Origin of the sequence: Duffyella sp. Ts4, from assembly GCF_051851875.1 — a bacterium.
Lineage (GTDB): Bacteria > Pseudomonadota > Gammaproteobacteria > Enterobacterales > Enterobacteriaceae > Duffyella > Duffyella gerundensis.
In genome coordinates, this window is the sequence record NZ_JBLYPN010000015.1 from 1 (window position 1) to 91,859 (window position 91,859).

At 56.3% G+C, this 91,859-nt stretch carries 71 protein-coding genes and 1 riboswitch; of the genes, 23 read left to right on the forward strand and 48 right to left on the reverse strand.

Features of this window, described 5'->3' with window-relative positions; translation table 11 throughout:
• Window positions 1–341: 341 nt before the first annotated feature.
• The 4 genes from ACJY2L_RS17030 to gltP all read right to left on the reverse strand — a co-directional run bounded on the left by ACJY2L_RS17030 (window position 342) and on the right by gltP (window position 10,920).
• The gene (locus ACJY2L_RS17030) at window positions 342–1,886 is read right to left on the reverse strand and encodes a methyl-accepting chemotaxis protein (protein ID WP_439214516.1); all 1,545 of its coding nucleotides are present in this window, start codon (window positions 1,884–1,886) and stop codon (window positions 342–344) included.
• A 211-nt stretch (window positions 1,887–2,097) separates the two neighbouring features.
• Entirely contained in the window at window positions 2,098–8,166 is a 6,069-nt protein-coding gene (locus ACJY2L_RS17035) for an autotransporter outer membrane beta-barrel domain-containing protein (RefSeq protein WP_439214515.1), read from the reverse strand.
• 428 nt (window positions 8,167–8,594) lie between these two features.
• Window positions 8,595–9,512, reverse strand: a complete 918-nt coding sequence (gene murQ, locus ACJY2L_RS17040; RefSeq protein WP_439214514.1) for an N-acetylmuramic acid 6-phosphate etherase — start codon at window positions 9,510–9,512, stop codon at window positions 8,595–8,597.
• A 106-nt stretch (window positions 9,513–9,618) separates the two neighbouring features.
• Complete coding sequence (gene gltP, locus ACJY2L_RS17045) at window positions 9,619–10,920, reverse strand: glutamate/aspartate:proton symporter GltP (RefSeq protein ID WP_439214513.1); 1,302 nt, start codon at window positions 10,918–10,920, stop codon at window positions 9,619–9,621.
• A gap of 501 nt (window positions 10,921–11,421) precedes the next feature.
• Here gltP and acs point away from each other — a divergent pair.
• The 3 genes from acs (at window position 11,422) to actP (ending at window position 15,531) form a co-directional block, all read left to right on the forward strand.
• The gene (acs, locus tag ACJY2L_RS17050) at window positions 11,422–13,377 is read left to right on the forward strand and encodes an acetate--CoA ligase (protein WP_439214512.1); all 1,956 of its coding nucleotides are present in this window, start codon (window positions 11,422–11,424) and stop codon (window positions 13,375–13,377) included.
• 187 nt (window positions 13,378–13,564) lie between these two features.
• On the forward strand, window positions 13,565–13,876 hold the full coding sequence (locus ACJY2L_RS17055; RefSeq protein ID WP_067434162.1) for a DUF485 domain-containing protein: 312 nt from the start codon (window positions 13,565–13,567) through the stop codon (window positions 13,874–13,876).
• A 2-nt stretch (window positions 13,877–13,878) separates the two neighbouring features.
• Entirely contained in the window at window positions 13,879–15,531 is a 1,653-nt protein-coding gene (actP, locus tag ACJY2L_RS17060; protein ID WP_439214519.1) for a cation/acetate symporter ActP, read from the forward strand.
• A 44-nt stretch (window positions 15,532–15,575) separates the two neighbouring features.
• Here actP and ACJY2L_RS17065 read toward each other — a convergent pair whose 3' ends face one another.
• The 6 genes from ACJY2L_RS17065 to soxR all read right to left on the reverse strand — a co-directional run bounded on the left by ACJY2L_RS17065 (window position 15,576) and on the right by soxR (window position 21,604).
• Window positions 15,576–16,121 (reverse strand): YfaZ family outer membrane protein, encoded by a 546-nt coding sequence (locus ACJY2L_RS17065; protein ID WP_067434166.1) that lies wholly within the window; start codon window positions 16,119–16,121, stop codon window positions 15,576–15,578.
• A gap of 131 nt (window positions 16,122–16,252) precedes the next feature.
• Entirely contained in the window at window positions 16,253–16,795 is a 543-nt protein-coding gene (locus ACJY2L_RS17070; protein WP_439214511.1) for a YfaZ family outer membrane protein, read from the reverse strand.
• Window positions 16,796–16,926: 131 nt separating this feature from the next.
• Window positions 16,927–18,576, reverse strand: coding sequence for a Na+/H+ antiporter (locus ACJY2L_RS17075; RefSeq protein WP_439214510.1), 1,650 nt, complete (start codon window positions 18,574–18,576; stop codon window positions 16,927–16,929).
• Between the two features lie 177 nt (window positions 18,577–18,753).
• Window positions 18,754–20,103: an NCS2 family permease gene (locus ACJY2L_RS17080; protein ID WP_439214509.1), complete on the reverse strand. Its 1,350-nt coding sequence runs from the start codon at window positions 20,101–20,103 to the stop codon at window positions 18,754–18,756.
• 310 nt (window positions 20,104–20,413) lie between these two features.
• On the reverse strand, window positions 20,414–21,082 hold the full coding sequence (locus tag ACJY2L_RS17085) for a glutathione S-transferase family protein (protein WP_439214508.1): 669 nt from the start codon (window positions 21,080–21,082) through the stop codon (window positions 20,414–20,416).
• Between the two features lie 48 nt (window positions 21,083–21,130).
• A complete protein-coding gene (soxR, locus tag ACJY2L_RS17090; RefSeq protein ID WP_187486462.1) occupies window positions 21,131–21,604 on the reverse strand; it encodes a redox-sensitive transcriptional activator SoxR in 474 nt (157 codons plus the stop codon).
• An 84-nt stretch (window positions 21,605–21,688) separates the two neighbouring features.
• On the opposite strand from soxR, the gene soxS reads away from it, so the two are divergent.
• On the forward strand, window positions 21,689–22,141 hold the full coding sequence (soxS, locus tag ACJY2L_RS17095; RefSeq protein WP_439214507.1) for a superoxide response transcriptional regulator SoxS: 453 nt from the start codon (window positions 21,689–21,691) through the stop codon (window positions 22,139–22,141).
• Here soxS and ACJY2L_RS17100 read toward each other — a convergent pair.
• Window positions 22,129–23,415, reverse strand: coding sequence for a diguanylate cyclase domain-containing protein (locus ACJY2L_RS17100; protein WP_439214506.1), 1,287 nt, complete (start codon window positions 23,413–23,415; stop codon window positions 22,129–22,131). The genes soxS and ACJY2L_RS17100 overlap by 13 nt on opposite strands.
• A gap of 856 nt (window positions 23,416–24,271) precedes the next feature.
• Between ACJY2L_RS17100 and ACJY2L_RS17105 the strand changes: the two genes are divergently transcribed.
• On the forward strand, window positions 24,272–24,553 hold the full coding sequence (locus tag ACJY2L_RS17105) for a YjcB family protein (RefSeq protein ID WP_067434183.1): 282 nt from the start codon (window positions 24,272–24,274) through the stop codon (window positions 24,551–24,553).
• 61 nt (window positions 24,554–24,614) lie between these two features.
• On the opposite strand, the gene ACJY2L_RS17110 is transcribed toward ACJY2L_RS17105, so the two are convergent.
• Together ACJY2L_RS17110 and ACJY2L_RS17115 are read right to left on the reverse strand one after the other, a co-directional pair.
• Window positions 24,615–25,574, reverse strand: a complete 960-nt coding sequence (locus ACJY2L_RS17110) for an ATP-grasp fold amidoligase family protein (protein WP_439214505.1) — start codon at window positions 25,572–25,574, stop codon at window positions 24,615–24,617.
• Window positions 25,571–26,827, reverse strand: coding sequence for a polysaccharide biosynthesis protein (locus tag ACJY2L_RS17115; RefSeq protein ID WP_439214504.1), 1,257 nt, complete (start codon window positions 26,825–26,827; stop codon window positions 25,571–25,573). The genes ACJY2L_RS17110 and ACJY2L_RS17115 overlap by 4 nt, the downstream gene beginning before the upstream one ends.
• A 529-nt stretch (window positions 26,828–27,356) precedes the next feature.
• On the opposite strand from ACJY2L_RS17115, the gene ACJY2L_RS17120 reads away from it, so the two are divergent.
• Window positions 27,357–27,752 carry a transposase gene (locus tag ACJY2L_RS17120; protein ID WP_067434192.1) on the forward strand — a complete coding sequence of 132 codons (396 nt, stop codon included), beginning with the start codon at window positions 27,357–27,359 and terminating at the stop codon, window positions 27,750–27,752.
• A 959-nt stretch (window positions 27,753–28,711) separates the two neighbouring features.
• On the opposite strand, the gene ACJY2L_RS17125 is transcribed toward ACJY2L_RS17120, so the two are convergent.
• A complete protein-coding gene (locus tag ACJY2L_RS17125; protein ID WP_439214503.1) occupies window positions 28,712–29,668 on the reverse strand; it encodes a DMT family transporter in 957 nt (318 codons plus the stop codon).
• Between the two features lie 75 nt (window positions 29,669–29,743).
• Entirely contained in the window at window positions 29,744–30,574 is an 831-nt protein-coding gene (locus ACJY2L_RS17130; RefSeq protein WP_439214502.1) for an AraC family ligand binding domain-containing protein, read from the reverse strand.
• 108 nt (window positions 30,575–30,682) lie between these two features.
• Between ACJY2L_RS17130 and ACJY2L_RS17135 the strand changes: the two genes are divergently transcribed.
• Complete coding sequence (locus ACJY2L_RS17135) at window positions 30,683–31,207, forward strand: isochorismatase family protein (RefSeq protein WP_439214501.1); 525 nt, start codon at window positions 30,683–30,685, stop codon at window positions 31,205–31,207.
• A 74-nt stretch (window positions 31,208–31,281) separates the two neighbouring features.
• Here the strand turns inward: ACJY2L_RS17135 and treS are convergent, their stop codons facing one another.
• Window positions 31,282–33,363, reverse strand: coding sequence for a maltose alpha-D-glucosyltransferase (gene treS / locus ACJY2L_RS17140; protein ID WP_439214500.1), 2,082 nt, complete (start codon window positions 33,361–33,363; stop codon window positions 31,282–31,284).
• Between the two features lie 296 nt (window positions 33,364–33,659).
• Entirely contained in the window at window positions 33,660–34,223 is a 564-nt protein-coding gene (gene ssb1 / locus ACJY2L_RS17145; protein ID WP_067434207.1) for a single-stranded DNA-binding protein SSB1, read from the reverse strand.
• A 228-nt stretch (window positions 34,224–34,451) separates the two neighbouring features.
• On the opposite strand from ssb1, the gene uvrA reads away from it, so the two are divergent.
• Window positions 34,452–37,280, forward strand: a complete 2,829-nt coding sequence (uvrA, locus tag ACJY2L_RS17150; RefSeq protein WP_439214499.1) for an excinuclease ABC subunit UvrA — start codon at window positions 34,452–34,454, stop codon at window positions 37,278–37,280.
• A 227-nt stretch (window positions 37,281–37,507) separates the two neighbouring features.
• The gene (locus ACJY2L_RS17155) at window positions 37,508–38,572 is read left to right on the forward strand and encodes an NAD(P)-dependent alcohol dehydrogenase (protein ID WP_067434211.1); all 1,065 of its coding nucleotides are present in this window, start codon (window positions 37,508–37,510) and stop codon (window positions 38,570–38,572) included.
• Window positions 38,573–38,642: 70 nt separating this feature from the next.
• Here the strand turns inward: ACJY2L_RS17155 and ACJY2L_RS17160 are convergent, their stop codons facing one another.
• The 7 genes from ACJY2L_RS17160 to dnaB form a co-directional block, all read right to left on the reverse strand.
• Complete coding sequence (locus ACJY2L_RS17160; RefSeq protein ID WP_067434212.1) at window positions 38,643–38,972, reverse strand: MmcQ/YjbR family DNA-binding protein; 330 nt, start codon at window positions 38,970–38,972, stop codon at window positions 38,643–38,645.
• Window positions 38,973–38,974: 2 nt separating this feature from the next.
• On the reverse strand, window positions 38,975–39,388 hold the full coding sequence (locus tag ACJY2L_RS17165) for a secondary thiamine-phosphate synthase enzyme YjbQ (RefSeq protein ID WP_067434214.1): 414 nt from the start codon (window positions 39,386–39,388) through the stop codon (window positions 38,975–38,977).
• A gap of 170 nt (window positions 39,389–39,558) precedes the next feature.
• Window positions 39,559–41,109: a catalase gene (locus ACJY2L_RS17170; RefSeq protein ID WP_439214498.1), complete on the reverse strand. Its 1,551-nt coding sequence runs from the start codon at window positions 41,107–41,109 to the stop codon at window positions 39,559–39,561.
• 158 nt (window positions 41,110–41,267) lie between these two features.
• Window positions 41,268–42,461 carry an amino acid aminotransferase gene (locus ACJY2L_RS17175; RefSeq protein ID WP_439214497.1) on the reverse strand — a complete coding sequence of 398 codons (1,194 nt, stop codon included), beginning with the start codon at window positions 42,459–42,461 and terminating at the stop codon, window positions 41,268–41,270.
• 39 nt (window positions 42,462–42,500) lie between these two features.
• Complete coding sequence (locus ACJY2L_RS17180; protein ID WP_439214496.1) at window positions 42,501–43,115, reverse strand: YitT family protein; 615 nt, start codon at window positions 43,113–43,115, stop codon at window positions 42,501–42,503.
• 227 nt (window positions 43,116–43,342) lie between these two features.
• Complete coding sequence (locus ACJY2L_RS17185) at window positions 43,343–43,825, reverse strand: Lrp/AsnC family transcriptional regulator (protein ID WP_067434225.1); 483 nt, start codon at window positions 43,823–43,825, stop codon at window positions 43,343–43,345.
• 105 nt (window positions 43,826–43,930) lie between these two features.
• Window positions 43,931–45,337 (reverse strand): replicative DNA helicase, encoded by a 1,407-nt coding sequence (dnaB, locus tag ACJY2L_RS17190; protein ID WP_439214495.1) that lies wholly within the window; start codon window positions 45,335–45,337, stop codon window positions 43,931–43,933.
• A 98-nt stretch (window positions 45,338–45,435) separates the two neighbouring features.
• On the opposite strand from dnaB, the gene ACJY2L_RS17195 reads away from it, so the two are divergent.
• A complete protein-coding gene (locus tag ACJY2L_RS17195) occupies window positions 45,436–46,419 on the forward strand; it encodes a quinone oxidoreductase (protein WP_439214494.1) in 984 nt (327 codons plus the stop codon).
• Between the two features lie 194 nt (window positions 46,420–46,613).
• On the opposite strand, the gene pspG is transcribed toward ACJY2L_RS17195, so the two are convergent.
• The 3 genes from pspG to ACJY2L_RS17210 all read right to left on the reverse strand — a co-directional run bounded on the left by pspG (window position 46,614) and on the right by ACJY2L_RS17210 (window position 49,426).
• Complete coding sequence (pspG, locus tag ACJY2L_RS17200; RefSeq protein WP_439214493.1) at window positions 46,614–46,847, reverse strand: envelope stress response protein PspG; 234 nt, start codon at window positions 46,845–46,847, stop codon at window positions 46,614–46,616.
• 179 nt (window positions 46,848–47,026) lie between these two features.
• The gene (dusA, locus tag ACJY2L_RS17205; protein ID WP_439214492.1) at window positions 47,027–48,022 is read right to left on the reverse strand and encodes a tRNA dihydrouridine(20/20a) synthase DusA; all 996 of its coding nucleotides are present in this window, start codon (window positions 48,020–48,022) and stop codon (window positions 47,027–47,029) included.
• 114 nt (window positions 48,023–48,136) lie between these two features.
• Window positions 48,137–49,426, reverse strand: a complete 1,290-nt coding sequence (locus ACJY2L_RS17210) for a conjugal transfer protein TraF (RefSeq protein ID WP_439214491.1) — start codon at window positions 49,424–49,426, stop codon at window positions 48,137–48,139.
• Window positions 49,427–49,875: 449 nt separating this feature from the next.
• Here ACJY2L_RS17210 and zur point away from each other — a divergent pair, with 449 nt between their 5' ends.
• Window positions 49,876–50,391, forward strand: coding sequence for a zinc uptake transcriptional repressor Zur (gene zur / locus ACJY2L_RS17215; RefSeq protein WP_439214490.1), 516 nt, complete (start codon window positions 49,876–49,878; stop codon window positions 50,389–50,391).
• A gap of 67 nt (window positions 50,392–50,458) precedes the next feature.
• On the opposite strand, the gene ACJY2L_RS17220 is transcribed toward zur, so the two are convergent.
• The 4 genes from ACJY2L_RS17220 to ACJY2L_RS17235 all read right to left on the reverse strand — a co-directional run bounded on the left by ACJY2L_RS17220 (window position 50,459) and on the right by ACJY2L_RS17235 (window position 53,456).
• The gene (locus ACJY2L_RS17220; protein ID WP_067434248.1) at window positions 50,459–50,671 is read right to left on the reverse strand and encodes a CsbD family protein; all 213 of its coding nucleotides are present in this window, start codon (window positions 50,669–50,671) and stop codon (window positions 50,459–50,461) included.
• Between the two features lie 241 nt (window positions 50,672–50,912).
• Window positions 50,913–52,235 carry an MATE family efflux transporter DinF gene (gene dinF, locus ACJY2L_RS17225; protein ID WP_439214489.1) on the reverse strand — a complete coding sequence of 441 codons (1,323 nt, stop codon included), beginning with the start codon at window positions 52,233–52,235 and terminating at the stop codon, window positions 50,913–50,915.
• Window positions 52,236–52,366: 131 nt separating this feature from the next.
• Complete coding sequence (gene lexA / locus ACJY2L_RS17230; RefSeq protein WP_067434255.1) at window positions 52,367–52,981, reverse strand: transcriptional repressor LexA; 615 nt, start codon at window positions 52,979–52,981, stop codon at window positions 52,367–52,369.
• A gap of 91 nt (window positions 52,982–53,072) precedes the next feature.
• Window positions 53,073–53,456: a diacylglycerol kinase gene (locus ACJY2L_RS17235; RefSeq protein ID WP_439214488.1), complete on the reverse strand. Its 384-nt coding sequence runs from the start codon at window positions 53,454–53,456 to the stop codon at window positions 53,073–53,075.
• Window positions 53,457–53,584: 128 nt separating this feature from the next.
• Between ACJY2L_RS17235 and plsB the strand changes: the two genes are divergently transcribed.
• Window positions 53,585–56,008 (forward strand): glycerol-3-phosphate 1-O-acyltransferase PlsB, encoded by a 2,424-nt coding sequence (plsB, locus tag ACJY2L_RS17240; RefSeq protein ID WP_439214517.1) that lies wholly within the window; start codon window positions 53,585–53,587, stop codon window positions 56,006–56,008.
• 136 nt (window positions 56,009–56,144) lie between these two features.
• On the opposite strand, the gene ubiA is transcribed toward plsB, so the two are convergent.
• From ubiA to malK, 5 genes are all read right to left on the reverse strand, one after another.
• Window positions 56,145–57,011 carry a 4-hydroxybenzoate octaprenyltransferase gene (gene ubiA / locus ACJY2L_RS17245; RefSeq protein ID WP_264273261.1) on the reverse strand — a complete coding sequence of 289 codons (867 nt, stop codon included), beginning with the start codon at window positions 57,009–57,011 and terminating at the stop codon, window positions 56,145–56,147.
• Between the two features lie 22 nt (window positions 57,012–57,033).
• A complete protein-coding gene (gene ubiC, locus ACJY2L_RS17250; RefSeq protein ID WP_439214487.1) occupies window positions 57,034–57,558 on the reverse strand; it encodes a chorismate lyase in 525 nt (174 codons plus the stop codon).
• Between the two features lie 144 nt (window positions 57,559–57,702).
• Window positions 57,703–58,620, reverse strand: a complete 918-nt coding sequence (malM, locus tag ACJY2L_RS17255; RefSeq protein WP_439214486.1) for a maltose operon protein MalM — start codon at window positions 58,618–58,620, stop codon at window positions 57,703–57,705.
• Window positions 58,621–58,707: 87 nt separating this feature from the next.
• The gene (locus ACJY2L_RS17260) at window positions 58,708–60,027 is read right to left on the reverse strand and encodes a maltoporin (RefSeq protein ID WP_439214485.1); all 1,320 of its coding nucleotides are present in this window, start codon (window positions 60,025–60,027) and stop codon (window positions 58,708–58,710) included.
• Window positions 60,024–61,172 carry a maltose/maltodextrin ABC transporter ATP-binding protein MalK gene (malK, locus tag ACJY2L_RS17265; RefSeq protein WP_187486447.1) on the reverse strand — a complete coding sequence of 383 codons (1,149 nt, stop codon included), beginning with the start codon at window positions 61,170–61,172 and terminating at the stop codon, window positions 60,024–60,026. Before malK ends, ACJY2L_RS17260 begins: the two co-directional genes overlap by 4 nt.
• A 337-nt stretch (window positions 61,173–61,509) precedes the next feature.
• Here malK and malE point away from each other — a divergent pair, with 337 nt between their 5' ends.
• The 3 genes from malE (at window position 61,510) to malG (ending at window position 65,223) form a co-directional block, all read left to right on the forward strand.
• Entirely contained in the window at window positions 61,510–62,706 is a 1,197-nt protein-coding gene (gene malE / locus ACJY2L_RS17270) for a maltose/maltodextrin ABC transporter substrate-binding protein MalE (RefSeq protein WP_067434283.1), read from the forward strand.
• 78 nt (window positions 62,707–62,784) lie between these two features.
• On the forward strand, window positions 62,785–64,320 hold the full coding sequence (malF, locus tag ACJY2L_RS17275; RefSeq protein ID WP_439214484.1) for a maltose ABC transporter permease MalF: 1,536 nt from the start codon (window positions 62,785–62,787) through the stop codon (window positions 64,318–64,320).
• Between the two features lie 12 nt (window positions 64,321–64,332).
• Window positions 64,333–65,223: a maltose ABC transporter permease MalG gene (malG, locus tag ACJY2L_RS17280; RefSeq protein ID WP_187486446.1), complete on the forward strand. Its 891-nt coding sequence runs from the start codon at window positions 64,333–64,335 to the stop codon at window positions 65,221–65,223.
• 88 nt (window positions 65,224–65,311) lie between these two features.
• Here the strand turns inward: malG and psiE are convergent, their stop codons facing one another.
• From psiE to yjbE, 5 genes are all read right to left on the reverse strand, one after another.
• Window positions 65,312–65,707 carry a phosphate-starvation-inducible protein PsiE gene (psiE, locus tag ACJY2L_RS17285; protein ID WP_067434291.1) on the reverse strand — a complete coding sequence of 132 codons (396 nt, stop codon included), beginning with the start codon at window positions 65,705–65,707 and terminating at the stop codon, window positions 65,312–65,314.
• 135 nt (window positions 65,708–65,842) lie between these two features.
• Complete coding sequence (locus ACJY2L_RS17290; protein WP_439214483.1) at window positions 65,843–67,933, reverse strand: YjbH domain-containing protein; 2,091 nt, start codon at window positions 67,931–67,933, stop codon at window positions 65,843–65,845.
• A complete protein-coding gene (locus ACJY2L_RS17295; protein ID WP_187488316.1) occupies window positions 67,933–68,676 on the reverse strand; it encodes a capsule biosynthesis GfcC family protein in 744 nt (247 codons plus the stop codon). The genes ACJY2L_RS17290 and ACJY2L_RS17295 overlap by 1 nt, the downstream gene beginning before the upstream one ends.
• Window positions 68,673–69,320, reverse strand: coding sequence for a YjbF family lipoprotein (locus ACJY2L_RS17300; RefSeq protein WP_187486444.1), 648 nt, complete (start codon window positions 69,318–69,320; stop codon window positions 68,673–68,675). The genes ACJY2L_RS17295 and ACJY2L_RS17300 overlap by 4 nt, the downstream gene beginning before the upstream one ends.
• A 75-nt stretch (window positions 69,321–69,395) precedes the next feature.
• A complete protein-coding gene (yjbE, locus tag ACJY2L_RS17305) occupies window positions 69,396–69,644 on the reverse strand; it encodes an exopolysaccharide production protein YjbE (RefSeq protein WP_187486443.1) in 249 nt (82 codons plus the stop codon).
• Window positions 69,645–70,520: 876 nt separating this feature from the next.
• Between yjbE and treZ the strand changes: the two genes are divergently transcribed.
• The 3 genes from treZ to glgX all read left to right on the forward strand — a co-directional run bounded on the left by treZ (window position 70,521) and on the right by glgX (window position 76,982).
• A complete protein-coding gene (treZ, locus tag ACJY2L_RS17310; protein WP_067434310.1) occupies window positions 70,521–72,308 on the forward strand; it encodes a malto-oligosyltrehalose trehalohydrolase in 1,788 nt (595 codons plus the stop codon).
• A complete protein-coding gene (treY, locus tag ACJY2L_RS17315) occupies window positions 72,305–74,836 on the forward strand; it encodes a malto-oligosyltrehalose synthase (RefSeq protein WP_439214482.1) in 2,532 nt (843 codons plus the stop codon). Before treZ ends, treY begins: the two co-directional genes overlap by 4 nt.
• Before the next feature lie 70 nt (window positions 74,837–74,906).
• Window positions 74,907–76,982, forward strand: a complete 2,076-nt coding sequence (gene glgX, locus ACJY2L_RS17320) for a glycogen debranching protein GlgX (protein WP_439214481.1) — start codon at window positions 74,907–74,909, stop codon at window positions 76,980–76,982.
• A gap of 54 nt (window positions 76,983–77,036) precedes the next feature.
• Here the strand turns inward: glgX and pgi are convergent, their stop codons facing one another.
• On the reverse strand, window positions 77,037–78,683 hold the full coding sequence (gene pgi, locus ACJY2L_RS17325; RefSeq protein ID WP_187486441.1) for a glucose-6-phosphate isomerase: 1,647 nt from the start codon (window positions 78,681–78,683) through the stop codon (window positions 77,037–77,039).
• A gap of 218 nt (window positions 78,684–78,901) precedes the next feature.
• Here pgi and ACJY2L_RS17330 point away from each other — a divergent pair, with 218 nt between their 5' ends.
• The 4 genes from ACJY2L_RS17330 to panS all read left to right on the forward strand — a co-directional run bounded on the left by ACJY2L_RS17330 (window position 78,902) and on the right by panS (window position 84,492).
• Window positions 78,902–80,722 carry a cation:proton antiporter gene (locus tag ACJY2L_RS17330; RefSeq protein WP_439214480.1) on the forward strand — a complete coding sequence of 607 codons (1,821 nt, stop codon included), beginning with the start codon at window positions 78,902–78,904 and terminating at the stop codon, window positions 80,720–80,722.
• Window positions 80,723–80,759: 37 nt separating this feature from the next.
• Window positions 80,760–80,955, forward strand: a riboswitch (Lysine riboswitch).
• A 202-nt stretch (window positions 80,956–81,157) separates the two neighbouring features.
• The gene (gene lysC, locus ACJY2L_RS17335; protein ID WP_439214479.1) at window positions 81,158–82,513 is read left to right on the forward strand and encodes a lysine-sensitive aspartokinase 3; all 1,356 of its coding nucleotides are present in this window, start codon (window positions 81,158–81,160) and stop codon (window positions 82,511–82,513) included.
• 197 nt (window positions 82,514–82,710) lie between these two features.
• Entirely contained in the window at window positions 82,711–83,406 is a 696-nt protein-coding gene (gene aqpZ / locus ACJY2L_RS17340; RefSeq protein ID WP_209501137.1) for an aquaporin Z, read from the forward strand.
• Between the two features lie 168 nt (window positions 83,407–83,574).
• On the forward strand, window positions 83,575–84,492 hold the full coding sequence (gene panS / locus ACJY2L_RS17345; protein WP_067434336.1) for a ketopantoate/pantoate/pantothenate transporter PanS: 918 nt from the start codon (window positions 83,575–83,577) through the stop codon (window positions 84,490–84,492).
• 39 nt (window positions 84,493–84,531) lie between these two features.
• On the opposite strand, the gene ACJY2L_RS17350 is transcribed toward panS, so the two are convergent.
• The 6 genes from ACJY2L_RS17350 to ACJY2L_RS17375 form a co-directional block, all read right to left on the reverse strand.
• The gene (locus ACJY2L_RS17350; RefSeq protein ID WP_439214478.1) at window positions 84,532–86,157 is read right to left on the reverse strand and encodes a Na/Pi cotransporter family protein; all 1,626 of its coding nucleotides are present in this window, start codon (window positions 86,155–86,157) and stop codon (window positions 84,532–84,534) included.
• Window positions 86,158–86,267: 110 nt separating this feature from the next.
• Complete coding sequence (locus ACJY2L_RS17355; RefSeq protein WP_439214477.1) at window positions 86,268–87,260, reverse strand: ABC transporter ATP-binding protein; 993 nt, start codon at window positions 87,258–87,260, stop codon at window positions 86,268–86,270.
• A 2-nt stretch (window positions 87,261–87,262) separates the two neighbouring features.
• The gene (locus ACJY2L_RS17360; protein ID WP_439214476.1) at window positions 87,263–88,048 is read right to left on the reverse strand and encodes an ABC transporter permease; all 786 of its coding nucleotides are present in this window, start codon (window positions 88,046–88,048) and stop codon (window positions 87,263–87,265) included.
• A gap of 13 nt (window positions 88,049–88,061) precedes the next feature.
• Complete coding sequence (locus tag ACJY2L_RS17365) at window positions 88,062–88,901, reverse strand: ABC transporter permease subunit (protein ID WP_187488321.1); 840 nt, start codon at window positions 88,899–88,901, stop codon at window positions 88,062–88,064.
• Entirely contained in the window at window positions 88,898–89,710 is an 813-nt protein-coding gene (locus tag ACJY2L_RS17370; protein ID WP_439214475.1) for an alkaline phosphatase family protein, read from the reverse strand. Before ACJY2L_RS17370 ends, ACJY2L_RS17365 begins: the two co-directional genes overlap by 4 nt.
• Window positions 89,711–89,719: 9 nt before the next feature.
• Window positions 89,720–90,775 carry an ABC transporter substrate-binding protein gene (locus ACJY2L_RS17375; RefSeq protein ID WP_439214474.1) on the reverse strand — a complete coding sequence of 352 codons (1,056 nt, stop codon included), beginning with the start codon at window positions 90,773–90,775 and terminating at the stop codon, window positions 89,720–89,722.
• A gap of 179 nt (window positions 90,776–90,954) precedes the next feature.
• Between ACJY2L_RS17375 and ACJY2L_RS17380 the strand changes: the two genes are divergently transcribed.
• Window positions 90,955–91,665: a UTRA domain-containing protein gene (locus tag ACJY2L_RS17380; RefSeq protein WP_439214473.1), complete on the forward strand. Its 711-nt coding sequence runs from the start codon at window positions 90,955–90,957 to the stop codon at window positions 91,663–91,665.
• Window positions 91,666–91,859 lie beyond the last annotated feature (194 nt).

The window sequence follows — 91,859 nt, forward strand, 5'->3', positions numbered from 1 at the left end:
GAGGAGGCATCACAAACGCCGAGGCAAAAGCGTTTTCCAGGGCGAGCCGCAGGGAGGCGGCGAGAGGGCGCGCTGAGCAGGAGCGAATCGCGCCCGGTCCGTCAGGAAAAAGCTTGTGCCGAGGGCACCCGCGCAGCGGGCGGTTGTGTTTGCCGGATAGCGCGGGTGCAGGGCCGGGGCGACTGCCGGCCCTGCTCGGGCAGGCTTTAGCCTGAACGAAATGGCCCTTGACCTGGCCCTTAAAAACGCCGCCTGCAAGGCAGAACGAAATGGCCTTTGACCTGGCCCTTAAAAAGCCGCCCGCTTCCGGGCAGAAACTCCCGCGCTTTCCGGCGCGCCTCCTACCGGAAAACGCTGATCGCCTCTACCAGTCGGTTTGCCTGATGCGCCATGCGGCCTGATGCCTCGGCGCCTTCCTGCACGCGGGCGGCGTTTTGATGGGTAATATCATCCAGATCCTCTACCGCCTTGCTGACCTCACTCAGCGCGGTGGCCTGCTCGGCGGTGGCGCTGCTGATCTGCGCGATCAGCGTGGTCACGTTCTGCACCTGCGACACAATGCTCTGCATGGTGGTGCCCGCTTCATCGACGTGTACGCTGCCCGATTTCACGCGCACCGCGCTGGTCTCTACCAGATGCTTGATCTCGCTAGCCGCTTTGGCGCTGCGCTGTGCCAGGCTGCGTACCTCACCCGCCACGACCGCAAAGCCTTTACCCTGCTCACCTGCCCGCGCCGCTTCTACCGCCGCGTTAAGTGCCAGAATGTTGGTCTGAAAAGCAATGCCGTCGATCACGCTGGTAATATTAGCGATACGCTTTGAACTGTCATTAATTTCGGCCATCATGCCGACCATATCACCCATCACTTTGCCGCCGTTGAGTGCGGCGTCGCTGGTGGCCATCGACAGCGTGTTCACCTGTGCCGCGGTGTCGGTATTGCTCTTCACCGTAGCGGTCATTTCGTTCATGGTGGCCGCGGTTTGCTGCACGTTAGCCGCGGCCTGTTCGGTACGGCGGCTCAGTTCGTTGTTGCTGCTGGCAATCGCGTCACTGGCGCTGAGCACGTTGATCGCCTGGCCGCTGACATCATCCACCAGCCAGCGGAACATCAATCCCAGTTGGCCAATCGCACGCAGCGTCATACCAATTTCATCCACCCGATCCAGTTGATCGACCTTGTGGCTTTCGCCAGTAGCCACGCGCAGCGCCTGCTGGCAAACGCGCTCCAGTGGCCGTGAAATCTGTTGCTCAAGCCAGGCGCTGACCAGCGCCAGCAGCAGCGCCATACCGGCGGCAAACATGCCCAGCGCGCCCGCCTGCAGACCCAGCAGCCAGCCGCCCAGCACGGTGGCAGGCAGCAGCGCGATCAGTGGGCTGCGAATGCGCCAGCGCAGCGGCAATGTTTTCAACAGGGAGAAAATCTGCGCCGGGCCGCGGCGCACAATCAGTCCTTTATGAAAGCGGCGGCCTTTGCTGCGGCCTTCGCGAAAATCACGGTATAACGCTTCGGTCTGTTTCACCTCTGCCGCGTTGGGTTTGGTGCGCACCGACATAAAGCCGTGCACCTTGCCGTCGCGCACCACGGGAATAGCATTGGCGCGCACCCAATAGTGATCGCCGTTCTTACGGCGGTTTTTAACCAGCGCGGTCCACGGCTCGCCCTGTTTCAGAGTCGCCCACATATCCGCAAAAGCTTCCGGTGGCATATCGGGATGACGTACAAGATTATGCGGCTGACCATTGACCTCTTCCGGGGAGAAGCCGCTTGCCTCAATAAAAGCATCGTTGGCGTAGGTAATGTGGCTGTTGAGATCGGTGGTGGACATCAGCGTGGCGTGATCGTCAAACAGATACTCCTGCTGAGTGATCGGCTGGTTATTACGCATGGGATTCCTTGAAACAACTGAGTGGTCAAATGACCAATAATAATTTTTTATGTTTTCGGCGAAGATGGTTGAAAGCTTTAGCGCACGGCTTTAATTTTCAGCGTGAAATAATGGATGCAGCGTGATTTTAAGCGGAAAACGTGATGTAAACACGGAGGGAATAAGTTAACAATGTTAATTAATGGTGAGCGGCCTCCCTGCCGCTCTGTGCTCAGAACTGCCAGCGCACGCCGACGTTGTAACGCCAGCCTTTGGCGCCGTTGCCATCCAGCTCATGGCGATAATCGACTTCAGTATAGAGTGATACCGCATTCTTAAACGTCACCGTGCCACCGGCGCCCACTTCCGCCATCTGACCAAACCCGCCGCTGCCAAAGGTATTGCCGAGCCTGTCGTTATCCGCCGCGCTTATCCGCGTTTTGGCATCTTTACCCCAGCCACGATAGTAGTTGGCGCGCAGATAAGGCGTGTACTGGCGCAGGCTGTCATCGCTCCAGCTGCGATCCAGCCGTGCGCCCAGCCGACCAATGGTTTGGTTATAACGGTCATAGCTGACGTTGGTATTGGTTTTGTCGGTGAAGTTGCTCATATCGAGCTGCATGACCATCAGCTGCGCCTGCGGTTCCAGCCGCACGCCGTTGGCAAACAGCCATGGATAGCCGCCTTCCAGCGAAACATTCCAGCCGTGACCTTTTATGTTGGCGACTTCACGCTGCTGCGCAATGTCAGTTTCACCGCGATGGCGATCGAATGAGAGCACACCATCCAGATAAAAGCCGTTGTTGCGCTGCCAGGTGCCGTAAAACGCCAGGCTGTCGCTGTCGAAGGTGGTGCTGCTGAAGCCATCTGCCGCATCCGGGCGCAAACGCGTGTTGCCGCGCGTAAAGGCCACGCCGCCACGCAGGCTATCCTGCTCACCGTCCAGCCGTATCAGATTGCCGCCAATCTGCACCGCGCTGTAATCGATATCCATGTCATAGCCGAAATCACGGAAGCTGCGATCGGTGTTGTAGGTCAGATTGGCCCCGATATAGCGCACAAACAACTCGCCGCCGTCACCGGCTGGCAGCGTCTGCTGATGGCGCAGTTCGCCCAGACGCTTGTGCAGATCGTCAACGATGGCGGCGCTGTAAAAGGCCAGCCCAACCGGTGCAGAAACATAGGCTGGCACCTGTGGAATCACCGCGATGCGCGCGTTGTCTCCCACGCTGAACGCGCCGTTACGCAGCACCGGTGCGCAGCTTTCCTCGCCCTGACACACATAGCTGTTAGCCAGACGATAATCCCAGAAGTTGCCGTCGGCCGCACCGCTCACCTGTCGCTGTGCGGCGTCGCTGTTGCCCGGCGAGAAGCTGTAGAGTTCATATTTCCACGGCCCGGCGGCGAGATAGCCATTGCGCAGGGCAAAACTGTCGCTGCGTGCGCTGCCCGCCACCTGTGCCAGCGTAATGCCTTCATCAGCATCGATAGCGCTGTTGCGATTGAGATCGGTGAGATTACCGGTGCTCGCCGCATTCAGTCGCACATCAAGCAGCGTGGTGCCCTGGCTGGCATTACCGGCCACCAGCAGCTTATCGCTGAATTGATTAGCAACCGCGCCGCCCGCATTAAGCCGCGTGGCGAGCTTCACCTGGCCGCCCAGCGAATTAAGGTCGCCATTGATAGTCAGCCGGTTGCCGGGCACGCCGCTGCCGTTGGTAAGATCGATGATGCCGGCGTTGTTGACCGCCACGGAACGATCGCTGCCACCCGCAATGGTGGGATTAACGCCGTTGCCTGCATACAGTACCGAGCCACTGCCGATATTGACCACGCTGTGGGCGAGTTGCAGGTTGTCGGTCAGCGTCCAGGCACTGTTGTTGAAGTTGATAGTGCTCCAGCCGCCGCCGAGGTTTACGCCTTTATTGAGATCATCAGTGGCAAAGGAACCGCCGCGCCAGCTCACGTCGCTCAGGGTCAGCGTGTTGCCGGTGGCGCTGCCCGCGGTCAGATGGCGGGTTTTGCTGAGATCGACCCCGCGGATGTCGGCCACGTTGTTCACGTCATTGCCCATGGTCAGGCTGCCGTCAAGCACACCGCCGGTCCACTGAAAACGGTCGCTGCCGCCGCCGGGATTGACATCACCGCGAATCTCACCGCGGGTCAGCAGCACCACATCACTGGCGTTACTGCCCGCCACCGCCACGCTGTCCGGAGTGGCGGTAATAATGGTGCCAACGTTTTCAAACAGCGTCTGTCCGCCGCGCAAATCCACCACCGGCGATGTCAGGCTGGCAGAAGTAAAGGTACCGGAGTGAATGATGGTGCGCGCCGTGCTGGAGACCAGCGCTGAACCGCCGTCGCGGCTGTTGATATTCACCGTGGCAGCGCTGTTGATGGTGCCGGTGGTATTGGCGCGAATGCCGGTGCCGCCCGCGCCATCGACGTTGAACACATAGCCGGAACCCAGCGACAGATCGCCGCCGGTGACGCCGCCATCCGCGTTGGCGATGGTTAATCCGCTCCCGCTGCCGCGGACATTAACGGTAACGGTTGATGCCGGATCAAAGGGCACTGCGGTGCGGATACCGCTGCCGTTTGTGACATCAATGGTGAGATTGTTCAGGCTCACCTGTTGCAGCCCGGCGCGATTCTCAATGCCGTTGCCGCTGCCGGTGACATTTAGCCTGGCGTCGCTGGCGGTAAAACCAGCCGCGCCATTATCCAGCAGCACGCCGTGCGCCGCGCCGCCGCTGGTAATCAGCGTCTCGCTGCCGGTCAGCGCCAGTTGCGCACCGTCGCTGATACGCACCCCGGCAATGCCGCCGCCGACGTTGATGGTGCCGCCTTTAGCCAGCGTGGTGCCGCCGCCGCTGATATCCATGCCGGTGCCACTGGCAACGTTGACCGTGCCGTCGTTAACCAGCGTACTGCCGGATCGCGTGCGGATGCCGATGGTATCGCTGCCGGTTAAATCGACCTGTCCGGTGTTGCGCAGCGTGGCGCCGTTAGCAATGTCAAAAGCGATAACGCCCGTTCCGCCGCCGCCGATCACCGCGTTGTTGATCACGCTGCTGGCCGCCGTGCTGCCATCAAGCGCATTACTCAAATCGGTTCGCAGATTATCGACCAGCACGCCGACGGCGCGATCGCCGTTGAGCATAAGCTGGCTGGCCGCATCCAGCGTGGCGCTGGCACCGCCTTCCACCCGCACGCCGTGACTGTCCGCGCCGTTAACCTGCAATCGGCTGTTGCCGCTGGCTAGCGTGCTGCCGCTGCCAGAGATAATCACGCCGGTGCTGCCGTCGGCGGTCGTCAGCGTATTGGCGCTGCTGAAGCGTAGCGCCGCGCCGTCATCAATACGATAGCCGGTTGAGCCCGCAGTGGTGATGGTCAACGCATTGCTGGCGCTGTCGATCGCCGAACCGCCGCCTGCGGCGCGATAGGCGATCTGATCGCGGTTATTAAACTGCGGCGTTGACGCGGCTGAGACGTTTACGCGCCCACCGTTGATCGCCTCCGCCCCCAGCGCGCCGACGCCGTTAAGATTAAAGCTGCCGCCGTTGAGGTTGGCTACGGCGCGCGCGCCGCTGGCCGTGACGCCGCGGCTGCGCGCCGCGCTACTGCCGCCGTTGACATTGATCACGCCGGTGTTGGTTGCCGTGGTAGTCAGCGCAGAGCCATTACTGTCGACGATGATGCCGCTGCCACCGTCAGCAATCGTAATATTGCCGCTGTTGGTGCCGCTGGCGCCGCTTTCCACGCGCAGACCGGTGGTGCCCGCGCCGGTGAAGGCGATATTGCCGGTGTTGGTCAGGCTGGCGCGGTTGCGGGCGATATATCCCACAATGCCCTCCTGTGCAGAATCCAGCTCCGCCGCCGAATTCAGCGAGGTGGCGGCGGAGGGCGAGCCGCTGTTGCTGCCCGCCAGCGTGTGTTTTTGCCCGTCCGCCAGTGCACCGATGGCGTTGCGGCCACTGAGATCGATGCGGGTCGCCTGATCGATGATGCCGCTGGCTCCGCCTTCGATTATCACGCCGGTCGCGCCGTTGCCGCTGACGTTGATCTCTGCATTTTGCGTATTGATACGCGTGCCGCCCCCGCCGGTGCCGATAACGCCAACCGCGCCCTCGCCGGATACGCCAAGCGTCAGATCGCTGCCGTCAAAATCCGCGCCCTGCTCCAGCCGAAACAGCGTTGAGCCGCGAGTGGTGACGTCGAAAGCGTTGTTATCCGCCACGTTGATGTTTGCATTAGGTCCATAGGCGAAAAAGGCGATCTGATTGCTGCCCTGAGCAAAACGTGGCACCGCGTCGGGCGAAACGGTGACCGTGGCATTGCCGCGCGCGTGAACGCCAATCGCGCCGTCACCGCTCAGGTTGATGGCGCCATCCACCGTCGCCGCCGATTCGCCGCTGCCCTGGCCTTCCACCCAGATGCCAAAATTTCGCGTGCCGCTGCTGGGATCGGCGCCGCCCGCGACGTTGATCACCCCGGTTGAGCTCGCCTGTGAACGGTTGCCCGCGGTGGCGACCACTTTGATGCCGGTACCGTTCACACCGTTGAGATTGATGGTGCCGCTGTTATCAATATTACCGCCGCTGTTCAACACCGACATGCCAATGTTTTCACGCGGGATACGGCTGGCGGCGCCATTGACGTCGATCACGCCCTGATTTTGCAGCGTGGCCGCCGCCGCGCCGCTAACCGACATGCCCGCGCCGTTCTGTACCCGCGAGCCGAGCGTAATAGTGCCCTGATTGATCGCCACGCCGTCAGCCACCAGCGCAATGCCGCTGGTCAGGCCGCTCTGATTGAGCGTCGTGTCGGCCACGCTGTCGCTGAGGGCATTTTGCGGCCCGCGACCCAGATAGATATTGCCGGTGGCGCTATTGGTAAAGACTGAGCTGGCGCGGGTGAGCAGCACGCCTGACGTGGTGCCGCGTGAACTGGTGCTGGCGACGCCGACATTGATGTTACCGCTATTGGTGGCTTGGCTATTGTCGCCAAGGTTGATACCCGCCACGCCATTAAAGGTGTTATTGCCGCTGGTGGCCAGATTAACGATGCCGGTGTTATCAAAACGACTGCCGCTGTTGACCACCACGGCGTCGGTACCAAAACTGGGCGCGCCGTTAACTATCCCCGCCGTACTGTTAAGAAAACCGCCGTTGATCACACCGTTATTGGTGCCACGACTGCTGTTATCCAGCACCAGTGCCGTACCGCTGTTAACAAAGGTGCCGCGGCTGGCCAGCGTGCCGTCAATTACTGCTTCCGCGCCGTCGCTGGCGTGAATGGCACCGCCGGTGGCGCCAGTGACTTCCAGCGTTTTTCCCGCCGCCAGGTTAACGCGCGAATTGGCGCCCGACGCATTCATCACAATCCGCGAACCCAAAGGCTGGGTTACCTCATCGGGCGGCGTGGCGGAGACGTTGTAAACAATCGTGCCGTTACGGGTGGTCAGCGCCTTGTTGAATTCGATGAGATAACTGTTTTTGTCCAGCGCGCCCGCTTTTAGCTGGTCAATCAGCCAGTTGTTGTACTGCTGTAGCTGGCTGGCGTTGCTCACGGTAAACGAGGTGCTGCTGCCATCACGCGTTTGCACGCTGAAGGTGCCGTTATAAGTGGCAAGGCCGATCACATCGTAGGATTGCTGTGCCACGCCGTTGACCAGTGCAGCGGCGCTGCCGGAAAAGCCGATGCGATTATTTGAATTCCAGTTGGCGATGCCGCCATTGGTCACATCAAACAGGGTGGTTTGTTTGGCGGCCATCACCCAGCTGTTACTGGATGCTGACGCGGCAGCGTTGGGCTGGCCGAGATTGATATCCAACACGCCGCCGGTGCCGATATTGGCGACCCGCGCGTCAATATACTGACCATCGTTTACATTCTGGATATCGGGCACCGGCGTCGCGCTGGTAACCGGATCCAGCGCCACCAGCCGTGAGGAGTCATAAACCTGAAAGGTGATCTGCCCGCCGGTCACCGGATCGGGCACCAGCACGGCGGCGTTCTGCGGGCCGGGATTCAAGCGGTCCTGATTGAGGTAGTCACTTCCGGAAGCGATAGTTACCTGGCCCAACGTGGTATTGACGGTGCCGGTTTGACCTGGCGCAAAGCGCGGATTGCCCTCCAGCGTCTCGCTGCGGTTGGTCACGGTGGTCGCGCCAACCTGCGCATCGTTAGCCTCTGGCGTCCAGGCATCAATGGTTGCGGCGTAAGCATAAAAGGTGGAGCAGGCGATGATCGGCGCGGCGAGCAGGGCCAACATCACGGGATTGGGTTTAAAACGCATACTTTCTCCGCTGAAAATCAGACTCGAATCTCTAAAAAAGAGGCGATCGGGTCAGGGCGCTTCACAGCGTGAGAGAAGTCGCTTCCCAATCAGGCGTTACTTAACAACCTACAGATAAGCTCGGATGAATCAGGCAGGCGAAACGCGCTGCTGCCCGGTTGGAGTTAGGCGAGATAACACACATACCCGTTCAGCGTAGGAAGTGAACGAACGTAGCGCAAAGCCGCATGGCGGGCGCTCTGTCATCGCAGGGGGGAGAAAAGGGAAATAAGAGGCCATGCATTAATAAAGAAAAAGATGGGGAGAGTTAACGCAGCGGCCAGCGTCTGTAAAAGCCCAGTTGACGTTGGCCGTAAAAGTTTGACATGGACTAATTGGCTCATATGTGACCACCTTCACAGCCAGCTACACGCTATTCATCAGCGCTGCTAACCGGAAAAGTGCGTTGCGGCCTGCAGCGCCTGACGAATAAAACCCTTGTGTGTCGCCAGCAGCGCCTGCGCCGCGGCGGCATTGAGATCGGCCAGCCGCATCAGAATCGCCGTTTTGCAATGCCCGCCGCAGGCGTCCAGCGCCGCGCGCGCCTCGTCAGCGCTACAGTCGCTGGCCTGCATCACAATATCTATCTGCCGCTGCACCAGCTTCTGATTGGTGGCTTCGACATCTACCATCAGGTTGCCGTAGACCTTGCCGCTGCGAATCATCGCGCCGGTGGTCAGCATATTCAGCACCAGCTTTTGCGCCGTGCCCGCTTTCATGCGTGACGAGCCGGTGATCACCTCCGGGCCGACCACCGGCGTCAGGGCGATCTGCGCCAGCTGCGCCATCGGGCTGTGCGGATTGCAGCTCAGCGCAGCGGTGACCGCCCCAGTGGCGTTGGCATGCTCCAGCGCGCCCAGCACGTACGGCGTCCGGCCGCTGGCCGCGATGCCCACCAGCACGTCATGACGGCTGAAACCGATATCGATCAGATCCTGCGCGCCATGCTGCTGATTATCTTCGGCGTTTTCCACCGCCTGTAAAATGGCCTGATGGCCGCCCGCAATCAACCCCACCACCTGCGAGCGCGGCGTACCAAACGTTGGCGGGCATTCGCTGGCATCCAGAATGCCCAGCCGCCCGGACGTACCGGCGCCGCAATAGATCAGTCGGCCACCCTGCGCAAAGGCGGCAACGATGGCGTCCACCGCGCGGGCGATAGCAGGCAAAATCGCTTCTACCGCCAGCGCGACTTTTTTATCTTCCTGATTAATGACGGTCAGCATCTCCAGCGTGGAGAGGCGATCGATATCGGTGCTGGCGGCGTTGCGCCCTTCGGTGGTTAGAGCAGAAAGGTCGATTTTCATCAGTGAAACTCCGGCATCAAAAGCGTTATATCAGCGTAAAGCTATTTTTATTCAGCGGCATCCGCAGGCATAAAAAAACCCGTCTGGCGACGGGTTTCGGAGAGGCTTACTTCGCGCCCTGCGTGCTGAGCTGCAGCTCGTAGTGCTGCGCCTGTTTCTGGTCGAACTGGTTTTCCCATTTGGCAATCACCAGCACCGCCAGCGCGTTGCCCACCACGTTGAGCGCGGTACGCGCCATATCCATGATACGGTCAACACCGGCAATAAAGGCCAGGCCTTCCAGCGGAATACCCACGCTGCCCAGCGTGGCCAGCAGTACCACAAACGAAACACCCGGTACGCCAGCGATGCCTTTTGAGGTCACCATCAGCGTCAATACCAGCACAATCTCATCGCCTAACGACAGGTCGATGCCGTACAGCTGGGCGATAAAGATGGCGGCGATGCTTTGATACAGCGTTGAGCCATCGAGATTAAACGAGTAGCCGGTCGGCACCACAAAGCTGGTGATCGCTTTTGGCGCGCCGTAGGCTTCCATCTTCTCCATGATGCGCGGCAGCACCGTTTCCGAACTGGAAGTGGAGTAAGAGAGGATCAGCTCATCTTTCAGGATGCGCATCAGCGTGGTAATACGCAGATTACAGATGCGCGCCACCGTACCCAGCACCACAAAGGCGAAGAACAGAATCGCCACGTATACCAGCAACACCAGCTTGGCCAGCGGCACCAGCGAGGCAAAACCGAAGTTGGCCACGGTGACGGAAATCAGTGCAAACACCCCGATCGGCGCATAGCGCATGATCATGTTGGTGACTTTGAACATGGTTTCCGAGGTTGAACGGAACAGCTTCAGCAGCGGATCGCGATGCTCTGCGGGCAGCGATGATAATCCCAGGCCAAACAGCACCGAGAAGAAAATGATCGGCAGCATGTCGCCTTTGGCGATGGCGGCAAAAATGTTAGTTGGGATCAGCGACATGATGGTGATCACCAGGCTGTGCGCACCGCTCTGCACCTGCTCGGTTGTCGCTTCATATTTTGAGATATCCACCTTCGATAACGACGACATATCGATGCCGCTGCCAGGCTGGAACACGTTGGCGGCGGTAATACCGACCACGATCGCCACGGTGGTGATCACTTCAAAATAGAGAATGGTTTTCACGCCAATCCGACCCAGCTTTTTCGCATCACCGACGCCAGCAATGCCGACAATCAGGGTGGAAATCACAATCGGGACCACAATCATCTTGATAAGATGAATAAAGATATCGCCAGCTGGACTCAACACGTTGGTGATTAACCATTCGCGATTGTCCGGCTGATTATGCAGCACTGCACCCACGACAATACCCAGCGCCAGCGCAATCAAGATTTGCCAGGCAAGGCTAAGTTTAAAACCTTTCATAATGCTTCATTTCCTTAACAAAACCCCGGGTAGCTGATTTCAGGCAGTAGCTTGAAGACGCAAGGGAAATGGGCAAAGGCCCGATAAAATCAGGGGTTATTGGTGATGGATGCCTGAACTTCAGGCGCGAGATAATTACCATTTTCGCCGCTAAAAATGCAACCCTTAGTCGAATCGCGATGTTTGTCACGGCGTAAGCAGTGAAATATCGCAATAAGTAATGAAAAGCCTAACTGGCTGTTATAAAAAGTAATAATTTGAGATTAATTAGCATAGATATGCATTTATTTTCGTCATCCTCTGCGAACCGTTTGCTGCTATTTTGCACAAACCTTTCCCGGTTTGCTGCCCGCTCAGGTGCTACCTAACCTGGTCATTATTCGACGTTTTACCCGCTTCGCCATTGACGTGATCTGTCGCGCAAAAAAGAAACAAAGCTGTTTGCCCGGCTTTAATTAACCTTTGATTGACATATCATTAACATCTTCAAGGAGAGCAGCCATGAGCCAACATCATAAATATCCCGTACCCGCGAACATCGCGGAACATGCCCTGATCAATGCCGACCAGTATGCAGCGATGTACCAACACTCGGTGCAGGATCCCGATGCCTTTTGGGGTGAGCAAGGAAAGATTCTCGACTGGATAACGCCCTTTACCCGCGTTAAAAACAGTTCATTTGCGCCGGGCAATATCTCTATTCGCTGGTACGAAGATGGCACGCTGAATCTGGCGGCCAACTGCCTCGATCGTCATCTTGCTCAGCATGGCGATCGCACCGCCATTATCTGGGAAGGCGATGATGCCAGCGAAAGCCGCAGCCTGAGTTATCGCGAGCTGCACGGCGACGTCTGCTGTTTTGCCAACGTGCTGGAAGCAGCGGGCATCCGCAAAGGCGATGTGGTCGCCATTTATATGCCCATGGTGCCGGAAGCCGCGGTGGCTATGCTCGCCTGCGCGCGTATTGGCGCAGTGCATACCGTGATTTTCGGCGGTTTCTCGCCGGAAGCGGTGGCGGGCCGCATTATCGACTGCGGCGCGAAGCTGGTGATCACCGCTGACGAAGGCGTACGCGCCGGTCGTGCCATCCCACTGAAGAAAAACGTCGATGAAGCGCTGAAAAACCCCGGCGTGACCACCATCAGCAACGTGATTGTGCTGCGCCGTACCGGCAATGCGGTGGCGTGGCAGGAGAACCGCGATCTCTGGTGGCATGAGCAGGTTGACGGTGCCAGCGATCAACATCAGCCCGCGGAAGTGGGCGCGGAAGATCCGCTGTTTATCCTTTATACCTCCGGTTCCACCGGCAAGCCGAAAGGCGTACTGCACAGCACCGGCGGCTATCTGGTTTATGCGGCGACCACCTTTAAATACGTTTTCGATCATCAGCCTGACGATATCTACTGGTGTACCGCCGACGTTGGCTGGATCACCGGCCACAGCTATCTGCTTTACGGACCGCTGGCGTGCGGTGCGACCACGCTGATGTTTGAAGGCGTGCCCAACTGGCCGAAACCGAGCCGCATGGCGGAAGTGGTTGATAAACATAAAGTGACGCTGCTTTATACCGCGCCGACCGCGATTCGTGCTTTGATGGCCGAAGGCGACAAGGCGATCGCCGGTACCCAGCGCTCCACGCTGCGTATCATGGGATCGGTAGGCGAACCGATTAACCCGGAAGCCTGGGAATGGTATTACCAGAAGATTGGCGACAGTCGCTGTCCGATCGTCGATACCTGGTGGCAGACCGAAACCGGCGGCTTCATGATCACGCCGCTGCCGGGCGCCACCGAACTGAAGCCTGGCTCCGCCACCCGACCCTTCTTTGGCGTTCAGCCTGCGTTAGTGGATAACGAAGGCGTGCCGCAGGAAGGCGCCTGCGAAGGCAACCTGGTGATTACCGACTCCTGGCCAGGCCAGGCGCGCACGCTGTTTGGCGATCACGATCGCTTTGAACAGACCTACTTCTCTACTTTTAAAAACATGTACTTCAGCGGTGACGGTGCACGCCGTGACGAAGATGGCTATTACTGGATCACCGGCCGCGTGGATGACGTGCTGAACGTTTCCGGCCACCGTCTGGGTACGGCGGAGATCGAGTCGGCACTGGTGTCGCACCCTAAAATTGCTGAAGCCGCAGTGGTCGGCATTCCGCACGGCATCAAAGGCCAGGCGATTTACGCCTACATCACGCTGAACCACGGCGAAGAACCGTCGCCGGAGCTCTACACCGAGGTGCGTAATTGGGTGCGCAAAGAGATTGGCCCAATCGCCACGCCGGATGTGTTGCACTGGACCGATTCGCTGCCAAAAACCCGCTCGGGCAAAATTATGCGCCGCATTCTGCGCAAAATCGCCGCGGGCGATACCAGCAACTTTGGTGATACCTCCACGCTGGCCGATCCGGCCGTGGTTGAAAAACTGCTGGAAGAGAAGCAGTCGATCAAAATGCCGTAACCGCGGCGTCCTGTCTTTTTTCGTCCCACCCTCCTCTCCCGCAAGGGAGAGGAAGCAAAACAGGAGATGTGCTGAGCACGTGTTTTGTTGTCAGGTTACTCACTAAAAAATTTATAAAAAAAGGGCGTCAGGCACTGTTTGTGGTCAGCCTGCGCGCCCGATCCCCCTTACCTCTGGAGAGTGTGTGATGATCAACAACATCTATCAACAGGTAGAAAGCAGCCCCCGCTTTCAGGAGCTGGTGCGCAAGCGGCAGGCCTTCGCGCTGGTGCTGACCGTCATTATGCTGGTGCTGTACGTCGGCTTTATCCTGCTTATCGCCTTTGCCCCCGGCTGGCTCGGCACGCCGCTGCATGCCGGAACCAGCGTGACACGCGGCATTCCGCTGGGCGTCGGCCTGATTGTAATTTCGTTTCTGCTTACCGGCGTCTATGTCTGGCGCGCCAACGGCGAATTCGATCGCCTGACCAAAGAGATCGTGCGCGAGGTGCAGCCATGAAGATGTTTACTCGGGTTCTGGCGACGCTGGGTGCGCTGCCTTTGGGTGCGCAGGCGGCGGATGCCATCAGCGGTGCGGTTGAGCGTCAGCCGACCAACTGGCAGGCGATCATTATGTTTCTGGTGTTCGTCGGTGCGACGCTCGGCATCACCTGGTGGGCTTCGAAACGCACGCGCTCACGCAGCGATTACTACACCGCCGGCGGTAATATCACCGGCTTCCAGAACGGGCTGGCGATCGCTGGCGACTTTATGTCCGCCGCATCATTTCTCGGTATTTCCGCGCTGGTTTATACCTCAGGCTACGATGGCCTGATCTATTCACTGGGCTTTCTGGTGGGCTGGCCGATCATTCTGTTTCTCATCGCAGAGCGTCTGCGTAACCTCGGCCGTTACACCTTTGCCGATGTCGCCTCCTACCGTTTAAAACAGAAACCGATTCGCACCCTGTCCGCCTGCGGCTCGCTGGTGGTGGTGGCGCTCTACCTGATCGCGCAGATGGTTGGTGCCGGTAAGCTGATTCAGCTGCTGTTCGGCCTCAACTACCACGTTGCGGTGGTGCTGGTGGGCATTCTGATGGTGCTCTACGTGCTGTTTGGCGGCATGCTGGCGACTACCTGGGTGCAGATTATCAAAGCGGTACTGCTGCTGTTTGGCGCCTCATTTATGGCCATTATGGTGATGAAAACGGTGGGCTTCAGCTTCAATAACCTGTTCAGCCAGGCGATGGCGGTGCATCCCAAAGGCGCGGCGATCATGAGCCCTGGCGGGCTGGTGAAAGATCCGATCTCGGCGCTGTCGCTGGGCCTTGGCCTGATGTTTGGTACCGCAGGCCTGCCGCATATCCTGATGCGTTTCTTTACCGTCAGCGATGCGCGCGAAGCGCGTAAAAGCGTATTCTGGGCTACCGGCTTTATGGGTTACTTCTACTTCCTCACTTTTATTATCGGCTTCGGCGCCATTCTGTTGGTGGGGGCTAACCCGGCGTTTAAAGATGCCGCTGGCGCGCTGATTGGCGGCAACAATATGGCGGCGGTGCATCTGGCCGATGCCGTTGGCGGCAGTACCTTCCTCGGCTTTATCTCCGCCGTGGCCTTTGCCACCATTCTGGCGGTGGTTGCCGGTCTGACGTTGGCCGGTGCCTCGGCGGTGTCGCATGACCTGTACGCCAGCGTCTATCGCAAAGGGGAAGCGAGTGAGAAGGATGAGTTGCGGGTGTCGAAGATTACCGTACTGATCCTCGGCGTAGTGGCTATCGCGCTGGGCATTTTGTTCGAGAAACAGAACATCGCCTTTATGGTGGGCCTGGCGTTCTCCATTGCCGCCAGCTGTAACTTCCCGATTATCCTGCTGTCGATGTACTGGTCGAAGCTGACCACCCGTGGCGCGATGATTGGCGGCTGGGCTGGTCTGCTGACCGCGGTGATCCTGATGATTCTCGGCCCGACCGTCTGGGTACAGGTTCTCGGCCACAGTGCACCGGTTTTCCCTTACGAATATCCGGCGCTGTTCTCGATGCTGGTGGCGTTTATCGGTATCTGGTTCTTCTCCACCACCGATACGTCCGCGTCTGGTCATCAGGAACGCATGCTGTTCCGCGATCAGTTTGTGCGTTCACAAACCGGTATTGGTATCGATCAGGGCAAATCCCACTAAACAAAAAAGGCGCCCCACAGGGCGCCTTTTTTTTCAGCATGAACTCAAAAACGCAGCGAAGCGCCAACATAAGGACCGTCAGCAATGACGTTGTCTTTGCGGCCATCTTTGTTATTCAGCTCAATATACTGATAACCCACGCGCACGTTCAGCAGCGAGATTGGCGTAAAGCTCAGGCCACCGCTTGCCTGCTGATAGCTGTCGATACGATCGGCAAACGCATCTGGCGCATAATAATATTCGCCATACAGGCCAAACATATCGCTAAAGGTGTAGCTTGCGCCGGCACCAACCGCCACCGCAAAGCCATCTTTGCCATTTTCCGGATGGGTGTACATCGCTTTGGCCGTTGGCGATACACGCAGCGGACCGGCATCAATGTTATAGCCCAGACCGAGGCCCGATAAGCTGCCATCGTGATCGCTACGCAACCAGTTACCGTTCAGGAACAGGCCCGGTGAGTTGGTGCCCAGACCGACGTTCAGGTTAGTGTAATGCTTGCCCACATCAACGCTGCCTTCAATCGCCTGAGCTGAACCCGCCAGCACCATCATCGCCAGACCACTGCTCAAAAGTACTTTCTTATTCATCGCCAGACTCCGTTTTAAGGCTTTTTTTAGAGCGCGCAGAATAGCGGTGAGAAAAGTGAGACACAATGGATAAGTCGTTACTTTACATTAATGATGTCCCGCTATTCTGCCAACACGGAGCGCTTACGACATCAAAAGAGATAGCGGGCGCCGATGAACCAGCCATCAGTAAGGCTGCGATCGCGGTGACCATGTTGCCCATCCAGTGTCAGCGCGCGATAGCCTGCCTGTAGATGCAACGCACGCCCAGGCGCAAGGCCCACGCCCAGCCGCATATCTTCATAGCGGTGCATGCGATAGGTCAGCGTATCTGGCGCGAAATGATAATCCGCAAACAGCCATGCTTTTTCAGCCACCGGCAAGATAATGCCAATGCCGGGACTCAGCACGTAACCTGCGGGTTGATGGGTAAACGAGACATAGCTGGCACGCAGTGAGGGGATAACATGGAAAAAATGGTTGGAGATAAGATAACTCGCCTGCAACGCGCCAGCGTAGCGCACATCGCCTTCATGCGGTAGAAGCCATTCGCCGCCGAGTAGCAGCGGATTGCCCGGTTTAACAGTAGAAGAGCCGTTCAGGCTGGAAAACGATTTTCCGGTGTCAACGCCGATTGAAACGGCCTGCACCTGAAACGCCAATAGCAGCGCGATCAGAGTTAAAAGTGATTTCATGACATCATTCCTGGTTATAGAAGGAATGACGAGGGTAAAAGTCGCGGTGAGGTTGGCTCTATAAGGTTTGGCTCATTCGGCCAGCAAAAAGGTGAAAATAACGCCGGGCGCACTGGCCCGGCGGCAGAACATTACTCTTCTTTATCGAGCAACACGGCTTCCAGCAGGTCGAGATCGCGCAGCAGTTTCTGCATGGTCTCATTAGAAATTTGCTGGGTAGCACGCAGGTGGTAGACTTCCCCGCGCTCGGCGCGCAGCGCGTTAAGCCGGAAACGGCGCTCCAGATTTTCAGCCAGAATCGATTTCTCCAGGTTCTCTTTGCCATCCAGACGACGACGCAGATTTCCCGCCACGCGGGAGCCAACTTCTTTCACCAGCTCTTCATCAAGATTCTCTTCGCTGTCCTTCATCAGCCGCTCTTCCATCTTATGCAGGCTGTCAATCGCCACGCCAGCCATAATGGCGCGGGCATTCTGAATTTCGTGACGATGACCGGCATGATCGACGCCGTCGATACCGCGCAGCAGCATCGGCAGCAGGATCACGCCAATCAGCAGCGAAAACAGAATCACGCCGGTGGCGATGAAGATCAGCTCATAGCGTGCCGGGAAAGGCTCGCCGCTGGAGAGCAACAGCGGAATAGAAAGCACGCCCGCCAGGGTAATCGCACCGCGCACGCCCGCAAAGGTGGCGATCAGCAGTTCGCGCATGGAGTAGTTGCCGAACTCCAGCGGGCGCTTTTTCAGCAGACGGCGGCTGAAGCGCTGCATGATCCACAGCCAGCTAAAACGCACGCCCATCAGCGCCAGATAGACCAGACCAATATCGGCAAACAGCATCCACAGCTCGACGTTGGGATCGGCGTTGGCCTGCTCAACCGAGGTTTGCAGAATATCGGGCAGTTGCAAACCGAGCATCAGGAACACCATGCCGTTAAAGACAAACTCCAGCATCTGCCAGACGCTGTTGGCGCGCAGACGCATCGCCAGCGGTGCCTGGCGAATAATGCCGGAACGGGTAATGGTCATGCCCGCCGCGACCGCCGCGAGGATTCCGGATACGCCCAGATGTTCAGCGATCAGGTAAGAGGCAAACGGCAGCAGCAGCAGCAGCACGGTTTGCGTTGCCGGATCGTCACCGCTCCAGCGGCTCAGCAGGCGCAGTGAACGGCCATAGAGCCAACAGATTGCCACACCGGCCACCAGCCCGCCGATGGCGACCTTCAGAAACTCAATGCTGGCACCTGACCAGGTAAACACCATGGTGCCCATCGCGACTGCCACGGCGAATTTCAGTGATACCAGGCCTGACGCGTCGTTCATCAACGCTTCACCCTGCACAATCGACATGATTTTTTTTGGGATGCGGCCTTCGCCCACAATACCCGAGAGGGCCACGGCATCAGTAGGTGACAACACTGCCGCCAGCGCAAAGGCTGGAATCAGCGGAATGCCCGGCACCATCCAGTAAATCAGGTAGCCAATACCAATCACCGTAATCAGCACCAGCACCAGCGCTAATCCGAGGATCTCGCGGCCATGATGCAGAAACTCGCTGATCGGCGTTTTCCAGCCGTCGGCAAACAGCAGCGGCGGAATAAACAACACCAAAAACAGTTCAGGATCGAAATCGACGTGCAGGCCAAAGGTCGGCCATGCCAGCAGCGCACCGGCGGCAATCTGCACCAGCGGCAGCGGTATCTGAAAAGGGATAATGCGAGCCGCAACGCCGGAAAGCGATACCACCAGCGTCATGATTAAAATAGTAAAAAAGATTTCCATGCTGTCCTTAAAGCCTCTTCTTACGCAGGCGTGGAATAACGTTCGGGGAGTGTGTGCCGGGAAAGTGTAAAACAAAACGGCACGGGAAAAAAAACCTCACGTGCGAAAAGCGGAATTATCGCGGTTGATACAAGAGGATCCCGCCATTTTTAGCAAAATGGCGGGAGAGCAGCGACGTTAAATTGCCCAGCCGCCGGCATAGAACAGCGCCAGTGCGACGGCGATGACCACGGTGCCAACGTTCAGCTTGCGCCATTCACCGGCAAACAAGCGGCCAATCACCAGCGTACCGAAACCGAGCATGATGCCGGTGACGATGTTACAGGTCAGCACAATAAACACCGCGGTAACCAGCCCGGCCATCGCATCGACAAAATCACCAAAGTCGATTTTTGCCACGTTGCTCAGCATCAGCAGGCCGACATACATCAACGCTGGCGCGGTGGCGTAAGCCGGTACCAGATAAGCCAGCGGTGACATAAACAGGATCAGCAGAAACAGCAGCCCAACCACGATGGCGGTTAAGCCAGTTTTACCGCCCGCTGCCGTTCCGGCCGCCGACTCGATATACACCGCCGCCGGCGACGCACCTACCAGGCCAGCAAAAATGCTGCTGAAGGAGTCAGTGGTCAGCGCGCGTCCGCCGTTGAGGATCTGGCCATCTTTATCCAGCAGGTTAGCCTGCCCGGCGACCGCACGGATGGTGCCGGTGGCATCGAATACCGCGGTCATCACCAGCGCCAGCACGCTCGGCAGCACCACCGGCTGCAAGGCACCGAGGATATCCAGGCTCAGCAGCGTGGAGTGGCCGCTGGCATCGGTCAGGCTTGGCATGGCGAACAGGCCCTGATAGCTCACCGCCGGGTCGAAAATCAGACCGGCAACAGAAATGGCGATGATGGTCATCAGGATGCCGCCCGGCACGCGACGTTTCTCCAGGCCAAAAATAGCCGCCAGGCCGAATAGCGTCATGATCACCGGAAACGATGGAAAATGCCCCAGCGCTACCGGCAGGCCTGCACCGCTGTTTTTCACCACCAGCCCGACGCTGTCGGCGGCGATCAGCATCAGGAACAGGCCGATGCCGATGCCAGTACCGTGCGCCACGCCGGTGGGCAGATTACGCAGGATCCAGCCACGAATGCCGGTCACCGAAATCAGCGTAAACAGCACGCCCATCAGGAATACCGCACCCAGCGCCACCGGAATGCTGATCTGCTGCCCCAGCACCAGGCTAAAGGCGGTAAAAGCGGTCAGCGAGATGGCGCAACCAATCGCCAGCGGCAGATTGGCCCACAGGCCCATGACGATCGACCCGACGCTGGCCACCAGGCAGGTGGCAACAAACACCGCCGTTGGCGGAAAGCCCGCTTTGCCCAGCATAACCGGCACCACAATGACGGAATAGACCATGGCCAGAAAGGTGGTCAGCCCGGCAACAATCTCCTGGCGCACGCTCGTTCCACGGGCGGAGAGACAAAACCAGGCATCAAGCTTACCGCGGGCGGGACGCGAGTCGGTCGACATAACGAAAAACCTCTAAAGAGTGATAAAAATGCTGCTGTGATCGGGCGGCGCTGGGGCCATGTTTTGCCCTGTGCATCACAAGGCAAACGTTTACCTGATCGTTAATAAAAACGCCGCATTAGCGCGGCGGTTAAAAATGGCAGGGGATTATCCGGTCTTTGCTGGCGCTTTTTCAACTGCTGATTGCGGCTGAATGGGGATAATTACGGCAAGCATGGCGCAGAATCAAAAAAACGCGGCAGGAGTCAGCGCTGAAGAGAACCTTTGGCGTTGCGTAATTGCCATAGCATGCCATTGCGCAACAGTGGCGTTACCCGCCGCTGAGATTAAGCTCTCCGCCCTGCTGGATCGCCCGCTGCCAGGCCGCACGCTGGGTGATTTTTTCCAGCCAGCTGCGAATAGCGGGCGCGTTATCAAGGCTGCTGCGTGCCGCCAGGCCCTGCAGCGGAAAACTCATCTGCACGTCAGCGATGCTGAAATGCTGGCCAGCAAACCACGGATGGCGCTGCAGATGTTGCTCAATGAAGTCTCGGTGGGTGGCGACCTGCTTATCCAGCCAGGCTTTTTGCACGCCGTTACCAAAAGCGGCGCCAATGGGGCGCATCAGCAGCGGCACCGGCGCTTTACCCATGCGGCCAAAAATCAGCTTCATCACCATCAGCGGCATCAGTGAGCCTTCGGCGTAGTGCAGCCAGTAGCGCGACTGCAGGCGTTCATCACCATCGGTTAGGGTTAGCCGTTGTTCGCTGTCGTATTGCTCGCTGAGATACTCAAGGATGGCGCCCGATTCGGCGATCACCCGGTTGCCGTCGGTAATAATCGGCGCTTTGCCCAGCGGATGGACCTGCTTTAACGCGTCGGGTGCCAGCATGCTCTTTTCACGCTCATAGCGTTTGATTTGATAAGGCACTTCCAGCTCTTCCAGCAGCCACAACACCCGCTGCGAACGCGAGTTATTCAGATGATGTACGGTGATCATTAGCACTTCCTCTCAGGAGACGTGCAACCAGTATAGTTGAGTCGGCGATCAGCCCCGCTCATCCTGATCCGGATCGAGCAGGATAGCGCCGGTGCCCTGCTCGCCCAGCCGATCGCCTGGGTTGCGCAGCGGGCAGTCACGCATCGACAAACAGCCGCAGCCGATGCAACCATCGAGATCGTCGCGCAGGCGGGTCAGCGTGGCAATGCGGTTATCCAGCTCGGCGCGCCACTGCTGTGTCAGCTGCTGCCAGGCGCTGTCCGACATCCGCTTATCGCCCGGCAGGTGCGCCAGGCTTTCGCTAACCGTCGCCAGGGGAATGCCGATGCGCTGGGCGATTTTAATAATGGCGACGCGACGTAATACATCACGGCCATAGCGCCGCTGATTGCCGCCGTTGCGCGTGCTGGCAATCAACCCTTTTGCCTCATAAAAATGCAGTGCAGAGACCGCCACGCCGCTGCGTTTGGCCACTTCTCCTGGCGTCAGCACCGGTTTTGGCGTATTGCGAACTTTTTTCATCTGGCTCTTTACCTCAAGTTAACTTGAGGAATTATACTCCTTTCCCATTGAAACCGTACACCTCTCGCGAGGAAGGATAAGGCTATGATGCATGAAGAGATAATTCACTCTCTGACTGACTGGATTGATCAGAACCTGGACAAGACGCTGTCGATTGATGAGGTGGCGTCGAAGTCGGGCTATTCGAAATGGCATTTACAGCGGATGTTTCGTAGCGTGACCCGTCAGACTCTGGGTGGCTACATTCGCGAGCGGCGCTTGACCATGGCCGCTGAGGCGCTGTGCAACAGCCAGCGCGCGGTTTACGATATTGCTATGCAGTACGGTTTTGATTCGCAGCAGACGTTTTCGCGCGTGTTCCGGCGCCAGTTCTCACAAACGCCGACCGCCTATCGGCACAGCATGCGCCGCCAGAACCTGCAGCGTGCGCAAAAAATTGGTTTTGACTGTACAGAAAGCGGCAGTTTTGCCCAGCGCACCACCGGCGAATGTTGCCCGCTGCGCCCGGCAGGCCAGGAGCGGGCTCAGGCGGTTTGACGCGTGCGTTCCGTTGACAGCCAGCAATCGGGCGAAACATACCAGCCGCCGCCCGTTTCCTTGATGTGGTACATCGCCGCATCAGCCTGCGCCAGTAAGGCGGCAGCGCTGGAGAATTGACAGGCCATCGCGGCGCCAATACTGATTGACTGCACCAGCTGCATACCCTGCGGTAACGTCATCGGCGCCTGCATCACTTCGTTCAGCTGCTGCGCCACTTCGCCTGCATCTTCAATGCAGTGCACATCATGCAAAATCACCGCAAACTCATCGCCACCTAAACGGGCAACGATATCGCCCTGACGCAGCCGCTGGCGCAGTCGGGTGGCCGTGGCCTGCAATACGGCATCGCCTGCCGCATGACCGAAGCGATCGTTAACCTGTTTAAAGCGATCGCTGTCGATATAGAGCACCGCCAGCTTGCGGCGCAGCAGAGGCTGATTAAAACGTTCGTCAAGCTGGCGCAGAAACGCGGCGCGGTTCGGCAAACCGGTCAGCGGATCGTGCGTCGCCTGATGCGTGAGCGAGGCATTCTCCTGATGCATGGTTTTATTCCATCGATCGAGCTCGGCCATCAGGCTGTTCACGTCGTCACTGAGCTTATTCAATTCTGCTATCTCCGAAGCGGGTACACGTTGCGCAAAAGCGCGATGACGGCGGACATATTGCACAACGTCAGTAATGTTTTGCAGGCCGCGCAAAATGCCACGCTGCATGCGATGCGACAGCCAGGCGGCCAGCGCGGCGGTCAGCAGCAGGCTGCCCAACACGCAGTAAAACGCCATACGCAGCCAGCCAAGCACCGGCGTGGCGTCGCCATGAATCCAAACCTGACCAATCTCTTTATCGCGATCGATCACCGATGCCATCAGCGGGCGGGGGAAAAGCCAGCGGGCGATATGCTGGTCAAACGTTCCCAGCGGCGCTGAAGGTGCGCGCTGCCAGTGAGCAAGCGGGTGTCCCTGCACATCCACAATCTCGGCGCTGGCGATCTCGCCACCCAGCGCCACCATGCCCAGCATCTCCTGCGCTTTGCGCGTGTCGTGCTGCGCCAGCGCGCCACGAACCCGTTCACTGACCACCGTGGCGGCGAGTTGCAGATTGTTATCCGCATAGCCGCGTAGCGTGGTCAGCGAGATGGCAGAAATGGAAATGCCACTAATTAATAATGTCGCAATAATAATCAACAGATGAATACGCTGTAGCGCCTGACGCAAACCTGGCAGACGACGCGCAGGCCGTGCGTCCGGCGGGATGATTTTGCTGCTGTTCATAATTCTTCGCCTGGCTTTGGCATGACCGTGGCATGCCAGGTACAAAGGACATGCGGGTCATGCTGAATGACAAATGCGCATGCTATTTTCCGGTGAAATATTTCCCTGAGGGAAAAAGGTGCCGACGCTCTTATTTCAAATAACAGCGACATTTGGCTAAATATTATTTTCTTATTTAACTGCTGTTAAATCCTACAGTCGAACTTTGTTTTATACAATGTGCTGGCCCTTCAGAATGGTCTCAAAGCCGCTTTTTCGGAAAAATTCGGTTTACAGTCTGGTAAAATAATGATGCGAAATGAGCCAAATAATCGCCACTATCCTGTTAATATACAAAGGTTTTAGCACTTTGTGAGCGCGATCACGTCATGGCGGAATCACCGGCCAGCGCAGCGTACCAAACCAGATTAATAAAACGCCTCGCAAACTGCATAATTAAATAAACAACGCAGAAGCGAATAAAGTCAAATTACGCTTTTACGCCTTATTTGTTCAGGTTGTCCTGCGGATAATTCTTATAAAGGGAAACCGCGAGAGGTTATTATATTGGTTACCGCGTGATGACGCGTATTTAAAAATTGATAATACTTCTTAGCTGACGTCTCTTACGTCATTACTTTTTCCAGGGTCTTGCTAAATATGCTTCATTTTCCCTTACGCTTTCGCTGCGGCAGCAGGCACCATTTTTTGCGCGAAAAAGGGTACAAATTTTGTTCAAAATTTAAAATCCGCTGATATAATGTGATCCACATCACATTAAAGCGCCACCGCAGGGGTCCACCCTGACACGCCTTTGCGCCGCGCGTGATACCCGGATCGCTGTTGTCAGGCTTTGTTTTTGCAGGATTTTTCGCACATGGCTACCTTAACCACCAGTTTTCTGATTATGCGTTGGGAACTGTTGAGCGCAGTAATGATGTTTATCGCCAGCACTTTTAAGATTAAATGTCGTCAGACCAGCCATCCGGTGATGGCCTTTCTGTTCAGCGGCATTGGGCTGGGCATGTCTTGTTGGTTCGTAACCGGCCTGCTGGGCATCAGCCTGAGCATGGAGAACCTGCACAGCTTTATGGCGGTAACGCGCGACGTGTTTGTCGAAGTGATCAGCCAGGCACCGCCGGACTGGCCAATGCCGTAACGCTTAAACAGCAGACAAAAAAAATGCGAGCCACAGGCTCGCATTTTTTATGGACAACCACTCAGATCTTCTTGAGCATCGCCGGAATTTTTACTTCGTTGACGGCGTCAATCTTTCCCACCAGTCCTGCCCTGTCCTGAATCCACATGTCGCCCATCATCTGGTTCAGACCGCGATCCAGGCCGGTTACCAGACCTGCGCCAGGGGTAAAGGTCAACTCGCCAAAATAGATGCGGTCTTCCTGTACATACCAGTCCACACGGACATAGTCGAATTCTGTCGCCAGTTTCTTACTCAGATCCAGCGCGTGATTAAGAGAGTTCAGCTGTGGGGTGATATCCAAACCGGTATCACGAATCTTATGGTATGCATCTTTTAAGTTATTGACGTAAAAGTTCATCGACATCGCTGGATTAGAACGGTTGTAGATTACCTGCAGCACATACTCAAAGCTGCCGTCACGCTTATTAAACATATGGAACTTGTAATCGATCGGGGCCGATTTACCGTCGCCAATATATTGCTCAACCAGAATGCGTGGTTTGATATAGCGGTAATGGATTTCGCGCGCTTCGCCCGAGAAGTCCGTTTTTAGCCACTCATGGCAGCTCTGGATAATCTGCTGTTTCTTCAGGCTGTCTGGCTCCTGCAGCAGGATTTCCACCATGTTAGAGCCATGGTTTGGCTTGATCACCGTTTTGTCCCATGACGCGAGCGTCAGCAGCGTCGTAGGATCGCTGGTTTCATGCAGCAGCGGAATCAGGTACTCATCGCCAATCGCTTCTGCGATGTACTCACGCACCAGATATTTATCTGACAGCCTGCTGTAGCACTGATGGTCGCCGTGGACGAATTTACGGTACAGCACTTTTTCATTGAAAACCTTTGGCTGACGGATGTTCGGCAGCTTGCGGAATTTATGAAAATAGTAAAGACGGTCCTGGTATGACCAAGGCATTTTCTTAATGAAATACAGAACGCTTCTTCTGAGTTCATCTTTAAAGCTCATAACTGACCTCATTTGTAGGTTTTGTAGTTAAGTGAGGAAACCTGAATTTTTTGAATGACGCCGTTTTTAAAGAAGTAATTCATTACGGTTAGCGACAAAAATTCTGAGATTAATACGCTCCACGCTGCGCCCATAATGCCGTGCTGTTGAATCAACCAGTACGACAGCGGCACGCTGAAGATCATCAAGCAGACGACTTTTCTCAGGAGATAATTGAACCCGCCTTCCTTGACCATATATCGGTAAGCGACTGTTCCCAATGCTGAAAAACAGGTGGCTATCGATAACACCGTAACAAGGCTTCCTGACTGTGTGTATTCATGACCATATAAAGCAATGATGATCTTTTCGCCGAACAGCCCAATGGCGAGAAGCATCAAAAGTGACACACCCATAACATAACCATTCAGCCGCGCCGTCAGCTTTATGGCCACTTCAGCACGCTCCCTGAAAATTTCAGTGAAGCATGAAGTGATGATGGCCGCCGGGATAAAAATCCACGACGCCGAAATGGTATTGGCCGCGGCGAACAGGCCGAGGTCACGCGCTGAACCGACGCCCACCAAAAACATCTGCGCCATTTTCACCTGAATCGAGATGAACACGCTGGAGATAGCCAGCGGCAGTCCGGCATACATCAGGTAACGCAAATAGGTGCCGCTGCGTTTTTTCGGCGGCGCCACATCCTGAAACTGGCGATAAAACGCAAATCGCTTAATCAGGTAAGGCACCAGCGTCACTGCCACCACCGAAAAACTCAGCAGCAGCGGGCTCAATTTGAACCAGGCAATCGCAAAGCTGATGGAGAAGCTCAGCAGCATGCCAACCGAGTTGGCCACGGTGTTCAGCCGCGATGCCAGCCTGGCGTTGTTAAATACGCTAAAGGTGTCCTGCGTAACAAACATCGCCGACAAAAACGACGCGATGGCAAATACCAAAAAGTTCTCTGGCATCGTGTACCAGACGTAGATCAGCACCGGCAGTGAAAGCAGCAGCAGCAGCGTCATGCGCATCTTGCGTGCCACGTTCATTAGCCTTACACCCTTACCGGTGTTCTGGCTGATGTGCTTAAACAGGATGGTTTCACTGCCGAAAATGGCGATGGTTTGCACCACCGAAAACAGTGAAGCTGCAAACGCCATCTGGCCAAAAATGGAAGGGCCGAACGATTTTGCTACGTATGATGTGACGAAGATGACACCAAACACGGAGACAATCTTTTCTGACATCATCCAGGCGGCGTTAGACATAACACTGAATTTCATTGACGCATCCTTTGTGTTTCCACTTCATACAACTCGGCAATACATCCATGTCCAAAAATGACCTAACCTGAACAGCTCGGGAAAAATAAATATTCGCTCCAGAACCGGGTGGTCCGAAATTAGATATAATCTGTATTTTTATAGTTAGTTTAATTCTAGGATAAATCTTAATAATATTTATTTATCCGAGTATGTAAACGATTTCAGAGAGTTAGCTTTTTCGATATCAACCTGGCACAGTTTGAGCCAACCACAAGGATGAGTCACTAAATTTCTGTCTGGCTGCAGAAGATTTTCCGTTTTGGTTGAGACGAATTTATATCAAAATTCACTTTTGAGAAAGGCGTCTAAAGTCGTGCCGAATAAAATAAGATAAATCCCATGATGATATTTATTCTAAATATTTTAATTTAGCCACTGCAATTCAAATCGCGAACTTAACATACGGTATTAATATCATCCCAGATCAGGACCAGGGATTAATGCAGTATTTCTCATCCATTAATTGATTAGAAAGGTAAGAGCGTTTATGAGAAAGTCACGATATAGCGAAGAGCAAATCACCAGCGCTATTAAAGCTTCTGAATGCGGCGTCAAAGTTAAAGAAATTTGTAATGAACTGGGGATCTCTGAAGCAACCTTTTACAGCTGGAAGAAAAAGTTTTCCGGCCTTTCCTCTGAAGAGGGAAGAAAAATCAAGGAGTTAGAAGAAAAGCTACAAAACCTTACTCGCGAAGTGGCGGTATTGAACTCTGATAAAGAGATGCTTCAAAGCGTATTGAAGAACTTTTTCTCCACCAACGACAAGCGTCAGGCGGTGAATTATCTTCAGGATACGTTTGATATCGGTACGCGCCGCAGCTGTCGTTTGCTCGATATTAGCCGCAGCGTTTACCATTATCCGTCAAGCAGTGACACCCAATAATACTGGGATTTGTTGCAACTGGTTTGAGAATTGTTCTTATTTGCTATCTTATAGAAATCTAATCAGAACACTCAAAACATGAAAAAATAGCATAATGGTTTCTGATAATTAATTTGTCTCATTTCGCTTTTGTTTAATTTATGCAACGCTAGCGCCAGATAAATCCTTTTATTTTAAGTCACTTAGTGAAACCCCAATCTCATTACCATGAGATTGGTTCCCTTTTCTTAATGAAGAGTCTCTCATTGAAGCGGCGTTCAGCCGCTCAATTCCTGTTAAGTTTGTGTAAACGCAGCCGCAAAGTTGAATTCTAAAAAACTGCATTTTATACTGGACCTGAAAACCTTTCCGTTCTAAAGAAGACCCGGAATCCCCCTGCAACAGGGCTGCAATTGTAAATGCCTTTACATTTCTCGCACGCTGTTTACCATTTCTTATCTCTGCCCGTGCCTATTGATCACTATATAATCAATTAAGCCAATAAATCATTCAAGAATCTAACCTGTCAACGCGAGTAGAACAGCGTGTTGAGTACCTGCTTTCTCCATTCAACACACCTTTAAGTGGCACCATAGAAGGCTTTCTCAGGGCCAGAATGAGCTCAACCCATGCTAAAGCGCGGCTAAATCCAACGGCAAATGGCGTTTTGCCCGGCGGTTTGTGCTGGTTTTATGCACGCCGTTTCAACCTTGAGGTGTTACCCAGGGCAATTATTGTTAATAAAGTGATAACTGGTGCGGCGAAGTGACAGAAAACAGGCTATGGAACAGACATCACGCCACAACCTGACGGTGGAAATGTGCCCACTGGCTGCGCTTATTTACCGTTTCGTCAGACAAAAAAGGCAAAAGCGGGATGCTTTTGCCTTGTATAACAGCTTGTTAATGTAGCGATAATCCTAAATTAGCCTTGGTTACCCTGCACAAAAAATATTATTTCCTCAGCGATATATTCATGGCCTAATTATTTATCGCGCCAATTTTTGGCTGCGGTTTTATCCGCATCGCCACGATAACGCCCGTGAGCAGACAGCCAATACCACATAAGGTCAGCAAAGGGGGCCAGCTTTGGCGCAGCATAAAGCTGTAGGCCAGCCCGGCGAGGATCTCGAAAACGATTAGCGGACCAACAATAACTGTGGGCAGTCGCTGACAGGCCTCATTCCAGCAGCGGGTGCCCAGCCACGAACAGAGCAGGCCAATCACCAGCATCAGGGAAAGGAATACTTCAGGCCGCGGGCCAAAAGGCAGGACAAAGTCAGGCTGCTGGCTACGTAACATAATCGTCACCAGCAGCCAGGCGATCAGCGCTAAGGGCAGCGTGACCACGCCTTGTGCCGTCGCCCAGGTGGCGGGCTTTTTATCGGGGTTGGCGCGCAGCCAGCGGGCATTGCGCAGCGGATACCACGTCCAGCATGCCACTGCGACCACCGCCAGCGCGATGCCGGTGCAATATCGCCAGCCATCAAAGCTCGGTGCATTGCGCAGCTCGGCGGCGTTGACGCAAACCAGACCAGCGGCAATCAACAGTAGCGCCGGTGCCAGACTGCGCCAGGCGAGCCTCCCCTCTTCGCGGCCATAAAGCAGATTAGCGCTAACGGAGATGACCACCGGCAGCGTGCCGATAATCATGGTGGAGACCGGCGCACCGGTGCGCTGTATGGCAGACGCCAGGCACCAGTAATAAAGCAGATTGCCGATCAGCGTCAGTCGGGTGGCTTCTGCCCAGTCCGCCTTACTCAGCTGACGCAGACGCCGTCGATCAAACCATGCCAGCGGCAGGGCAATTAAACCAAAGGCAACGTAGCGGCCAGCTGACTGCAACGCGCCCGGATAATCGGGCACGATTTCCGGCCCAACAAAAATCAACCCCCACATCAAGCCTGCGGCAAGGGCAAAAAGTACGCCAGCGAACATAGTGATCTCATGTGCTTATGCAAAAAAGAGAGTCTGTCAGGCAGGAGCGAGAAAATATTGTAGGAGATTGCGCTTTTAGCGCGTCAGCAGCATCTGCTTTTGATAACGCACCGGCGTAATGCCGTAGCGGTGAGCGAAACAGCGTGTCAGGTGAGCCTGATCGCTTAAACCCACCTCCAGCGCTACCTGAGCGGCGGCATGGCCGCACGCCAGCCGTAGCTTCGCTTCGTACAGCCGAAAAGCCATCAGCATCTGATGCGGCGTCACGTGATAATGCTGGCGAAAGGCGCGCTGAAAGTGCCACGGCGACAGCGCTACCAGCTGGGCGAGCTGCTCAAGCGTGACGTTTTCGGCATAGTGCTCGCGCAGATAGTCGCGCACGATATCGAAACGATGACCCGCCTCCCGCCGCAACGGATTGCCGATACGCGCCTGCGGGCGAAGCGTGTCAATCAGCTGCAGCAGCGTGCCCTGCCCGGCCAGCGTCGATTCGCTGTGCCACATCTGCGACACCAGCTGCGCGACCTGCTGAGCCAGCCGGATGTCATGATGCATGACCTCACTGAACCACCAGCCAGATTCACCGGTTAGCTGCTCCAGCATGGCCGGTTGCAGATAGATCATGCGATAACGCCAGCCCTGATCGCAGGCCGATTCACCGGTATGCAGTTCATCCGGGTTCATCATAATCAGAGAATCTGCCGGTGCCAGATAGTTGGCGCCGCGATAGCGAAAGCGCTGCACGCCTTCATCAATAGTGCCGATGCCAAACGCCTCATGCGTATGGGGCTCAAAGGCGTAGCGCGAGATATGCGCGTGATAAAGCTCAACGCCGGGGAGTCCCGCTAGCTGGCGAAACTGCGCCCGATCTTTTTCACAGGGAAACTGCGCTGGCACCACATTCATGATTCGCTCCGGAAAACCTTACTGCGGCAAGTGTGCATCAGGAATAGATTGCCGTCCACGTCCCGCCAGGCGACACTCGTTTTCTTTCTTATATAAGCAGAGGCAGCAATGGAAACATCGGTGTTGGTAGTGATCGATATGCAACGGGGCGTCTTTGCCCAGCCACGCTTTGATCAGGCGGGTCGCGTTGAGCGCATCAACCAACTTATCGCTGCGGCGCACCAGACGATTTTCATTCAGCACGTTGAAGGCGAGATGCAGCCCGACAGCGAGGCCTGGCAACTGCTGCCGGAGATCGAACAACCGGCCAATGCGCTCTACATTAACAAAACCGCCTGCGACAGTTTTTGGCACACCACGCTGGAAGCGCAGCTGATTGCCGGCGCCCATCGTGGCTTTGTGATTTGCGGCTGCGCGACCGACTACTGCGTGGACTGCACGGTGAAAACTGCAGCCACTAAAGGCTTTCGCGTCACGGTTGCTGCTGATGCGCACACCACCGCCGATCGCACCTTTGCCAGCGCCGAACAGCTTATCGGCCAGCACAATGAAGTGTGGGCATCGCTGTCGCTGCCGGGCAACGCTATCCAGGTCGTGGAAAGCGCGGCTATTTTGCAGCAGTGGCGAAGCTGAACCCTGACGTCATGGCATAAAAAAAGGCGCCCGAGCCGGCGCCTTTTTGCTGTGCGGCCTGAGAGGCCGCTGAATCAATAAACGTCAGTGTTAATGCTTGGCAGCGCGCTCACGACGCGCAGGCAGAGCCCTTCATAAGGCTCCAGGTTAAACACGAATTCGCCGTTCTCCTGCAGATCGCCTTCCAGCGTTTCATGCAGCATATCGACTACCGCACCCGGCGCCACGTTCTCCAGCACCATCGTCTCCTGAATCGCTACCGCACTGAAATTCAGCGCGGTGATCTGAATGCCGCGGCCAGCTGGCAGTTCATGCACCATCACCAACAGTCCCGGCGCCTGCACGTCAGGAATCGCCAGCTGCTTACTGGCGGCAATGCCATAATCCTGACGGATCCGCAGGATCTGCTTCAGCTTGTTGGCAAACGAATCGGGATCGTTGAGCTGATGGCTCAGGCTGCCGTACAGCGCGGTCGCTTTTGGCAATCCATCTTTTGAGAACGCCGCCTCGGGATCGACATCCGCCAGATCGTAGGCACCACGCTGGATCCAGCGCGTATCACCATCGGCCATACGATCGCTGACCTGATCCGGATTCAGCGGCAGCGCGCCAACCAGATCCCAACCGGACAGAGCGAACACGCCAGGCTGCAGCGCGTTGTACATCGCCAGCAGCAGATGAAGCTGTTTGATGCGTTCGATGTCGTCGCTGTTAATGGTGCTGAGATCGCGGATGCCGAGCGCCGCCGCCGCCACGCTGGCGCTGGTACAGGCGATGCCGTTGGTCACAAAGCGCATGTTGTAAGGCGCATGGGCACCGCACAATTTTTCATACATGGTTTCACGAATGTGCTCACGCAGGATCGCGCCAGGCAGCATCTGACCGTTAAAGGAGAAGTTATCTTCGGCGTGCAGCGTCCAGAAGTGCACCAGCTCGGTGGTCAGCTCATCGTGGTTTTGCAGGGCGTGAATCAGCGAGGCGGGATCGATGCCATATTCATGCACCTTGCGCAGCATCATGCGTAGAAATTCGGTGTCGCCAGTCATCAGCGCATGCTGATAAGCAGGACGCGTGATGAAGTCATACGACAGATCCGAACCGCCTTTCGACATCATGGCAATGTCGTCGATGGCCAGGTTGAGTTCCTGGAAGCTGAAGCCGCCCGCCTTGCGGATCATGCCGCCAAGCAGCTGATTGCCGGTTACCGACAGCGGATGGCTTTCTGACCAGGCCTTGCCGCTCTGACGACGTTCGACGCCAAGGAAGCCGTTGGCATCCAGACGCAGCCCGCGCGCGCCCATTACATCGAGACAATGCAGCGCATCGCCAATGATCAGCTGCTGGGCAGCAAAGCTCGGGTCGAGCCAGTTGAGCGACGGCTGCCCCTCTTTAAAGTAGTGCAGATACACCCAGCGACGCACTTTACCGTCAACGCCGGTAACCGGCAGCGTGGCGCTCCAGTCGGTCTCTTTAATGCCTGGCTCAAAGAAGATGACGCGCTGCAGCTGGCCGACGATGTAGCCTTTTTCGCGCAGCAAATCCACGGTATCCGGCATCAGGTTTACCGCATCGCGCCCTTCCGGCACCTGCGGCAGATGCGCCCAGTCCTCTTCTTTGATTTCAACCATATGATACAGGCCGGGATAATCGCCGTAGGCCAGTTCCGCCAGCCGGAAATCAGCACCTTTACCGGTATGCGAAGGGATGACGTCATCAATGACGATGGCATTGTGTACCGATGCCTGACGGCTGATAGCGACATACTCTTCAAGCGTGCCGAAACGTGAATCGATCTCCAGCGAAATACGGTCAAAGTTGCCATCGATTGACGGCGTGGCGTCGTAGCCGCTGAGTCCGCCGCCCATCTTGGTCGGCCCGGTGTGGATCGCCTGAATGCCGATGCTGGCAAACTGCTGCCACAACTCCGGGCTACTCAGGGTTTTCAGTACGGAGTCCTCGCCAGCGGTGATGATTGACCCCGGATAGGCGGCGAACCACACCGATGCGGTGGCAGACGCGCCGCGCGGCCTCGCTTCCGCATAGGGATTCATCCACATGCGGGCCTGGCCGCTATAAAGGCGGGTGCGTTGACGGATCTTTTCCAGCATAGAGTTTTCAAGCAGCCACTGGACATACTCGGCTTTCGGTACGGTCATAATTATCCTCACGTCAGGACTCTCTGCGGAGCCATTAAGAACTTATACCGCGCTGGGGGGCTGAGGTGGGTCGGCCTTTCAGGCCATCCTCGACATGAAGAGCCCGGCTTTATCTGCGTTAGCCCAGGCAGCCAGTAAACGCCTCACCGTTCAGGGTCAGGCAGGCAGCACACAATCAGGAACGTATAGCATAGTGAATCGGCATAAATGATCCACTCCGCGCGGGCAGAGAAAGGCAATAAAAAAGCCTTGCAGAGCAAGGCTTAGGAAAAATCAGAATATCGGCAATCGAAATCTTAGAACGGGATGTCGTCGTCGAAATCGATAGGCGGTTCGTTGTTGTTAGCCGGTGCACTGTTCTGCTGCTGCGGACGAGACTGCGCGCCGCCGCTGAACTGGTTATTTGCGCCCTGCTGCTGTTGCTGCTGCGGTTGCTGTGGCTGGCCCCAACCGTTGTTGTTACCCTGACCGCCGCCTGCCGGTGCGCCTGCACCCGCTGCGCCGCCGCTCTGACGGCCGCCAAGCATCTGCATGGTGCCGCCCACGTTCACGACCACTTCAGTGGTGTATTTTTCCTGGCCGCTTTGGTCAGTCCACTTACGCGTCTGCAGTGCGCCTTCGATATAAACCTGGGAACCTTTACGCAGGTATTCGCCCGCGACTTCCGCCAGCTTGCCGAACAACACAACGCGGTGCCACTCGGTTTTCTCTTTGGTTTCGCCAGTTTGCTTGTCACGCCAGCTCTCAGACGTGGCCAGAGTAATGTTGGCAACGGCGCCACCATTGGGCATGTAGCGAACTTCCGGGTCCTGACCCAGATTCCCTACCAGAATTACTTTATTTACGCCTCTGCTGGCCATGTTGAACTCTCCAAATGTGTATTGACGTACATTTTAATCGATCAATTCTAACACGCCACCGGGATGGCGCATACTCAGGATCACGCTTCCAATTTTCCTCCAGTCGTTACCCAGTTGCAACAGAATACTGGATATCCATTCAGGTTTTTTTATGCCATAATAATACGTTTCGTTCTGGCCATGCCGGGGAGTCAGGCATGGTGACGTCTGTTAATCCGGGAAATGTGAATGGATAAGATTGAAGTCCGTGGGGCGCGTACCCACAATTTGAAAAACATCAACCTGACCATCCCGCGCGACAAGCTGATTGTCGTCACCGGCCTGTCAGGTTCAGGCAAGTCCTCGCTGGCGTTTGATACGCTTTATGCCGAGGGCCAACGCCGTTATGTAGAATCCCTCTCTGCTTATGCCCGTCAGTTCCTGTCGCTGATGGAGAAGCCCGATGTCGATCACATCGAAGGCTTGTCGCCTGCTATTTCCATTGAGCAGAAGTCCACTTCACATAACCCACGATCAACCGTCGGCACCATTACCGAGATTCACGACTACCTGCGCCTGCTGTTTGCACGCGTTGGCGAGCCGCGCTGTCCCGATCACGATGTCACGCTGGCTGCGCAAACCGTCAGTCAGATGGTGGACAATGTGCTGGCACTGCCGGAAGGCAGCCGCCTGATGCTGCTGGCACCGGTGGTGAAAGATCGTAAAGGCGAGCACAGCAAAACGCTGGAGAATCTGGCGGCGCAGGGTTACATCCGTGCGCGTATCGACGGCGAAGTCTGCGATCTATCCGATCCGCCGAAGCTGGAACTGCAGAAGAAGCACACCATCGAAGTGGTTATCGATCGCTTTAAAGTACGCGACGATATTTCCACACGCCTGGCCGAATCGTTTGAAACCGCGCTGGAGATGTCCGGCGGCACGGTAATCGTGGCAGACATGGATGACAGCAGCGTTGAAGAGCTACTGTTTTCGGCCAACTTTGCCTGCCCGATTTGTGGTTACAGCATGAGTGAGCTGGAGCCGCGCCTGTTTTCGTTTAATAACCCGGCGGGCGCCTGCCCGACCTGCGACGGCCTCGGCGTACAGCAATATTTCGATCCCGATCGCGTGGTGCAAAACCCGGAATTGTCGCTGGCCGGCGGCGCGATTCGCGGCTGGGATCGCCGTAACTTCTACTATTTCCAGATGCTGCGTTCTCTCGCTGAGCATCTGCAGTTTGATGTGGAAGAGCCGTTTAACACGCTGAGCGAAAAAGCGCAGCAGGTGGTGTTATACGGTTCCGGCAAAGAGAACATCGAATTTAAGTACATCAACGATCGCGGTGATACCTCGGTGCGCCGCCATCCGTTTGAAGGCGTGCTGCATAACATGGAGCGCCGCTATAAAGAGACGGAATCGTCGGCGGTGCGCGAAGATTTAGCAAAGTTCATCAGCAACCGCGCCTGCGCCACCTGTGAAGGCACGCGTCTGCGTCGCGAAGCGCGTCATGTGTACGTTGAAAACACCACGCTACCGACCATCTCTGACATGAGCATTGGTCATGCGATGGAGTTTTTCCAGAACATGAAGCTCAGCGGCCAGCGGGCACAAATCGCCGAGAAGGTGCTGAAAGAGATTGGCGATCGCCTGCGCTTCCTGGTGAACGTCGGCCTTAACTACCTGTCGATGTCCCGTTCCGCTGAAACGCTCTCCGGCGGTGAAGCGCAGCGTATTCGTCTGGCCAGCCAGATTGGCGCCGGTTTAGTTGGCGTCATGTACGTGCTGGATGAGCCATCGATTGGCCTGCATCAGCGCGATAACGAACGCCTGCTGGAGACGCTGATTCACCTGCGTAACCTCGGCAACACGGTGATCGTGGTTGAGCATGATGAAGATGCGATTCGTGCTGCGGACCATGTGATCGATATCGGTCCCGGCGCGGGCGTACACGGTGGTCAGGTGGTGGCTGAAGGCACCGTCGATGACATCATGGCGCAGGAAGCGTCGTTGACCGGCCAGTATCTCAGCGGCAAACGCGGTATCCGCGTGCCAGAGCAGCGCGTGCAGGGCGATCCGTCTAAGGTGCTGAAAATCACCGGCGCACGCGGCAACAACCTGAAAGATGTCACGCTGACGCTGCCGGTTGGGCTGTTTACCTGCGTTACTGGCGTATCGGGATCCGGCAAATCCACACTGATCAACGATACCCTGTTCCCGATCGCTCAGCGCGTGCTCAACGGCGCGACCATCGCCGAGCCAGCGCCTTACCGTGAAGTCAGCGGTATGGATCATTTTGATAAGGTGATCGACATCGATCAAAGCCCGATTGGACGCACGCCGCGATCCAACCCGGCCACCTACACCGGCATCTTTACGCCAGTGCGCGAACTGTTTGCCGGCGTGCCGGAAGCGCGTTCACGCGGCTACAATCCGGGCCGCTTCAGCTTCAACGTGCGCGGCGGACGCTGCGAAGCCTGTCAGGGCGACGGCGTGATCAAAGTTGAGATGCACTTCCTGCCGGATATCTATGTGCCATGCGACCAGTGTAAAGGTAAGCGTTATAACCGTGAAACGCTGGAAGTGAAGTACAAAGGTAAAAGCATTCATGAAGTGCTGGAGATGACCATTGAAGAGGCGCGCGAGTTCTTTGATGCGGTGCCGGCGCTGGCACGTAAGCTGCAAACGCTGATCGATGTGGGCCTCTCTTATATTCGTCTTGGTCAGTCAGCCACCACCTTGTCAGGCGGTGAAGCCCAGCGCGTGAAACTGGCGCGTGAGCTGTCGAAACGCGGCACTGGCCAGACGCTCTATATTCTGGATGAGCCGACCACCGGCCTGCACTTTGCCGATATCCAGCAGTTGCTGGAAGTGCTGCATCAGCTGCGCGACCAGGGCAATACCATCGTGGTGATTGAGCACAATCTCGACGTGATCAAAACCGCTGACTGGATTGTCGATCTCGGCCCGGAAGGCGGTAGCGGCGGCGGCGAAATCCTGGTTTCCGGTACGCCGGAAACGGTAGCAGAATGTGAGAAATCACATACTGCCCGCTTCCTGAAACCTCTGTTAACACAATAAATCTTACGGGCCGGCACAGGCTGGCCCGCTTCTCTTCTCTGCCTGTTTCAACGTCATCCTGCAGAATCAGGCAAGATTCAGAGACATTCAGGCATAGGCATAACGCCATTCACTCACTACTCTTAACCTGCCTCTTTCGCGCAGCCTCTTACCGCGCGAAATATTGAGACGATGATGACGTCGTCCCCTTTATTTTTCACATCATTCACGACACGTCGGGAGACACCATGAATATTACGCATGCGTATGCCGCACAGGATGCCAAATCCAAACTTGCGCCTTTTGAATATAAGCCGCGTGAACTGCGCCCTCATGATGTACAGATTGAAGTGTTGTTCTGTGGCGTCTGCCACTCCGATTTACACCAGGCGCGCAACGAGTGGAAAAACACCATTTTCCCTGTGGTGCCAGGCCATGAAATTGTTGGTCGCGTCACGGCAGTGGGTAATCAAACCCATAAATATCAGGTCGGCGATCTGGTCGGCGTTGGCTGTCTGGTCGATTCCTGCCGTAGCTGTCCGAGCTGTCAGGAAGGCCTGGAGCAATACTGCGAAAACGGTTTTGTGGGCACCTATAACGGCCAGGATCGCGAAACCGGCGATATCACCTACGGCGGTTACTCCACCAGCATCACCGTGACCGAAGACTTTGTGCTGAAAGTGCCGGAGAACCTGGATCTGGCTGGCGTGGCGCCGCTGCTGTGCGCGGGCATCACCACCTATTCACCGCTGCGCCACTGGAACGTGGGCCCTGGCCAGAAAGTCGGCATCGTGGGTCTTGGCGGCCTCGGCCACATGGGCGTGAAAATCGCACACGCGATGGGCGCGAAAGTGGTGCTGTTCACCACCTCGCCGTCAAAAGTAGAAGACGGTAAACGTCTGGGCGCGGATGAGGTGGTTATCTCTAAAGATGCCGATCAGATGGCGCAGCACACCAACAGCTTCGATTTTATTCTGAATACCGTGGCAGCGCAGCACGATCTGAACCCGTTCATTAACCTGCTTAAGCGCGATGGCACCATGACGCTGGTCGGCGTACCAGAGCATGACCATCCGGCTCCGCAGGTGGTTAACATGATCTTCAAGCGTCGCAGCATCGCCGGTTCTCTGATCGGTGGCATCGCTGAAACGCAGGAGATGCTCGACTTCTGTGGCAAGCACAACATCATTTCTGACATCGAAATGATCAACATGAATCAGATCAATGAAGCCTATGAGCGCATGCTGAAAAGCGACGTGAAATACCGCTTCGTGATCGATATCGATTCACTGCGTAAAGAAGCTAACGCGTAAATCGCGCCGGCGAGATGATCCAGCGGCCTGCACCTTCAGGCCGCTTTTTTTTGCCCGCGAACAGACGAATTCAGTGGCCTTTGGTTGCCAGCGCCTGCTGCAACGACGCGTCTACCAGATAATAAATCTGTGAATCTTTTAGCGTGCCATCAAGAAACAGCGTGCTCCAGTGCGACTTATTAAGCTGCTGGCTGGGAAAAACATCTTCATGCTCTTCGCGCAGCAGGTCGGCCAGCGCAGGCGTCGATTTCAGCGACACCGCCGGGCGATCGTTAACCTGATGAAACATGGCGAACAGCACGCCATCCGCCTGCACCTGCGTGGCCTGCAGCGCCTCATGCTCTTGTTGCTCCGCGCCTGGCTTCGCCATGCAGTAGGAAAGCAGCTCCGATGTGGTCATTGTTATTCTCCTTGCAGCGTGGCGACGATGCGTCGCGATCCGCCATGATTGCGATGTTCGCCCAGCCAGATGCCCTGCCAGGTGCCCAAAAGCAGTTTGCCTTTGCTGACCGGCAGCGTCAGTGAAACGCCGAGTGAAGAAGATTTAATGTGGGCAGGCATATCGTCTGCGCCTTCATAGTCATGCTCATAATCTGCGTTTTCCGGTACCTGACGCAGAAAGTGGTTTTCCATATCACTGCGCACGGTGGGATCGCAGTTTTCATTCAGCGTCAGGGAAGCGGAGGTGTGCAGCAGCAGCAGATGCAGCAGGCCTGTTTTTACCTCGCCTAACGGCAGCTTGCCGACGATCTCATCGGTCACCAAATGAAAACCGCGCGTTTTGGCACCGAGGGAGAGAGTTTGCTGATACCACATAAAAAAGCTCCTTAACGAAATGGTCCCGTTAAGTGTGCAGCAAATGGCTGAAAGGTAAACCTGTGGCGCGCACAAAGCGAAAAAAAACGGCGGGACACAGGCCGCCGTAAATTCTCCCGCGGCCTGATAACTGGCTCAGGCGCACGAGAGATAAAAACGGTTGTGCGCCGTTATTCGGCCAGCTTATCGGCCAGCGCCTTCACCTTTTGCACGTTATCCTGGGTCACCGCCGCCAGGCGCTCGCCGTAGTTTTTGTCCGCCTTGTAAAAGTAAGCGAGCATCATTTCGCGGCTTGCGGCATCGGCACGGCTCAGCGCGCCACCCAGTGACTGAATTAAGTCGCGCTGCGCTTTGGCATCGAATGAACGGAACAGCTCCCCCGCCTGCTTAAAGTTTTGCGTTTTGGCGATTCCCTGCTGTTGGGTCTCACCGCTCAGCGGGCTGTGGCTATAGCGAGCGCTGGCCACTTCCTCGCGCGGATAAAGACGGCTTGGCTGGTAATTCACGCCCTGATTGTCCTCGATACGGCTGTTCATGGCGCCATCCTGATTACCGTTGCTCACGGCGTTGCGCGGACGGTTAACCGGCAGGCTCGTGCCGTTAGCACCCAGGCGATACATCTGCGTGTCGGCATAAGAGAACAGGCGGCCCTGCAGCAGACGATCTTCTGACGGTTCAATGCCCGGCACCAGATTAGAAGGCGCCATGGCGACCTGCTCGGTTTCATTAAAGAACTGCGTCACGTTGCGGTTGAGTACCATCTGGCCGACACGGGTTTCTGCAATACCTGGCCAAATTTTGGTGGCATCCAGCGGGTTATAGTCGAGCGCGGCAATATCCGCAGGTTTGAGGATTTGCACATAGAGATCCCACTTCGGAAAATCGCCTTTCGCGATGGCGCTGACCAGATCTTCGGTCATATGACTATATTGGGTACTTTGAATCGCCGCGACCTGCTGGGGATCGAGATTCTGCTCGCCCTGCAATGATTTCCAGTGAAATTTTACGTAATGCACCTCGTTCTGTGCATTGATAAATTTATAGGCGTGAACGCTGTTGCCATCCATCTGCCGATAGCTGGCGGGCGTGCCCATGTTGGAAAACAGCATGGTCAGCGCATGCGTTGCTTCCGGTACATGCGAGAAGAAATCAAAGGTACGCGCATCGTTATCGAGGTTGGTACGCGGATCGGGTTTGAACGCGTGCACCATATCCGGGAATTTAATCGCATCACGAATAAAGAACACCGGCAGATTGTTGCCGACCAGATCCCAGTTGCCCTGCGAGGTGTAAAACTTGGTGGCGAAGCCGCGCGGATCGCGCAGGGTTTCCGGTGAGTGATTGCCGTGTACCACCGATGAGAAGCGAACAAACACTGGCGTGACGGTGCCAGGCTTGAATACCTCGGCGATGGTCAGATCGGACAGATCCTTATCAGCGGTGAACTCGCCGTGCGCACCGGTGCCGCGCGCATGCACCACGCGCTCCGGAATCCGCTCGCGATCGAAGCGCTGGAGCTTTTGCAGCAGCTGCATATCCTGCAACAGCACCGCGCCGTCCGGCCCAGCAGTTTGTGAGTGTTGATTGTCACCCACCGGCGCGCCGTTATCGCGGGTCAGCACGGTGGCGTGCGCGGTCAGCGTACTGGACAGTAGACCGGCAAGAAAAAGGGTACGGGTAACGTTTTGAAAAGAGAAACGAAAAGCAGCGTTATTGTTCATTATGATCTTTCTTCAGGTAGGTTCAGTGCATCCATGTCAGTGATACATGGCAGAAGATAATGCGCTGCTGATCCTATGAGAAAGCGGTGAAACTTAACTCAAGACTGGTCTCGAATCGGGGCGTGACGGCAGGAGAGGCGCCCTGCCGTCATCAAAGGTTACATCACGGCAGCAAAGGCTTTGGCGACCTGATGCACGTTTTTACTGTTGAGCCCTGCCACGCACATGCGGCCGCTGGCGATCAGGTAAACGCCAAACTCCTCGCGCAGACGATCAACCTGCTGCGCGCTCAGTCCGGTATAGCTGAACATGCCGCGTTGGCGCAGCAGATAGCCAAAGTCTTTGCCCGGCAGCGCGGTGTTGAGCACCGAGACCAGCGTCTGGCGCATTTCGAGAATACGCAGGCGCATCGCCTCAACTTCTGCCAGCCAGCTCGCCTTCAACGTCGGATCGTTCAGCACACAGGAAACCACCTGGGCGCCAAAATTTGGCGGGCTGGAGTAGTTGCGGCGCACGGTCGCCTTCAGCTGGCCGAGCACGCGGCCCGCCTCTTCGGCGCTCTCGCACACCACCGACAAGCCACCGACGCGCTCGCCATAGAGTGAGAAAATCTTCGAGAAGGAGTTGCTGACCAGCGCCGGTAAACCGGATGCGGCGATGGCACGCATGGCGTAGGCGTCTTCTTCCATGCCCGCGCCGTAACCCTGATAGGCAATATCCAAAAATGGCACCAGCGACTGTGCTTTCAGCACCTCAATGGTTTCATCCCATTGCGCGTTGGTGAGATCGGCACCGGTTGGGTTATGGCAGCAGGGATGCAGCAGCACAATGCTCTGCGGCGGCAGGGTTTTCAGCGCGGCCAGGAAAGCCTCGAATTTCACACCCTGGGTGCTGCTGTCATACCACGGATAGGTATTCACCTCGAAGCCGGCGCCAGAAAAGATCGCCACGTGATTTTCCCAGGTGGGATCGCTGACCCAGACGTTCGACGCCGGGAAGTAACGCTTCAGAAAATCGGCACCGACCTTCAGCGCGCCCGACCCGCCCAGCGTCTGAATCGTGGCCACGCGGCCTTCGGCAATGGCTGCATGATCGGCACCGAACAGCAGCGGCGCGACGGCGTTGCGGTAAGCCGGCAGGCCTTCCATTGGCAGATAAAGTGACGCCACCGCTGGCTGTGCGTTCAGGCGTGCTTCAGCCGCGGCAACCGCCTGCAGCTGAGGAATAATGCCCTGCTCGTCATAATAGAGACCGATGCTCAGGTTGACTTTATCGGCGCGGGGATCCTGTTTGAAGGTTTCCATCAGCGAAAGAATCGGGTCGCCAGCGTAGGCATCGACGTTTTGAAACACGGTGCAGATCTCCTTAATCAGCTAAAAACGGTAACGATATCAGACCGCGTAACGGCCAGGGCGATGGTTCATCGCAATAATCAGGTTGAGGATCAGCGCGCCAGCAATCGACGCCAGCAGCATCGGCCACGAGACCACAAACAGCGATGCCAGCACCACGCAGGTGTCGATGGCCATTTGCAGCTTACCCGCGCGTAAACCGACGCGATCCTGCAGCCACAGCGCCAGAATATTAATGCCGCCGAGGCTCGCTTTGTGGCGGAATAATACTATAAACCCAATCCCCATAATCACGTTACCAAACAGGGTAGCGTAAAAGGGATTCAGCGCAGAAAAATGGATAAAAAGCGGATGCAAACGGGTAAAAAGCGACACCATCGCCACCGCGCAAAATGTCTTCAGGGTAAAAGCCTTGCCCATCCGCCGAAACGCCAGCCAGTAGAACGGCAGGTTGATCAGAAAAAAGGCGCTGCCGAACGACAGCGGCGTCACATAACTAATGAGAAACGCAATGCCTGCGGTACTGCCGGTTAAGGCGCCGGCCTGCTTGAGCATCACTACGCCAAAGGAGACCAGCAGCGTGCCAAACAGCAGCGCGAGAAGATCTTCCAGCAGCGTATGCGAAGGTGTTTCAGGTTGAGTAAGAGTATCCATGAGCCTGTTTTCACTGAGAATTAGCGCGTTTTCATTGCAAGAATCGCGCCTGAAAACGCCACGAAAAATCGTCGGCGCAATAACTCAATGATTTCACAGGGCTTAAAATTTTAGAGTTGTGCATGCAGCCTGCATTAATCGCTCAAATTACGCATACTTATCGTCACTGATGCATGTTTTTAGCATGTTACCGCCTGCTAATGCACTATTTAATGGCAGCGCGCACCTTATTGGCGCGTGTTAACCGGTGGGCTCATCATTACGCCGTTCTCTTTCAGGCGATCCAGCACCACGGCGGTTTTAATGTGCGCCACGCTGCGATGCCCCGCCACCAGCTGACTGATCAGCGCGCTCAGCGAGGCGAGATCGGCAACCGCGACCTTCAGCAGATAATCGGCATCGCCGGTGGTTTTCCAGGCGTCGACGATGGCCGACTCCTCCTCCACCATACGGTGAAAGCTGGTGACATATTCGGTGGTGTGGTTAATCAGGCGGACTTCAATCAGGCCAATCATGCTCAGCCCAACCGCATCGGGCGCAAGGCGCGCGTGATAACCCAGAATCAGATTGGCCTGTTCGAGGTTGATACGGCGGCGCGAGCACTGCGACGCGGAAAGACCCACCAGATCGCTCAGTTCCTGGTTGGTCAGGCGGCCGTTGGCCTCCAGCAAGGTCAATATTTTCAGGTCGAAATCGTCGATGTGCGTCATGCGTTTCCCTGCTTAATCAGGCCCATAATGCGCACAGATAACCTCAATTGTTCGCGAGCTGTCCAACACTATTTTCCGATGGCCACAGGCGAACAATCCGCCAGGTTATTCATCATCGTACTGCGGACCGGCGTAGTTATCGAACCGCGACCACTGGCCGTTGAACGTCAGACGCACGGTGCCGATCGGGCCGTTACGCTGCTTGCCGAGGATGATCTCCGCGATGCCTTTCATGTCGCTGTTTTCGTGATAAACCTCATCGCGATAGATAAACATGATCAGGTCAGCATCCTGCTCGATAGAGCCCGATTCACGCAGATCGGAGTTGACCGGACGTTTGTCGGCGCGCTGCTCCAGCGAGCGGTTAAGTTGCGACAGCGCCACCACCGGCACCTGAAGCTCTTTCGCCAGCGCCTTGAGCGAGCGCGAAATTTCAGCAATTTCCAGCGTACGGTTGTCGGACAGCGCTGGCACGCGCATCAGCTGCAGGTAGTCGATCATGATCATGCTCAGGCCGCCATGTTCGCGATAGATACGGCGTGCACGTGAGCGCACTTCGGTGGGCGTCAGGCCGGAAGAGTCATCGATATACATGTTCTTCTTCTCGAGCAGAATACCCATGGTACCGGAGATACGCGCCCAGTCTTCATCGTCCAGCTGGCCGGTACGAATGCGCGTCTGATCGACACGCGACAGCGATGCGAGCATACGCATCATAATCTGCTCCCCGGGCATTTCGAGGCTAAAGATCAGCACCGGTTTTTCCTGCAGCATGGCGGCGTTTTCGCACAGGTTCATGGCGAAGGTGGTTTTACCCATCGACGGACGGGCCGCGACGATAATCAGATCTGAACGCTGCAGGCCAGCGGTCTTCTTGTTTAGATCCTGATAGCCGGTGTCGACGCCGGTCACGCCGTCGTGCGGCGTCTGGAACAACGATTCGATGCGCGACACCGTGGCTTCGAGAATCTGCTCGATGTTCTTCGGTCCGTCATCTTTATTGGCGCGACTTTCAGCAATTTTAAACACGTTCGATTCTGCAAAATCGAGCAGGTCTTCGCTGCTGCGACCCTGCGGATCGTAACCGGCATCGGCGATTTCGTTAGCCACTGAAATCATTTCGCGCACCACTGCGCGTTCGCGCACGATGTCAGCATAAGCACTGATGTTCGCCGCACTTGGCGTGTTTTTTGACAGCTCGGCCAGATAGGCAAAACCGCCGACCATATCCAGCTGACCCTGGGTTTCCAGTGATTCCGACAGGGTAATCAGGTCAATTGGCTTGCCCGCTTCCAGCAGGCGCTGCATCTCACTGAAGATAAGACGATGGGGTCGGCTGAAGAAGTCATCGGTGACCACGCGTTCAGAAACGTTATCCCAGCGTTCATTATCCAGCATTAACCCGCCCAACACCGACTGTTCAGCTTCCAAAGAATGCGGCGGCAGCTTCAGGCCTTCAACCTGACGGTCGCGGGTTTCGTTAGGTTTGTTGGTGGGTTTGTTTCCTGCCATAGTAAATGCGATACCGATAAATTGAGGGGACGCGCAATTATACCTTTTTGTCGTCTTGCCGTCCTCCCGACATCTCTGACATTACACAGGAGCGAGGCATGGCAAAGCGTATTCAATTCAGCCAGCACGGTGGACCCGACGTGCTGGAATGGGTCGATGTGGAACCTGGCGATCCCACGGACTTTGAGGTGCAGGTTGAGAATAAAGCGATAGGAATCAACTATATCGACACCTACGTACGCAGCGGACTTTACCCTTCCGCCAGCTTGCCCTCCGGCCTGGGCACCGAAGCAGCAGGAAAAGTCATTAAGGTAGGCGCTGCTGTCAGCCACTTTAAACCGGGCGATCGCGTGGTCTACGCGCAGGCGCCCATCGGCGCTTACAGTGAAATTCACACTGTGCCGCAGGATCGGCTGGCACACCTGCCAGACGCCATCTCATTTGAACAGGGCGCGGCATCATTTCTCAAAGGGCTGACCGTGCACTATCTGCTGCGTCAGACCTATCACGTTGCGCCAGGTGAAGCCTTCCTGTTTCATGCTGCCGCGGGTGGCGTTGGTCTGATCGCGTGCCAGTGGGCGAAGGCGCTGGGCGCGCATTTGATCGGCACCGTAGGCTCGGCAGAAAAAGCGGCGATTGCGCAGCGCGCCGGTGCCTGGGCTACCATCAACTACCGTGAAGAGAACATTGCAGAGCGGCTAAGCGCGCTGACCGACGGCAAAAAGGTACGCGTAGTGTACGACTCGGTGGGCAAAGATACCTGGGAAGCGTCGCTGGATTGCCTGCAGCCGCGCGGGCTGATGGTGAGCTTTGGCAACGCCTCCGGCCCGGTTACCGGCATCGATCTGGCGCAGTTGAATAAGAAAGGATCGCTGTATGTGACGCGGCCTTCGCTGTTTGGCTATATCACTAATCGCGCAGAACTCGAACTGGCCAGCAACGAACTGTTTTCAATGATTGCCAGCGGTGCCATCAAGATTGATGTGGCGGAGAAGCAGAAGTTTGCCCTACGCGATGCGCAACAGGCGCATATCGCACTGGAAAACCGAACTACCCAGGGTTCAAGCCTGCTGATTCCCTGATCGTCAGAAACAGAGAGGGCTTCCCGAAGGAAGCCCTTGCTTTCTTATTTTCGTTCTCGCTGGGTGTAGGGTCAGCGGCTATGAATTCAGCAGCACGGATAGTGCCAGAACGCCTCGCTAAAAAACATGCTCTGTACACAATCTTTCCCCACTGCCATTACGCTTTGTGATCTGTGCTGCAAAATTTCTGGCAATTAAAAGCGCATATAGCGACGGCGCACCAGCACTTTGGGTTTTTTCACCGCGCGATATAGCCACGCCACCGCGACCGCCAGCAGCAACCACGGCAGCAGCTTAATCACCATCGCAAACAGTCCACCGACCACCATCAACGCCGTTGCCATGATCAAGGCGACAATTACACCCACCAGCGAGATGCCGGTGAGCATCAGCATCACAAAGAAGCCAAGTACAAACAGAATTTCCATCGTCATCTCCTGAGCGCGTTAGTTACCTTGTCTTAGCTATTACAAGAAACGTGCCAGTTCTTTTAAAATGTAAATTATTGATTTTAAAGTGATGATAAAAATTGCGTCGAGGGACTTTAGCGATATTAACCAGGAAGTGGTGAGATATTAACTAACAGGCCGCCGCAGCGGCCTGACGATTAAACCGCAGCAGGAATTTTATCCGCTACTAATGCCAGCGCGGCTTCCACCACCTGCACATCCGCACCGGGTTTGTGTGCGTTTTCGCTGAGATGACGGCGCCACTGACGCGCACCGGGAATGCCCTGAAACAGGCCAAGCATATGACGCGTGATATGGCCGAGATACGTGCCCTGCGACAGCTCTTTCTCAATGTAGGGATACATGCTGCGCACCACGGCAATCAAATCGACCGCTGCCTGTGCCTCGCCGAACAGCTCGCTATCGACCTGCGCCAGAATGCCTGGGTTTTGATAGGCTTCGCGGCCCATCATCACGCCGTCCAGATGTTGCAGATGCTGCTTCGCCTCATCCAGCGTTTTCACTCCGCCATTAATGGCGAGAGTCAGCTGCGGGAAATCGCGCTTTAGCTGATAAACACGCGGGTAATCCAGCGGAGGGATTTCGCGGTTCTCTTTGGGGCTCAGACCGGAAAGCCACGCCTTGCGCGCATGGATAATAAAGGTATCGCAACCGCCTTTGTCCGCTACGCGCTCGATAAATTCGCACAGGAAGGCGTAGCTATCGAGTTCATCAATACCGATGCGGGTTTTCACCGTGACCGGAATCGACACCACATCGCGCATCGCCTTGATGCAGTCAGCAACCAGCTGGGCATCGGCCATCAGGCAGGCACCGAAGCGACCATTCTGCACGCGATCGGAAGGACAGCCGACGTTAAGGTTAATTTCATCGTAACCGCGTGCTTCCGCCAGCGCCGCACACTGCGCCAGCGCAGCCGGATCGCTGCCGCCCAGTTGCAAGGCAACCGGATGTTCCTGCTCGCCGAAAGCCAGGTAATCGCCTTTGCCATGAATAATGGCGCCGGTGGTGACCATTTCGGTATAGAGCAGTGTATTGCGCGTTAACTGGCGATGGAAATAACGGCAGTGGCGATCGGTCCAGTCGAGCATGGGCGCGATAGAAAAACGTTGGCTGGGGAATTTTTCGGTCATGAAAAGCGGCGGGTCCGATTGTTAACATGTGCTGATAATGTGCGCGATCATAACATAAAAAACGGGGCCACCCAACGATGGCCCCGCTCTGTCAGTATCATCACGCTATGCACATCAGAAGGTGAAACCGATCTTCGCCATTGCGCCCCAGGTCTTGTCTTCGCCCGCCGAACCGGCCAGATCGAGATGGACACTATTGTTAAATGGCGACAGGCCAAAACCGCCGGTCACGACATTTTTGTCGTTTGATTTCATATCAGCACGGTAACCGCCACGCAGCTGCAGCCAGTCAAACAGGCGATATTCCGCACCCACGCCAGCATACTGACTGTCACCTTCGGTTTTAAATCCTTTGGTCGGCGTCATATCAACATCAAAAGCGGTGGTCAGACGGTCGGTGTGCCATGACACACCCCCGGTTACCAGCGGACGGATTTGATAGGTATCTTTAAAGCCGTTGACTTCTTTGGTCTCAATATCGCGTGCAATCAGGTTCTGCGCGCTGAGGCCCAGCGTCCAGTTTTCGCCCACGTCGGTGGCAATACCGGCGTCAACGTTGAAACCGGTGTCGTCTTTACGATACTGATTGTTGGTCACGTCATCTTTATCGTAGGTATAAACCGCGGCCTTGTAGTTAAACAGCCAGGACTGCTGAATTTTTGGCGTGACGCCCACAGAAACCGGATGGCCTGCTACGTCAAACTGATGCGCCATGGCGATACCGTAATCGGCTACGATCGCGGCCAGGCCAGTGGCACTGGAAGTCAGACGGTCTTCATCGCCGCGAACAGGAAAGCGCTTGCCGTCAGCAATCTGCTGCAAATAATCGATATCACCCTGATTCACATCGGTACTGAGGCTAACGGTGCCATACCCTTTAGCAACAAAGGCGAACGGCAGCGTCTCGTTAGGCACCGTCACTGCCAGCGCGGCACCCGCTTTGCCCTGCGACTTATTGTTGCGCAGATCGCGCAGCTTGTCCGCCATATCGCCAGCGGCAACCCGCACCTGCGCATTGAGGCGTTGAAGCTCGGCAAGACTTGCCAGGGTAGGTCGTGTGGTGAAACTGGTAGTCGGCAGACTGTTGATAACGTCCTGATAACGGTCAACGGTATCCACCACGTCATCAATCTTATCAACCATTTTATCTTTATCGCTGATCTGCACACCAGCCGAAGGCAGGATGATGTCAACGTGTGATTCAACCGGCGCTTTGGTCATTAACGCCGGGTTAGCCAGTGCCGCCGTTCCCCAGTTTGATGAGGCAACGCCTGTGCCACCCATGGCATCGTTACGGGCATCGAAATAGTTGCTGGCCGCTAATGTCGTAAACGGAACACAAATTAAGGCATTGAGAAGCGCTACGCGGCAAAACCTGATTTGAGAACCAGAAAATTTTTTCATTGACCTGCTACCACCTGCATAAAAAAGAGAATAAACGGATTTTTTCCTGATGGCATCATGCGCTCAGGACGGTTTTTTATTGCTGTGAATTCAGGGCAATCAGTAGGGTTGTTCGAGTGATTGCTTAATTATCAACCACTTCGATTATTATTGATTAGCTAATCTTCTGTTTGAGCCTGTTCTGCTGGCGTTGCGTTAGCTGGACTGAACATTAGCGTGATCTTTTTAAGCATGCAAATCATAAATTTGGCAGCTACAGCGGTGCTCAGCGGGTTTACCATAAGGGAATCTGTGTAGCCAAATTAACGATTGCAGCGCATCTGACCGTTGATACCATTTATAACCAGAGAATATGGTAAAAAAATGACGGTCTGCCAGGCAGATTCTCTCCGTCGGCTTTAATGCCGTGTTGTGATAACATAACAAGTCATTATTAGCGGAGAACCCACATGAACACCTCGGTAACAGAGCAAATTCTTTCGCAGGCGGAAAAATTGTGCCAACAACGGAGTGTGCGACTGACGCCGCAGCGGCTGGAAGTGTTGCGCCTGATGAGCGAACAAAACGGCGCTATCAGCGCCTATGATCTGCTGGATCAACTACGCATCAGCGAGCCTCAGGCCAAGCCGCCTACTATTTATCGTGCGCTGGATTTTTTACTGGAGCAGGGTTTCATTCACCGTGTGGAATCAACCAACAGCTATCTGGTATGCCATCATTTTGATCATCCGAAGCATACGTCGGTGATGCTGATTTGCGATCGTTGTGCATCAGTCAGCGAGAAGCATGCACACGGCGTGGAAAAGACTATTGAGGAACTGTCTGAAGCGACGGGATTTACGCTGCATCATAGCGTGATTGAAGCGCATGGGCTGTGTACGAACTGTGCGGAAGTGGAATCCTGCGTGCGTCCTGAAGCGTGCGATCACGATCATTCAGTGGTGAGTAAAAAACGCGGAAGGTAGAGAATATTTAGAGGAGAGGCACATCCGTGTGCCAGGGTAGGAGCATCATCCTGAAATGATTGATGGCTTACCAGCGATAATCTTTGTTCTCGCTTTCCCAGGTTGAAACTTCTTTCTCAGCTTCATCCTTCGCATAACCATATTTTTCCTGAATCTTGCCGACCAGCTGATCGCGTTTACCTTCAACGACGGTCATGTCGTCATCGGTCAGCTTGCCCCATTTTTCTTTCATTTTCCCTTTGAACTGTTTCCAGTTACCGCTGGCTTCATCTTTATTCATAATAGTGCCCTCGACTTAGGTTCTACAGCTGAAAATTAGCGTTTACTTATGCAATAGCTAAAGAAAACGGGATAAAACGCTGCTTAATTGCGTTTCATAAGGTTAATTGTAGCTGAAAGCCGTGAGTTTGCCGTTTGGTTTGTAAAGGAAGGTTTTTTGCGCAAAGTAATGAATAGCTGACTGAGAAAAATGACATTTAATCAGTTAGTTAATATATGCCGCTGAAATATGTCAAAATATTTCAGGAAGGGATCCAGCTGCCTTTCTGCCAGTGTTTGTGCCAGATTAGCCACAGGCTGACACCACGCAATAGCAGGAATACGGTCATCGCCAGCCATAAACCGTGGTTGCCAAGCCAGTGTAATGTGCACAGCGTCAGGCCATAACCGGCAGCAGCGACTGCCATGCTGTTACGCATCTCACGACCGCGCGTCGCCCCGATAAACATCCCGTCCAATAGATAACACCAGACTCCGGCCAGAGGCATAACGACCTGCCAGATAAGATAGTGTCCGGCCAACTCGCGCAGGGATGCCAGTGACGTCAGCATGTTGATAATGGCATTGCCAGCGAGGGCATAAATAACGGCGAAAACCAACGCTACCAGTCCAGCCTGCCGACAGGATGCCTGCCAAACCGCCATCAGTTGTCGGCTATCTCTGGCTCCACACGCTTCGCCGGAATAGGCCTCAACCGCATAGGCAAAGCCATCGAGCGCGTAGGCGGTAAAAGTGATGAACATTAGCAAAATAGCGTTAGTTGCCACGATTTCCGGGCCGAGCCGCGCAGCAAGAATAGTCAGGGAGGCGAAGCAGAGTTGTAGCAGCAGTGAACGCAGCAGGATATCGCGATTCAAGCGTAACAAGCGGCTGATGTCGCCGCGCCAGCCCGCTTTGAGCCATTGCCAGCGCAGACCGCGCAGCCGGGCGACATGCCAGACCATACCCAGCCCGACCAGAAAGGTAAGATACTCAGCCACGGCCGTCGCCGTTGCGGCTCCCGCCACACCGTAATCCAACCCGAGCACCAGCCACAGATCCAGCAGGATATTCACCAGATTGCCCACCACCAGCAGGATCACCGGCGCACGTGCATATTGCACGCCCAGCAGCCAGCCGAGGATAACCAGATTGGCCAGCATCGCGGGCGCACTCAGCCAGCGAATATGCATAAACAGCGCCGCCTGCTGCTGCACCGCAGGGTCACCGCCGACAATTTGCATGGCAACATGGGTAATCGGCTCGCGCAGCAGGACCAGAATAATTCCGGCAACCAGCGCCATCAGCAACGGCTGTACCAACGCGCGCGCCAGTGCCGGTTTATCACTGGCACCATATGCCTGAGCGGTCAGACCGGTGGTGCTCATCCGCAAAAAGAGCAGCAGCATTAAGACAAAGCTGGTTAACGTGGTGCCAACCGCAACGCCGCCGAGAAAAATCGGGCTATCGAGATGGCCAATAACAGCGGTATCCACCAAACCCAGCAGCGGCACGGTGATATTAGAGAGGATCATTGGCAGAGCGAGCCGCCAGAGGTTTTTATCAGTTGCGGTAAAAAAGCGCATTGACGTGTTTATCATCCATGGGCGCAGCAGACAAAAAAGCGAAAGGGTAATGAGAGCGCAGATGCGGCCGCATTACTGCATGGCCGCATCATTATGACTGTAATCGCGTTAACGGATTCTGAGAGTCAGAATCAGGACCATTGGCCGTTACGAATAACGCCAACGGCCAGCCCTTCAATCGTGAGCGTTTGTTCTCTCAGATCGATAACGATAGGCTGAAAATCGTTGTTTTCTGGCAGCAGCTGTACGGTGTTGCCCTGTTTCTTCAAACGTTTCACGGTCACTTCATCATCAATGCGCGCCACGACCACCTGGCCATTACGCACATCCTGAGTTTTATGCACGGCTAACAGATCGCCATCCATAATCCCAATATCTTTCATCGACATGCCGGTCACGCGCAGCAGGAAATCTGCGCTTGGCTTGAACAGGTTAGGATCAAGCTGATAACGCCCTTCGATGTGCTCCTGCGCCATAATCGGCTCGCCCGCGGCAACCCGACCAATCAATGGCAGGCCTTCGCTGCTCTCTTCTTCCATCAGCAACCGAATGCCGCGCGAGGCGCCAGAGATAATTTCAATCACGCCTTTACGCGCTAATGCTTTCAAATGCTCTTCAGCCGCATTCGGCGAACGAAACCCAAGCTGGGACGCAATTTCAGCACGCGTTGGTGGCATACCACTTTGATTGATATGGTCGCGAATCAGGTCATAGACCTGCTGCTGCCGTGCTGTTAATGCTTTCATTTCGCCCCCTGGTTGTTTATACAGTCGCTGTGAGTATATACAGGTATATCCTGCTTGCAAACTTATAATTGTGTAAAAAATAGCTATTTAACTAATTTTGGAAAACATTGCGCAAATGAGGCCAAAGCAGCATTACCCAAATAAAAACAGCCAGTAAAATCGTTAGCAGCACGGCCGCGGAACCCATGTCTTTCGCCCGACCTGAAAGCGCATGAAATTCGCTGCCAATACGATCCACTACGGATTCAATGGCGCTATTAAGAATTTCAACAATGATCACCAGCATAACCGACCCAATGAGCAGGACGCGCGTGATGGCATCGACCTCCAGCAAACAGGCGATGGCGATCGCAATCAGACCCGCAACGGCTTCCTGACGAAAAGCCGCTTCGTGTTGCCATGCGGCCTTGATGCCTTTCCATGAATAGCCTGCCGCATTCACGATACGTTTGATTCCAGTAATGTTATTTGCCATGCCGGTGGAACCCTTTTAAATAATTAACGTCAATGTCAGGGTGGCGCACGAATTGCAACACCACAGATCTTCGCTGCGCTTTCTGCTATGCTTGCGGCGCTTTGCTAACAAGAGGCTTCATGTTGTCTATGTCAGGTTGGCGTAACCTTTACTATAAGTTGTTGAACATACCGCTTTCATTTCTGGTGAAAAGCAAGGCTATTCCTGCCGAGCCTGTGGCTGAATTAGGGTTGGATACATCGCGTCCTATTATGTATGTATTACCCTATGATTCAAAGGCTGACCTGCTGGCATTACGCACGCAGTGTCGCAAGCAGGATCTGCCCGATCCGCTGGAACCGTTGGAAATTGACGGCATGTTGCTACCACGGCACGTCTTTATCTATGACGGCCCGCGCGTTTTCCCCTATTACGCGCCCAGTGTGCAATCCGTTAAAATATTCCATGATTATCTCGACCTGCACCGCAGCAATCCGCACCTTGATGTGCAGATGGTGCCGGTGTCGGTGATGTTTGGCCGTGCGCCGGGCCGGGAAATTCAGGGCGAACCCCGTCCCCATCTGCGCGATCTCAACGGCGTACAGAAATTCTTTGCCGTCTCCTGGCTGGGCCGCGACAGCTTCGTGCGTTTCTCGCCGATGGTCTCGTTACGCCGCATGGCAACCGAGCACGGCACCGACAAGCGCATTGCGCAAAAACTGGCGCGACTGGCACGCATTCACTTTGCTCGCCAGCGTCATGCGGCGGTGGGTCCAAGCCTGCCCGCTCGTCAGGACCTCTTCAACAAGCTGCTGCAGTCGAAAGCGATAGCCAAAGCGGTTGAAGATGAAGCGCGCAGCAAAAAAGTCTCTCATGAAAAAGCGCAGCAAAATGCCATTGAGCTGATGGAAGAGATTGCTGCTAACTTCTCCTATGAAGCGATTCGGGTAACCGACCGCGTCATGGGCTGGACGTGGAGCAAACTTTATCAGGGCATCAACGTTAACGGCGGCGAACGCGTGCGCCAGCTGGCGCAGGATGGCCATGAAATCGTATATGTGCCTTGCCATCGCAGTCACATGGATTATCTGCTGCTCTCCTATGTGCTTTATCATCAGGGACTGGTGCCGCCGCATATCGCCGCAGGCATCAATCTTAACTTCTGGCCAGCCGGGCCGATTTTCCGTCGCCTGGGCGCTTTCTTTATTCGTCGTACCTTTAAGGGCAATAAGCTCTACGCCACGGTATTCCGTGAATATCTGGGCGAGCTGTTTACCCGCGGCTACTCGGTGGAATATTTTGTCGAGGGCGGACGCTCACGCACCGGCCGATTGCTCGATCCCAAAACCGGCACGCTGGCGATGACCATTCAGGCGATGCTGCGCGGCGGCAACCGCCCTATCACGCTGGTGCCTATCTATATCGGCTATGAGCACGTTATCGAAGTGGGCACCTACGCCAAAGAACTGCGCGGTGCGGCAAAAGAGAAAGAAGGCTTTATGCAGATGCTGCAGGGCCTGCGCAAGCTGCGCAATCTCGGCCAGGGCTACGTGAACTTTGGTGAACCGCTGCCATTGATCACCTATCTCAACAATCAGGTACCGGAATGGCGCGATTCTATCGATCCGATCGAAGCGCAACGTCCAAGCTGGCTGACGCCAACCGTGAACGATATTGCCCAGAAGGTCATGGTGCGCATCAACAACGCCGGTGCCGCGAATGCGATGAACCTGTGCGTTACCGCGCTGCTGGCGTCGCGTCAGCGCTCACTGACCCGCGAACAGCTGCTTGAACAGCTCGACTGCTATACCCAGCTGTTGCGTAACGTGCCTTACTCAACTGACTCAACCGTGCCGCCGATGACGCCTGACGAGCTGCTGGCTCATGCGCTGAGCATGAATAAGTTTGAGATCGAGCAGGATAACATTGGCGACATCATCATTCTGCCGCGTGAGCAGGCGGTGTTGATGACCTATTACCGCAACAATGTGCATCACATGCTGGTCATGCCTGCGCTGATTGCCGCGATTATTCAGCAGCATCAGCATCTGACGCGCCAGGAACTGCTGCGCCAGATCCAGCTGATCTACCCGATGTTGAAAACCGAACTTTTCCTGCGCTGGGAACAGGATGAGCTGGCGCCGGTGGTGCAGGATCTCTGCGCTGAAATGGCACGGCAGGGGCTGATTATTCTGGAAGAGGATGCCATTCGCCTCAGCGCGGGCCGTTTCCGTACCTTACAGCTGCTGGCAGCGGGCGTGCGTGAAACCTTGCAGCGTTATGCCATTACGTTCTCAATTCTCAGCGCTAACCCGGCCATTAACCGCGGTTCGCTGGAGAAAGAGAGCCGCACGCTGGCACAGCGCCTGTCGGTGCTGCATGGCATCAACGCGCCGGAGTTCTTTGATAAAGCGGTGTTTTCAACGCTGGTGCTGACGCTGCGTGATGAGGGCTATATCAGCGACAGCGGCGATGCGCAGATTGAACAGACGCATCAGACCTACATGATTCTGGCCGATCTGGTGACCAACGATGTGCGGATGACCATTGAGAATGCCGTAGCCCACAACTAGACCATGCGGCGACCTGTGACCTTTTGTTGTTACGCGTTGCCATAATTGCTTGCGGTGATCAGCACCCAGCCGTCAATCAGCATGACAAAAAAAGCGGGCCGTTTGTGGCCCGCTCTTTTTTTGTCGCTGAACAGCGTTAGAACAGATCGATAAACGGCGGCGCGTTAAGCGCGATGCCGAGAAAAATCACCAGGCCTACATAGTTATTATTCAGGAAGCCACGGAAGCAGGCGTCGCGCTCGCGAAAGGCAATCAGCCGCTGTTGATAAACAAATAGCGCAGCAGCAGCCAGCAACGACCAGTAAAACCACGCGTTGAGTTGCAGCATCAGTCCAACCACCACCAGCAGTCCCAGCGTCAACAGCTGAAGCAGGCCGATGATCAGCTTGTCGAAACGGCCAAAGAGGATTGCCGTCGATTTAACGCCGATCTTCAGGTCATCGTCACGATCGACCATGGCATATTGCGTATCGTAAGCCACCGTCCACGCCAGATTGGCAAAAAATAGCAGCCAACACACCAGCGGAACCGATTCGCTCACCGCCGCCCATGCCATCGGAATCGACCAGCCAAAGGCTGCCCCCAGCACCACCTGAGGCAGATGGGTATAGCGCTTCATAAACGGATAGACCCACGCCAGCGCCAGTCCACCAAGTGACAACAGAATGGTCATCAGGTTCATGGTTAACACCAGCGCAAACGAGATCAGGCCGAGGATGACAAACAGCCATTTAGCCTCTTTTTCGCTGACCGCACCGCTGGCCAATGGACGCGACTGCGTACGCTTCACATGGCCGTCGATTTTGCGATCGGCATAATCGTTGATCACACAGCCCGCCGCACGCATAAAGAACACACCCAGCACAAACACAATCAGCACCTGGGCCGGCGGTACGGTAACCTGCGCCAGCCACAGCGCCCATAGCGTTGGCCAGAGCAGCAGCAGTGCGCCAATGGGTTTATCAATACGCATCAGACGGCAGTACGCCTGCATTTTACTCATCTTTGGCAACGTCTTTTCCAACCTAATCATTTCCCTGTTGATGATCGCCATAAAGCGGCGACGCGGGCAAAAACAGCTCGGTTAACAGCAGCGGCTTACCGGATAAACGCAGACGTGAACGCCTTCCCCACAGTCCGTCGACCTGGCCAGGCTCAATAAAATCACGGGTTAAAGTCGACGAGGAGAAAAGATAACGTCCAAGTGGGCGCGAGCCCAGCGTTTGCAGCAACATTTCCGGGCCGCTCAATGTGCTTTCCGGCACCAGCGTGCGGCCAGCCAGCCACGGCTGATTGTCGCCATAGAGGATAATTTCGCGTAACCAGAAGCGTGCATCCGCAGGCAGCATCGCCGCCTCTTCCCCGGCTTCGGCGGCGGTGATAAACCCTTCGCGTACCGGTTGCACGGTGACCTGCTGGCAATGGCGTTCAAAACGACGGGTCATGGAGTCTTCTTCCATCAGCCAGTCAAGCAAAGGCGCACTCAGCTCGGGCGAGGAAGGGGGTAACCAGGTTAGCGCACGTAAACGTTGGAGCGCGTGATCCGACATACGGCATCTCCGTAAAAAAGAGGAGACACAGTGTAGCGCAGAGGATGTGACAGAACACGCCACCAGAGAAAAATTGCTGCCGGAGGGGTAAAAAAGGTGCGCCAGAAGCGCACCAACTGTTGCCAACTCAGCAACGCGGGGATGTTATCCCTTGCCTTTCACGCTGCTGACAAAGGTTGCGCGCGCTGAGGAGGAACCAAGACGCTCAGCCTCGTTCATCAGCTTCAGCGCCTTATCGATATCACCCGCTTTGACTGCCTGACGGATGCCGTTGTTAAAATAGCTTTCGGTGTCGTTCAGCATCGGCTCCGCTTTGGCGGCCGGGGCCGGTGCTGGCGTCATCGGCTGGGCGGCGGGCTGCTGGCCTACGCTAACCGGCTTAGGATCGTTATTGCCAAACAGACGGCCAATCATAATGTTGCCGCTGTTCTGCTCACTTTTCACCTTGAGGTTCAGCGTGCCGGTTGAGGTGTGACGCACGGTAATGTCCGGCACATCCGGAATGGCGTTATTGGCCCCTTCGGCGTACAGCTTGGCCGGGTTGATCATGGTTGAAGTCTGCGCCAGATCACGCGTAGTGGTGTAGATCAGCAGGTAGATTTTCTGCTGTCCCGGCACCGGCGTCAGCTTCATGGTGCCTTCCAGGCGGTTACCGGAGGATAATCCCGGCTTCTGGTAGCTGAAATAGCTGCTCGGGAAGAAGGCCGCGGGCTGCATATGATTATCCAGCACCAGCACGTTTGGCGCGTAAACCTCGCGATTCTTCATCAGGCTGGAGAGGTTTACCTCTAACGAGCCCTGATCGGCAGGCAGTTCAATCGCCGCCACGGGTCCGCTGATATCCCCCTGATTCAGGCTCAGCGAAGAGGTGTTCAGCACAATCTCCTGCGAGGCAGGCAGGGAGATCGGCAACCATGAGAGACGTTGTAAAGATGCGGCCGGGATGGCAGGTGCCGTCGCGACGTTAAGCGGGTTGATGGTGGTGGTAGCGGCAATGCTGGCAGGCAGCAGGCCGTAACTCAGGACCGGAAACAGGCAGAGCGCAAGTAGTTGCTTTTTCATTATATTATCCTCAGATCTGGGCCCACCTCCGCGGGCAATAGGAGGTGGGCCAAAAGAGATCGCTAACTCAGGGGTAAAGCGCTTTGCTTACCACCAGGCTTCCATCTGAATACCAAAGGAGACTTCATCGTTGTCGCCGCGGCTGAAGGTACGCGCGCTGGTGTCGCTGAAGGCGGTAGCATTCGGCGAGCCGGCAACAAAGTTGTCATTGCCTGCGGTAGAAGAGGAGTAACCCCATTTCTCATCCCATTTCGCATAGGTTGCAAACAGGCGGATAGCCGGACGTGACCAGATGCTGTCGCCAGCCTGCCACTGCTGTGCCAGCGTGACCTTGTACTGGTTGTTGCGATCGCCGGTGCGCTGGCTCTTCACGTTGTCGTAGCCTGCTTCTAACAGCGTGCTCATGATTGGCGTCCATTTGTACATCGGACGAGCACCGATGGTATACCAGGTGGTGCCGTTGTTGTTGTCGCGGTCGACATCCTGATACATACCAACGTACATCAGGCTCCAGGTATCATTGAAGTCGATGGCACCGTGGTCAATCACGCGAATCATCGATCCATTGTTATTCTGCGCAGTATTTGGGCGACCATTACGGTTTTCTGTCATCGCATCGGTGGCGTACTGCACCACAAATTTGTTCAGGCTGGTATCCGCGCCGAAGGTCTGCGTGTGCTCAAGGGTGGCCATCCAGCCGTCGTCCGAAGCGTCCGGATCAGTTTGGCGGAAGCCGTCGGTGTCGTTGGCTTTGCCGTAGTCGAAGCCGAGTTCCAGCGAGCCGCCTGGGTTGGTTTGCATGCCGCCGAGACGCACATCAAAAATATCGTTGGCGCGATCTTTGGATTCGCCACGGGTATTGCCTGCCATAAAGGAGGATGAACCACCCGCTTCGGTGTTACGCGTTACGGCAAAAGAGAGCTTACCGAAACCAAGATCGATATCTTCCAGGCCGCCACCAGGACCTGAAACGTCCCAGTAGTAGAAGTCGATCATGTGCACGTCGTGACGTTTGTAGTAGCGCTTACCTGCCCAGATATTGGCGCCTGGCAAGGCATCAAACAGGTTTTTACCGACCACGTTCATCTGACGTACCGCCGGAGAATCTTCTTCATAGTCGTTCTGCTGCGAGACGCCGTAACCGATCATGGTGTCGACGTAAAAGCTCTTCTCGCCCTCTTTCCACACTTCCTGTCCGAGCTGGATTTCCGCATAGGTATCGCATTCGTTACCCAGACGGTATTTACTGTTGGCGCCGGTCGCCTGGAAACACTGTTGCTCACCGCCGCTGCCGGTCCAGCCAATGCCGGAACGAGCGTAACCTTTGAAATCCACAGCTCCCGCCTGGGAAGCCATGACCGCTGCGGCCACTGCCACGGCCAGAGGGTATTTGCGCAGCATAATCATCGATGTTCTCCTGTTATATGTAATGATGTGCTTGCATCCACACCCGGCTCTTGATGTAACCGGCGGCAGGCGCGCCCATCTTCACGAAACAGATGGCAGCGTTGCGGCGGCAGGCCGATGGCGTAATGGGCACCTTCTTCTACCAGCACCACATCGTTCTGGCGGTATACCAGGTTCTGACGCAGCGCAGGAATTTGGATATGGATTTGTGTTTCGTGGCCGAGCTGTTCCACCACCTGAACGGTGCCGGAGAGCGTGACGTCAGCGACGTCGCTCGGTTGCAGATGTTCGGGGCGAATGCCGAGTGACATATTGCTACCCGGCAGCACATCGGTGCTATCGACCGGCAGCCACACCTGTTGATGATTCGGTAATTCCACCTGCACCTGATCGATGGCGGTTGCCGTCACTTTTACCGGCAGGAAATTCATTTTGGGTGAGCCGATAAACCCGGCCACAAAGCGGTTCGCCGGATAGTGATACAGTTCCAGCGGCTTGCCGACCTGCGCAATATGACCGCCTTCCAGCACCACAATTTTGTCCGCCAGCGTCATCGCTTCGACCTGATCGTGGGTGACGTAAATCATCGTGCGCTGCAGGCGCTTATGCAGACGGGAAATCTCAATACGCATCTGGACACGCAGCGAAGCATCGAGGTTAGATAACGGCTCATCGAGCAAGAAAACCCCCGGCTCCGCCACCAGCGTACGGCCAATCGCCACGCGCTGACGCTGGCCACCGGAGAGCGCCTTCGGCAAACGATCAAGCAGATGGCCGAGCTGCAGCACGTCGGCAACCTGGCTCACACGCTGCTCAATATCGCCCTTAGCCTTACCGGCAAGCTTGAGGCCAAACGACATGTTTTCGGCCACGTTCAGATGGGGATAAAGCGCATAGGACTGAAACACCATGCCGACGCCACGGCCAGCCGGAGGCACCTCGTTCATCCGTCGATCGCCGATCAGTAACTCGCCTGAGGTAATCTCCTCCAGCCCGGCAATCATGCGTAACAGCGTTGACTTGCCGCAGCCTGATGGCCCGACAAACACCACGAATTCGCCCTCAGCGATGGTCAGATTGATATCCCGAGAGACCACAACATCGCCCCAGGCTTTGGTGACATCCTTCAGCACCACGCTTGCCATCCCGCTTCCTCTTGTTCAGCGCTTATTCAATGGCAGGCAGTCTGTGGCAAAGCGGCAGCTTCCAACTCCTCCGCCCTGCTTTTTTTTACGGGGGAGGAGACGGGAGGATGAGCCGCGCAGAAAAAGGGTGACGCACGGGGCCACCGGCAGAATTTCGTGATCGACAAGGCAAAAAAAGGGGGAGTTTTGTGTGCGCTGGCAGGCAAAAACAGGGGGATTAGTTGTGGCGATCACACTTCTGCCGGGCAGGGCGTAGAGGTGGGGATGATGAGCCCGCATGGCGTTCTGTGCAGACTGCCTGCGTTACGACAACCGCTCACACTTAGAGGAAAGGGATATGTCAAAGTTCAAATTTGCTTGCCATGCTGTTATCGCCGTTGCGGTTTCCGCCGCGCTGATGCCCGCTGCTGCGCTGGCGAAAATCGAAGAAGGCAAGCTGGTCATCTGGATCAACGGCGATAAAGGCTATAACGGCCTGGCCGAAGTCGGTAAGCAGTTTGAGAAGGACACCGGCATCAAAGTCACCGTGGAGCATCCTGATAAGCTGGAAGAGAAATATCCTCAGGTAGCGGCAACCGGCGACGGCCCGGACATCATTCTCTGGGCACATGACCGCTTTGGCGGCTATGCGCAGTCGGGCTTGCTGGCAGAAGTGACGCCGGACAAAGCGTTTCAGGACAAACTCTATCCCTTCACGTGGGACGCGGTACGCTTCAACGGCAAGCTGATTGGTTACCCGATCGCCGCCGAGGCGCTGTCGCTGATTTACAACAAAGATCTGCTGCCAAACCCGCCAAAAACCTGGGAAGAGATCCCAGCACTGGACAAACAGATGCGCGCCAAAGGCAAGAGCGCCATTATGTTTAACCTGCAGGAACCCTACTTCACCTGGCCGATTACCGCAGCCGATGGCGGCTACGCCTTCAAAAAACAGGCTGACGGCAGCTATAACCTCAAAGATGTTGGCGTCGCCAATGCGGGTTCTCAGGCGGGCCTGCAATTCCTGGTCGACCTGATCAAAAACAAGCACCTGAACGCGGATACCGATTACGCCATTGCTGAAGCCGCCTTCAATAAAGGCGAAACGGCGATGACCATTAATGGGCCGTGGGCGTGGAGCAACATCGACAGCGCCAAAGTGAATTATGGCGTGACGCTGCTGCCAACCTTTAAAGGCAAGCCGTCGAAGCCGTTTGTTGGCGTGCTGAGCGCGGGCATCAACGCCGCCAGCCCGAACAAAGAGCTGGCGAAAGAGTTCATTGAAAACTATCTGATCACCGAAGCGGGCCTGGAAAAAGTCAACTCTGACAAGCCGTTAGGCGCAGTTGCGCTGAAATCCTACCAGGAGAAGCTGGCGAAGGATGAGAAAATTGCCGCCACCATGGAAAACTCGCAGAAAGGCGAAGTGATGCCGAACGTGCCGCAAATGGCCGCTTTCTGGTATGCCGAGCGTAACGCGGTGTTGAACGCCATTAACCATCGCCAGAGCGTAAAAGCCGCGCTGGACGATGCGCAAAAACGCCTGACGAAGTAACGGACAGGGCGGGCTTCGGGCAAAAACCGGCGCCCGCTAACACACTATTTCGGCTACGTGCCGCTCAAGGAACTTTTCATGACCAAAACTGCCTGGTCGCCGCATGATGCCCTGAAGTGGTTGGCCCTTGCTGCCAGCGCCCTGCTGGCTGCGTATTTGATCGTTTTGATGTATGTGCAGGGTGAATACCTGTTCGCTATTTTAACGCTGCTGCTGCTCGGTTCCGGCCTGGCGATTTTTGCCCAGCGTCGCGCCTCCGCCTGGCGTTATGTCTGGCCGGGGCTCGCTGGCATGGGCCTGTTTGTGCTTTTTCCGCTCGCCTGTACTATCGGCATCGCTTTTACCAACTACAGCAGCAGCAACCAACTCTCGTTTGAACGGGCGCAGCAGGTGCTGCTCGATCGCCAGTTCCAGTCCGATCTGCGCTATAACTTCAGTCTCTATCCGGCGGAAGAGAAGTGGCAGCTGCTGCTTGAGAGCGGCGACGGCCAGCGCTTTCTTTCCGCCCCCTTCGCGTTTGGCGCGGGTGAACAGACGCTGACGCTGCAACCTGCCACCGCCCTGCCCGCGGCCGCCTCAGCAAAGCTGCGTGCCATTACGCAAAATCGCCAGGCGCTTAGCCAGATCACCGCCCGTCTGCCCGACGGTAGCCAGCTGCGCATGAGTTCGCTGCGTCAGTTTGCCGCTACCCAGCCGCGTTATCAGGTGGGCGATCGTCAGCAGTTAACCGATCGCGAAACCCATCAGGTGTGGTGGCCGAATCACGATACCGGCTTCTACCAGACCAAAAACAGTGCCGACCAGTGGAACAGCGACAAGCTCAGTCCCGGCTTTACCGTCACCGTTGGCTGGAAAAACTTCCTGCGCGTCTTTACCGATCAGGGTATCCAGAAGCCGTTCTTCGCTATCTTTCTCTGGACGGTATTCTTCTCCGCCATCAGCGTGCTGTTAACCGTTGCCGTCGGCATGGTGCTGGCCTGTCTGATGCAGTGGGAAGCGCTGCGTGGCCGCGCTACTTACCGTTTACTGCTGATTCTGCCTTATGCGGTGCCAGCGTTTATCTCCATTCTGATTTTCAAGGGCTTGTTTAATCAGAGCTTCGGCGAGATTAACCTGATTCTGGAGAGCCTGTTTGGTATTAAACCGGGCTGGTTCAGCGATCCCACGCTGGCGCGGCTGATGCTAATCATCGTCAATAGCTGGCTCGGTTATCCCTACATGATGATCCTCTGTATGGGCCTGCTGAAGGCGATTCCTGACGACCTTTACGAAGCCTCGGCGCTGGATGGCGCGACGCCCACGCAGAACTTCTTTCGTATTACGCTACCGCTGCTGTTGAAGCCGCTCACGCCGCTGATGATTGCCAGCTTCGCGTTTAACTTTAATAACTTCGTGCTGATTCAGCTGTTGACCAACGGCGGCCCGGATCGCATCGGCACCACCACGCCGGCAGGCTATACCGATCTGCTGGTGAGCTACACCTGGCGCATCGCGTTTGAAGGCGGCGGCGGACAAGATTTCGGCCTGGCGGCGGCGATTGCCACGCTGATCTTCCTTCTGGTCGGTGGCCTGGCGCTGCTCAACCTGAAAGCCACCCGCATGAAATTTGATTAAGGAGTTCGATTCATGGCGATTGTGCAACCCCGCACGCAAAAAGTACGGCTGGCGCTGACGCATCTGCTGCTGCTCGGTTTTATCGCGCTGATCATGTATCCGCTGCTGATGGTGGTGGCGATCTCAGTACGCCCGGGAAACTACGCGATCGGCAGCCTGCTGCCGGATCAGATCTCCTGGGATCACTGGAAGCTGGCGCTGGGCTTTACGGTGACGCATGAGAACGGCAGCGTCACGCCACCGCCGTTCCCGGTGCTGCTCTGGCTGTGGAACTCGATCAAAGTCGCGACCCTGACCGCGGTGGGCATCGTGGCGCTTTCCACGACCTGCGCCTACGCCTTTGCCCGTCTGCGCTTTCGCGGCAAGGCGAGCCTGCTAAAAGGCATGCTGATTTTCCAGATGTTCCCGGCGGTGCTGTCACTGGTGGCGCTGTATGCCCTGTTTGATCGCATCGGCCAGTACATCCCGTTTCTTGGGCTGAATACCCATGCCGGGCTGGTATTTGCTTATCTTGGTGGCATCGCCCTGCACGTCTGGACGATCAAAGGCTACTTTGAAACCATTGATGGTTCGCTGGAAGAGGCGGCGGCGCTGGATGGTGCCACGCCGTGGCAGGCTTTCCGCCTGATTCTGCTGCCGTTGTCGGTGCCGATTCTGGCGGTGGTGTTTATTCTGTCGTTTATTGCGGCGGTGACCGAGGTGCCGGTGGCGTCGCTGCTGCTGCGTGACGTTAACAGCTATACGCTGGCGGTCGGGATGCAGCAGTATCTCAATCCGCAAAACTATTTATGGGGTGATTTTGCCGCTGCCGCGGTGCTCTCTGCCCTGCCGATTACGCTGGTGTTCCTGCTGGCACAGCGCTGGCTGGTGAGCGGTCTGACCGCTGGCGGCGTTAAAGGCTAAATTCCTGTTGTCCTTGTTATTTTTGCTGTTGCCACTGTTAGTTATTAGCTGTTCTCTGTGTCTAGGCGGCCTTGATGGCCGCCTTTTTTTATTCCCGGCGCAGGCGGTTGCTGTTCGCCAGCCACAGCGTCATTACCAGAATCAGAATCGCCGCGGAGTAACAGAGCGTATCAAACGGGTTTTTATGATCGACAATGATCAGCCGAATAATGGCGGTAATGCCGATGTAGATAAAATAGCGCATCGGAAAATGGTAGCCCGACTGAAAGTACTTAATGATCAGCGCAATAAACTCGAAGTAGAGAAAATAGATCACAATGCCTTCGATCAGCAGAAATGAGGATTCCTGCTCGCCCATATTAAGCAGCACATTGGCGAGATGAATGGTCTCTTTGCCGAGAAAGATAATCAGGATAATAGCGAGAATCAGCAGGCCGGTATTCAGCACCCACTGCAGGCCGGTGGCAATATGTTTGCCTGTCATGTCATGCCCTTAGATCATTGAAAATTAGCGCTATCATGATGGGTTGTGAGCTGGATCACAATATGACACAGAACGAGAAAGTGGAAAAAGCGGGGATGGGATGAAAAAAGGGCGGGAATCCCCGCCCTGTCTGCCTTACTGCCAGCGAATATCGCGATCGCTGGTGAGATTGTAGAGCTGATATTTCCTGCCGAGCATCTGACCGCCGTCGCGCGTCAGCGGCGTCCAGTTGACCTGCGCACGGCCACGGTTTGGCGTGACGGTGAAGAGATCCAGCGGAATCGAAATATAGAAGCCTTTGGTGAAGTCGCCTTCGCCATACTCATCTGCCGAGACGTTGGTTTTGGTCGCGTAAACCCCCACCAGCACGCCGCTGTCAAAGCGCTTCGACAGATCGACGGTAACGCCTTTATCCTTCGCCAGATATTGCCCCACGCTCATTTTCAACAGCACGTTATCCACGAATTCAGGCTGCCAGTAGCCGGTGATATGGCCGGTTGGTACCTTGTAATCGTTGAACTTCATCATGTTGTCCCAGTCGCGCTGGCGAACATAGTTGGCGTCTACGCCCACCGCCCAGCGTGAGTCGAGCGGGCGATAAAGCACTTCGCCGCCGACGCCGCCATACATGGTTTCCAGATAGCCGCCGTAGAGCTGGCCATAGAAGCCGTTGCCGAGCTGGCCCATGTAGTTCGCCTGCAAATCGTTGACGTAGACATTGTTATCAACGTAATCACGAATATGCGTGCGCACGCGCGGCAGCGAGGAGTCAGATGGCGCGCCGTTGTAGTTGAACTTGTCGTAGTTGTTAGCGAGGTTACCGAACAGGCTGCCGCCCACCAGCAGGTGATCGGTAAACCAGTAATCGAGGTTCGCCATCACGCCGACCTGATAGAGATAGAAACTCTCCGGGCCGCCAACCGACTGATTCAGCACCGGCGACAGGTTGAAGTTCAGGCGCTCTGGCGCGATAAACAGCCCCTGTTCGGTCGCGCCCGGATCAACCGGATCGACGCGTTTCTGCGCCAGCTTCTGCTCATGGCCCAGCGGATAACCGGTCAGCGACTGACGCAGGCTGGCGACGTTAGTCTCGGTGGTCACCTGCGGCAGATTGAAGCGGGTCTGCGTCACGCGAATGGTGTCGATATTTTCCGGCAGGTTATTCATCACGATGCGATTGGCGCGATCCACGCCTTCAACGGTATCGCGATATTTATACTGCTCGCCGCTGACGTACAGCGTGTTGCCTTTAACCTGAACCTTCGGCGCGTCGAGACCGGCATTATATTTCAGATCGGTGAGCTGATCCGCCACCACGGTTGACTGCAACAGCAGCGGCTGAGGATGCGGATCGTAAGCGGGCTTGCTGCTGTCGATGTGGCTTTGACGCAGCTCGTTAAAGTTGGTGCGAATAGTGACGCCGAACATGAAGGTGTTGCCACGCTCATAGCTGGCGTTGACATCGGCCCAGTCGGTAACACGATAAATCGCGCCAACGTTGACCTTGCTGCGCTGCTCCAGCTGACCGGCAAAGTCATTCTGGTAATCGTTGCCTTCATATTCCATTTTCAGGCGCAGCGGCTGCCACGGCGTCTGGTATTCAACGCCGCCAAACAGCGCCGCCGGACCGTGGAACATTTGCGAGCCGTTGATCGACCCGGCGGTGTTATCACCCCCGCGATTACAGAAGCTGTCGCTGTATTCACAGAACGGGTTTTTAACGTTGCCGCTGTTGCCGATATAGCCCCAGCCGAGGCCAAAGGTGAAATCAAAGGGTCCCCAGGCTTTGCTGGCAACCAGATATTCGCTGTCAAACAGGCCGGTGCCGCCGAGATCGCGCGTGCCCAGCGCCACTTCTGGCAGCCAGTACCCTTCCTGCCACAGGCGCAGTTTGAGATCGAACGCCTTATCTTTGTAGCTCTGTGTGCCACTGAAGCTGTCGACGGCGCTGTAGCGGCGCGTGCGCACATCGGTGTAACGCACGGTGGTTTCCAGCCACGGGAACAGCTGCAGTGATGCCGAGTAGTAACGATACTGATCGTTATCGCGGAAGTTCAGGCTGAACTCGCCCTCTTTCGCCATTCGCGCGGTAGGAACCTGCAGCAGGCCGACGCCGCCAAAGTCAGATTGCGATGGGCCAACGGGTGCTTCCCAGCTCGCCGCCTGCACCTGACAGGCCGCTGCAACAGAGACCGCCGCCAGGCTGAGTAAATAACGTGTTTTCATCAGTCAGGGATCCGCTGCGAGAGAAGGGTCACGATCTGTTGGTTGAGATCGTCATAGGCGCCAGGCAGTGCCCAGCTGGAAAAGCCGCGCCAGATGATACTTCCCGGCATGACTTCAACGTGGCGATGGTTCCAGTAGGCGATCGGCACACTCTGCGTGTCGCCGTTAGGGGCAATCACCGTAACCACGCTGCGTTCACCGCCCGCCAGACGCTCGTGTCCCTGCAGATAGTCGCGCACATCCTGGCCCGCCTGCCAGGCAACACGCCCTGGCTGCTGCATCAGGCCAAACAGCAGCACCTGATGAGGTTTGGTCGGCAGCCAAAGATCGTATTCACCCAGTAAGGTACGGTTGGCTTCCGGACGCAGACGCACCCAGTCAGCATCCAGATTAACCGGCAGACGTCCGGCAACCTTCAGCGTGCTCAGCTGCTGAATCAAACTGTTGATCGCCGCCGCATCCTCGCCGCTACTGTCGGCGGCCAGCGCCCGCAGGGACGCCATCACCGTTTGGTAATGCTGGCGGGCAACCGCGCTGCTGGTGCTGTCGGCAATCAGTGCGCCCTGCCACCAGCCACGGCCGTTCAGCGCAGGCGCCGTTGCCAGCTCTGCCACATTGTTGATTTTATCGAGCTGTTGCACCGCATCACTGCCGGCAAAATGCACGTTAACCCGCGCATCCGCCCACGCGGCGGCGGTCAGGCAGAGCGGCAGCGCTGCCAGTATTAAAGAGATTTTTTTCATGATTGCGCCGGCTTCAGAATGGTGGTGGCAACAGGCAGATAATCTGCACCAAGAGACTGTTCCGCTTGCAGCACCTGACCACTGGAATTATCGATCCAGAAACGGTTCTGCCAGCGTTTACCCAGCGCATCGACGCTGACCTCTTCCAGCCAGACGCGGCATGGCACCGCTTCACCTGCCAGCGTCAGCACCTCATCGGTGCCGCGTGAAAAGTGAGACACCGCCGTGGCGGCACGCAGTTGACCGTTCTCGGTCCAGCTCAGCGTGCGCGTCCAGCTGCTCTGTTCGGACAGGTGCAGCGGATCGCGCAGCGGATCGTTTTGCAGATTGTTGATATCCAGCAGGTTGTCACTCAGGCCCAACGTTTTAACCAGCCGACCGTGTTCGGTGACCAGCATCGCTTTATCCTGCGTGACCCACTTTTGCTGGCCCTGCTCGTTGTAGCCCAGCACCACAAAAATGCGCTGCCCGTCGTTCACGCGCAAATACATACTGGCGTAAGGCAGGTCAGCAACCTGACGATCGGTAACGGTGACATCACCCGGGCCGCTAACGGCATACTCAACGGTATCTTCCAGACCTTTTTGCGTCTGGGTACAGGCCTGCAAAAGCAGGCATAAAACCAGCAATGGAATATGACGCACTGTGTGTTCCTGAAATAAGCTTGCCAGCTAAAAATAACCACACCGCGGTGTGGTTATGGATTAATTGTTATTTAATTAACGTGTCGTACTTGTCGTGGTCGTGGTTGTTGTACCGGTATTTGCCCCGTCACCGCCGCCAGAGGCCGCAATGCCGACACCCACCAACGCGCCAAGCGCGCCGATACCCACGGCCGTGGTCGTTCCTGTTGAGATCGTATTCGCCTGCGCGCCAGCGGCAGCGCCCGCTTCAACCGGTGCGGCAAACGCATGAGCAGAAAGGCCCAGCGCGCACAACATGGCGATCGGATATATCACTTTTTTCATAACGTATTTCCCTTCATATGGATGAATGGAGAAGGTGCCCGCGAGTGCGGGCGCGCTCAGTATAAGGCAAGCGAAATAAAGAAATTAGTGGGACACCTGTCCATGTGCTGAGGTCAACCCAGCGGTTAATCGGCACGAAAGGGAATTTACTGCGGTGGGCTTCGGCTGAATAGCCGCTAAAACGATATATTAATGTGTAAATTTGCGTCTTAATGAGACAAATCACTTTTTTACCTAAATTTACTTTTAATTATTCGCAATAAGAATTTTCTCAGAAAATAGCTGCCATAAATCTTATTTATTTCAATATGTTATAAATGTTTTATTCACAGATTAGGGCCATATATTAATGAAGCTTTTTAGGATTTTTCTTCCATCAATATTTCCCTTAAAACCTCAAAAAGCCCATGCCTGCTATATTTTGCTTATTAATACCCGCTATTTTGCTCCGCTCAGTGCGCTGGATAGCGATACATAGCGCAATCGGGCACGAGGATTATCCCGATCTGCTGTTCTACGCAAACCCTCTTTTCAGAATACTTCGCCCGCCTCTCTGTTTACCCACTGGCCTGAATTACCCCGACGGCAGCATGGCCCGACCGGTAACGTGCGGGCAACCCGCGCCATTGTCTGATGCACCCTTACTTTGCGCATCTTAGTCTATGATTATTCTTCGTATGCTGCCTGTGTCCAGGACTCTCGCAAACCGTTCCAACACACTCTTCCTGCGGCAACCCTTTCCGGGTTGTGACAGGCGCGTCGATCCTGTGCGGCATTCACATCAGGTTAGCCCGTCAGGGTATTGAACTTGCATCACCGGAGACCGTCCGGCTGGTGCCTTGCATTGCTCACTTTTGGGTTAAACGAGGCCATTGAATGAAGTCCAAATCATTTCTGAAAAGTTGGGGCGCTGAATACGTGTCTGAAGACCGTGTTCGCTTTCGTCTTTGGGCAACAGGCCAGGAAAAGGTAACGCTCAGGCTTGCCGGTAAAGAGACCCCGATGACACCCGCCGATAACGGCTGGTTCGAACTGCAGGTTGATAATGTGGCGCCCGGCGCAGAGTACAATTTTGTCCTCGCCGACGGCATGGCGGTGCCCGATCCCGCTTCCCGCGCGCAAAAAGATGAAGTTAACGGCCCATCGCTGGTAATCGATCCCACCGCTTACGCCTGGCGCAACAGCGAATGGCGCGGTCGTCCGTGGGAAGAAGCGGTGGTGTATGAGATGCATTTCGGCACCTTTACGCCGGAAGGCACTTTCCGCGCGGCAATTGAAAAACTGCCCTATCTGGCCGAACTGGGCGTCACCATGCTGGAGGTGTTGCCGCTGTCGCAGTTTGGCGGCACACGCGGCTGGGGCTACGATGGCGTGCTGCTCTATGCACCGCATGCTGCCTACGGTTCGCCTGACGATTTCAAAGCCTTTGTCGATGCCGCGCACGATCACGGCCTGTCGGTGGTGCTGGATATCGTGCTCAATCACTTCGGCCCGGAAGGCAACTATCTGCCGCTGCTGGCGCCCGATTTCTTCCATAAAGAGCGCGAGACGCCATGGGGCGCCGGTATCGCTTACGACGTGGAAGAAGCGCGTCGCTATATCGTTGAGGCGCCGCTGTTCTGGCTGCAGGAATATCACCTCGATGGCCTGCGTTTTGATGCCATCGATCAGATTGAAGATAATTCCAGCAAGCATGTGCTGGTTGATATCGCCGAGCGTATCCGCGCTGAGATCACCGATCGCCCGATTCATCTCACTACCGAAGACAGCCGCAACGTGACCTTCCTGCATCCGCGCGAAGCCGACGGTTCAGTGCCGCTGTTCACCGGCGAGTGGAACGACGATTTTCACAATGCGGTACACGTGTTTGCTACCGGCGAATCGCACGCTTACTACCAGGATTTTGCTGGCGAACCGGAAAAACGCGTCGCCCGCGTGCTGGCGGAAGGCTTTGCCTATCAGGGCGAGATATCGCCGCAGTCAGGTGAAAAACGCGGCGTTGACAGCACCGGCCAGCCGCCGGTCGCCTTCGTCGATTTTATTCAGAACCATGATCAGGTGGGCAACCGTGCGCAGGGCGAACGTCTGATTTCACTGGCGGGCGCCGATCGCACCAAAGTGCTGCTCGCCACGCTGCTGCTTTCTCCGCACATCCCGCTGATGTTTATGGGCGAAGAGTATGGCGAAACGCAGCCTTTCCTGTTCTTCACCGATTTCCACGGCGATCTGGCCAAAGCGGTGCGCGAAGGCCGTGCCCGCGAATTTGAAGGCCATGCCGGACACGAAGGCGAAACGGTGCCCGATCCTAATGACGAATCGACGTTCATGATGTCGAAACTCGACTGGAACAAACTCGACAGCAACGAAGGCAAAGCCTGGCTGGCGATGACCCGCGAGCTGCTGGCGCTGCGTCAGCAGCATATCGTTCCGTTGCTCGCCACCGCCGGTGGCAACAGCGGCAAGGTGATCAAAACCGGCGATGGCGTTGTTGCCGTAAGCTGGACTTTCCCGGCCGGTACGCTATCGATGGCGCTCAATATTGGTGAAACGGCGCAGCCGCTGCCGGACATGCCGGGCGAGACGATTTTTGCCTTGCCTGCCGCCAGCGATACGTTGCCGCAACACTCCCTTATCGTTCGTCTTGCCGCGAGAAATGCACAATGACCATTCCTACCGCAACGTACCGAATTCAGTTCCGCAACGGCATGACCTTTGACCGTGCCGCGGCGCTGGTGCCCTATATGAAACGGCTGGGCATCAGTCATCTGTATGCTTCACCCATTTTTACCGCCACTCGCGAATCGACGCACGGCTATGACGTAACCGATGCCAACGAAATTGAGCCCGCTATCGGCGGTCGCGAAGGCTTTGACCGCATGGCGAAAACGCTGAAAGAGGCGGGTTTAGGCCTGATTCTGGATATCGTACCGAACCACATGGCCGCTTCGCTGGAGAATGCCTGGTGGCGCGACGTGGTAGAGCACGGCGAAAAAAGCCGTTATGCCCACCATTTCGATATCAACTGGTCACGTCCGCTGACGCTGCCGTTCCTCGGCGATACCTTTGAAGTGGCGCTGGAAAATGGCGACATCACCGTCAAAGCCGATCCCGAGACCGGCAAGCCCGCCTTCGCCTATTACGAAACCTGCTATCCGCTGAACCCGGAAACCTGGCAAGGCCGCGAACAGGAGATTCTGGCGCTCACCGACAAAGCGGCGATTGCCGAGCTGCACGAACGCCAGTCATGGCGTCTGATGTCGTGGCGCGATGCGCCAACCGATCTCTCCTACCGCCGTTTCTTTGAAATCACCGGTCTGGTCGGCGTGCGCGTCGAAGACCCGGCGGTATTTGATGATTCACATCGCCTGATCCTTGAGCTGGTGCACAGCGGGGCAGTTGACGGTTTGCGCGTCGATCACGTGGATGGCCTGGCCGATCCCAAAGGTTACCTTGAGCGCTTACGCCAGGAAGCGGGTGACGACTGCTATATCACCGTTGAGAAAATCCTCGGTGAAGGCGAGCATCTGCCTGAAGACTGGCCGATCTCCGGCACCACCGGCTATGAGTTTATCGCCTCACTGGCCAATGCGCTGGTGGATGATGAGAAGCTCACTGCGCTGCGCAAAGCCTATGAAGAGTCACGCGGCAGAACGCTGGATATCACCGCGGAGTTAAGCTCGGCCAAGCTGTTGATGGCGGGCCGCAACTTTGCCGGGGAATTCAATACGCTGTTAACCCTTGCGCTGGGCATCGGTGAAAAACAGGGCGACGCAACGGATGAGAAAGAGATCCGTGCGGCGCTGCGCTCGTTGCTGGTGGCTTTCCCAGTCTATCGCACTTACGGCACCGCCGAAGGCATGCCGCCTGCCGACCTTGAACTGCTGCAAAAAATTGTTCGCAAGGTGAAACGCAGCAATAACGCGCCCGATAGCGACGCGCTTGATTTCATTGTCACCATTCTTACCGGTGATGTGAGCGCTGAGTCAGCCAGCGATGCCACCAACTTCCGCACTCGCTTCCAGCAGTTGACCGGACCGTTGATGGCCAAATCGGTGGAAGATACGCTGTTTTTCCGTCAGAACATGGCGCTGGCGTTGAACGAAGTGGGTGCCGAACCGGTACCGCGCGCGTTCCCGCAGGATCTGTTCCACGCCGAAATGAAAACGCGCCTTGAACGTCAGCCGGATGCGCTGTCAGGCACCTCAACCCACGACACCAAACGCGGCGAAGATGCCCGTGCGCGACTCTATACGTTGACCGAAGCGCCGCAGCAGTGGGCAAAATGCGTTGAGCGCTGGGGCCAGTTGAACCAGCCCAAAGTGGTGATGCTGGAAGATGGCCCTGCGCCCAAACCGGCCACCGAATGGATGCTGTTTCAGGCGCTGGCCGGTGTCTGGCCGCCAGATTTGCAGCCGGACGATGCCGAAGGCCTGCAGGCGCTGGAAACCCGCTTCCACGACTACGTGGAAAAGGCGCTGCGCGAAGCGAAAGATCGCACCGACTGGGGCGACAGCAATGACGCTTATGAAACCGCGGTGCTGGATTACGCACGCCACCTGCTGTCCGCCGACAATCAGGAGTTTCTGCGCGACTTTGCCCAGTCGCTGCAACCGTTTATCCGCGCCGGTCTGGTAAACAGCCTGACGCAAACCGTGATCAAGCTGACCGCGCCTGGCGTACCGGATATCTATCAGGGCAGCGAAGCGCTGAACTTCAGCCTGGTCGATCCCGATAACCGCCGCGAGCCAGACTATGACGAACTGGAAAAGATGCTCGATGCGCAGGATGTCGACTTCAACAGTGAAGCGGTGTGGATGAATGGCCAGCTGAAGCAGCACACGATCGCCACGGTTTTATGCTTCCGTCAGCAGCAGCCCAACCTGTTCCGTAAAGGCGATTACCTGCCGCTCTCTGCGGTGGGCAAATATGCCGACAAGATCCTGGCTTACGTCCGCACCGAAGGCGATAAGACCCTGATTGTTATCGCGCCACATCGGGTGTTTGACATGCTGCACGGCACCCTGGCCAGACCGCATATTGAACGCTGGCTCGATACCGATATCGTGCTGCCTGAGCACCTGACCGATCGCCGCTACCGCGATCTGCTCAGCGGAGAAGAGATGCACTTAGCGGATCGGATTGACCTTGAATCCGTGGATTGTTGTTCGCCACTCATACTCGTCAGTGAATGATGATATTGCCCTGCTTTGCGGTTAGCCGCGGCGGGGCGTAAAAAAATAGCGATGCGAAAAAGAGGCATACATGTCAAACGATCAGCATTTTGAAATCACTGCGGGAAACAGTCAGCAACTCGGGGCTAATTTTGATGGTCAGGGCGTTAACTTCGCCCTGTTTTCGGCTAACGCTGAGCGCGTGGAACTCTGCTTGTATGATGAGAGCGGACAGCACGAAATCGGCAGGCTCGACCTGCCGGAATATACTCATGAAGTGTGGCACGGCTACGTGCCCGGCCTGCAGCCCGGCGCGCTCTACGGCTACCGCGTGCACGGTCCGTACGATCCTGAAAACGGCCATCGCTTTAACCCAAACAAGCTGCTGCTCGATCCCTACGCCCGCGAAATCGCCGGTGATATTGAGTGGAACGAGGCGCACTTTGCCTACGACCTGCTGCATGAAGATAAAGATCTGACTTTTGATACGCGCGACAGCGGCCCGTATACGCCGAAAGCGCGCGTTATCGATCCCAATGAATTTGACTGGCAGGATGAGAATCGCCCGTCGATTCCGTGGCCAAAAACGCTGATTTACGAAACCCATGTCAAAGGTTTTACCCAGCTGAACAGCGCGGTGCCGCCAGAACTGCGTGGCACCTATGAAGGCATGGGCCACAAATCGGTGGTGGATTACATCAAGAACCTCGGCGTCACCTCGGTAGAACTGCTGCCGGTGCACTGGTTCCCGGACGATCAGCATCTGCTCGACAAAGGGCTGAAAAACTTCTGGGGCTATAACACGCTGGGCTTCTTTGCGCCGGTTTCCCGCTACTTCGGACCGAACGGCATTCAGGGCTTCCGCGATATGGTGCGCGCCTATCATGACGCCGGGATCGAGGTGATTCTCGACGTGGTCTATAACCACACCGCCGAAGGTAACGAACTCGGTCCCACGCTGTCGTTTAAAGGCATCGATAACTTCTCCTATTATCGCACCATGCCCGATCAGCACCGGTATTACATCAACGACACCGGCACCGGTAACACGGTAAACACCTCGCATCCGCGCGTGCTGCAGATGATCCTCGATTCCCTGCGTTACTGGGCAGAATCGATGCATATCGACGGTTTTCGCTTCGATCTCGGCACCATTCTTGGCCGCGAGCCGGAAGGGTTTGATGAGCGCAGCGGCTTCTTTGACGCCATTATGCAGGATCCGGTACTGTCAAAACTGAAGCTGATCGGCGAGCCGTGGGATATCGGTCCTGGCGGTTATCAGGTTGGCGGCTTCCCGCCGGGCTGGGCAGAATGGAACGATAAATACCGCGACACGGTGCGCGAATACTGGAAAGGCAACAACGTGGCGACCGACTTTGCCGCCCGTCTGCTCGGTTCCGGCGACCTGTACGATCAGCGCGGCCGTCGTCCGTGGGCAAGCGTTAACTTTATCACCGCGCACGATGGCTTTACGCTTAACGATCTGGTCTCTTACGACGAGAAGCACAACACCGACAACGGCGAAGATAACAACGACGGCCACAACGACAACCGTTCCTACAACTACGGCGCCGAAGGCCCAACCGACGACGAAGGCATCAACGCGGTGCGTGAGCGTCAGAAGCGCAACTTCCTTGCCACCATTCTCTTTTCGCACGGCACGCCAATGCTGCTGGCCGGTGATGAGTTTGGCCGCAGCCAGTTGGGTAACAACAACGGCTATTGCCAGGACAGTGAAATTTCCTGGGTGCATTGGGATAACCTGCCCGCCAGTGCTGAAGCGCTGCGCGAATTCACCCGCGAAGTCATCAGGCTGCGCGCTGAGCAGCCGCTGCTGCGTCGCGAAAGCTGGCGCGACGGCATGGACATCAAGTGGTTCAACGCTGGCGGCGGTTTCCAGCAGTCTGAGCAGTGGGATGAAGGCTCAACCATCGGCGTCTACATTGGCCGTGCCGATCTGGTGGAGCAGGAAGGCCTCTGGCATGACGTGCTGATGCTGTTCAACCCGTTTGAAGGCAACGTGCCGTTCCGCATTCCGCAGTTTGGTGAAGGCGGCTGGGTGCTGGAACTCACCACCTCTGATACGGCGAATCGCGGTTTGGTGATCACCAAAGAGAAGGATTTTGAACTGGAAGGTCGCAGTATCGCCCTGTTCAGACGTCCCTGATTTTTACCCATAAAAAAAGCGGCTGCATAGCCGCTTTTTTTTCGTCTTTAACGCTTAGCGCCAGGACTTATACAGGTTAATCAGGCCATTGGTGGAGCTGTCATGGCTGCTGATCTGCTCGTCGCCGCCCAGTTCAGGCAGGATACGATTTGCCAGCTGTTTGCCCAGCTCAACGCCCCACTGATCGAAGGTGAAGATGTTGAGAATGGCGCCCTGAGTAAAGATCTTATGCTCATACAGCGCAATCAACGCTCCCAGGCTGAACGGCGTAATGTCACGCAGCAGGATGGAGTTGGTTGGACGGTTGCCTTCGAACACCTTGAACGGCACCACGTGCTCAACGTCAGCCGCTGATTTACCGGCGTCGGTAAACTCTTTTTCCACCGTATCGCGGCTTTTACCAAAGGCCAGCGCTTCGGTCTGTGCAAAGAAGTTAGAGAGCAGCTTTTCATGATGATCCGCCAGCGCGTTATGCGTGGCCGCCGGTGCGATAAAGTCGCACGGCACCAGCTTGGTGCCCTGATGAATCAGCTGATAAAACGCATGCTGACCATTGGTGCCCGGCTCGCCCCAGATGATTGGGCCAGTCTGGTAATCCACCGGATTGCCGTTGCGGTCGACATACTTGCCGTTTGACTCCATGTTGCCCTGCTGGAAGTACGCCGGGAAACGGTGCATGTACTGGTCATACGGCAGAATGGCTTCGGTTTCAGCACCGAAGAAGTTGTTGTACCAGATGCCGATCAGCGCCAGCAGCACCGGCAGGTTCTGTTCAAATGGCGTGGCAGCAAAATGCTGATCCATGGCGTGTGCGCCGCTGAGCAGCTCAACAAAGTTGTCGTAGCCCACGGACAGCACGATCGACAGACCGATGGCTGACCACAGAGAATAACGGCCGCCAACCCAGTCCCAAAACTCAAACATGTTGTTGGTATCGATGCCGAACTCACCCACCGCTTTAGCATTGGTGGAGAGCGCGGCGAAGTGCTTGGCCACGTGACTGCTGTCACCGGCGCTTTTCAGGAACCAGTCGCGCGCGCTGTGGGCGTTGGTCATGGTTTCCTGAGTAGTGAAGGTTTTTGAGGCGACCAGGAACAGCGTGGTTTCCGGGTTCACTTTTTTCAGCGTTTCTGCGATGTGCGTGCCATCAACGTTGGAGACAAAGTGCATGTTGAGGTGGTTTTTATACGGGCGCAGCGCTTCGGTAACCATAAACGGACCGAGGTCGGAGCCGCCAATGCCGATGTTAACCACATCGGTAATCGGCTTGTCGGTATAGCCTTTCCATTCGCCGTTGATAATACGCTCGGAGAACGCCTTCATCTTCTCCAGCACCGCGTTGACTTCCGGCATCACATCTTTGCCGTCGACCAGGATCGGCGTGTTGCTGCGGTTACGCAATGCAACATGCAGCACGGCGCGATCTTCGGTGCGGTTGATCTTCTCACCGGAAAACATCGATTTAATCGCCTCGGCCAGCTCGGTCTCTTTGGCCAGCGCCTGCAGTTTTTCCAGCGTTTCAGCGGTGATGCGGTTTTTGGAGTAATCCACCAGCATCTGATCGTCAAAGGTGGCGGAGAATTTTGCAAAACGGTCGCCATCCTGCGCAAAGAGATCGGCGATTGTAACATCTTTCATCTGTTCAAAATGCTGCTGCAGGGCCTGCCAGGCAGCGGTTTGTGTCGGATTGATATTTTTCATGGCAATACTCTTTTTTATTTAAGAACCGTCATTCTGACCGGGCGCTATGGTACCTGCTGCTGATAAATGGCTCTTCTTTTGCTGCAACAGGCTACGACGATGATTACGCAGCAAATATCCTGCGTTTCGCCCGGGGCTAATTATAATTCAGGCTGCGACGATGATGTCCGCAATGCGTTTCAGTATGACTACTCTTGCCGTTTAAAGGAAAAAATTTTATGGCGCTCTCCTCGCCTTTGTTGTTGGTTATCATTGGGCTTAGCTCGCTTGCCGCCCAGTGGCTCGCCTGGTTACTGCGCCTGCCTGCCATTTTACCGCTGTTGATTTTCGGCATAATCCTTGGCCCCGTAACGCACGTTTTGCAACCTGATGCGCTGTTTGGCGATCTGCTGTTTCCGCTGGTCTCGCTATCGGTGGCGATCATCCTGTTTGAAGGCGCACTGACGCTGCGTGTTGAGGAGATCCGCGGCCTCGGCGGCGTGGTGCGCAATCTGGTGACCATCGGCATGCTGGTGACCTTTCTGGTGATCAGCCTCGCCTGCTGGGGCCTGCTCGGCTTTCCACCTGAACTGGCCGCGCTGGTCGGTTCGGTGACGGTGGTCACCGGCCCCACGGTGATTGCGCCGCTGATGCGCGTGGTGCGTCCCAATGCGGCGATTAATCAGGTGTTGCGCTGGGAAGGCATCGTCATCGATCCGGTTGGCGCTATTTTCACTCTGCTGGTGTTTGAATTCATTGTGCTACGTCAGCAGGCTGAATCGTTAACGCATCTTTTCTGGACGCTGGGGCTGACCGCGGCGGTGGGTCTGATCGCTGGCGCGCTGTTTGGCTGGCTGGTAGGACTGGCGCTGCGCCGCGTCTGGCTGCCGGGCTACCTGCAAAACTTTGCCGTCCTGGCGATTATGCTGACCGCGTTTGGCCTCTCTAACGCTATTGCCGATGAGTCGGGCCTGCTGACGGTCACGGTGATGGGCATCTGGCTGGCAAACATGCGCGAGGTCGATCTCACCGAGATTATCGCGTTCAAAGAGGAGTTGTCAGCGCTGCTGATCTCGGCGCTGTTTATCATCCTCGCCGCACGTCTCGACATTAACGCACTGCTGGCGATGGGCTGGCCGCTGGTTGGCGTGCTGCTGGTGGTGCAGTTTATCGCCCGGCCGCTCTGTATTGCGCTCTCAACCGCCGGATCCAGCCTGCACTGGCGCGATCGTGTGCTGCTGAGCTGGATCGCGCCGCGCGGCATTGTTGCTGCCGCGGTCAGCGCGCTGTTTGCCCTAACGCTGGCGCGCAGCGGTTATCCCGGCGCCGATCGGCTGGTGACGGTGGTGTTTGCCATTATTATCGGCACCGTGGTGGTTCAGAGTCTGACCAGCGCCGCCATGGCACGCTGGCTGCGCGTACAGCAGCAACAGCCGCGCGGCGTGCTGATCATCGGTGCCAACAGCGTGGCGCGGGCGCTGGCTGCCGCGCTGCAAAAGCTTGATATTCCGGTGCTGCTGACCGACAGCAGCTGGGAATATTATCGTCAGGCGCGCATGGACGGCATTCCGGCCTATTACGGCAACGCCTGGTCGGAGCATGCGGAAAACTATCTCGATCTCAGCGAAACCGCGCAGGTGCTGGCGCTGTCGCCTAATCGCCATCAGAACGCGCTGGCGGTTTATCACTTCAGCCATATTTTTGGCGAGAAGAAGGTGGCCGCGGTGCGTTCCGGCGCCGAGCTGCGTGGCCGCGGCAAAGGGGAAAACCCGCGCTTCCGTCGTCATGAGCGGCTGTTTGGTCATGAGCAAACCTATGCGCAGCTCAGCGGCCAACTGGCCAAAGGCGCAGTGATCAAAGCGACGCGGCTGAATGAGAACTTCGGCTGGCTGGAATATCTGGAGAAAAACCGCAGCGTGGTGCCGCTGTTTATCCAGAAAGAGGATGGCACGCTCTACGCTTTCGACGGTGAAAGCCCGCCACCGCTGCCCTGTACGCTGATTGCCATGGTGCAAAATGAGCCGCTTTCGGGCCGCGAACCGTTGACAGCAGCGCCATAGTCCGATATTTGTATGCGCCTACTTGCGCACCCGTGCGCAAGCCAGAAGAGGCGCGTCGCCCAGGTAGTGTGTTAGAGGAGCCGTTTCCGCTGAAAACACATAATGGGGAGCGACGCCGAGGCGGAACAACACGCGGCGTGTTGTTCTGTCGACCACAGGGGCTGAATCCTCTGGGTTGTCACCAGAAACGTGCGGCAGTCGGGCGTTTCGCAAGGTGGGGCGCTTCTGGGTGACCTCGTAGTGACCGCCGATCTACGTCTTCTCCCTTTTCTGTGCCCCCCTTGTGCCAAGGCTGATAAAATACTTACCCAACACGTTTGAGTGGCGCGACTATGGCCATTATCGTGACGCCAGCGCCCTGCGCCATGGCCCACGAAATGTGCACTAAACCGCTTGAAATATCATGGGTGCAACCTGACACGAGGTGTTGTTTACATGTCTCAATCTACCCTTATCGTGGCCAAATTTGGCGGCACCAGCGTCGCAAACTTTGACGCTATGAACCGCAGCGCCGATGTGGTGCTGGCCGACAGCAACGTGCGTCTGGTGGTGCTTTCCGCCTCGGCGGGCATTACCAACCTGCTGGTCTCGCTGGCTGAAGGCCAGCAACCGGAACAGCGTGCCGCGATGCTGGATGAGATCCGTCACATTCAGTACGCCATCATCGATCGCCTGCAGCACGGCGATATCATTCGCGAAGAGATCGACCGCATGCTCGACAATGTCGCCATGCTGTCGGAAGGCGCCGCGCTGGCCACTTCAACCGCGCTCACCGACGAACTGGTCAGCCACGGCGAACTGATGTCGACGCTGCTGTTTGTGGAAGTGCTGCGTGAGCGTCACGTCGCGTCTGAATGGTTTGACGTGCGCAAAGTGATCCGCACCAACGATCGCTTTGGCCGTGCCGAACCGGATAGGGCGGCGCTGACCTCGCTGGTCGACCAGCAGCTTAAACCGCGTCTGCGCGATGCGCTGGTGATCACCCAGGGCTTCATTGGCAGCGAAAGCAAGGGCCGCACCACCACGCTCGGCCGTGGCGGCAGTGACTACTCCGCCGCCCTGCTCGGCGAAGCGTTACAGGCACAGCGTATTGATATCTGGACCGACGTGCCGGGAATTTACACCACCGATCCGCGCGTGGTGCCGTCAGCCAAGCGTATCGATGAGATCACCTTTGAAGAAGCCGCTGAAATGGCGACCTTTGGCGCCAAGGTGCTGCATCCGGCGACGTTGCTGCCGGCGGTACGCAGCGATATTCCGGTGTTTGTCGGCTCCAGTAAAGACCCCGCTGCGGGCGGCACTATCGTCTGTAACCAGAGTGAAAACCCGCCGCTGTTCCGTGCGCTGGCGTTACGCCGCAAGCAGACGCTGCTCACCCTGCACAGCCTGAACATGCTGCATGCACGCGGCTTTCTGGTGGAAGTGTTTACCATTCTGGCGCGCCATGACATTTCGGTGGATCTGATCACCACCTCTGAAGTGAGCATTGCCCTGACGCTGGATACCACCGGTTCCACCTCAACCGGCGGCAGTCTGTTGACGCAGGCGCTGCTGACCGAGCTGTCATCGCTGTGCCGTGTGGAAGTGGAAGAGAACCTGGCGCTGGTGGCGATCATCGGCAACAAGCTGTCGCAAGCGTGCGGCGTTGGCAAAGAGGTGTTCGGCGTGCTTGAGCCGTTTAACCTGCGCCTGATCTGCTACGGTGCCAGCAGCTATAACCTCTGCTTTCTGGTGCCTGGCGGCGATGCCGAGCAGGTCGTGCGGACGCTGCATCAGAATCTCTTTGAATAAGTCCGCTTTTTGTTGCTGATTAAGCCGGACGCCGTCCGGCTTTTTTATAGCCATTGTTCGCCACTGGTACTGAGACGCGTCTCGAATATCCGTAAACCGCCTGGTTTTTAAGCAACTTTTCTTTCTGGCGATTGCCATCGCCGCGATTAACCCGATAATCGCGCTCCGCAATTATGCGCATTCAATGGAAGAACAACATGCAAAAATTCATGGCTGAATTACTCGGCACCTTCGTGCTGGTATTGGGCGGCTGCGGCAGCGCCGTACTGGCCGCGGCGTTCCCGCAGCTGGGCATCGGCTTCGCTGGCGTGGCGCTGGCATTTGGCCTGACCGTGCTGATCATGGCGTACGCGGTAGGCCATATTTCCGGTGGCCATTTTAATCCGGCGGTGACGCTGGGCCTGATTGCTGGCGGACGTTTTCCTCTGTCACAGGCGCTGCCTTATATCATCGCTCAGCTGGCGGGTGCGACGGCGGCGGCGGCGGTACTTTATCTGGTCGCTTCTGGTCAGCCGGGCTTTGACGTTACTGCCAGCGGCTTCGCCAGCAACGGTTTCGCCGAGCATTCGCCGGGCGGTTACAGCCTGTTGGCCGGTATGGTTATCGAAGTGGTGCTGACCGCCGTGTTCCTGATTGTGATCATGGGCGCGACCGACAAAGGTGCACCAGCAGGCTTTGCCCCGATCGCTATCGGTCTGGCGCTGACGCTGATTCACCTGGTGAGCATTCCGGTAACCAACACCTCGGTTAACCCGGCGCGCAGCACCGGCGTGGCACTGTTTCAGGGCACCTGGGCGCTGTCCCAGCTGTGGATGTTCTGGCTGATGCCGATCGTTGGTGCGGTACTTGGTGGTGTGATCTATCGGAATTTACTGCAAAAAGCAGAGGATTAAGTCTGCCCGTTCGCGGATCGACAGCAGTCGATCCGCATTTTCCTCCCCGCCCGGCCCGCCGCGTTTTTCAGCCAGAGTGAGATGTTATGATTTCGTTCCGATGCGCGTCGCCGCACCGGTTTTTGCTATGGCACATCGTTATTCTGATTCTAATAAGGACCTAAGGTTATGCTCGCCACCGTTACCCGCCTGTTCCCGCTGTGGGCAGTGCTGCTCTCCGTTGCTGCTTATTACTCTCCCGGTACCTTTCTGGCAATCGGCCCGTGGGTCAGTTATCTACTGATGCTGATCATGTTTGGTATGGGTGTCACCCTGAATATTGGCGATTTCAAACGCGTGCTGACGCGCCCGGCACCGGTGATTGCCGGCACTTTTCTGCACTATCTGGTGATGCCGCTGGCCGCATGGGGGCTGGCGAAGCTGTTTCATATGCCGCCCGACCTCTCTGCCGGCATGATTCTGGTCGGCAGCGTCGCCAGCGGAACTGCCTCCAACGTGATGATCTATCTGGCAAAAGGCGATGTTGCGCTGTCGGTGACCATCTCGTCGGTTTCCGCGCTGGTCGGGGTTTTCGCTACGCCACTGCTGACCCGTTTTTACGTCGATACCCATATTCAGGTCGATGTGGTGGGCATGCTGCTCAGTATCATAAAAATTGTGCTGATACCGATCACGCTGGGCCTGATTATCCATCACACGCTGAATGGCGTGGTGCGACGCGTCGAGCCCTATCTGCCTGCGTTCTCAATGGTCTGCATCCTGCTGATCATCAGCGCGGTAGTGGCGGGCAGTCAGGGCTTTATCGGTTCGGTCGGTCTGGTGGTGATCGCCGCGGTGATGCTGCATAACGCCATTGGCCTGCTTGGCGGTTACTGGGGCGGAAAGCTGTTTGGCTTTGATGAGTCGACCTGCCGCACGCTGGCGCTGGAAGTGGGCATGCAGAACTCCGGTCTGGCGGCGACGCTGGGCAAGCTCTACTTTTCGCCGCTGGCGGCGCTGCCAGGCGCGCTGTTCTCAGTTTGGCACAACCTCTCCGGCTCCTTGCTGGCGGGCTACTGGTCCGGCAAACCGATTAAGAAAAAGTAATCGGCATGACGTAAAAAGAGCGGCCTGAGCCGCCCTTTTTTATTCCTCTTCGCGCTCTTCCGGCGGCTGCTCCAGCACGCTGTAAGCCACGGCGCAAAACAGCGAGTTCAGGCGGTTCATGTCGCCTAACAGGCCCAGGTGCAGCGAACTGGTTTCGATGCTCTGCACATTCTGCTGGTGCAAACGATTGACGTGCGCATGAGAATAGCGCCGGTTGAGCATGCGAAAGCGATGCTTGGCGCGGCGCAGTTTCTTCGCGCTGTTGATATCCTGCGACAGAAACACCGACAGGCTGAGCTGCAGGTTCGCCCTGAGCTTCTCCTGCATCACTTCCAGCTCCTGCAAGCCTTCCGGCGAGAACGCGCGCTGCGTTGCCAGCGATTTGTCCGCCACGTCGCCGCTCATACGCTCCAGCACATCGCCCGCCTGCTCAAGATTGAGCGCCATTTCAATAATCTCCGCCCAGCGCTTCGCCTCGGCCTCTGGCAGATCCTCTTTTGGCATGCGTGCCAGATAGAGCTTGATGGCGGTATAGAGCACGTCGACATCGTCATCCAGCCGCCGTATCACCCGATCTTCCCGCGGCTGGCCGTGCATCACGTTATTGAAGGTGTTCAGCATCTGCTCCAGTACGTCGCCCATGCGCAGGGTTTCGCGCGCGGCGTTAACCAGCGCCAGCGCAGGCGTATCCAGTGAGCTACGATCGAGATGCTTCGGCTTGATGCGCGCATCGCTCTCGGTATCGTCGGCAATCAGACGCTGACACAGGCTGGCCATCGGGCCGGCAAACGGCACCATCACCAGACAGCGAATGAGGTTGTAGAAGACGTGGAAGAAGATCACCAACTCTTCATCGTTGACCGGCAGCCGATCGAGCTGCGGCGCCAGCACGTGGATAAAGGGCAGCACAATAATGCAGCCGATAAACTTAAACAGCAGGCTGCCCAGTGCCACGCGTTTGCCCGCCGCGTTGGAGCCGCTGTTGTTGATCATCGCCAACAGGCCGCTGCCCAGGTTAGCGCCCACCACCAGACAGAGCGCGACCTGAAAGCTAATCACGTTGGTGGCGGTGAGCGTCGCGGTGATCAGCACCGCAGCCAGGCTGGAGTAACTGATAATGGCAAACACCGCACCGATCAGCGCATCCAGCAGGATATCGCCGGTCAGCGAGGAGAAAATGACCTGTACGCCTGACGCCTGGGTAATCGGCCTCGCCGCCTCGACGATCAGCTGTAATGCCAGCAGAATCAGCCCAAGACCAATGCTGGCACGGCCAAGCTGACCGGCACGCGACTGCTTGCGCCCAAGGAAAAAGATCACGCCGAAGAGGATAAACAGCGGCGAAAGCCAGCTGAGATCGAAGGTCAGGATACGTGCCATCAGCGCGGTGCCCACATCGGCGCCGAGAATGGTGACCAGCGCGGGCGTCAGCCCCATCAGCCCCTGCGCGACAAACGAAGTCACCAGCAAGGTGGTGGCATTGCTGCTTTGCACCAGCGCGGTGACGCCGATGCCGGCCAGAAAGGCCATCGGCTTTTTGTCGATGCTGCGGCTGAGCACGCGCCGCAGGTCGGCGCCGAAAACACGCATGATGCCGCTGCGTACAATGTGGGTTCCCCACACCAGCAGCGCCACGGCAGAGAGTAAATTAAGCAGGGTTAACACCGATACGCACTCCTTTGACGTCAGGCTTGACTCGTTACACTCACCTCCCAGCCTGACGTGAAGAGCGGCTCACACGTTATCTTGCTGCGCCATGGACTTTTTCGCATGGGTTAAACCACCTGGCGCACCGTTGATAGCTCTAACTGTAGACCAATTTTTCTGCCGATGGCATGAAGATCGTCGGGCGAGCGGTTGAGGACATCAACTGATAATTCAACGCCCTGCGCGCGCACACGGTAGCGAATAATGTTGCCCAGCAGGCTGTGGCTGAGGATATCCGCCGCAATGCCTTTGTCGGGCGCGCAAAGCTGGATCGACTCTGGCCGAATAGCAATCTGTCCATACCACGGCTGGCCGGTCAACTGCGTCGCCTCGGCGGCGCTCAGCAGGTTGTAATTGCCAATAAACCCGGCGGCAAACAGGTTGACCGGCTGGGTGTAGAGCGTTTCGGCATCGCCGTTCTGCACGATTTTGCCGCGGTTCATCAGCACGATACGGTCAGACATGCTCAGCGCCTCTTCCTGATCGTGGGTGACAAACAGCGTGGTCAGCTTAAGCTCCTGCTGAATGCGGCGAATCTGCTCGCGCAGGTGGCGGCGAATACGCGCATCCAGCGCCGACAGCGGCTCATCAAGCAGCAGCAGCCGTGGACGCGTCACCAGCGATCGCGCCAGCGCCACGCGCTGCGACTGGCCCCCCGAAAGCTGATGCGGATAGCGGCGGGCAAACTCGTTCAGCTCCACCATCTCCAGCGCCTCGCCGACCCGCTGGCGGATAGTCTCCGTCGACAGCTTCTGCATCTTCAGGCCGAAGGCGACATTTTTCTCCACTGTCATATTGGGAAACAGCGCGTAGCTCTGAAATACCATGCCGATGGTGCGTTTCTGCGGCGGCAGCGGCACAATATTGCTGCCCTGCAGCAGGATCTCTCCGCTGTCGACCTCGGTCAGTCCGGCCAGGCAACGCAGCAGCGTTGATTTACCGCAGCCGCTGGGACCGAGCAGCGTTACCAGCTCGCCTTCGCGGGCGCTGAAGTCGATCTGTTCAAAAATGTGCGTCGCGCCGTAGCGCTTGTTCAGCTGTTTGACGGCCAGATAGGTCATTGTTAGCTCCGCTCACGATTAAGCCGGTTTGCCAGCCAGGTCACCAGCAGCACCACGAAGAAATAGGAGATCACCAGCGCGCTGGTAAAATGGCCGCTGCCGTTACGCATGTTGTAGAGATAGACCTGCAGCGTTTCGTAGCGTGAACCGACCAGCATGTTGGCGAAGACAAATTCACCGATCAAAAAAGAGAACGACAGCAGCACGGCGATGGTCGCGCCTTTACGCAGATTAGGCAGTACCACCAGCAGCGCCGCACGCCAGGTGCTGGCACCGAGCAGGCTGGCCGCATCCATCAGCTCACGCAGGTTGATCGCCTGCATGTTGTTGGCGATGGCGCGATAGATAAACGGCAGTGCGATGGTGAAATAGCAGCCGATCAATATCCACGGCGTACCGGCGATCATCAGCGGCTCGCCGGAGTAGAGCTGCAGCAATCCCACCGAGGAGACCACAGGCGGCACGGCAAACGGCAGCAAAATCAGCACGTTCATCAGCGCATCCAGCTTCGGCAGCCACCAGGCGATGGCGAACATCGCGGGCAACACCAGCAGCAGCGAAAACAGCAAGGCGCTCGCGCATATCAGCAGCGAATGCCACAGCGCGGTCAGGAAGCGCGTATCGCTCCAGAGCGCATAGAGCCAGCGCAGCGTGTAGCCGCGCGGCAAAAGGGTGCCGTTCCAGCTGTTGGAAATTGCATAAAGCAGCGTGGCCAGCAGTGGCAGCGCCAGAATCAGCAGCAGTGCCGCGACCATCAGCTGATGCCATAGTCGTTCTCCTCGCGTCATCGCCCTCTCCCGCCTATTTAGCCTGTAGCCAGCTGCGGCGCAGCAGCCATTGATGAATCAGAGTGATCACCGTCATGATCGCCACCAGCAGCATCGCCAGCGCGCTGCCCATGTTGGGATCGAGTGAAATGTCGCCCGAGACCAGTGCCGCAATGCGCACCGGCACGACGTTGAAGTTGCCGGTAGTTAGCGCGTAGATAGTGGCGTATGCGCCCAGCGCATTCGCCAGCAAAATAACAAAAGTGCCCAGCAGCGCCGGTGAAAGAATCGGCAGGCCGATGTGCCACCAGTAACGCGCGCGGCTGGCGCCAAGCAGCGAAGCCGACTCCTGCCACTCTTTGCGCAGCCCGATAAACGCCGGATAGAGCAGCAGCAGCGCAAGCGGGATCTGAAACCAGGTGTAAACCAGAATCATGCCGTCGCGCGAGTAGAGCCGAAAGCTTGCCGCCATGCCCAGGTTGCGCAGCAGCAGCGTCAGGCAGCCGTTGAGGCCCAGCAAAATCACAAACGCAAAGGCCAACGGCACACCGGCGAAGTTACTGGTCATATTGGTGAAAGAGAGCATAAAGCGGTGCAGTCGCCCTTCGCCCAGCTGGCTGAGCGAGTAACCCGCCACCAGCGCAATCAGCAAGCCATACAGGCTCGACCACAGGGCAATATCCAGCGAGAAGCGAAACGCCTGTTGATAAAACGGCGAGCCGAAAATCTCGCGATAGTTATCAATGCCCCAGCGTTGATCCACATCGCTCCAGAACGCGTTGATTGCCATCCAGATCAGCGGGGCGATCTGGAACGCGATGAAGAACAACGCGAACGGCAGCAGGCAGAGCAGCGCGATGCCTTTGCCCTTCACAGGCTGCACTCCGCCAGCAAGCCGCGACAGACCGGCTTATCGTGCGGCACGCCAAGCACGTTGCACAGCGTGCCGCACAGCTCGGTTTGACGCGGTTGCAGCGCCGGTTGCAGAGAGAACGCCTCGCCGAAAACAAACAGCGGCACCTCGGTCTCCTCCGGCAGCGTGCCGCCGTGGCTGCGATCATCGTTCATACCGTGATCGGCGGTGATCATTACCTGATAACCTGCGGCCAGCCAGCCGGGCAGCCAGAGCGACAGATAGCTGTCGGCCATGCGCGCCCGATTGCGGTACTGCGCCGACAGCAAGCCGTGGCGATGACCGGCATCGTCGATGTTCATGGGATGAATCAGCAGGAAATCAGGTTGATAGCGAAGGCGCAGGCTTTCGGCATCTTCGAACAGGTGCGAATCGGGATAACCATCATCGTGATAAAAGTGCCCGTACTGAATGGGTAATTCAGGCGCCAGCGTATGCCGATCGCGGGCGGCCACGAATGGCGTACGATTATAGAGTTCGCTGACCCAGTGGTACGCCGCCGCCGCGGTGGTTAATCCGGCATCACGCGCACAGTGGAACAGGCTGCGCGCTTTGCTCAGGCGGCTAATGCCGTTATGCACAATGCCGCTGGCCACCGGCGTGATGCCGGTGAGAATGCACTCATAAAGCGGACGCGACAGCGATGGCAGCTCACAGCGCAGGCTGTAATACGCACCGGTTCCCTGCGCGCATTCGGCATGCAGATAGCCCATTGCATGTTGCGCTACCTGATTGCTCAGGCCATCCAGCACCACTAAGATCGCTTTCATGCCGACTCCTTACTGCTGCATATTGATCACAACGTTTTCCTGCCACAGGCGCGGCAGCAGCTTCGAGGTTTTATCCCACGCGGCCTGATCTTTGATCGGACGGGCACTCTTGTATTCGGACTGCGGCAGCAGTTTCGCCTGCACATCAGCGGGCAGCGTCAGATGCTCTGCGCGAATTGGACGGGCATAACCGCGCGCCAGATTGATCTGGCCGGCATCAGAAAAGATGTATTCGCGCGCCAGTTTGGCGGCGTTGGGATGCTTCGCATATTTGTTGATAATGGTGGTGTAGCCCGAGGTCACGGAGCCATCGGATGGGATAACCACTTCATAGCGATTTTTATCGATCTGATCACGATAGTTGAGGCCGTTGAAATCCCAGACCACCGCCATCTGCACTTCGCCTTTTTCGATGTTAGCAATCACCGGATCGGTAACGCCGAGCCGCCCCTGCTTCGCCAGCTCGCCAAAAAAGGCCAGCGCCGGTTTGAGATCTTTTTCGTCACCGCCTAACGCATAGTTAGCCGCCAGCACACCGTTGGCCGCCTGCGCTGCCACGCCGACATCGCCAATGGTGACGGTATATTTGCCCTTTTTCAGATCGGCCCAGCTGTGAGGAATATCTTTGATCTGCTGCTTATCCACCAGAAAGGCGATGGTGCCGGTATAGGCCAGCGCCCAATGTCCCTCTGTGTCTTTTGCCCAGTCCGGGACCTGATCCCAGTGGCTCGGCTTATAGGGTTGCGTAACGCCTTTGGCCACCGCGACCGGACCGAATGCCGCGCCAACATCACCGATGTCCGCGCTGGCGTTGCTTTTCTCGGCGGCAAACTTGGCAATCTCCTGGGCAGAAGACATGTCGGTGTCGCTATGTTGTAAACCGTACTTGCTGCTGAGATCGCTCCAGGTCCCTTTCCAGTTGGCCCAGGTATCTGGCATACCAACGCTGTTGACCTGGCCTTCACTTTTGGCTGCTTTTTCCAGCGCCGCGTTATCCGCAGCGTTCGCCGCCGAAAATGCACAGAGAATCGAACTGGCTAACAGAGAGACGAACAAAGGTTTCATAGCTGTTGCTCCAGGTGATAAGTTGGATGGCGTGCTGGTCTAGTCCAGCAAAATCCGAGCCAATCTAGCCTGGCGGTGTGACGCTTTTATTTCAGCGCGGCGACAGCGCGATGATGTGGTGTAATTATGCCGTGCCAGCGCTATTACGGTGCAGCACGCCCTTAAATGAGGCTAAGACGATGGGAAAATTGCTGCTGACCACTGCCGACGCGATCGGTCGGGCGCTGGTTGCAAGGATTGCGGCGGGCGAGTTTCATCAGGGCGATCGCCTGCCTGCGGAACGTGAACTCAGCGAGCATTATCGCACCACGCGGATCACGCTACGCGAGGCGCTGGGCCAGCTTGAACAGCAGGGTAAGATTTACCGCGAGTTACGCCGTGGCTGGTTTGTCGCCCCGCCGCGATTGATTTACAACCCGCTGCATCGCAGCCATTTTCACGCCATGGTCGAGCGTCAGGGCCGCGTCGCCGAGACCGAAGTGCTCGACGCACGGCCGGTGACGCTGGATCATGCATTAGCGCAAACGCTGGCAATGCACCCCGGCGAAGAAGCCTGGCGCATCAGCCGTCTGCGACGCATCGACGGCCGCGCGGTGCTTTACGTTGAACATTATCTGAATCCTGTCTGGTTTCCCGGTCTGTTAACCGCCGATTTGACCCGCTCACTCACCGAACTCTATTCACAGCGTTACGGCATCCAATACGGCGGTGTGCGCTTCACCATCCTGCCGGGCCCACTTCCCGCCTTCGCCGCCCCCGCCCTGAAAGTCGCCGCCGGCAGCCCCGGCTTGTTCATCACCCGCATCAACCGCGACCAGCACAACCGCATCATCGACTGCGACCACGAATACTGGCGCTACGACGCCCTCTGCGTCGATGTTGAAGCCTGACATCTTGCCCACCATTTAAGGTTCTTTAAGACCACATTTTTAGCTTTTAGCTTTTAGCTTTTAGCTTTTAGCTTTGAGCTTTTAGCTTTGAGCTTTGAGCTTTGAGCTTTGAGCTTTGAGCTTTGAGCTTTGAGCTTTGAGCTTTGAGCTTTGAGCTTTGAGCTTTGAGCTTTGAGCTTTGAGCTTTGAGCTTT

Excerpts from the sequence above, each read along its gene's own strand:
- soxS (WP_439214507.1), top strand. The coding sequence starts at position 21,689 with ATGATGCATGAAGAGATAATTCACTCTCTGACTGACTGGATTGATCAG.
- ACJY2L_RS17155 (WP_067434211.1), top strand. The coding sequence starts at position 37,508 with ATGAATATTACGCATGCGTATGCCGCACAGGATGCCAAATCCAAACTT.
- ACJY2L_RS17030 (WP_439214516.1), bottom strand. The coding sequence starts at position 1,886 with ATGCGTAATAACCAGCCGATCACTCAGCAGGAGTATCTGTTTGACGAT.
- ACJY2L_RS17220 (WP_067434248.1), bottom strand. The coding sequence starts at position 50,671 with ATGAATAAAGATGAAGCCAGCGGTAACTGGAAACAGTTCAAAGGGAAA.
- gltP (WP_439214513.1), bottom strand. The coding sequence starts at position 10,920 with ATGAAAGGTTTTAAACTTAGCCTTGCCTGGCAAATCTTGATTGCGCTG.
- ACJY2L_RS17380 (WP_439214473.1), top strand. The coding sequence starts at position 90,955 with ATGGGAAAATTGCTGCTGACCACTGCCGACGCGATCGGTCGGGCGCTG.
- aqpZ (WP_209501137.1), top strand. The coding sequence starts at position 82,711 with ATGCAAAAATTCATGGCTGAATTACTCGGCACCTTCGTGCTGGTATTG.
- ACJY2L_RS17035 (WP_439214515.1), bottom strand. The coding sequence starts at position 8,166 with ATGCGTTTTAAACCCAATCCCGTGATGTTGGCCCTGCTCGCCGCGCCG.
- treZ (WP_067434310.1), top strand. The coding sequence starts at position 70,521 with ATGAAGTCCAAATCATTTCTGAAAAGTTGGGGCGCTGAATACGTGTCT.
- ACJY2L_RS17110 (WP_439214505.1), bottom strand. The coding sequence starts at position 25,574 with ATGAGGTCAGTTATGAGCTTTAAAGATGAACTCAGAAGAAGCGTTCTG.
- ACJY2L_RS17065 (WP_067434166.1), bottom strand. The coding sequence starts at position 16,121 with ATGAATAAGAAAGTACTTTTGAGCAGTGGTCTGGCGATGATGGTGCTG.
- ACJY2L_RS17125 (WP_439214503.1), bottom strand. The coding sequence starts at position 29,668 with ATGTTCGCTGGCGTACTTTTTGCCCTTGCCGCAGGCTTGATGTGGGGG.
- acs (WP_439214512.1), top strand. The coding sequence starts at position 11,422 with ATGAGCCAACATCATAAATATCCCGTACCCGCGAACATCGCGGAACAT.
- ACJY2L_RS17295 (WP_187488316.1), bottom strand. The coding sequence starts at position 68,676 with ATGAAAAAAATCTCTTTAATACTGGCAGCGCTGCCGCTCTGCCTGACC.
- ACJY2L_RS17330 (WP_439214480.1), top strand. The coding sequence starts at position 78,902 with ATGGCGCTCTCCTCGCCTTTGTTGTTGGTTATCATTGGGCTTAGCTCG.
- treS (WP_439214500.1), bottom strand. The coding sequence starts at position 33,363 with ATGACCGTACCGAAAGCCGAGTATGTCCAGTGGCTGCTTGAAAACTCT.
- ACJY2L_RS17075 (WP_439214510.1), bottom strand. The coding sequence starts at position 18,576 with ATGGAAATCTTTTTTACTATTTTAATCATGACGCTGGTGGTATCGCTT.
- ACJY2L_RS17165 (WP_067434214.1), bottom strand. The coding sequence starts at position 39,388 with ATGTGGTATCAGCAAACTCTCTCCCTCGGTGCCAAAACGCGCGGTTTT.
- pspG (WP_439214493.1), bottom strand. The coding sequence starts at position 46,847 with ATGGAAATTCTGTTTGTACTTGGCTTCTTTGTGATGCTGATGCTCACC.
- panS (WP_067434336.1), top strand. The coding sequence starts at position 83,575 with ATGCTCGCCACCGTTACCCGCCTGTTCCCGCTGTGGGCAGTGCTGCTC.
- plsB (WP_439214517.1), top strand. The coding sequence starts at position 53,585 with ATGTCAGGTTGGCGTAACCTTTACTATAAGTTGTTGAACATACCGCTT.
- ACJY2L_RS17180 (WP_439214496.1), bottom strand. The coding sequence starts at position 43,115 with ATGGATACTCTTACTCAACCTGAAACACCTTCGCATACGCTGCTGGAA.
- ACJY2L_RS17120 (WP_067434192.1), top strand. The coding sequence starts at position 27,357 with ATGAGAAAGTCACGATATAGCGAAGAGCAAATCACCAGCGCTATTAAA.
- ACJY2L_RS17055 (WP_067434162.1), top strand. The coding sequence starts at position 13,565 with ATGATCAACAACATCTATCAACAGGTAGAAAGCAGCCCCCGCTTTCAG.
- lysC (WP_439214479.1), top strand. The coding sequence starts at position 81,158 with ATGTCTCAATCTACCCTTATCGTGGCCAAATTTGGCGGCACCAGCGTC.
- ssb1 (WP_067434207.1), bottom strand. The coding sequence starts at position 34,223 with ATGGCCAGCAGAGGCGTAAATAAAGTAATTCTGGTAGGGAATCTGGGT.
- ACJY2L_RS17355 (WP_439214477.1), bottom strand. The coding sequence starts at position 87,260 with ATGACCTATCTGGCCGTCAAACAGCTGAACAAGCGCTACGGCGCGACG.
- ubiA (WP_264273261.1), bottom strand. The coding sequence starts at position 57,011 with ATGAGTAAAATGCAGGCGTACTGCCGTCTGATGCGTATTGATAAACCC.
- zur (WP_439214490.1), top strand. The coding sequence starts at position 49,876 with ATGAACACCTCGGTAACAGAGCAAATTCTTTCGCAGGCGGAAAAATTG.
- dinF (WP_439214489.1), bottom strand. The coding sequence starts at position 52,235 with ATGCGCTTTTTTACCGCAACTGATAAAAACCTCTGGCGGCTCGCTCTG.
- ACJY2L_RS17085 (WP_439214508.1), bottom strand. The coding sequence starts at position 21,082 with ATGATCACCGTACATCATCTGAATAACTCGCGTTCGCAGCGGGTGTTG.
- glgX (WP_439214481.1), top strand. The coding sequence starts at position 74,907 with ATGTCAAACGATCAGCATTTTGAAATCACTGCGGGAAACAGTCAGCAA.
- uvrA (WP_439214499.1), top strand. The coding sequence starts at position 34,452 with ATGGATAAGATTGAAGTCCGTGGGGCGCGTACCCACAATTTGAAAAAC.
- ACJY2L_RS17080 (WP_439214509.1), bottom strand. The coding sequence starts at position 20,103 with ATGTCGACCGACTCGCGTCCCGCCCGCGGTAAGCTTGATGCCTGGTTT.
- ACJY2L_RS17290 (WP_439214483.1), bottom strand. The coding sequence starts at position 67,933 with ATGAAAACACGTTATTTACTCAGCCTGGCGGCGGTCTCTGTTGCAGCG.
- ACJY2L_RS17235 (WP_439214488.1), bottom strand. The coding sequence starts at position 53,456 with ATGGCAAATAACATTACTGGAATCAAACGTATCGTGAATGCGGCAGGC.
- pgi (WP_187486441.1), bottom strand. The coding sequence starts at position 78,683 with ATGAAAAATATCAATCCGACACAAACCGCTGCCTGGCAGGCCCTGCAG.
- lexA (WP_067434255.1), bottom strand. The coding sequence starts at position 52,981 with ATGAAAGCATTAACAGCACGGCAGCAGCAGGTCTATGACCTGATTCGC.
- ACJY2L_RS17100 (WP_439214506.1), bottom strand. The coding sequence starts at position 23,415 with ATGAACAGCAGCAAAATCATCCCGCCGGACGCACGGCCTGCGCGTCGT.
- yjbE (WP_187486443.1), bottom strand. The coding sequence starts at position 69,644 with ATGAAAAAAGTGATATATCCGATCGCCATGTTGTGCGCGCTGGGCCTT.
- dnaB (WP_439214495.1), bottom strand. The coding sequence starts at position 45,337 with ATGGCAGGAAACAAACCCACCAACAAACCTAACGAAACCCGCGACCGT.
- malF (WP_439214484.1), top strand. The coding sequence starts at position 62,785 with ATGACCAAAACTGCCTGGTCGCCGCATGATGCCCTGAAGTGGTTGGCC.
- malG (WP_187486446.1), top strand. The coding sequence starts at position 64,333 with ATGGCGATTGTGCAACCCCGCACGCAAAAAGTACGGCTGGCGCTGACG.
- ACJY2L_RS17130 (WP_439214502.1), bottom strand. The coding sequence starts at position 30,574 with ATGAATGTGGTGCCAGCGCAGTTTCCCTGTGAAAAAGATCGGGCGCAG.
- actP (WP_439214519.1), top strand. The coding sequence starts at position 13,879 with ATGTTTACTCGGGTTCTGGCGACGCTGGGTGCGCTGCCTTTGGGTGCG.
- dusA (WP_439214492.1), bottom strand. The coding sequence starts at position 48,022 with ATGACCGAAAAATTCCCCAGCCAACGTTTTTCTATCGCGCCCATGCTC.
- ACJY2L_RS17170 (WP_439214498.1), bottom strand. The coding sequence starts at position 41,109 with ATGAACAATAACGCTGCTTTTCGTTTCTCTTTTCAAAACGTTACCCGT.
- malM (WP_439214486.1), bottom strand. The coding sequence starts at position 58,620 with ATGAAAAAGCAACTACTTGCGCTCTGCCTGTTTCCGGTCCTGAGTTAC.
- ACJY2L_RS17360 (WP_439214476.1), bottom strand. The coding sequence starts at position 88,048 with ATGACGCGAGGAGAACGACTATGGCATCAGCTGATGGTCGCGGCACTG.
- ACJY2L_RS17370 (WP_439214475.1), bottom strand. The coding sequence starts at position 89,710 with ATGAAAGCGATCTTAGTGGTGCTGGATGGCCTGAGCAATCAGGTAGCG.
- treY (WP_439214482.1), top strand. The coding sequence starts at position 72,305 with ATGACCATTCCTACCGCAACGTACCGAATTCAGTTCCGCAACGGCATG.
- ubiC (WP_439214487.1), bottom strand. The coding sequence starts at position 57,558 with ATGTCGGATCACGCGCTCCAACGTTTACGTGCGCTAACCTGGTTACCC.
- ACJY2L_RS17115 (WP_439214504.1), bottom strand. The coding sequence starts at position 26,827 with ATGAAATTCAGTGTTATGTCTAACGCCGCCTGGATGATGTCAGAAAAG.
- ACJY2L_RS17160 (WP_067434212.1), bottom strand. The coding sequence starts at position 38,972 with ATGACCACATCGGAGCTGCTTTCCTACTGCATGGCGAAGCCAGGCGCG.
- ACJY2L_RS17105 (WP_067434183.1), top strand. The coding sequence starts at position 24,272 with ATGGCTACCTTAACCACCAGTTTTCTGATTATGCGTTGGGAACTGTTG.
- psiE (WP_067434291.1), bottom strand. The coding sequence starts at position 65,707 with ATGACAGGCAAACATATTGCCACCGGCCTGCAGTGGGTGCTGAATACC.
- ACJY2L_RS17195 (WP_439214494.1), top strand. The coding sequence starts at position 45,436 with ATGGCAAAGCGTATTCAATTCAGCCAGCACGGTGGACCCGACGTGCTG.
- soxR (WP_187486462.1), bottom strand. The coding sequence starts at position 21,604 with ATGAAAAAAGTTCGCAATACGCCAAAACCGGTGCTGACGCCAGGAGAA.
- ACJY2L_RS17070 (WP_439214511.1), bottom strand. The coding sequence starts at position 16,795 with ATGAAATCACTTTTAACTCTGATCGCGCTGCTATTGGCGTTTCAGGTG.
- malK (WP_187486447.1), bottom strand. The coding sequence starts at position 61,172 with ATGGCAAGCGTGGTGCTGAAGGATGTCACCAAAGCCTGGGGCGATGTT.
- ACJY2L_RS17260 (WP_439214485.1), bottom strand. The coding sequence starts at position 60,027 with ATGATTATGCTGCGCAAATACCCTCTGGCCGTGGCAGTGGCCGCAGCG.
- ACJY2L_RS17210 (WP_439214491.1), bottom strand. The coding sequence starts at position 49,426 with ATGAAAAAATTTTCTGGTTCTCAAATCAGGTTTTGCCGCGTAGCGCTT.
- ACJY2L_RS17135 (WP_439214501.1), top strand. The coding sequence starts at position 30,683 with ATGGAAACATCGGTGTTGGTAGTGATCGATATGCAACGGGGCGTCTTT.
- murQ (WP_439214514.1), bottom strand. The coding sequence starts at position 9,512 with ATGAAAATCGACCTTTCTGCTCTAACCACCGAAGGGCGCAACGCCGCC.
- ACJY2L_RS17185 (WP_067434225.1), bottom strand. The coding sequence starts at position 43,825 with ATGACGCACATCGACGATTTCGACCTGAAAATATTGACCTTGCTGGAG.
- ACJY2L_RS17375 (WP_439214474.1), bottom strand. The coding sequence starts at position 90,775 with ATGAAACCTTTGTTCGTCTCTCTGTTAGCCAGTTCGATTCTCTGTGCA.
- malE (WP_067434283.1), top strand. The coding sequence starts at position 61,510 with ATGTCAAAGTTCAAATTTGCTTGCCATGCTGTTATCGCCGTTGCGGTT.